This window comes from Marinomonas spartinae (genome assembly GCF_900089775.1).
Classification (GTDB): domain Bacteria; phylum Pseudomonadota; class Gammaproteobacteria; order Pseudomonadales; family Marinomonadaceae; genus Marinomonas; species Marinomonas spartinae.
The window spans coordinates 1-81,528 of sequence record NZ_FLOB01000016.1 but is presented as its reverse complement, the minus strand read 5'-3'; the positions used below and the strand labels follow the sequence as shown (position 1 = coordinate 81,528).

The 81,528-nt window shown below is 45.5% G+C and carries 85 protein-coding genes, 4 tRNA genes, 1 rRNA gene and 1 pseudogene; 79 read left to right on the top strand and 12 right to left on the bottom strand.

The features are described 5' to 3' along the window. Positions 1-5 precede the first annotated feature (5 nt). From rrf to MSP8886_RS19980, 3 genes are all read left to right on the top strand, one after another. Positions 6-120 (top strand): 5S ribosomal RNA (gene rrf / locus MSP8886_RS19990). A 730-nt stretch (positions 121-850) separates the two neighbouring features. Further along, positions 851-1,948 carry a GGDEF domain-containing protein gene (locus MSP8886_RS19985; protein ID WP_067020205.1) on the top strand — a complete coding sequence of 366 codons (1,098 nt, stop codon included), beginning with the start codon at positions 851-853 and terminating at the stop codon, positions 1,946-1,948. A gap of 86 nt (positions 1,949-2,034) precedes the next feature. Then, positions 2,035-2,517, top strand: a complete 483-nt coding sequence (locus tag MSP8886_RS19980) for a GNAT family N-acetyltransferase (RefSeq protein ID WP_067020202.1) — start codon at positions 2,035-2,037, stop codon at positions 2,515-2,517. 76 nt (positions 2,518-2,593) lie between these two features. On the opposite strand, the gene MSP8886_RS19975 is transcribed toward MSP8886_RS19980, so the two are convergent. After that, a complete protein-coding gene (locus MSP8886_RS19975; protein WP_067020198.1) occupies positions 2,594-3,835 on the bottom strand; it encodes a uracil-xanthine permease family protein in 1,242 nt (413 codons plus the stop codon). 341 nt (positions 3,836-4,176) lie between these two features. Between MSP8886_RS19975 and MSP8886_RS19970 the strand changes: the two genes are divergently transcribed. After that, positions 4,177-5,898 carry an OpgD/OpgG family glucan biosynthesis protein gene (locus MSP8886_RS19970; protein WP_083201063.1) on the top strand — a complete coding sequence of 574 codons (1,722 nt, stop codon included), beginning with the start codon at positions 4,177-4,179 and terminating at the stop codon, positions 5,896-5,898. 117 nt (positions 5,899-6,015) lie between these two features. On the opposite strand, the gene MSP8886_RS19965 is transcribed toward MSP8886_RS19970, so the two are convergent. Beyond that, entirely contained in the window at positions 6,016-6,465 is a 450-nt protein-coding gene (locus MSP8886_RS19965) for a GNAT family N-acetyltransferase (protein WP_067020195.1), read from the bottom strand. A gap of 126 nt (positions 6,466-6,591) precedes the next feature. Between MSP8886_RS19965 and MSP8886_RS19960 the strand changes: the two genes are divergently transcribed. The 48 genes from MSP8886_RS19960 to rplQ all read left to right on the top strand — a co-directional run bounded on the left by MSP8886_RS19960 (position 6,592) and on the right by rplQ (position 40,694). After that, entirely contained in the window at positions 6,592-7,494 is a 903-nt protein-coding gene (locus MSP8886_RS19960) for a phytanoyl-CoA dioxygenase family protein (protein ID WP_245659158.1), read from the top strand. A gap of 25 nt (positions 7,495-7,519) precedes the next feature. Further along, positions 7,520-8,476, top strand: a complete 957-nt coding sequence (locus MSP8886_RS19955; protein ID WP_067020192.1) for a biotin--[acetyl-CoA-carboxylase] ligase — start codon at positions 7,520-7,522, stop codon at positions 8,474-8,476. Then, positions 8,460-9,194, top strand: coding sequence for a type III pantothenate kinase (locus MSP8886_RS19950; RefSeq protein ID WP_067020189.1), 735 nt, complete (start codon positions 8,460-8,462; stop codon positions 9,192-9,194). Before MSP8886_RS19955 ends, MSP8886_RS19950 begins: the two co-directional genes overlap by 17 nt. Continuing rightward, positions 9,191-9,904 carry an SPOR domain-containing protein gene (locus MSP8886_RS19945; RefSeq protein WP_067020186.1) on the top strand — a complete coding sequence of 238 codons (714 nt, stop codon included), beginning with the start codon at positions 9,191-9,193 and terminating at the stop codon, positions 9,902-9,904. Before MSP8886_RS19950 ends, MSP8886_RS19945 begins: the two co-directional genes overlap by 4 nt. Positions 9,905-9,978: 74 nt before the next feature. Beyond that, a tRNA-Tyr gene (locus MSP8886_RS19940) sits at positions 9,979-10,062 on the top strand. Positions 10,063-10,065: 3 nt separating this feature from the next. Next, positions 10,066-10,140 (top strand) — tRNA-Gly (locus MSP8886_RS19935). 4 nt (positions 10,141-10,144) lie between these two features. After that, positions 10,145-10,220 (top strand) — tRNA-Thr (locus MSP8886_RS19930). A gap of 115 nt (positions 10,221-10,335) precedes the next feature. Then, a tRNA-Trp gene (locus MSP8886_RS19925) sits at positions 10,336-10,411 on the top strand. Positions 10,412-10,451: 40 nt separating this feature from the next. Then, positions 10,452-10,820 carry a preprotein translocase subunit SecE gene (gene secE / locus MSP8886_RS19920; RefSeq protein ID WP_067020183.1) on the top strand — a complete coding sequence of 123 codons (369 nt, stop codon included), beginning with the start codon at positions 10,452-10,454 and terminating at the stop codon, positions 10,818-10,820. Positions 10,821-10,829: 9 nt separating this feature from the next. Further along, positions 10,830-11,363, top strand: a complete 534-nt coding sequence (gene nusG / locus MSP8886_RS19915; RefSeq protein WP_067020180.1) for a transcription termination/antitermination protein NusG — start codon at positions 10,830-10,832, stop codon at positions 11,361-11,363. Between the two features lie 49 nt (positions 11,364-11,412). Next, positions 11,413-11,847 (top strand): 50S ribosomal protein L11, encoded by a 435-nt coding sequence (gene rplK / locus MSP8886_RS19910; protein WP_067020177.1) that lies wholly within the window; start codon positions 11,413-11,415, stop codon positions 11,845-11,847. Continuing rightward, positions 11,847-12,548, top strand: a complete 702-nt coding sequence (rplA, locus tag MSP8886_RS19905) for a 50S ribosomal protein L1 (RefSeq protein ID WP_067020174.1) — start codon at positions 11,847-11,849, stop codon at positions 12,546-12,548. Before rplK ends, rplA begins: the two co-directional genes overlap by 1 nt. A 234-nt stretch (positions 12,549-12,782) precedes the next feature. Then, positions 12,783-13,283: a 50S ribosomal protein L10 gene (gene rplJ / locus MSP8886_RS19900; protein ID WP_067020171.1), complete on the top strand. Its 501-nt coding sequence runs from the start codon at positions 12,783-12,785 to the stop codon at positions 13,281-13,283. Between the two features lie 82 nt (positions 13,284-13,365). After that, the gene (gene rplL, locus MSP8886_RS19895) at positions 13,366-13,740 is read left to right on the top strand and encodes a 50S ribosomal protein L7/L12 (RefSeq protein ID WP_067020168.1); all 375 of its coding nucleotides are present in this window, start codon (positions 13,366-13,368) and stop codon (positions 13,738-13,740) included. 188 nt (positions 13,741-13,928) lie between these two features. After that, positions 13,929-18,029, top strand: a complete 4,101-nt coding sequence (gene rpoB / locus MSP8886_RS19890) for a DNA-directed RNA polymerase subunit beta (RefSeq protein ID WP_067020165.1) — start codon at positions 13,929-13,931, stop codon at positions 18,027-18,029. A 65-nt stretch (positions 18,030-18,094) separates the two neighbouring features. Continuing rightward, positions 18,095-22,297 carry a DNA-directed RNA polymerase subunit beta' gene (gene rpoC / locus MSP8886_RS19885; RefSeq protein ID WP_067020162.1) on the top strand — a complete coding sequence of 1,401 codons (4,203 nt, stop codon included), beginning with the start codon at positions 18,095-18,097 and terminating at the stop codon, positions 22,295-22,297. Between the two features lie 136 nt (positions 22,298-22,433). Next, entirely contained in the window at positions 22,434-22,805 is a 372-nt protein-coding gene (gene rpsL / locus MSP8886_RS19880) for a 30S ribosomal protein S12 (protein WP_013659444.1), read from the top strand. 98 nt (positions 22,806-22,903) lie between these two features. Then, complete coding sequence (rpsG, locus tag MSP8886_RS19875; RefSeq protein WP_067020159.1) at positions 22,904-23,377, top strand: 30S ribosomal protein S7; 474 nt, start codon at positions 22,904-22,906, stop codon at positions 23,375-23,377. 21 nt (positions 23,378-23,398) lie between these two features. After that, the gene (gene fusA / locus MSP8886_RS19870; RefSeq protein WP_067020155.1) at positions 23,399-25,492 is read left to right on the top strand and encodes an elongation factor G; all 2,094 of its coding nucleotides are present in this window, start codon (positions 23,399-23,401) and stop codon (positions 25,490-25,492) included. Positions 25,493-25,528: 36 nt separating this feature from the next. Then, positions 25,529-26,752 carry an elongation factor Tu gene (gene tuf, locus MSP8886_RS19865; RefSeq protein ID WP_067020151.1) on the top strand — a complete coding sequence of 408 codons (1,224 nt, stop codon included), beginning with the start codon at positions 25,529-25,531 and terminating at the stop codon, positions 26,750-26,752. Positions 26,753-26,958: 206 nt separating this feature from the next. Next, complete coding sequence (rpsJ, locus tag MSP8886_RS19860; protein ID WP_012071937.1) at positions 26,959-27,270, top strand: 30S ribosomal protein S10; 312 nt, start codon at positions 26,959-26,961, stop codon at positions 27,268-27,270. Positions 27,271-27,401: 131 nt separating this feature from the next. Beyond that, on the top strand, positions 27,402-28,040 hold the full coding sequence (gene rplC / locus MSP8886_RS19855) for a 50S ribosomal protein L3 (RefSeq protein ID WP_067020148.1): 639 nt from the start codon (positions 27,402-27,404) through the stop codon (positions 28,038-28,040). Positions 28,041-28,052: 12 nt separating this feature from the next. Beyond that, positions 28,053-28,658: a 50S ribosomal protein L4 gene (rplD, locus tag MSP8886_RS19850; protein ID WP_067020145.1), complete on the top strand. Its 606-nt coding sequence runs from the start codon at positions 28,053-28,055 to the stop codon at positions 28,656-28,658. Further along, complete coding sequence (gene rplW / locus MSP8886_RS19845) at positions 28,655-28,951, top strand: 50S ribosomal protein L23 (protein ID WP_067020142.1); 297 nt, start codon at positions 28,655-28,657, stop codon at positions 28,949-28,951. The genes rplD and rplW overlap by 4 nt, the downstream gene beginning before the upstream one ends. Positions 28,952-28,965: 14 nt before the next feature. Next, on the top strand, positions 28,966-29,790 hold the full coding sequence (rplB, locus tag MSP8886_RS19840; protein WP_067020139.1) for a 50S ribosomal protein L2: 825 nt from the start codon (positions 28,966-28,968) through the stop codon (positions 29,788-29,790). 15 nt (positions 29,791-29,805) lie between these two features. Next, positions 29,806-30,081 (top strand): 30S ribosomal protein S19, encoded by a 276-nt coding sequence (rpsS, locus tag MSP8886_RS19835; RefSeq protein ID WP_036163121.1) that lies wholly within the window; start codon positions 29,806-29,808, stop codon positions 30,079-30,081. Positions 30,082-30,095: 14 nt separating this feature from the next. Further along, positions 30,096-30,428: a 50S ribosomal protein L22 gene (gene rplV / locus MSP8886_RS19830; protein ID WP_067020136.1), complete on the top strand. Its 333-nt coding sequence runs from the start codon at positions 30,096-30,098 to the stop codon at positions 30,426-30,428. A gap of 14 nt (positions 30,429-30,442) precedes the next feature. Then, on the top strand, positions 30,443-31,123 hold the full coding sequence (gene rpsC, locus MSP8886_RS19825) for a 30S ribosomal protein S3 (protein WP_067020133.1): 681 nt from the start codon (positions 30,443-30,445) through the stop codon (positions 31,121-31,123). A 10-nt stretch (positions 31,124-31,133) separates the two neighbouring features. Beyond that, positions 31,134-31,547: a 50S ribosomal protein L16 gene (rplP, locus tag MSP8886_RS19820; RefSeq protein WP_013797835.1), complete on the top strand. Its 414-nt coding sequence runs from the start codon at positions 31,134-31,136 to the stop codon at positions 31,545-31,547. Then, positions 31,548-31,739, top strand: coding sequence for a 50S ribosomal protein L29 (rpmC, locus tag MSP8886_RS19815; protein ID WP_067020130.1), 192 nt, complete (start codon positions 31,548-31,550; stop codon positions 31,737-31,739). A 1-nt stretch (position 31,740) separates the two neighbouring features. Continuing rightward, positions 31,741-32,001, top strand: coding sequence for a 30S ribosomal protein S17 (gene rpsQ, locus MSP8886_RS19810; protein ID WP_067020128.1), 261 nt, complete (start codon positions 31,741-31,743; stop codon positions 31,999-32,001). Between the two features lie 51 nt (positions 32,002-32,052). Beyond that, positions 32,053-32,421: a 50S ribosomal protein L14 gene (rplN, locus tag MSP8886_RS19805; protein ID WP_067020125.1), complete on the top strand. Its 369-nt coding sequence runs from the start codon at positions 32,053-32,055 to the stop codon at positions 32,419-32,421. A 16-nt stretch (positions 32,422-32,437) separates the two neighbouring features. Next, the gene (gene rplX / locus MSP8886_RS19800) at positions 32,438-32,755 is read left to right on the top strand and encodes a 50S ribosomal protein L24 (RefSeq protein ID WP_067020122.1); all 318 of its coding nucleotides are present in this window, start codon (positions 32,438-32,440) and stop codon (positions 32,753-32,755) included. Positions 32,756-32,772: 17 nt separating this feature from the next. Then, positions 32,773-33,312, top strand: coding sequence for a 50S ribosomal protein L5 (gene rplE / locus MSP8886_RS19795; RefSeq protein ID WP_067020119.1), 540 nt, complete (start codon positions 32,773-32,775; stop codon positions 33,310-33,312). 12 nt (positions 33,313-33,324) lie between these two features. Next, the gene (rpsN, locus tag MSP8886_RS19790; RefSeq protein WP_067020116.1) at positions 33,325-33,630 is read left to right on the top strand and encodes a 30S ribosomal protein S14; all 306 of its coding nucleotides are present in this window, start codon (positions 33,325-33,327) and stop codon (positions 33,628-33,630) included. A 129-nt stretch (positions 33,631-33,759) separates the two neighbouring features. After that, complete coding sequence (rpsH, locus tag MSP8886_RS19785; RefSeq protein ID WP_067020113.1) at positions 33,760-34,152, top strand: 30S ribosomal protein S8; 393 nt, start codon at positions 33,760-33,762, stop codon at positions 34,150-34,152. Between the two features lie 8 nt (positions 34,153-34,160). After that, complete coding sequence (gene rplF / locus MSP8886_RS19780; protein WP_067020110.1) at positions 34,161-34,694, top strand: 50S ribosomal protein L6; 534 nt, start codon at positions 34,161-34,163, stop codon at positions 34,692-34,694. A gap of 10 nt (positions 34,695-34,704) precedes the next feature. Then, positions 34,705-35,055 (top strand): 50S ribosomal protein L18, encoded by a 351-nt coding sequence (gene rplR / locus MSP8886_RS19775; protein WP_067020107.1) that lies wholly within the window; start codon positions 34,705-34,707, stop codon positions 35,053-35,055. 10 nt (positions 35,056-35,065) lie between these two features. Further along, positions 35,066-35,566, top strand: coding sequence for a 30S ribosomal protein S5 (gene rpsE, locus MSP8886_RS19770; RefSeq protein ID WP_067020104.1), 501 nt, complete (start codon positions 35,066-35,068; stop codon positions 35,564-35,566). 6 nt (positions 35,567-35,572) lie between these two features. Next, positions 35,573-35,758 (top strand): 50S ribosomal protein L30, encoded by a 186-nt coding sequence (gene rpmD / locus MSP8886_RS19765; RefSeq protein ID WP_067020101.1) that lies wholly within the window; start codon positions 35,573-35,575, stop codon positions 35,756-35,758. Position 35,759: 1 nt separating this feature from the next. Continuing rightward, positions 35,760-36,194, top strand: coding sequence for a 50S ribosomal protein L15 (gene rplO / locus MSP8886_RS19760; RefSeq protein ID WP_067020098.1), 435 nt, complete (start codon positions 35,760-35,762; stop codon positions 36,192-36,194). Then, on the top strand, positions 36,195-37,526 hold the full coding sequence (gene secY / locus MSP8886_RS19755; RefSeq protein WP_067020094.1) for a preprotein translocase subunit SecY: 1,332 nt from the start codon (positions 36,195-36,197) through the stop codon (positions 37,524-37,526). An 18-nt stretch (positions 37,527-37,544) separates the two neighbouring features. After that, positions 37,545-37,658 carry a 50S ribosomal protein L36 gene (gene rpmJ / locus MSP8886_RS22000; protein WP_055462823.1) on the top strand — a complete coding sequence of 38 codons (114 nt, stop codon included), beginning with the start codon at positions 37,545-37,547 and terminating at the stop codon, positions 37,656-37,658. Between the two features lie 125 nt (positions 37,659-37,783). Next, positions 37,784-38,140, top strand: a complete 357-nt coding sequence (gene rpsM, locus MSP8886_RS19750) for a 30S ribosomal protein S13 (protein WP_067020090.1) — start codon at positions 37,784-37,786, stop codon at positions 38,138-38,140. Between the two features lie 66 nt (positions 38,141-38,206). Next, a complete protein-coding gene (gene rpsK / locus MSP8886_RS19745) occupies positions 38,207-38,599 on the top strand; it encodes a 30S ribosomal protein S11 (RefSeq protein WP_012071913.1) in 393 nt (130 codons plus the stop codon). A gap of 16 nt (positions 38,600-38,615) precedes the next feature. Then, positions 38,616-39,236, top strand: coding sequence for a 30S ribosomal protein S4 (rpsD, locus tag MSP8886_RS19740; protein WP_067020088.1), 621 nt, complete (start codon positions 38,616-38,618; stop codon positions 39,234-39,236). A 33-nt stretch (positions 39,237-39,269) separates the two neighbouring features. Continuing rightward, positions 39,270-40,274: a DNA-directed RNA polymerase subunit alpha gene (locus tag MSP8886_RS19735; RefSeq protein WP_067020084.1), complete on the top strand. Its 1,005-nt coding sequence runs from the start codon at positions 39,270-39,272 to the stop codon at positions 40,272-40,274. 42 nt (positions 40,275-40,316) lie between these two features. Further along, positions 40,317-40,694, top strand: a complete 378-nt coding sequence (gene rplQ / locus MSP8886_RS19730) for a 50S ribosomal protein L17 (RefSeq protein ID WP_067020081.1) — start codon at positions 40,317-40,319, stop codon at positions 40,692-40,694. A 136-nt stretch (positions 40,695-40,830) separates the two neighbouring features. Here the strand turns inward: rplQ and uvrA are convergent, their stop codons facing one another. Next, a complete protein-coding gene (uvrA, locus tag MSP8886_RS19725; RefSeq protein ID WP_067020077.1) occupies positions 40,831-43,653 on the bottom strand; it encodes an excinuclease ABC subunit UvrA in 2,823 nt (940 codons plus the stop codon). A 158-nt stretch (positions 43,654-43,811) separates the two neighbouring features. Between uvrA and MSP8886_RS19720 the strand changes: the two genes are divergently transcribed. The 6 genes from MSP8886_RS19720 (at position 43,812) to pyrB (ending at position 51,039) form a co-directional block, all read left to right on the top strand. Next, positions 43,812-45,170: an MFS transporter gene (locus MSP8886_RS19720; RefSeq protein ID WP_067020074.1), complete on the top strand. Its 1,359-nt coding sequence runs from the start codon at positions 43,812-43,814 to the stop codon at positions 45,168-45,170. Positions 45,171-45,201: 31 nt separating this feature from the next. After that, positions 45,202-45,954: a single-stranded DNA-binding protein gene (gene ssb / locus MSP8886_RS19715; protein ID WP_067020071.1), complete on the top strand. Its 753-nt coding sequence runs from the start codon at positions 45,202-45,204 to the stop codon at positions 45,952-45,954. A gap of 683 nt (positions 45,955-46,637) precedes the next feature. Further along, entirely contained in the window at positions 46,638-47,732 is a 1,095-nt protein-coding gene (locus tag MSP8886_RS19710) for a PP2C family protein-serine/threonine phosphatase (protein WP_067020068.1), read from the top strand. 2 nt (positions 47,733-47,734) lie between these two features. Next, positions 47,735-48,790, top strand: a complete 1,056-nt coding sequence (locus MSP8886_RS19705) for a serine/threonine-protein kinase (RefSeq protein ID WP_067020065.1) — start codon at positions 47,735-47,737, stop codon at positions 48,788-48,790. Next, positions 48,787-49,872: a serine/threonine-protein kinase gene (locus tag MSP8886_RS19700; protein ID WP_067020061.1), complete on the top strand. Its 1,086-nt coding sequence runs from the start codon at positions 48,787-48,789 to the stop codon at positions 49,870-49,872. The genes MSP8886_RS19705 and MSP8886_RS19700 overlap by 4 nt, the downstream gene beginning before the upstream one ends. Before the next feature lie 114 nt (positions 49,873-49,986). Continuing rightward, entirely contained in the window at positions 49,987-51,039 is a 1,053-nt protein-coding gene (gene pyrB, locus MSP8886_RS19695) for an aspartate carbamoyltransferase (protein ID WP_067020057.1), read from the top strand. A 23-nt stretch (positions 51,040-51,062) separates the two neighbouring features. Here the strand turns inward: pyrB and argE are convergent, their stop codons facing one another. The 5 genes from argE to MSP8886_RS19670 all read right to left on the bottom strand — a co-directional run bounded on the left by argE (position 51,063) and on the right by MSP8886_RS19670 (position 55,683). Beyond that, positions 51,063-52,232 (bottom strand): acetylornithine deacetylase, encoded by a 1,170-nt coding sequence (argE, locus tag MSP8886_RS19690; RefSeq protein WP_067020053.1) that lies wholly within the window; start codon positions 52,230-52,232, stop codon positions 51,063-51,065. Continuing rightward, entirely contained in the window at positions 52,225-52,899 is a 675-nt protein-coding gene (locus MSP8886_RS19685; protein ID WP_067020050.1) for a DUF1028 domain-containing protein, read from the bottom strand. Before MSP8886_RS19685 ends, argE begins: the two co-directional genes overlap by 8 nt. Before the next feature lie 13 nt (positions 52,900-52,912). Beyond that, positions 52,913-53,305, bottom strand: coding sequence for a RidA family protein (locus MSP8886_RS19680; protein ID WP_067020046.1), 393 nt, complete (start codon positions 53,303-53,305; stop codon positions 52,913-52,915). Positions 53,306-53,338: 33 nt separating this feature from the next. Continuing rightward, complete coding sequence (locus tag MSP8886_RS19675) at positions 53,339-54,598, bottom strand: flavin-containing monooxygenase (protein WP_067020043.1); 1,260 nt, start codon at positions 54,596-54,598, stop codon at positions 53,339-53,341. A gap of 170 nt (positions 54,599-54,768) precedes the next feature. Beyond that, complete coding sequence (locus MSP8886_RS19670) at positions 54,769-55,683, bottom strand: LysR family transcriptional regulator (RefSeq protein WP_067020041.1); 915 nt, start codon at positions 55,681-55,683, stop codon at positions 54,769-54,771. A gap of 396 nt (positions 55,684-56,079) precedes the next feature. Between MSP8886_RS19670 and MSP8886_RS22625 the strand changes: the two genes are divergently transcribed. From MSP8886_RS22625 to MSP8886_RS19635, 9 genes and pseudogenes are all read left to right on the top strand, one after another. Further along, positions 56,080-56,451: an ABC transporter permease subunit gene (locus MSP8886_RS22625; RefSeq protein ID WP_245659157.1), complete on the top strand. Its 372-nt coding sequence runs from the start codon at positions 56,080-56,082 to the stop codon at positions 56,449-56,451. Between the two features lie 15 nt (positions 56,452-56,466). Continuing rightward, positions 56,467-56,718, top strand: a pseudogene (locus MSP8886_RS22715) (ABC transporter permease family protein); the annotation flags it as partial. A 66-nt stretch (positions 56,719-56,784) separates the two neighbouring features. Then, positions 56,785-57,600: an amino acid ABC transporter ATP-binding protein gene (locus MSP8886_RS22710; RefSeq protein ID WP_306455651.1), complete on the top strand. Its 816-nt coding sequence runs from the start codon at positions 56,785-56,787 to the stop codon at positions 57,598-57,600. 22 nt (positions 57,601-57,622) lie between these two features. Then, complete coding sequence (locus tag MSP8886_RS19660) at positions 57,623-58,495, top strand: phytanoyl-CoA dioxygenase family protein (protein ID WP_067020214.1); 873 nt, start codon at positions 57,623-57,625, stop codon at positions 58,493-58,495. Positions 58,496-58,522: 27 nt separating this feature from the next. Then, entirely contained in the window at positions 58,523-59,374 is an 852-nt protein-coding gene (locus MSP8886_RS19655; protein ID WP_067020038.1) for an ABC transporter substrate-binding protein, read from the top strand. Between the two features lie 366 nt (positions 59,375-59,740). Beyond that, a complete protein-coding gene (gene smrA / locus MSP8886_RS19650) occupies positions 59,741-60,322 on the top strand; it encodes a DNA endonuclease SmrA (protein ID WP_067020035.1) in 582 nt (193 codons plus the stop codon). Between the two features lie 173 nt (positions 60,323-60,495). Beyond that, positions 60,496-63,417 (top strand): insulinase family protein, encoded by a 2,922-nt coding sequence (locus MSP8886_RS19645; protein WP_067020032.1) that lies wholly within the window; start codon positions 60,496-60,498, stop codon positions 63,415-63,417. Between the two features lie 234 nt (positions 63,418-63,651). Continuing rightward, positions 63,652-64,761: a 1-acyl-sn-glycerol-3-phosphate acyltransferase gene (locus MSP8886_RS19640; RefSeq protein WP_067020029.1), complete on the top strand. Its 1,110-nt coding sequence runs from the start codon at positions 63,652-63,654 to the stop codon at positions 64,759-64,761. Between the two features lie 18 nt (positions 64,762-64,779). Beyond that, positions 64,780-65,520, top strand: coding sequence for a lysophospholipid acyltransferase family protein (locus MSP8886_RS19635; protein ID WP_067020026.1), 741 nt, complete (start codon positions 64,780-64,782; stop codon positions 65,518-65,520). Between the two features lie 111 nt (positions 65,521-65,631). Here MSP8886_RS19635 and fabB read toward each other — a convergent pair whose 3' ends face one another. Together fabB and fabA are read right to left on the bottom strand one after the other, a co-directional pair. Then, positions 65,632-66,843, bottom strand: coding sequence for a beta-ketoacyl-ACP synthase I (gene fabB, locus MSP8886_RS19630; protein ID WP_067020023.1), 1,212 nt, complete (start codon positions 66,841-66,843; stop codon positions 65,632-65,634). Positions 66,844-66,869: 26 nt separating this feature from the next. Beyond that, the gene (gene fabA / locus MSP8886_RS19625) at positions 66,870-67,385 is read right to left on the bottom strand and encodes a bifunctional 3-hydroxydecanoyl-ACP dehydratase/trans-2-decenoyl-ACP isomerase (RefSeq protein ID WP_067020020.1); all 516 of its coding nucleotides are present in this window, start codon (positions 67,383-67,385) and stop codon (positions 66,870-66,872) included. Positions 67,386-67,683: 298 nt separating this feature from the next. On the opposite strand from fabA, the gene MSP8886_RS19620 reads away from it, so the two are divergent. Continuing rightward, positions 67,684-68,598: an alpha/beta fold hydrolase gene (locus MSP8886_RS19620; RefSeq protein ID WP_083201062.1), complete on the top strand. Its 915-nt coding sequence runs from the start codon at positions 67,684-67,686 to the stop codon at positions 68,596-68,598. A gap of 88 nt (positions 68,599-68,686) precedes the next feature. Here the strand turns inward: MSP8886_RS19620 and ispB are convergent, their stop codons facing one another. Next, positions 68,687-69,667, bottom strand: coding sequence for an octaprenyl diphosphate synthase (ispB, locus tag MSP8886_RS19615; protein ID WP_067020017.1), 981 nt, complete (start codon positions 69,665-69,667; stop codon positions 68,687-68,689). A gap of 281 nt (positions 69,668-69,948) precedes the next feature. Between ispB and rplU the strand changes: the two genes are divergently transcribed. From rplU to MSP8886_RS19590, 5 genes are all read left to right on the top strand, one after another. Further along, positions 69,949-70,257: a 50S ribosomal protein L21 gene (rplU, locus tag MSP8886_RS19610; protein ID WP_067020013.1), complete on the top strand. Its 309-nt coding sequence runs from the start codon at positions 69,949-69,951 to the stop codon at positions 70,255-70,257. 35 nt (positions 70,258-70,292) lie between these two features. After that, a complete protein-coding gene (gene rpmA, locus MSP8886_RS19605; protein ID WP_012071897.1) occupies positions 70,293-70,550 on the top strand; it encodes a 50S ribosomal protein L27 in 258 nt (85 codons plus the stop codon). A gap of 107 nt (positions 70,551-70,657) precedes the next feature. After that, positions 70,658-71,845 carry an Obg family GTPase CgtA gene (gene cgtA, locus MSP8886_RS19600; RefSeq protein ID WP_067020010.1) on the top strand — a complete coding sequence of 396 codons (1,188 nt, stop codon included), beginning with the start codon at positions 70,658-70,660 and terminating at the stop codon, positions 71,843-71,845. A 35-nt stretch (positions 71,846-71,880) separates the two neighbouring features. Continuing rightward, entirely contained in the window at positions 71,881-73,005 is a 1,125-nt protein-coding gene (gene proB / locus MSP8886_RS19595) for a glutamate 5-kinase (RefSeq protein ID WP_067020008.1), read from the top strand. A gap of 27 nt (positions 73,006-73,032) precedes the next feature. Then, the gene (locus tag MSP8886_RS19590) at positions 73,033-73,395 is read left to right on the top strand and encodes a diacylglycerol kinase (protein WP_067020006.1); all 363 of its coding nucleotides are present in this window, start codon (positions 73,033-73,035) and stop codon (positions 73,393-73,395) included. A gap of 73 nt (positions 73,396-73,468) precedes the next feature. Here the strand turns inward: MSP8886_RS19590 and rpsT are convergent, their stop codons facing one another. Then, positions 73,469-73,732 (bottom strand): 30S ribosomal protein S20, encoded by a 264-nt coding sequence (rpsT, locus tag MSP8886_RS19585; RefSeq protein ID WP_067020003.1) that lies wholly within the window; start codon positions 73,730-73,732, stop codon positions 73,469-73,471. A gap of 228 nt (positions 73,733-73,960) precedes the next feature. Here rpsT and murJ point away from each other — a divergent pair, with 228 nt between their 5' ends. The 6 genes from murJ (at position 73,961) to ispH (ending at position 81,351) form a co-directional block, all read left to right on the top strand. Next, positions 73,961-75,544 carry a murein biosynthesis integral membrane protein MurJ gene (gene murJ, locus MSP8886_RS19580; RefSeq protein WP_083201061.1) on the top strand — a complete coding sequence of 528 codons (1,584 nt, stop codon included), beginning with the start codon at positions 73,961-73,963 and terminating at the stop codon, positions 75,542-75,544. Between the two features lie 141 nt (positions 75,545-75,685). Continuing rightward, positions 75,686-76,615 (top strand): bifunctional riboflavin kinase/FAD synthetase, encoded by a 930-nt coding sequence (ribF, locus tag MSP8886_RS19575; RefSeq protein ID WP_067020000.1) that lies wholly within the window; start codon positions 75,686-75,688, stop codon positions 76,613-76,615. A 32-nt stretch (positions 76,616-76,647) separates the two neighbouring features. Beyond that, a complete protein-coding gene (gene ileS / locus MSP8886_RS19570) occupies positions 76,648-79,470 on the top strand; it encodes an isoleucine--tRNA ligase (protein WP_067019997.1) in 2,823 nt (940 codons plus the stop codon). After that, complete coding sequence (gene lspA / locus MSP8886_RS19565) at positions 79,470-79,976, top strand: signal peptidase II (RefSeq protein ID WP_067019994.1); 507 nt, start codon at positions 79,470-79,472, stop codon at positions 79,974-79,976. The genes ileS and lspA overlap by 1 nt, the downstream gene beginning before the upstream one ends. Beyond that, positions 79,973-80,404 carry an FKBP-type peptidyl-prolyl cis-trans isomerase gene (locus MSP8886_RS19560; RefSeq protein ID WP_067019991.1) on the top strand — a complete coding sequence of 144 codons (432 nt, stop codon included), beginning with the start codon at positions 79,973-79,975 and terminating at the stop codon, positions 80,402-80,404. Before lspA ends, MSP8886_RS19560 begins: the two co-directional genes overlap by 4 nt. Further along, positions 80,401-81,351 (top strand): 4-hydroxy-3-methylbut-2-enyl diphosphate reductase, encoded by a 951-nt coding sequence (ispH, locus tag MSP8886_RS19555; RefSeq protein WP_067019988.1) that lies wholly within the window; start codon positions 80,401-80,403, stop codon positions 81,349-81,351. The genes MSP8886_RS19560 and ispH overlap by 4 nt, the downstream gene beginning before the upstream one ends. Positions 81,352-81,528: the final 177 nt, after the last annotated feature.

Sequence of the window (81,528 nt, the reverse complement as noted above, 5' to 3'; positions counted from 1 at the left end):
GTTTTCTTGATGATCATAGAGGCATTGAACCACCTGATCCCATCCCGAACTCAGAAGTGAAAAGTGCCATCGCCGATGGTAGTGTGGGAGATCCCATGTGAGAGTAGGTCGTTATCAAGATTTAATTTAAGAAAGCCCTGATAGCTATGCTGTCAGGGCTTTTTTCGTCTCAAGAAAATCTAAAAAATAAAAAGGGGGAGTCAACCTCCAAAAATTGGGTCCTGGTCCGTGAGGGCGTCTCCCCGCATTCACAACTTCATTACCGCGAAGGCGGTAATCCATTGTTTTGCAGCCTTTTTAGATTATCACCTTGCTATCGTATTCGCTTGCGCCTGTTTCGCAGGCTCAACGCGTCTGCGCAAATCCAATAGCAAGGTGATGATTGATCTGAGTTAATCTTTTCAAAGATAGGGCGTGATATCAAGGGACCCCATACGTGGTTTACTCATCGAAAGCGTTCACCCTGTCAGGTTTTCTGACTGTTTGGCAAACTCAGTGTATCTGTGTGGGTCAAGTAGTATGGTGAAGCTAAGTCTGATAAGGTCTAGAGCTATATTATTCGATGTATCTAGGTACTCTAAGATCTCTATTAACGGGAAGTTACGTATTTTCAATATCATATATGCCTTCCCAAAAAAGAGATTATATTTATAATACGATAATTTATTGATATATTAGCAAAGGCTTAGATATCAATAAATTATCTCTTCATATTACGTCTCTTATTTAGATTAGTTCAAGGATGTGAGCTGCACGTAGTGGGCTTTGCATGTGTCATATTATTGTCGTCGTACGATACGGTTGGCAAATCGTGAAAGCTCTATAAATAACAAATAATTATGGCTGACACATGAAAAACACATCCTCTGGTCCCTCCATGCTGAGTCGAGCTGTATTTGGTCGTTTGCTTTTGCTCGCCATCGTTTGCTTTTCGGTGGTTTGGATTATTGACTATAATAGCGGCATCATTGCTTCGTTTGATGCGTTTGCTTATCCTATTTGTATATCGAGTTTTAGTGTTGTTTATCTCCTAACAATAACTAAAAAAGCACCAGATCAGTATTTGCATCTTGTCACCTATTCCGTTGTTGCCGGCTATCTGATTGCGTCCAGCATTTGGCATCATATGGCGACTAATGGAATATTTTCCAATGCAGCCCAGTGGTTAGGGCTAAATTATGTGATCGCTTATCTGTTTCTTGAAGTTCGTAAAGCCATTTTGATGACAATATTGGCGTTTAGTGTGACTGTTATTGGCCATTTTATTGCGTTGATCCAGCATTATTCCATTGAGGATACTTTGGGAGTTGTGCTGAATATTGCGGTGGCACATATTGTGTACATTGTTTTGTTGTGGACAGTGATTCAATTGCGATCGAGTGAGAATAAAGCGCAGCAACAGGTCTCCATGTTGGAGCATTATGCTTATATTGATCCACTGACACGGATACTTAATCGTCGTGGGCTAGAGAAGGTGACTCAAGAGTTGGAACAAGAGTTTCATCTAGGCCAGCAAGAGTTTGCTATTTTGCTATTGGATATAGACTATTTTAAAGATATCAACGACCGTTATGGCCATTTAAAAGGCGATGATGTTTTGACGAATATCGCCTCACTACTGAGTCGAAAAATTAACCCTAAAGATATTATTGGTCGCTGGGGTGGTGAAGAATTCATTATTTATACGATGAATCAAAGTCGCAAAGAGATATTTGACTATGCAAACTCGTTACGTGAACTGGTAAGTAAATTGGTTATCGGTGGAATAACGGTGACGGTGAGTGTGGGAGTAGGGTATTCACAACCGGATAAGGGGCTCTCTGATATTTTTTACCTTGCTGACCAGCATTTATATGCCGCTAAAAAAGCAGGGCGGAATACAGTGGTTGATCGTATTTCAAATAGCAAAGAGTCAGAGAACGGCAAAGCTGGCTTGCTCGTATCCTAAGAAAGCTGTAGTTTAATGTGAGTGGTTAGAGTGTGTACTTATTCAATATATACTTAATGCAGCGAATAATATAAAAGGAGTTATAGATGTCAGGGATTACAATTCGTGATGCGCATCCAGGTGATTCCGCCTTGATCTTACAGTTTATTAAAGGGCTTGCAGATTACGAAAAAGCGGCACATGAAGTATTGGCAACGAAAGAGTCTATTGAGTCTTCCCTTTTCGGCACAGATTCAACAACAAAAGCTGTTATCTGCTCAATTGACAATGTTCCCGTTGGGTTTGCTGTCTATTTCTTCAATTATTCCACTTGGCTAGCGAAGCATGGCTTGTACTTAGAAGATTTGTATATCTCAACTGAGTCGCGTGGGGCTGGTGCCGGTAAAGCGCTTTTGAAGCATCTAGCTCAAATCGCAGTTAGTAAAGGATGTGGTCGATTTGAATGGAGTGTGTTGGATTGGAATGAGCCTGCGATTCAATTTTATCAATCTATTGGTGCGCAGCCACAAGATGAATGGGTAAGTTATCGCTTAACGGGAGATACACTGATTCGTTTTGCTCAGTCTTAGAATATATAAATGTATTGTGACGTAAATGAAAAAACGGCTTCATTCGAAGCCGTTTTTTAATAGTTCTCTTTAAAAGTTATTCTTCCATTTGTGCATTATCTACAAAACGAGTGTTACCAATATCTTTTGGTAAAATAAGGTTCAGCAAAATAGCAACGATGCCGCATAGACTGATGCCCTGTAGACTAAACCCTCCTACACCAAAAGCCATACCACCAATGCCAAATACGAGTGTGACGCCTACTATAACGAGGTTACGGGATTTATGAAGATCCACTTGGTTCTTGATTAAGGTGTTTAATCCCACAGCGGCAATAGACCCAAATAGCAGAATCATAATGCCCCCCATCACGGGGAGTGGAATGGTTTGTAGTAGGGCGCCTAATTTTCCAACCCATGCGAGAACGATCGCACTGATCGCGGCCCACGTCATGATAACCGGGTTGAAGGCTTTGGTTAGCATGACAGCCCCCGTGACTTCGCTATAGGTTGTATTCGGTGGTGCACCGACCATGGCGGCGGCCATAGTGGCAATACCGTCCCCGGCAATAGTTCGGTGTAATCCTGGTTTTTTTAGATAATCTTTACCCGTGACGTTGGAGATGGACAGAATATCGCCGACGTGCTCCACTGCAGGAGCGATAGCGACGGGCAGCATAAATAAGATCGCGTTGATGTTAAATTCAGGCATTGTAAAGTGAGGAATAGCAAACCAAGCAGCGTTGCTAACATTGTCAAAGTGAACAATTCCCAAAGCCAAGCTTAATGAGTAGCCTACGATGATACCACCAAAAATGGGTAAGAGTTTAAACAGCCCTTTACTAAAGACGCTGATAAAGATTGTGGTGAGTAAAGAAGCCAGTGCCACCCAAATTGAAATATCAGCATTCACTAATTGTGTAGAGCCATCTCCGCTTTTGCCCATCGCCATATGAACGGCGTTCTGAGCTAACCCTAAACCAATCACCATAATAATAGGGCCGATAACGACTGGCGGTAATAAACGATGGATAAAGCCAGCCCCTTTTAGCTTGATTAAGGCTCCTAAGATGACGTAAACAAATCCAGCAGCAACTAATCCCCCCATAGTCGCAGCAATGCCCCAAGTTTGTGTGCCATACATAATGGGGGCAATGAAGGCGAAGGATGAAGCCAAGAAAATAGGAACCATGCGTCGCGTTACTATTTGAAAAAGCAATGTTCCCATGCCCGCTCCAAATAGTGCAACACTAGGATCGAGTCCCGTTAATAATGGCACTAAGACTAAGGCTCCAAATGCAACAAAGAGCATCTGCATGCCTAAAATGGCATTCTTCATGTAACAGTCCTTGATAGTATTTTAAGTCAGCGGGATTCTATAGGGTTGTGTAAGTGAGTACCAGCGATGAGCTTTATTACTTGTTGACAATATCAAGAGAGTTGAATTTTTTATTTATAGCCCATTTGTTTGGTTGTTTTAGTATTTGAAGGCATTTCAAATAGGTGGATGGATATTTTAGTTCACAGTCGGATACAAACCTGACATTTGTATAGAAAAAGCTGACATTTTTGTAAAGTAATGGATGCCAATATGTTAATTGTTTACCTGAAGGGATATATACGAGTGGTTTTTTAATCGATAGAATGAACCATCTTTATAGGAAATTAAGAGTCTTAGCCATGCCATTTAATTGCATTGATAAAACCACAAAAGCGTCGCGATCTGTGACGTTTATTTCGACGAGTTTTGTTTCTCAAAGGCCTTATCCTCGCTTTCAGCGCCTCGCGAGTCGGGTGTTATTAGCCGTGAGTTTGTTGGTTAGTGTGACCACTTATGCGTCAACCCCTCAGGTAGCGTCAGACGCTAATTCTGTGGCCTCTTCCAAAGCAGCGAACCCTCCCGGAAATGAGGCGTTTAGCTATGCATGGTTAAAAGGTTATGCGCGCCATTTGTCTAGCCAGCCCTATCATAATCATCAGGGTGAGGTGCCAAGCAGCTTGAAGGATTTGAGTTGGAATGCTTATCAGCAGATTCGTTATAAGGACAGTGAGGCACTATGGAGGACAAAAGGGTCGCTATTCCATACTGAGTTTTTCCATTTAGGTCGTGGATTTGATACGCCTGTTCATATGAATGAAATCAAGAATGGTAAGGTCATACCGATTGATTATTCGCCGTCCATGTTCGACTATGGTAAATCAAAAATTGACGCAAAAAAACTGTCAAAAGACCTTGGTTTTGCTGGTTTTCGTATGCAATTTGCAACTGACTGGAAGCGTGATGTTGTCGCTTTTCTTGGTGCTAGCTACTTCCGTGCTGTTGGCAGTGAGATGCAGTATGGCTTATCCGCTCGTGGTTTGGCTGTTGATACGGCGCTGGATCAACCAGAAGAGTTTCCAGTCTTTACTAACTACTGGTTAGAAAAGCCAAAGCCTGGTTCTAGTACAGTGACGGTATACGCCTTGATGGAGTCTAAGAGTGTGTCTGGAGCCTATCGCTTTGATATTACACCAGGCGAACCATTAAAAATGAAAGTCGATGCGGCAATATATCCACGTAAATCCATTGAGCGTTTAGGCATTGCTCCGTTAACCAGTATGTATATGGTGGGCGAGAATGATCGCCGGACAAATTATGATTGGCGTGAAGAAATCCATGATTCAGATGGGCTTGCTATGCACACTGGATCTGGTGAATGGATTTGGCGTCCTTTGACAAACCCGAAAAACCTTCGTTTTAACGCGTACAGTGATGATAATCCGAAAGGCTTTGGTTTGCTGCAACGAGACCGTAACTTTGATCATTACCAAGACGACTCTGTATTTTACGAGAAACGTCCAAGTCTGTGGATTGAGCCTATAGGCAACTGGGGTAAAGGGTCTGTGGATCTTGTAGAAATTCCAACCTTGGATGAAACCTTCGACAATATCGTGGCCTTTTGGCATCCTGCACAGCCAATTAAGCCTGGTCAGGAGTTGCTATATAGCTACAATATGTATTGGGGCAGTCATCCACCACAGCATTCATCTCAAGCTCGTGTTCAAGATACCTTCACAGGTATTGGTGGTGTAATTGGTCAGAAGCGTCACTATTACAGCAAACGTTTCGTGATTGACTTTGCTGGCGGTGATTTACCTATGATTGGTGATGGTAGCAAGTTAAAAGCCGTTATCCATACGTCAAAAGGAAAAGTAGAGCTGGAATCTGTGCGCCCAATCAACCACTCAGATAAGTATCGTGTGATGTTTGATGTAGTTCCGCCGGATGCAACAGATAACCCAATCAATATGCAGGTGTATCTTGACCTTGATGGTAAGCGCATGTCTGAAACTTGGAGTTACCAGTGGAACCCACCATTAAAGAAAAATCGTGAACTGCATAATGCGGGACACTTGAATTAACCTCCACGAAGTGAATTCTTTGTAAGAGGGTTCTTAAATCGATGCTATAAAAAACGCCAGCTCTATCGCTGGCGTTTTTTATTTCTGGCTATAGTAAGTGCTTTAATTAGTAATTTGTTAACTCTCTTCCGAGCGCTTAGCAATATAGTGCATGGGAATGAGTGCCCGACCTTGGGCGACATAAGAGGTTAATCGTCCAAGTAGCTCGTCAGGAAGTTGGGAGGAGTCTATTGTATGAAACCCATTGTCTTGATAAAAACGCTCAAGGTGTGAGAGCGCAAAACAGTAACATGGACGCTCAGCTAAGGGCTTATGAAGATGGCGCAGTAAATGGTGGCCAATGCCCAGCCCACGATGACCTGGCTCGGTCACCATGGCGGTGAGAAGCTGACACCGATCAAGTTGTTTTAGCCGAACCGCACTTAAAATCCGTCCTTGTTGTTTGATCACCCAAATTGGATCTGCTTTATTCGGTTTGCCGCTAGGGTAGTGGGCTTGGTAAAACTTTTTAACCAAGGGAAACCATAAGGATGGCACTCGAACAGGGAGTGAGAATAAGGACGACATAATGAGCCTTGCCAATGCTAACTTGCTAATATTAAGTAATAAGAGAGCATAATAGCATAGGGTGTTCTTATGTGAACTTTGCTAGGATCAAGGTATATTTGTTCAGTATTGTGATAGGGAATTAAAATGTCTTCATCTTCTGTGGTTACTTCCATGTTAAATGCTCTGCCTCGCATTAGTCTGTCTGACGACCAAGTGAAACAATATCATGATGAGGGATACGTTGTTTTAGAGTCCTTGGTACCGCCTGCTGTATGCGATGCCTTAAAAGCTCGAATGGAAGCGTTATTGGAAGGTTTTGACCCTGACTCTGTCCGTTCTATTTTTACCACTAATGAGCAATCACGTCATACTGATGAGTATTTTATGGCCTCTTCTGAGAATATTTCTTTTTTCTTTGAGGAAGAAGCCTTTGATGAGCTGGGTGAGTTGAAGCAAGATTTGTCTTTGTCCATTAATAAGGCGGGTCATGGTTTGCATATTCAAGATGACCTTTTTCGTCACTTCTCTCTGTCTTCAATATGGGGGAACTTATTGGAGCGGCTTGGGATGAAAGCACCACGAGCCGTACAATCCATGTACATTTTTAAACAGCCAGGCATCGGTGGAGAGGTTGATTGCCATCAAGACAGTACCTTTTTGTATACGGATCCGATGAGTGTGATTGGATTATGGTTTGCTATCGAAGACGCAACGTTGGAAAATGGCTGCCTATGGGGGATTCCTGGTGGTCACAAAGTGGGGTTGTTGAAGCGTTTTGAACGCGTTTCTCCAAATGGTATTGAAACGAAAATGGTGACCTTAAAAGAGCATCAATGGCAGCAAGACGAACTGGTTGCCTTGCCTGTGCCAAAAGGTAGTCTAGTGGTCCTTAACGGTGAGTTTCCCCATTTAAGCTATGCTAATCGCTCCGGGCAATCGCGACATGCTTATGCATTGCATGTTATCGATCAGCAGTGTCAGTATCCTGCCGAAAATTGGCTGCAAACACAAGATTATCGATCGTTTCCAGCCTTTGATTTACATTAACTCTGAATACTATTGGAGTCTTTGAATGCAACGAATTTTGTCCCTATTGAGTGATAGTAAATTTCACTCCGGGGAAGCATTAGGGGGAGCGCTTGGCGTGACCCGAGCAGCGGTGTGGAAAAAGCTAAAAAAACTCGAAGCCATTGGTATACCTGTCCATTCTGTGAAAGGGCGAGGTTATCGTTTACCAACACCGTTGGAGCTATTATCCCATGAGGCGCTGTTAGAAGCAGGGCTCGATAGCAGTATCCCAGTGTCGATTGTTTTTGAAACCGCATCGACCAATGGTGATATGAAGCAGCATATAAACGATGGGGTGTCGCTGCCTTTGATGATCGCTGCTGAGCGTCAGACGCAAGGGCGTGGTCGTCGTGGACGTCATTGGGCATCGGGAGTAGTAAAAAACATCACTATGTCCTTTGCATGGCGTTTTGAAAATGGTCCGAGTGTGGTGGAAGGGTTGAGTTTAGCGGTTGGCGTGGCGGTGGCTCGCACTATCAAAAAACAAGGTATTCCGAACCCTGGTTTAAAATGGCCTAATGACGTGCAAATTGATGGGCAAAAGGTCTGCGGTATTTTGCTTGAAATGGTGGCAGATGAAGACCGCTGTGATGTCATTATTGGGATAGGCCTTAATGTGGCTATGGAAGCGGATGTGATGTCGTCTGTTGACCAACCCTGGACGGATCTTGCTTCGCGGTTGTCTAAGGTGCCTAGTCGAAATCAGATTCTTGCTGACTTGACGAATGAATTGGTAGCTGTTTGCCATGCGTTTGAAGATGGACATGGAATGAAGCACTATCAATCCCTATGGCAAGCCCACGATGTTTTGCATAATCAAGCGGTGGCTGTGAGCTCTTTGTCTCAGCAGCGCACTGGTATAGCCAAAGGTATTGATGAAAGCGGTGCACTTTTGATTGAAGCTGAGGATGGTGTAATTTCGCGCTTACATGGGGGGGAGGTCAGTGTCCGTCGTCGATAAGCTGCTGGTTGTTGATGTGGGAAACACGAGCATCAAGTATACCGCATTTGAAGGAGGACGGGTTCTGTGGCAGGTAAGGGATCATGAAATCTTAATAAAGCGGCACTTTCTTCCTGATGCTATTTATTTTGCCAGTGTGCGTTCTCAAGCCGCCAGTGTGATGGTGCTGCAGGAAATGCAATCTTACTATCCCAATAGCCAGTTGGTGCGCTTAGAAAGCACTGCCCAAGCGTGTGGCGTGGTATGCGCTTACGATGAACCATGGCGTTTAGGGATTGATCGTTGGCTTACCGTTGTCGCAGGCTTTCATCACTATGGTGGAAACACTGTAATTATTGACGCTGGAACGGCGATCAAAGTCGATGTGGTTAATGAGCAAGCCCGACATCTTGGTGGTTATATTGTCCCTGGGTTGATGATGATGGAAAACGCTTTATTAGCCAATACGGCTAAAATTCGTTATGACGCCAGTGAGCAAAAAGTTGGTGATGGATTGCCAAATTCTACGGCTAGGGCCGTAAATGAAGGGTGTCATCAAATGGCGTTAGGCTTCTTGGAGCGTGTTTATAGGAGCTATCACGATCATCGATGGGTTGTGACAGGAGGCGATGCACAAGAATTGCTCCATGCGTTAGGAGTAAAAGCAGAGTGTGACCCTCATTTGGTGGCGTTAGGTGCAAAGCTCGTCGGTGATGAAATGATAAGGAAGCGAGTATGAAGTGGTTGTTTTTTATTATTGTCTTGATCAATGCTGCTTTTTTTGGGTGGGCGCATATGATTAAGCATAATGCCGCACAGGTGAATGACCATGTGTACGCGCCACCCGTGAGTACCTCTATTCGACTTTTGTCTGAGCCTGCTAATAGTGAAGAAAAAGCCGCTATGGTCAAGGCCAAACAGCAATCGCAGGAGATGGAGGCGTCGCTGAAAAAGGCTCTGACGGTTGCAGAGGCCAATGCCAATGACCGCTCTATGTTGTGTCCCCAGCTGGAAGTAGAAAAAAATGCGGATGATGCGCAAATTACCCATGCTTTGACAAAGCTAAAATGGAAATACAGTGACAAGCAGGTAATGGGTAAACGGCCTAAGTTTTGGTTGTACATCGAGGCGCCAGATACTCATGCCAAAGCACGGGAGATTGTCAACGCATTACACGAGCGCTCTATTGATAGTTTTATTATTACTCGCGGTGAGATGAAAAACCGTATTTCTCTTGGACTATATTCTTCTCAAGAGGGAGCGGATGAGGCTCGTAAGCGTATTGAAAGCAAGTTGAGATACAAACTGAATATATACCGCCACCTTCGTACAGTCAGCTTGCATCAGATTAATGTAGAGCAACCAATTAGCGACGAAGACTTAGAAAAACTGCTCTCTCAGTTCGATTTGACCAAGATGATGATAAAAATAGAAAAAAATCCTTGTTAGTGCTTGCAATTCAGAAACTGATTAATATAATGGCTCCCACCTTTTGGGGTGCTGTTCAAAAGCACAGAGTACGTGGAGGGGTTCCCGAGTGGCCAAAGGGAGCAGATTGTAAATCTGCCACGAAAGTTTCGGTGGTTCGAATCCACCTCCCTCCACCAGTTGCGGGTATGGTATAGTGGCTATTACCTCAGCCTTCCAAGCTGAAGAGGCGGGTTCGATTCCCGCTACCCGCTCCAAGTTGCTCATGTAGCTCAGTTGGTAGAGCACACCCTTGGTAAGGGTGAGGTCGGCAGTTCAAATCTGCTCATGAGCTCCAGTGTTTCCGATGCAAAAGATAGGTGGTTTAACCGCCTTTTTTATTGTCTGTTTTTTGGGCGAATGCTCTTGCTTGACAAAGCAAATACGAGTATCATCCTCCGCCCATACGATGTAGGCCAATAGTTCAATTGGTAGAGCACCGGTTTCCAAAACCGGCTGTTGGGGGTTCGAGTCCCTCTTGGCCTGCCATTTTCGTATCCTATTTCTTAATTAGGGATCACCTGAAAGTATGAGATCGAGTACTGAAACTCAAACGTCTAGCACAGACGTATTTAAGTGGGCGATTGTTGTGTTACTGGTTGCCGTCGGTGTGGTTGGTAATAACTATTTTTCTGCTGAGTCACTATTGTATCGTTTGATCGCTATTCTGGTTTTGGCTGGTGTTGCTGGTTTTGTTGCGCTACAAACGGCTAAAGGGAAGGCTTTTTTTACCTTGGCGAAAGAAGCAAAAACTGAAATTCGCCGAGTAGTATGGCCAACAAGGCAAGAGACAATTCAAACCACCTTAATCGTATTGGCGGTTGTTCTTTTTATGTCTCTCGTACTGTGGGGGGTAGATTCGCTCCTTGGTTGGATCGTTTCTTCGGTAATAGGTTAGGAGTTGCTCGTGACGAAACGATGGTATGTAGTTCAGGCGTACTCTGGGTACGAAAAGCACGTAATGCGCTCGCTGAAAGAACGCGTGCAAATTATGGGGCAAGAAGACTATTTTGGCGACATCTTGGTGCCAACCGAAGAAGTGGTTGAAATTCGAGATGGTAAAAAGCGCAAGAGCGAAAGAAAATTCTATCCTGGTTATGTCTTGGTTCAAATGGAAATGAACGATGACTCTTGGCATTTGGTGAAAGGTACGGGTCGAGTGCTCGGTTTTATTGGTGGTACAGCGGATAAGCCGTCCCCGATTACTGAACGTGAAGCCAATGCTATCTTGCAGCGTGTCAATGATGGCGCTGATAAGCCTCGTCCTAAGACCTTGTTTGAGGTTGGGGAGGTGGTTCGTGTTAATGAAGGTCCATTTGCTGACTTTAACGGTGTCGTTGAAGAAGTGGACTATGATAAAAGCCGAATCAAAGTGGCGGTGCTCATTTTTGGGCGTTCTACACCAGTTGATTTGGAATTTAGTCAGGTTGAAAAAGCCTGAGTATGTTGAACGGGTAGCCTTCGGGCAGTGACCCATCTGGAGTTTAAAAATGGCTAAGAAAGTCCAAGCTTATATCAAGCTACAAGTTAAAGCGGGTCAAGCGAACCCAAGTCCACCAGTTGGTCCAGCTCTTGGTCAGCACGGTGTGAACATCATGGAATTCTGTAAAGCATTCAATGCCAAAACTCAAGGCGTTGAGCCAGGTCTTCCAACACCTGTTATCATCACTGTATACAGTGACCGTAGCTTTACATTTGAAACGAAATCTACTCCAGCTTCTGTTCTTCTTAAGAAGGCAGCAGGCCTTAAGAGTGGTTCTCCTCGTCCAAACACTCAAAAAGTGGGTACGGTTACTCGTGCTCAACTAGAAGAGATTGTTGTTGCTAAGCAGGCTGATTTGACTGCAGCAGATATGGATGCAGCGGTTCGTACTATCGCTGGTAGCGCTCGCGCTATGGGTCTAGACGTTGAGGGTGTGAACTAATGGCTAAGCTAACTAAACGCGCTCGCTTGATCGCAGAAAAAATAGACGCAACAAAATTGTACTCTGTAGAAGAGGCTGTTGCTCTTTTGTCTGAGCTTTCTACTGTGAAGTTCAAAGAATCTATCGACGTATCTGTAAACCTAGGCGTTGATCCACGTAAGTCTGATCAGGTTGTTCGTGGTTCTACTGTATTGCCTCATGGTACTGGCAAAGACGTTCGTGTTGCTGTGTTCACTCAAGGTGCTAACGCAGAAGCAGCGAAAGAAGCTGGTGCAGACGTTGTAGGTTTCGAAGATTTGGCTGAACAAGTTAAAGCTGGCAACCTAGACTTCGACGTGGTTATTGCTTCTCCAGATGCAATGCGTATTGTTGGTCAACTAGGCCAGATTTTAGGTCCACGTGGTCTAATGCCTAACCCTAAAGTTGGCACGGTAACACCTGACGTTGCAACGGCTGTAAAAAATGCAAAAGCAGGTCAAGCTCGTTACCGTACTGATAAAAATGGTATCATTCATGCTGGCGTTGGTTCTATTGACTTCGCTGCAGAATCTATCAAAGGCAACTTGGAAGCACTTTTAGCTGATCTACGTCGTGCTAAGCCTGCTTCTTCTAAAGGTGTCTATATGAAAAAAGTGACCTTGTCTTCTACAATGGGACCAGGTCTACAAATTGATCTAGGTGCGCTTAACTCTATTAAGTAAGCCTATCTAGTTCATGCGCTTTGGGGTCTGCCTGCATAAGTATGTTGAGCAGGCCGTCAAAGACCGCAGGAACCTTCGGGTTTAATAACAACGTTGAAAAATGTTGGTCCTGCGCAGATGGTGTGGCCCGATTCAGATAAACTGGATCTAACTCACCAGCAAGTACTTCGAGTAATCGAAGAGTTGGTAAAAACAAGAGAGTAATTTGCTCTCTGCTAATCCAGGAGAAAACCAGTGGCATTAGGTCTAGAAGACAAAAAAGCCATTGTCGCCGAAGTTAGCGAAGCGGCCAAAACTGCGTTGTCTGCGGTTGTTGCTGATTCTCGCGGTGTTACCGTGAGCAGCATGACAGCACTTCGTAAAGAAGCGCGCGAAGCAGGTGTTTTCGTACGTGTCGTACGTAACACATTGGCTCGCCGTGCAGTGGAAGGTACAGACTTCGAATGCCTAACTGAGAGCTTTGTTGGCCCTACGCTAATTGCTTTCTCAAACGAACACCCAGGTGCGGCGGCTCGTTTGTTGAAATCTTTTGCGAAAGCGAATGACAAGTTTGAAGTGAAAGCATTGGCGTTCAACGGTGAGTTGATCCCAGCTGGCGACATTGATCGTTTGGCAACATTGCCTACATACGATGAAGCTATTGCGAAGCTTATGAGTGTAATGCAAGGTGCAACAAGCAAACTTGCTCGTACTCTTGCAGCAATTCGCGACCAAAAAGAGCAAGAAGCGGCGTAATACGGTTTATCGTATCCCTTCTTGATAAATATTTTGTTTTATCACCTACGGGTGATTATAAAGAATGCTAGGAATCTGAGTCATGGCTCTAACTAAAGAAGATATCATCAATGCAGTAGCAGAAATGTCTGTAATGGATGTTGTTGAATTAATTTCAGCAATGGAAGAAAAATTCGGTGTAACTGCAGCAGTTGCTGCAGCTGCTGGTCCTGCTGCTGGCGATGCTGGTGCAGCGGCTGAAGCTCAAACTGAATTCGACGTTGTTCTTACTGCTGCAGGTGATAAGAAAGTTAACGTAATTAAAGCGGTTCGTGCAGCAACTGGTCTTGGCTTGAAAGAAGCGAAAGGCATGGTTGACGGCGCTCCAGCGACTGTTAAAGAAGGCGTTTCTAAAGAAGACGCTGACGCACTTAAAGCGGCTCTTGAAGAAGCTGGTGCATCTGTCGAAATCAAGTAATGATACTTGTATTTCCAGATTTCGACCTATAGTCGAAATGGCTGGTGACGTTTTGTCACCGGCCTTTTTGGGTTTCTAAAAACTCAAATAAAACCAAAAAGAATTTTCAAATGGGAGATAATGCTCCCATATATGGTAAGGCCTGATTTGGGCCTTTTGCGTCAATGTGCACAAGCTGGGGAATGCTGATGGCTTACTCATACACTGAGAAAAAACGTATCCGTAAGGATTTCGGTAAACTGCCGCCCGTTTTGGATGTGCCATACTTGCTGGCAATTCAGCTTGAATCCTACCGTAATTTTCTGCAAGAAGGTAAAGCGATTGCAGAGCGTGGGGAATTAGGTCTGCATGGGGCCTTTAAATCTGTCTTTCCAATGGTCAGCTTTTCCGGCAATGCGGCGCTAGAATACGTCGATTACCGTTTAGGCAAGCCAGTATTTGATGTTAAAGAGTGTCAGTTGCGTGGTGTCACCTACGCGGCGCCTCTTCGTGTTCGAGTTCGACTCATCATTTATGATAAAGAGTCCTCCAACAAGGCCATCAAAGACATCCGCGAGCAAGAAGTCTACATGGGCGAAATTCCGCTTATGACAGACAATGGTACCTTTGTAATTAACGGGACTGAGCGTGTTATCGTCTCTCAATTACACCGCTCTCCTGGTGTGTTTTTTGATCACGATCGTGGTAAAACTCACTCTTCAGGCAAACTATTGCATTCTGCGCGCGTCATTCCTTATCGCGGTTCTTGGTTGGACTTCGAGTTTGATCCGAAAGACTGCGTGTTTGTACGTATAGACCGTCGTCGTAAACTGCCTGTAACAATTTTGTTGCGTGCGTTAGGCTTCGGTACTGAACAAATTTTAGAGACTTTCTTTGACACAACTCGCTTTTTCTTAACCCGTGATGGTTTTGAAATGGAGTTGATCGCCAATCGCCTTCGTGGTGAAACCGCTTTGTTTGATATTACCGATGCGAACGGTGAAATCATTGTTGAAGAGAGCCGCCGTATTACTGCGAAACATATTCGAGTGATGGAAAAAGCTGGCCTTAAACGCCTGTCTGTTCCCCTTGAATACATGCTAGGCAAGGTAACGGCGAAAAACTTAGTTCACCCTGCAACAGGTGAGCTGATTGCTGAAGCGAATACAGAGCTGTCTGTTGAACTTTTAGAAGCCTTGGTGAGTGCTGGTATTACAGAAGTGGATACCTTATACACCAATGATCTTGATAGTGGCCCATTCATTTCAGATACGCTTCGCATTGACCCAACCAATAACCAGTTGGAAGCGTTGGTAGAAATTTACCGTATGATGCGCCCTGGCGAGCCACCAACCAAAGAATCAGCTGAAGGTTTGTTCCAAGGCTTGTTCTTCGCAGAAGATCGTTACGACTTGTCTAACGTGGGTCGAATGAAGTTTAACCGCCGTCTAGGTCGTGAAGAAGACACTGGCCCTGGCGTATTGGATAACGACGACATCGTAGCGGTTCTAAAAACCTTGCTTGATATCCGTAACGGTAACGGCATGGTGGATGATATTGACCACTTGGGTAACCGTCGTGTTCGTTCTGTTGGGGAGATGGCTGAAAACCAATTCCGCGTCGGCCTTGTACGTGTTGAACGTGCGGTTAAAGAGCGTCTGTCTATGGCAGAGGCAGATGGCTTAATGCCACAAGATCTATTAAATGCGAAGCCTGTGGCAGCGGCCATCAAAGAATTCTTTGGTTCTAGCCAGTTGTCACAGTTTATGGACCAAAACAACCCGCTTTCTGAGGTCACTCACAAGCGTCGTGTTTCCGCGTTAGGCCCCGGTGGTTTGACTCGTGAACGTGCAGGATTCGAAGTACGTGACGTACATGCCACTCACTATGGTCGTGTTTGTCCAATCGAAACGCCTGAAGGTCCAAACATCGGTCTGATCAACTCGCTGTCCACTTACGCGCGTACCAACAGCTACGGCTTCTTGGAAACGCCTTATCGTAAGATTGTTGATGGCAAGATGACGGACGAAACAGTTTATGTTTCGGCAATCGATGAAGCGAAATATGTTATTGCCCAAGCGTCTGCAAACGTAGATGAAGAAGGGCGTTTGGTGGATGAGTTGGTTCAGGTGCGTCACATGCACGAAACCACTTTGATCCCGAAAGAAAAAGTGAACTTAATGGACGTGTCTCCACGTCAGGTTGTTTCGGTGGCGGCGTCTTTGATTCCGTTCCTAGAGCACGATGATGCAAACCGTGCCTTGATGGGATCGAACATGCAGCGTCAAGCAGTACCAACATTGAAGGCTGATAAGCCAGTTGTCGGTACGGGCATGGAGAAAAACGTCGCGAAAGACTCTGGTGTGTGTATCGTTGCTAACCGTGGTGGTGTGATTGAATCGGTCGATGCTAGCCGAATCGTTGTTCGTGTTAATTCCGAAGAAACGATTGCTGGTGAAGCGGGCGTGGATATTTACAGTTTAACCAAGTACGTACGCTCAAACCAAAATACTTGTATCAACCAGCGTACCTTGGTGATGAAAGGTGAACGAGTGGCATCAGGCGATATTATGGCTGATGGTCCATCTGTTGATATGGGTGATTTGGCGCTAGGTCAAAACATGCGTATTGCCTTCATGCCTTGGAACGGTTTTAACTTCGAGGACTCGATTCTTGTTTCTGAGCGTGTTGTGGAGGAAGACCGTTTTACTTCTATCCACATTCAGGAGCTGACTTGTGTCGCTCGTGATACCAAGCTTGGGCCTGAAGAAATTACCGCCGATATCCCGAACGTGGGTGAAGGTGCGCTTTCTAAGCTGGATCAATCCGGTATCGTTTATATCGGTGCTGAAGTGGAGCCAGGCGATATTCTTGTTGGTAAGGTAACACCGAAAGGTGAAACCCAGTTGACGCCTGAAGAGAAACTTTTGCGAGCGATCTTTGGTGAGAAAGCATCTGACGTAAAAGATACGTCTCAGCGAGTAAAAACAGGTACACGCGGTACGGTTATCGATGTTCAAGTATTTACTCGTGATGGCATTGAAAAAGACGAACGTGCTAAATCCATTGAGAAATCGCAGCTTGATCAAGTTCGTAAAGACTTGAACGAAGAGTTCCGTATTGTTGAAAAAGCCACATTTGAGCGTCTAGCTGAGGCCTTAGTTGGTCAGCAAGCTGAAGGCGGTCCTAGTTTAGCGCGCAATGCGATCATTACGGAAGAGTACTTAGCGAATCTGGATCACCCTGAGTGGTTCAAAATCCGTGTCGCCAATGAAGAGGCGAGTGAGCAGCTTGAAAAAGCGCAAGCCGCTTTGATTGAGCGCCGTAAAGAGCTTGATGCGAAGTTCGAAGATAAAAAACGCAAACTGCAAACAGGTGATGATTTAGCGCCTGGTGTGCTTAAGATTGTGAAAGTCTACGTTGCTATTAAGCGTCGTATTCAGCCAGGTGATAAAATGGCTGGTCGTCATGGTAACAAAGGTGTTATCTCTAAGATTATGCCTGTTGAAGACATGCCGTACGATGAAAATGGCGACCCTGTCGACATCGTGTTGAACCCACTGGGTGTTCCTTCGCGTATGAACGTTGGTCAGGTTCTAGAAACTCACTTAGGTGCGGCTTCTAAAGGCTTAGGTCGTAAGATCAATGAAATGCTTGCCGTTGAACGTGAAAAATCGGAAGCAGTGGCGGAATTGCGTCGTTTCCTAGATGAGATCTACAATGGTTACGAAGGCGACTTACGTTGTGCGCGTACGGAAGATTTAGACAGCTTTACAGACGAAGAAATTTTAACCTTGGCGAAAAACCTAATCGGTGGTGTGCCAATGGCGTCTGGTGCCTTTGATGGTGCGAAAGAGGCTGAGATTAAGCGTATGCTGCGTCTGGCTGGCTTGAATGAAAGTGGTCAGGTTCGTTTGTTTAACGGCCGCACTGGTGATGCATTTGAGCGTCCTGTAACTGTTGGTTACATGTACATGCTGAAATTGAATCACTTGGTTGATGACAAAATGCACGCACGTTCTACTGGTTCTTACAGCTTGGTTACTCAGCAACCGTTGGGTGGTAAAGCTCAGTTCGGTGGTCAGCGTTTCGGGGAGATGGAAGTATGGGCGCTTGAAGCATACGGTGCCGCTTACACGCTTCAAGAGATGTTGACAGTTAAGTCCGACGACGTGAACGGCCGTACTAAGATGTATAAAAACATCGTTGATGGCGATCACAGAATGGAACCTGGCATGCCTGAGTCCTTCAACGTGTTGGTGAAAGAGATTCGTTCTCTTGGTATCGATATCGAGCTGGAAAACGAATAAGCACGAATCACATTTGACCTGCTGGGGAGTACAACTCCCCAGCCTTACGAGTGGGGCGAATATCCATGAAAGACTTATTAGGTCTTCTAAAATCACAGGGACAATCTGACGAGTTTGATGCGATCCGCATTGGCTTGGCATCACCAGATATGATTCGTTCATGGTCTTACGGTGAAGTTAAAAAGCCGGAGACCATCAACTACCGTACGTTCAAGCCTGAACGTGACGGTTTGTTCTGTGCAAAAATCTTTGGTCCAATTAAGGACTATGAGTGTTTGTGTGGTAAATACAAGCGCTTGAAACACCGCGGTGTTATCTGTGAAAAGTGTGGCGTTGAGGTAGCTCTGTCAAAAGTGCGTCGTGAACGCATGGGGCACATTGAGCTTGCTTCGCCTGTTGCTCACATTTGGTTCTTGAAATCTCTACCATCACGTATCGGTCTTATCATGGATATGACGTTGCGTGATATCGAGCGTGTTCTGTACTTTGAATCTTTCATTGTGATTGATCCTGGTATGACGACCCTTGAGAAAGGGCAGTTGCTCAACGACGAGCAGTATTTTGAAGCGCTAGAAGAGTTCGGTGATGAATTCGACGCCCGTATGGGGGCTGAAGCGGTTCAGATGTTGCTACGCGACTTGGACATGCCGGAAGAAATTAACCGCATGCGTGAAGAGCTCAACAGCACCAACTCTGAAACCCGTATTAAGAAGCTATCTAAGCGTCTTAAATTGGTTGAAGCCTTCTATCATTCTGGTAACAACCCAGAGTGGATGGTGCTAGAAGTGTTGCCTGTTCTTCCGCCAGATCTACGTCCATTGGTACCACTTGAAGGTGGTCGTTTTGCGACGTCTGATTTGAACGATCTTTATCGTCGTGTGATTAACCGTAACAACCGCTTGAAGCGACTATTAGAGCTATCGGCTCCAGACATCATCGTACGTAACGAAAAACGTATGTTGCAAGAGTCTGTTGATGCGTTGCTTGATAATGGTCGTCGTGGTCGTGCAATTACGGGTTCTAACAAGCGTCCGTTAAAATCTTTGGCCGATATGATCAAAGGTAAGCAAGGTCGTTTCCGTCAGAACTTGTTAGGTAAGCGTGTTGACTACTCTGGTCGTTCCGTTATTACCGTAGGTCCATCACTGCGTTTGCATCAGTGTGGTCTACCTAAGAAAATGGCACTTGAGCTATTCAAGCCATTCATTTTCTCCAAACTTGAACTTCGTGGCATGGCGACGACGATCAAAGCCGCTAAGAAAATGGTTGAGCGTGAAACACCTGAAGTGTGGGATATCCTTGATGAGGTTATCCGCGAACATCCTGTGATGTTGAACCGTGCACCAACGCTTCACCGTTTGGGTATCCAAGCGTTTGAACCTATGTTGATCGAAGGTAAAGCGATCCAGTTGCACCCACTTGTGTGTGCGGCTTATAACGCTGACTTCGACGGTGACCAAATGGCGGTTCACGTTCCATTGACTCTTGAAGCTCAGCTAGAAGCGCGTGCTTTGATGATGTCGACGAACAACATCCTATCACCAGCAAACGGCGAGCCAATCATCGTTCCTTCTCAGGACGTGGTATTGGGTCTGTACTACATGACACGTGAGAAAATCAATGCCAAAGGTGAAGGCATGGCGTTTTCTGACATTAAAGAAGTACACCGTGCGTATGGTGCGAAACAAGTTGAATTGCACGCGAAAGTTAAAGTGCGTATCAGTCAGGTTGATACCACGTTAGATGGCGAAAAAGTACCATCGACTTTCATAGTAGACACAACTGTTGGTCGTGCGCTGTTGTTTGATATTGTGCCAGATGGTCTTCCTTTCTCTGTGGTTAACCAGCCAATGAAGAAAAAGGCGATCTCAAACTTGATCAATGAGTGTTACCGTAAAGTCGGCTTGAAAGAGAGCTGTATTTTCGCTGACCAATTGATGTACACAGGTTTTGCTTACGCGACGGCGTCTGGCTCTTCTGTTGGTGTGGATGATTTCGTTATTCCACCAGAGAAAGCAGAGATCATTGCCAAAGCAGAAGCCGAAGTAAAAGAGATCGAATACCAATATGCGGATGGTCTTGTAACACAGGGCGAGAAGTACAACAAAGTAATCGACTTATGGTCTCGTACTAACGAAACCGTTACTGAAGCCATGATGAAAAACTTGGCGAAAGAGATGACGATCAACAAAGCGGGTGAAGAGGTTGAGCAGCAATCTTTTAACTCGGTTTATATGATGGCCGACTCTGGCGCCCGTGGTAGTGTGGCTCAGATGCGTCAGTTGGGTGGTATGCGTGGTTTGATGGCGAAACCGGATGGTTCCATCATCGAAACACCGATCACTGCGAACTTCCGTGAAGGTCTATCAGTACTTCAGTACTTTACCTCTACTCACGGTGCTCGTAAGGGTCTTGCTGATACCGCATTGAAAACGGCGAACTCTGGTTACTTGACACGTCGTCTTGTTGACGTTGCCCAAGACTTGGTTATCACTGAAGTGGACTGTGGCTCAACAAATGGCATCAAAGTTAACGCGATGATTGAAGGCGGCGACGTTGTTGTGCCATTAGGTCAGCGCGTATTGGGCCGTGTTGTGGCTCAAGATGTGATCGATACGAAAGGTGACTTGGTGTTGGCGGCAGGTACTTTAATTGACGAGCATGATGTTCGTACGATTGAAGCGGCGGGTGTGGATGAGATGATCATTCGCTCTGTTATCACCTGTGATACACGTCACGGTGTATGTGCTAAGTGTTACGGTCGTGATTTGGCTCGTGGTCACCAGGTTAACATCGGTGAGGCGGTTGGTGTTGTTGCGGCGCAGTCTATCGGTGAGCCTGGTACACAGTTAACCATGCGTACCTTCCACATCGGTGGTGCGGCGTCTCGAGCGTCTGCTGTTGATAGCGTACAAGTTAAGAGTGCTGGTACAGTACGTTTCCATAAAATGAAGAGCATCGTCCGCGATGCAGAGCATTTGGTGGTCGCGTCGCGTTCTTCTGAATTGGCAATCGCTGATGAAGCGGGTCGTGAGAAAGAGCGTTACAAGCTTCCTTACGGTGCGGTATTGAGTGTGCGTGAAGGGGATGCGGTTACTGCTGGTCAAATTGTTGCTAACTGGGACCCACATACGCACCCAATTGTCTCTGAGATGCAGGGCCGATTAGAATTCAGTGGCATGGAAGAAAACGTGACCATTCGTCGTCAATCTGACGAAATGACAGGTTTGACGACCATTGAAGTTATGGAAATGCGTGATCGTCCAGCTGCTGGTAAAGATGTTCGCCCAATGATCTCTGTAGTGGATGCGGATGGTAATCCAGTATTGATTCCTGGTACAGAATCCCCCGTACAGTACATGCTGCCAGAAAAAGCTTTGTTGAGCTTGGATCATGGCGCGACAGTGAAGTCGGGTGAAGTGCTTGCGCGTATTCCTCAAGAATCGCAAGGTAACAAAGATATTACCGGTGGTTTGCCACGAGTGGCTGACCTATTCGAAGCGCGTCGTCCGAAAGATCCGGCTGTTATGGCGGAAACAACGGGTGTGGTTAGTTTCGGTAAAGAAACCAAAGGTAAGATTCGTTTGGTGATCACACCACAAGATGGCAGTGACCCAATCGAGACTTTGATTCCTAAATGGCGTCAAATCAACATATTTGATGGTGAAGAAGTGGCTAAAGGTGAGATCATCGCCGATGGTCCTCTAAGTCCTCATGATATCTTGCGCCTTCAAGGTGTAGAAGCATTAGCTGATTACATCACAAATGAAGTGCAAGAAGTTTACCGCCTACAAGGTGTTGTGATTAACGATAAGCATATTGAAGTTATCGTTCGTCAGATGCTACGTAAAGTGGAAGTGGGTGAGTCTGGTGATACAGATCTTATCCAAGGTGACCAAGTTGAGTTGACTCAACTTCTAGATGCAAACGAGAAAGCGGAAGCGGAAAATAAATTCCCTGCCAAGTTTGAGCGTGTGTTGCTAGGTATCACCAAAGCCTCTTTGGCTACTGAGTCCTTTATATCAGCTGCCTCTTTCCAAGAGACCACTCGTGTTCTTACGGAAGGGGCAGTAACTGGTAAAAAAGATCACTTGCGTGGCTTAAAAGAGAACGTTGTAGTAGGTCGATTAATTCCAGCTGGTACTGGTTTGGCTTACCACAATGAGCGCAAGCGTAAGAAAGAGCTTGCGGAAGCAGCGAAGGAAGGAAGTGCGTCAATTAGTGCCTCTGATGTAGAAGAAGCACTAAGTGCAGCATTAAAAGGTTAGTTTTCGCTGTTAAATCGCAAGGGAGGTGATTTTTTAGTCGCCTCCCTATTGACTGTTTTATAGGCGCAAATTACACTTGCGCCTCCTTATTTTTGGCGATTTCCGCCATAAGAATTGGATCTGTGGAGCTTGTTTAATGGCAACCGTTAACCAGTTGGTTCGTAAACCACGTAAACGTAAAGTGGCAAAGAGTGACGTTCCTGCGTTACAAGCTTGTCCGCAACGCCGCGGTGTCTGCACTCGCGTATATACTACTACACCTAAAAAGCCTAACTCGGCTTTGCGTAAAGTATGTCGTGTTCGCTTGACTAACGGCTTTGAAGTAACTTCCTACATCGGTGGTGAAGGTCACAACCTGCAAGAACACAGCGTCGTGCTGATTCGCGGCGGTCGTGTAAAAGACCTTCCAGGTGTTCGTTATCACACTGTTCGTGGTAGCTTGGATACTTCAGGCGTACAAAATCGTAAGCAAGGCCGTTCTAAGTACGGTACTAAGCGTCCTAAGTAAGCTAATCCTACTTAGAATCGTTTAGACAAATAAATTTTAATACAGTAAGGCCGAGCAGTAATTGTATTGTCTCGGGCGAACCTGAAGAGGATATAGACATGCCTAGAAGACGCGTCGTCGCTAAGCGTGAAGTCCTTCCGGATCCTAAACACGGAAGCCAACTTCTTGCTAAGTTCATCAACCATGTAATGGTTAGTGGCAAAAAATCTGTAGCAGAAAGCATTGTTTACAATGCGCTGGATACAGTTGCAACTCGTACTAAATCTGAAGATCCAATGGCGATCTTCGAAAAAGCTCTAGAATCTATCCAGCCAATGGTTGAGGTTAAATCTCGCCGTGTGGGTGGTGCGACTTACCAAGTCCCTGTAGAGGTACGTCCAGCTCGTCGTGCAGCATTGTCTATGCGTTGGTTGGTTGAAGCGTCTCGTAAGCGTGGTGAAAAATCCATGGCGCTACGTCTAGCAGGTGAAATCCTAGATGCTTCTGAAAATAAAGGTTCTGCTGTTAAGAAACGTGAAGACGTTCACCGCATGGCAGAAGCTAACAAAGCATTCTCGCACTACCGTTTCTAATCGACCGGAGCAACAAAGACAGTGGCACGTAAGACACCTATCAACCGCTACCGTAATATCGGTATCTGTGCGCATGTTGATGCGGGTAAAACGACGACAACTGAACGCGTTCTTTTCTATACTGGTTTATCCCATAAAATTGGTGAGGTGCACGATGGTGCCGCCACCATGGATTGGATGGAGCAGGAACAAGAACGTGGTATCACCATCACTTCCGCAGCGACGACTTGCTTCTGGAGTGGTATGAGTCAGCAGTTCGATCAACACCGTATCAATATTATAGATACGCCGGGGCATGTCGACTTTACAATCGAAGTTGAGCGCTCTTTGCGTGTATTGGATGGTGCCGTCGTTGTGCTTTGTGGCTCTTCTGGTGTACAGCCTCAAACCGAAACTGTTTGGCGCCAGGCAAATAAATATGAAGTCCCTCGTATGGTGTTCGTCAATAAGATGGATCGTACGGGGGCGGATTATTTCTCTGTTGTACGTCAGATGAAAGAAAGGCTAGGTGCTAACGCCGTTCCGATCCAAATTAATATTGGTACTGAGGAAAACTTCCAAGGTGTTGTTGATTTGGTTCTGATGAAAGCAATTAAGTGGAACGACGAAGATAGCGGTATGACTTTCGTATTGGAAGACATACCTGCGGATCTTCAGGATGAAGCAAGTGCTTGGCGTGAAAAGCTGGTTGAAGAGGCTGCTGAAGCGAATGAAGAGTTAATGGATAAGTACCTTGAAGAAGGGGATTTGTCTGTTGAGGATATTAAGGCAGGGTTACGTGCGCGCACATTAGCCAATGAGATTGTTTTGGTGACCTGCGGATCTGCCTTTAAAAATAAGGGTGTTCAAGCTGTATTGGATGCCGTTATTGAGTACATGCCTTCTCCTGTAGAAGTAAAAGCAATTGAAGGCACGCTTGAGGATGGTGAAACGTTAGTTGCTCGTGAGGCGGATGATAATGCTCCGTTTTCTGCGTTGGCGTTTAAAATAGCGACCGATCCATTTGTTGGGACGCTTACCTTTATTCGAGTGTACTCTGGTGTATTAAAAACAGGCGATGCGGTTTACAACTCTGTTAAGCAGAAGCGTGAGCGTGTTGGCCGAATGGTTCAAATGCACGCCAATAATCGTGAAGAGATCAAAGAGGTATTAGCTGGAGACATTGCTGCCACTATTGGTATGAAAGATGTTACCACAGGTGATACGCTTTGTGACATGAAGGATGTTGTCGTGCTTGAGCGCATGGAATTCCCAGAGCCTGTTATCTCCGTTGCGGTTGAGCCAAAGTCTCAAGCCGATCAAGAGAAGATGGGGATTGCGCTAGGTAAATTGGCGCAAGAAGATCCGTCTTTCCGCGTTGAAACGCACGAAGAGACAGGGCAGACGATAATTTCTGGTATGGGTGAATTACATCTTGATATCCTTGTCGACCGTATGCGTCGCGAGTTCAAGGTAGAGGCGAACATTGGTAAGCCTCAGGTAGCCTATCGGGAAAAAATTCGCAAAGAAGTGACAGTTGATCACAAATTTGTACGTCAATCTGGTGGTCGTGGTCAGTATGGTCACGTCGTAATGAAGTTAATTCCTTCGGATACCGAAGGTCTTGAATTCATTAACGAAATTGTTGGTGGTGCTATTCCAAAAGAATACATCCCTGCAGTAGAAAAGGGTATTTCAGAGCAAATGAAGAATGGTGTGATTGCGGGGTTCCCTTTATTGGGCCTTAAGGTCGTGCTAATCGATGGATCCTTCCATGATGTTGACTCTAATGAAATGGCCTTTAAAATTGCAGCTTCTCAAGGCTTGAAGAAAGGCGCAGTTGATGCTGATCCTTGTGTTCTTGAGCCTGTAATGAAAGTGGAAGTTGTTACCCCTGAAGAATACATGGGCGATGTGATGGGTGACCTGAATCGTCGTCGTGGTCTTGTACAGGGGATGGACGATTCCCCGTCTGGTAAAATTATTCGAGCAGAAGTGCCTTTGGGTGAGATGTTTGGGTATGCAACCGACGTGCGTAGCTTGTCGCAAGGGCGTGCGAGTTATGCGATGGAATTTGAGAAATACGCTGAAGCACCAGCTAGTGTGGCAGACGCGATCATCAAAAATGAAGATTAATCATCATACTTACTAATTCATTAAGGTGTATGTATCATGGCAAAGAGTAAATTCGAACGTAATAAACCACACGTTAACGTTGGTACTATCGGTCACGTTGACCACGGTAAAACTACCCTAACTGCTGCATTGACTCGTGTATGTGCAGAAGTATTCGGCGGTACAGCTGTTGCTTTTGACGGTATCGATAATGCACCAGAAGAACGTGAGCGTGGTATCACAATCGCGACTTCTCACGTAGAGTACGATTCTCCAACTCGTCACTACGCACACGTAGACTGTCCTGGACACGCCGATTATGTTAAAAACATGATCACTGGTGCGGCTCAAATGGACGGCGCGATCCTAGTTTGTGGCGCAACTGACGGCCCTATGCCTCAGACTCGTGAGCACATCCTTCTTTCTCGTCAAGTAGGTGTACCTTACATCGTAGTTTTCCTAAACAAATCTGATTTGTTGGCTGAAGACTGTGGCGGTGCGGATTCTGAAGAATACGCTGAAATGCTAGAGTTGGTTGAAATGGAATTGCGTGACCTTCTTTCTGAATACGACTTCCCAGGTGATGATACTCCAATCATCCCAGGTTCTGCTTTGATGGCATTGAACGGTGAAGACGAAAATGAAATGGGTACAACAGCGGTTAAGAAACTTGTTGAAACTCTAGACGAATACATTCCTGAGCCAGAGCGTGCGATCGATGGTGCATTCATCATGCCTATCGAGGATGTATTCTCTATCCAAGGTCGCGGTACGGTTGTAACAGGTCGTGTTGAGCGTGGTATCGTTAAAGTTGGTGAAGAAGTTGAAATCGTTGGTATCAAAGATACTACGAAAACAACTTGTACTGGCGTTGAGATGTTCCGTAAGTTGCTAGACGAAGGTCGTGCAGGTGAAAACTGTGGTATCCTTCTTCGTGGTACTAAACGTGATGACGTTCAGCGTGGTCAAGTATTGGCTAAGCCTGGTTCTATCACTCCTCACACTGTCTTCGAAGCTGAAGTTTACGTGTTGGGTAAAGATGAAGGTGGTCGTCACACTCCATTCTTCAAAGGCTACCGTCCTCAGTTCTACTTCCGTACAACTGACGTAACTGGTGCTTGTGAGCTTCCAGATGGCGTAGAAATGGTTATGCCTGGTGACAACATCCAAATGACTGTTGAACTAATTCACCCAATCGCGATGGACGAAGGTCTTCGTTTCGCTATTCGTGAAGGTGGTCGTACAGTAGGTGCGGGCGTTGTAGCTAAAGTTATTAAATAATTGATTCTTTGAATTAGTTATTTGAACGAAAAAAGGCTGCTCGAATATGAGCAGCCTTTTTTTATCTAGAAGGCGAATTTTTGTCTTTCGAGGATTGGTTACTTGACAACCAGTTTTTGAATAGCTAATATTCGCCGTCCTTAAAAAAGGATGTTGGCTTAAAAAATGTACAGTTAAGTCATCAAACATTGTATTTGGAGTTGGAAATGCAAAGCCAAAAAATCCGTATTCGTTTGAAAGCGTTTGATCATCGCCTGATTGATGCTTCAACACAAGAAATTGTGGACACAGCGAAACGTACAGGTGCGCAAGTGCGTGGACCGATTCCACTTCCTACTCGCAAAGAACGTTATACAGTATTGATTTCTCCACACGTAAACAAAGATGCGCGTGATCAGTATGAAATTCGTACACACAAACGTGTTCTAGATATCGTTGAGCCAACTGAAAAAACAGTTGACGCTCTAATGAAGCTAGACCTTGCGGCAGGCGTGGAAGTACAAATTTCTTTGGGTTAATAACAAACTCAAAGTTTGGGGTGCGAGAACCGGCTGGTTATCAGTCGGCTTATGCACAATAGTGGAATGATCTGGAATGATCAGCCGTAGCGGGTGATAGCCCCGTACACAACTGGCAAATGAGGTAAAAAATGGCTATTCAATTAGTCGGACGTAAAGCCGGAATGACACGAGTCTTCACAGAAGACGGTGTATCCGTGCCAGTAACCGTCATCGAGGTTGAACCGAACCGCGTTACTCAGGTGAAAACAGCAGAAACTGACGGCTACCAAGCTGTTCAAGTCACTGTTGGTACTCGCCGTTCGAGCCGCGTCAACAAAGCTGCTGCAGGTCACTACGCAAAAGCAAATGTTGAAGCTGGTCGTGGTTTGTGGGAGTTCCGCCTGTCTGGTGATGAAAAAGAAATCAATGTTGGTGATGAACTGACTGTAGCAGATTTCGAATCTATCTCTACGATTGACGTAACAGGTCAATCTAAAGGTAAAGGCTTTCAAGGTGCCATTAAGCGTCATAATTTCAGTATGCAAGACGCAACACATGGTAACTCATTGTCTCACCGTGCTCCTGGCTCTATCGGTCAATGTCAAACACCTGGTCGTGTTTGGAAAGGCAAGAAGATGGCAGGCCAAATGGGCGCAACACAAGTTACTACTCAGTCTTTGGAAGTAGTACGAGTTGACACAGAGCGTAACCTTATCCTAGTGAAAGGTGCGGTTCCTGGCGCAGTTAACGGTGATGTTATTCTTCAATCAGCTGTTAAAGCACGCTAAGAGGGGTAGACAATGAACTTGAATCTTACAGGTGCGGAAGGAACAGTAGAAGTTTCTGAAGTAACCTTCGCTCGTGAATACAACGAAGCGCTAGTTCACCAAGTAGTGACATCTTACTTGGCTGGTGCTCGTCAAGGCTCACGTGCACAAAAAACTCGCTCTGAAGTGGCCGGTGGCGGACGCAAACCTTGGAAACAAAAAGGTTCTGGTCGCGCACGTGCAGGTACTATCCGTAGCCCTCTATGGCGCTCTGGTGGTGTAACTTTCGCGGCAAAACCACAGGATCACTCTCAGAAAGTAAACAAGAAGATGTATCGTGCAGCAATGCGCACCATCTGGTCTGAGCTTGTACGTCAAGACCGTCTTGTTGTTGTTGAAGAGCTTAAATTGGATGCTCCAAAAACTAAGCTTTTTAAAGCAAAAATGGCAGAATTGAATGTTGAGAACGCTTTGGTTGTTTCCCATGAATTGGACGACAATCTTTTCCTAGCGGCTCGCAACATTCCGAACGTAGATGTACGTGATGCAGCGTCTATCGACCCTGTTAGCTTGATTGCTTACGACAAAGTGTTGGTGACAGTTGGTGCTCTGAAACAAGTTGAGGAGACACTAGCATGATCGGCGAACGTATTTATAAAGTTCTGTTGGGTCCACACATCTCTGAAAAAGCGACTATCGTTGCCGAAGGTAATGGTCAGTACGTTTTTCGTGTAACTGGTGATGCAACAAAACCTGAAATCAAAAAAGCTATCGAAGCACTTTTTGAAGTCAAAGTTGAGTCTGTTCGCACGTTGAACCACAAAGGTAAAACTAAGCGTACAGTTCGTGGTCTAGGCAAGCGTAGTGACGTGAAAAAAGCGTACGTACGTTTGGCTGAAGGCCAAGAAATTGACTTCATGGTCGCTGAATAAGGGGAGATAGGTCAATGGCTGTTGTAAAAAGTAAGCCAACGTCTGCAGGCCGTCGTCACGTTGTTAAAGTTACCAACAACGATTTGCACAAAGGCGCACCATATGCACCTTTGCTAGACAAAAAAAGCAAATCAGGTGGTCGTAACAATAACGGACGCATCACTACGCGTCACGTAGGTGGTGGTCATAAGCAGCATTACCGTGTTGTTGATTTTCGTCGTAACAAAGATGGAATTCCTGCGGTAGTTGAGCGTTTGGAATATGATCCAAACCGTTCTGCAAATATTGCATTGGTTAAATATGCTGATGGTGAGCGTCGTTACATTATCGCTTCCAAAGGTATGGTGGCTGGCAGTGTTGTTTCTAGTGGTGCAGATGCGCCTATCAAAGCGGGTAATACTTTGCCTCTGCAAAATATTCCTGTTGGTAGTACCGTACACTGTGTCGAGCTTAAGCCTGGTAAAGGTGCACAAGTTGCCCGTTCTGCCGGTGCGTCTGCTCAGCTAGTTGCTCGTGAAGGTCGTTACGTTACTCTTCGCCTACGTTCTGGCGAAATGCGTAAAGTATTGACTGAATGCCGCGCTACTTTGGGTGAAGTATCAAACTCTGAGCATAGCTTACGAGTTCTTGGTAAAGCTGGTGCTACGCGTTGGCGTGGTGTTCGTCCTACCGTTCGCGGTGCGGCGATGAACCCAGTAGATCACCCACATGGTGGTGGTGAAGGTCGTAGTAAGGGTGGTCGTCATCCTGTTACACCTTGGGGTGTGCCTACTAAAGGGTACAAAACACGCAGCAACAAGCGTACTGATAAACTTATTGTACGTCGCCGTACTAAGTAATAAGAGGAAACGACTGTGCCACGTTCACTAAAAAAAGGTCCTTTTATCGACCTTCATTTGTTGAAAAAGGTAGAGGCTGCGGTAGAGAAAAAAGATCGTCGTCCAATTAAAACTTGGTCACGCCGTTCTACTATCTTCCCTGATTTTGTAGGGTTGACTATCGCTGTCCATAATGGTCGCCAGCATGTTCCAGTTCTAGTAACTGAAGATATGGTCGGTCATAAACTGGGTGAGTTCGCTCCGACCCGTACATATCGTGGTCATGCTGCGGACAAGAAAGCCAAACGGTAATAAGGGGTATTAACATGAGTGAAGTAAGCGCTTCATTGAAAGGTGCTCGCCTCTCTGCGCAGAAGGCCCGTTTGGTTGTAGATCAAATCCGCGGCAAATCTGTTAGCGAAGCACTGAACATTTTAACGTTCAGTCCTAAAAAGGCGGCAGTAATTGTCAAAAAGGTACTGGAGTCTGCTGTAGCGAACGCTGAGCATAACGAAGGTGCTGATATTGATGACTTGCGTGTATCTACGGCGTATGTTGACGAGGCAATGACTCTGAAACGTATTATGCCACGTGCTAAAGGCCGTGCTGACCGTATTTTAAAACGCGGTTGCCATATTACAGTTAAAGTCGCTGACTAATTAGGAGAAACCCAATGGGTCAGAAGGTTCATCCAACTGGTATCCGCCTAGGGATAGTTAAAGATCATACCTCTACTTGGTATGCTAATAATCAAAACTACTCTAAGCTGCTATTAAATGATCTTCAGGTTCGTGCGTTCCTGGAGAAAAAATTGGTTCAGGCTTCTGTTTCTCGTATCGAGATTCAACGTCCTGCTCAAACAGCTCGTATTACAATTCATACTGCCCGTCCAGGCATCGTGATTGGTAAGAAGGGTGAAGATGTTGAGAAACTACGCAACGACGTGTCAGCAATGATGGGCGTGCCAGTTCATATCAACATCGAAGAAATTCGTAAGCCTGAATTAGATGCAAAATTGGTTGCGCAAAACATTGCTGGCCAACTTGAGCGTCGTGTTATGTTCCGTCGCGCAATGAAACGTGGCGTTCAAAATGCTATGCGTGCAGGCGCGAAAGGTATCAAGGTTCAGGTAAGTGGTCGTCTAGGCGGTGCAGAAATTGCCCGAGCTGAGTGGTACCGTGAAGGCCGTGTGCCTCTACACACTCTACGCGCTGACATTGACTACGCTACTTATGAAGCGTCTACAACTTACGGCATCATTGGTGTCAAAGTGTGGATCTTCAAAGGCGAAATCTTGGGCGGTATTGAGCAAGTGCGTGCTGATAAAGGCGCACAAAAGAAGAAGTCTAAGTAGGGGGTAAGTCATGTTACAGCCGAAACGTACTAAGTTCCGTAAGATGCAAAAAGGCCGTAACCGCGGTCTTGCTCTACGCGGTAACCAAGTTAGCTTTGGTGAATTCGGATTGAAATCGACCGAGCGTGGTCGTATTACTGCTCGTCAAATTGAAGCGGCGCGTCGTGCAATGACTCGTCACATCAAGCGTGGTGGTAAAATCTGGATTCGTGTGTTCCCTGATAAGCCGATTACTCAGAAACCTCTTGAGGTTCGTCAGGGTAAAGGTAAGGGTAGCGTAGAATACTGGGTTGCACAGATTCAACCTGGCAAGATGCTTTATGAAGTTGAGGGCGTTTCTGAACAGCTAGCACGCGAAGCGTTTGCTCTAGCTGCTGCTAAGCTTCCTCTGTCCACAACTTTCGTAACGCGTACGGTGATGTAGATGAAAGCAAAAGAACTGCAAGAAAAGTCTGTAGCAGAGCTACAAGCGACCTTGATTGAGCTGCTACGTGAGCAATTCACTCTGCGTATGCAGAAAGCAACTGGTCAGTTGACGCAAACTCATTTGCTCTCGCAAGTTCGCCGCAATATCGCACGTGTAAAAACCGTGCTAAATGATAAGGCAGGTAACTAAGATGGCAGAAACAAAAGCGCGTACAGCTACTGGTAAAGTAGTAAGCGATAAGATGGATAAAACCATCACAGTACTAGTTGAGCGTACAGAAAAACACCCTCTATACGGTAAGTTTGTCCGTCGTTCTTCTAAATTACACGCTCATGATGAAAACAATGAGTGCCAGATCGGTGATACCGTTAAGGTCGTTGAAACACGTCCTTACTCTAAGTCTAAGACTTGGAATCTGGTTCAGGTTGTTGAGAAAGCAGCAGCTGTATAAGCTGCTCCTTCCTTCGTGAGACTTGTTATCTAATTTGATTGGAGAGCAGTAATGATTCAAACAGAATCGATGCTTGATGTAGCAGATAACAGCGGCGCAAAGCGTGTTCAGTGTATCAAAGTACTGGGTGGCTCACATCGTCGTTATGCTGCTATCGGTGACATTATTAAGGTCACAGTGAAAGAAGCGATCCCTCGCGGTCGTGTTAAGAAAGGGCAGGTTCTAAACGCTGTTGTCGTTAGAACTAAGAAAGGTGTTCGTCGTTCTGATGGCTCTGTAATCCGCTTTGATGTAAACTCTGCGGTTCTACTGAATGCTTCAGGGCAGCCTATTGGTACTCGTATCTTTGGCCCTGTAACACGTGAATTGCGTACAGAGCAGTTCATGAAAATTGTTTCTCTTGCACCTGAAGTGCTGTAAGAGGGAGGGGACATTTATGCGTAAGATCAAACGTAACGACGAAGTTGTTGTGATTGCAGGTAAAGATAAAGGCAAACGCGGCAAAGTTGTTAAAGTAGTAGACGAGAGCCGAGTTCTTGTTTCTGGTGTCAATATGATCAAGAAACACGAAAAGCCAAACCCTATGAAGGGATCAACTGGCGGCATCGTTGAAAAAGAAGCACCTATTCAGGTTTCTAATGTAGCTATTTATAACAAGGCTACTGACAAAGCGGATCGCGTCGGCTTTAAATTGAATGAAGACGGTACGAAAGTACGTATCTTTAAATCAAACAGTGAAGCGATCGACGCCTAAGAGCGAGAATTATAGCCATGGCGAGACTTAAGCAAGTATATAAAGATCAAGTTGTAGCAAAACTTACTGAAGAGTTTGCTTACAAAAACGTGATGGAAGTGCCTAAAATCACTAAAATCACATTGAACATGGGTGTTGGTGAAGCTATCGCAGACAAGAAATTGCTTGAGCATGCGGTAAATGATCTAGAAGCACTGAGCGGCCAAAAAGTTGTAGTGACTAAGGCGCGTAAATCAGTAGCTGGCTTTAAAATCCGTGACGGTTATCCGATCGGTTGTAAAGTGACGCTACGTGGTGAACGTATGTGGGATTTCTTCGACCGTTTGGTTGATGTTGCTATTCCACGTATTCGTGACTTCCGTGGACTTAATCCTAAGTCTTTCGACGGTCGTGGTAACTACAGCATGGGTGTGAAAGAGCAGATCATCTTCCCTGAAATCGAATACGATAAAGTAGATCGTGTACGTGGTATGGATATTACCATTACAACGACTGCTCGTACCGACGAAGAAGGTCGTGCTTTGCTAGCCGCCTTTAGTTTCCCTTTCAAGAAATAAGAGGTAGGAATCATGGCTAAAATATCAATGATTCAGCGCGAAGCAAAACGCACCAAATTAGTAGCTAAGTACGCTGAAAAGCGTGCTGCTCTAAAAGCGATCATTAGCGACGTTAATGCATCGGACGATGAAAAGTGGGAAGCAACGCTTAAATTGCAAGCGCTTCCTCGCGATTCATCTTCTTCTCGCCAACGTAATCGTTGCCAAGTGACTGGCCGTCCACACGGTGTTTACCGTCGTTTCGGTTTGTCTCGTATCAAGTTGCGTGAAGCAGCGATGCGCGGTGACGTACCAGGCTTGAAGAAAGCTAGTTGGTAAGCAAGTAGAGCGCGATCATAATACATAGCAGTGACTGGAGTGTCTAATTACTGGACATTCTGCTCGCTGCTGTGTACTATGCGCGAGCTCTATTTGCTGCACAATGGTTTTTCAATTAGGAGCTCTTAAATGAGTATGCAAGATACCCTTGCGGATATGTTTACACGTATTCGTAATGCACAGATGGCTGCGAAGACCACTGTGAGCATGCCTTCATCAAACATGAAGGTGTCAATTGCTTCCGTACTACGTGAAGAAGGTTACGTTGGTAACTATTCCGTAGACGAAGCAGTAAAACCGACTCTTACTATCGAATTGAAATACTTCGAAGGTAAGCCGGTTATCGAAGAAATTAAACGCGCATCTCGCCCAAGCTTGCGTCAATACAAAGGCACTGCAGATCTACCTAAAGTAGAAGCTGGCCTTGGCGTTGCTATCATCTCTACCTCTAAAGGTGTGATGACTGACCGTGCAGCTCGTGCAGCTGGCATCGGTGGCGAAGTAATCTGCACTGTATTCTAGGAGTTAGTATGTCTCGAGTTGCTAATAGTCCCGTGACGCTTCCTAGTGGTGTAGATTTTACTCTTAAAGGACAAAATGTTGTTGTTAAAGGCAGCAAAGGTTCTTTAGAGCTAGATGTTCACACAAGCGTTCAAGTGACTAAAGAAGAAAATGTTATCACCTTCGCTGCTCGCGATGGTGCGAAACAAAGCCGTGCCTTAGCTGGTACTACTCGTGCGTTGATTAACAACATGGTTATTGGTGTTAGTCAAGGTTTCGAGAAACGTTTGATTCTTCAAGGTGTTGGTTACCGTGCTGCGCTTAAAGGCAAAGTACTTAACCTATCATTGGGCTTTTCTCACCCAGTTGATTACGAACTACCTGAAGGTATTACAGCTGAATGTGCTTCTCAAACAGAAGTTGTGATCAAAGGCATTGATAAACAAGCCGTTGGTCAAGTTGCTGCAGAAGTTCGCGGTTTCCGTCCACCAGAGCCATACAAAGGCAAAGGTGTTCGCTATTCTGACGAGATCATTCGTCGTAAAGAAGCTAAGAAGAAGTAGGTAAGCATTCATGAACACTAAGAAACAATCTCGAATTCGTCGTGCACGTCGTGCGCGCCTACATATTCGTGAACTAGGTGCGAATCGTCTTACTGTACATCGCACACCACGCCATATGTATGCTCAAGTTATTTCTCCTTGTGGTAGTAAAGTGCTAGCGAGCGCTTCTACACTAGAAGAATCTCTACGTGCTACAGCGACTGGTAACAAAGAAGCGGCTAAACAAGTCGGTGCTTTGGTTGCTGCTCGCGCTAAAGAAGCAGGTGTCACTACGGTCGCTTTTGACCGTGCTGGCTTCAAATACCACGGACGTGTTCAAGCGCTAGCTGATGCCGCACGTGAAGCCGGTCTAGAGTTCTAAGGGGTAGCAAATGGCAGTTAATGAACAACAAACTAGCGACCTCCAAGAGAAGCTAGTACAGGTAAACCGCGTTGCTAAAGTTGTAAAGGGTGGTCGTATCTTCTCTTTCACAGCTCTAACAGTCGTTGGTGATGGAAATGGTAAGGTTGGCTTCGGTCGCGGTAAAGCGCGCGAAGTGCCTCAAGCAATCCAAAAAGCGATGGAACAAGCTCGTCGCAATATGGTTTCTGTTAAGCTAGATGGCGATACTCTTCAGTATCCTGTTAAAGCTGTGCATGGCGCTTCTAAAATTTACATGCAACCAGCCTCTCAAGGTACTGGTATCATCGCCGGTGGTGCAATGCGTGCAGTTCTTGAAATTGCAGGTGTTCACAACGTATTGGCGAAATGTTACGGCTCTACAAACCCTGTAAACGTGGTTCGTGCTACGATTAAAGGTTTGCAAGACATGAAAGCACCTGAGCAAATCGCGGCAAAACGCGGTAAGTCAGTCGATCAAATTTTGGGGTAATGTGTCATGGCGAATAAAACCATCACAGTTCAACTAACCCGTAGCCCGATCGGTCGTCTTCCAAAACACCGTGAAACAATTAAAGGCTTGGGTTTGCGTAAAGTTGGCCAAACTCGTGAGCTGGAAGATACTCCAGCAGTACGTGGTATGGTTAATAAAGTTTATTACATGGTTAAAGTTGTAGGAGAATAACATGTTTTTAAATACACTTCGTCCTGGCGAAGGTAGCAAGCATGCTCCTAAACGTGTCGGTCGCGGTATTGGTAGCGGCTTGGGCAAAACCGGCGGACGTGGCCATAAAGGTCTTAAGTCTCGTTCTGGTGGCTCAGTGAAACCTGGTTTTGAAGGCGGTCAAATGCCATTGCAGCGTCGTCTGCCAAAATTTGGTTTTACCTCACGTCAGGCTAAGTATGTTGCTGAGGTTCGTTTAAACGAGCTTGCTGCTGTAAATGCTGAAGTTGTAGATTTGGCTGCTCTTAAAAGCGCCGACATCATTGGTCATCAAATTAAGACAGCGCGTGTAATTTTGTCAGGCTCAATCGACAAAGCAGTTACCATTCGTGGTCTTAAAGTGACTAAAGGTGCTCGTGCCGCTATTGAAGCAGCTGGCGGAAAAGTCGAGGAATAAATGGCAAAGCGTGGCTCACTACCAGCCGGTATGCAAAATGGACTAAGCGAGCTTTGGGCTCGCATCCGTTTTGTATTGTTGGCAATTATTGTATATCGAATTGGTGCTCACATTCCTGTTCCAGGGATTAACCCTGATAGATTGTCTGCCCTATTTAACCAAAATGAAGGCACAATTCTGAGTTTATTTAACGTATTCTCAGGGGGCGCGCTCCAGCGAATGAGTATTTTCGCTCTCGGAATACTGCCCTATATTTCTGCCTCTATTATTATGCAGTTATTAACGGTTGTGAGTCCGCAGCTAGAGCAGTTGAAAAAAGAGGGTGAGGCGGGGCGTCGTAAGATTACCCAATATACCCGTTATGGTACGGTACTGTTAGCGCTTATCCAATCTGCCTCAATGGCGGTTGGTCTAGCCAGTCAAGGAATCGCTTTCCATGGTGGCCTACAATTCTACGGCGTTGCTGTCGTTTCGTTGGTTGCTGGAACCGTGTTCTTGATGTGGCTGGGTGAGCAAGTAACTGAAAAGGGCATTGGTAATGGTATTTCTATTATCATTTTCTCTGGTATCGTGGCTGGTATTCCTGCTGCTTTAGGTCGCTCGTTTGAATCGGCTCGTCAAGGCGATATTAATATTCTTGCTTTGTTGTTTATTGGTGTAATTGCTGTGGCAACCATTGCGTTTGTGGTCTTTATTGAACGTGGTCAGCGCCGTATTACAGTGAATTATGCGAAACGCCAGCAAGGTAACAAGGTGTTTGCCGCACAGAAGAGTCATTTGCCGCTTAAGGTGAATATGGCGGGTGTTATCCCACCTATTTTCGCTTCAAGTATCCTTCTATTTCCTGCTTCGATCGGCCAATGGTTTGGTCAAGGTAAGGGCATGGAATGGTTGCAAAATATCTCTCTGGCTCTAGCTCCTGGACAACCTCTATATGTGCTGTTGTTTGCGATAGCAATTGTTTTCTTTTGCTTCTTTTATACAGCACTGGTGTTCAACCCTAAAGATGTGGCAGATAACTTAAAAAAATCCGGTGCTTTTTTGCCGGGTATTCGTCCAGGCGATCATACAGCTCGATATATTGATGGTGTAATGACTCGTTTGACACTGTTTGGTGCGTTATACATCACACTGGTGTCTTTGATGCCTCAGTTCTTTGTTGTTGCGTGGAATGTTCCTTTCTACTTTGGCGGTACATCGTTATTGATTATCGTGGTAGTAGTAATGGACTTTATGTCGCAAGTACAAAGTCATTTAATGAGTCATCAGTACGAGTCGTTAATGAAGAAATCTAATCTGACTGGTTATGGTCCAAATGGCCTAATGCGTTAGCATAGGTTGGAGTTGAACATGAAAGTACGTGCATCTGTAAAGAAAATCTGTCGTAACTGCAAAATCGTTCGTCGTAACGGTTCAGTTCGAGTGATTTGCTCTGAGCCTCGCCATAAACAGCGTCAAGGTTAACAGCGAATTCGCTCTATGATGGGAAAAGGGTGGTTGATTTTTCGCCTAAACATAGGCATAATCAGCCGCCCTCATGAAAGCAAAGCGATGATTTAGAAATCATCCATAACAACGGAGTAAATTGAATGGCCCGTATAGCCGGTGTCAATATTCCTGACAATAAACATGCGGTCATTTCTCTGACTTACATCTTCGGAATTGGTCGCACTCGTTCGCGTGCAATTTGCGCCGCGTCAGGTGTTGCTGAAACTGCCAAAATCAGTTCTTTAAGTGATGAAACACTTGATGAACTTCGTGGTGAAGTTGCTAAGTATACTGTAGAAGGTGATCTACGCCGTGAAGTCAGCATGTCTATTAAACGTCTGATGGATCTTGGCTGTAACCGTGGTATTCGTCACCGCCGCAGCCTACCTGTTCGTGGTCAACGTACCAAAACGAACGCTCGCACACGAAAAGGCCCTCGTAAGCCTATTCGTAAGTAATATAAACGCGTTTCGCTCTAGCCACTAAGTTTGTTAGAGCTGAGCATTAAATAGGAAAAGTGCAATATGGCTAAGCCAGCTACGCGCAATACCAAGAAAAAAGTCAAAAAGACGGTTGTTGATGGTGTTGCTCATGTACACGCGTCATTTAACAACACGATCGTGACTATCACCGACCGCCAAGGCAATGCATTGTCTTGGGCTACTGCCGGTGGTTCTGGTTTTCGCGGATCTCGTAAAAGTACTCCTTTCGCAGCGCAGGTTGCTGCGGAGCGTGCCGGTACTGTCGCACAAGAATTCGGCCTTAAAAACGTTGACGTCATGATCAAGGGCCCAGGTCCTGGTCGTGAGTCCGCAGTTCGTGCATTGAATGCATTGGGCTTGCGTATCAATAACATCACAGATGTGACGCCAATCCCGCACAATGGTTGCCGTCCACCTAAGAAACGTCGCGTTTAATTGAGGAGACAGATACATGGCTCGTTATATAGGTCCAACTTGTAAGTTGTCTCGTCGTGAAGGTACCGACTTGCAATTGAAGAGCGGTTCACGCGCTCTTGAGTCTAAATGTAAAGCAGAAACCGTTCCTGGTGTACATGGTGCACGTCGTGGACGCCTTTCTGACTACGGCTTGCAATTACGTGAGAAACAAAAAGTTCGTCGTATGTACGGCATTCTTGAAAAACAATTCCGTAACTACTACAAATCTGCCGCTCGTCTTAAAGGTGCAACAGGTGAAAACCTTCTGCAACTTTTGGAATCACGTTTAGATAACGTTGTATACCGCGCAGGTTTTGGTTCTACTCGTGCGGAAGCCCGTCAACTAGTTGGCCATAAAGGTATTCTAGTTAATGGCGCATCGGTTAACATTCCGTCTTACCAAGTTAAAGCTGGTGACGTTGTGTCTATCCGTGAAAAAGCGAAAAAACAATTGCGTGTTCAAAGCGCATTAGAGCTATCTAAAAATCGTGCACCGATCCACTGGATCGAAGTGGATACCACTAAACTGGAAGCAACTTACAAAGCTGCTCCAGAGCGTGCCGATTTATCAGCTGAAATTAATGAGAACCTAATCGTCGAACTTTACTCTAAGTAAGTCGGTGATTGGGATTAAGAAATAGGTGGATCTATGCAGCGTTCAGTGAGCGAATTGTTAACCCCACGCAACATTGAAGTTCAGGAATTAGGCAAAACGCGCGCTAAAGTAACGCTTCAACCACTTGAACGTGGTTTTGGTCATACTTTAGGTAACGCGTTGCGCCGCATCCTTTTGTCTTCAATGCCTGGTTGTGCAATTGTTGAAGTTGAAATCGACGGCGTATTGCATGAATACAGCGCAATCGAAGGGGTTAAAGAAGATGTCATAGAAATTCTTCTTAACCTGAAAGGAGTTGCGATCGCTCTACACGGGCAAGATGAAGCAACTCTTACTTTAAGTAAAACAGGTCCTGGTGTCGTAACGGCTGGAGATATCCAGTTGGTTGCTGATGCAGAGATCGCTAACCCTGATCACGTTATTGCTAACTTGGATGACACTGCAGTACTTAATATGCAGATCAAAGTAGCACGTGGTCGTGGTTATGAGCCTGCTGATGCCCGTATTGCAAGCGACGATGAGACTCGTCCTATCGGCCGTTTGCAGCTGGATGCTTCGTTCAGTCCTGTTCGCCGTGTGGCCTACAGCGTTGATAGTGCTCGTGTAGAGCAACGTACCGACTTAGATAAGTTAGTATTAGATATCGAATCTAATGGTACGATTGACCCTGAAGAAGCCATTCGTCGTGCTGCGACCATTCTTCAGCAACAGATTGCTGTCTTCGTCGCTCTTGAAAGCGAAAGCGAAGCACCTGTTGTGGAAGAAGAGGATGAGATTGATCCAATTTTGCTACGCCCGGTTGATGATCTTGAGTTGACCGTTCGCAGTGCTAACTGTTTAAAAGCAGAGAACATTTATTACATCGGTGATTTGATTCAACGTACTGAGGTTGAGCTTCTTAAGACGCCAAACTTGGGTAAGAAGTCGTTAACTGAAATCAAAGATGTTTTAGCACAGCGTGGTTTGTCTTTGGGAATGCGTCTAGAAAACTGGCCACCAGCTAGCTTAAAAGACGATAGCAAAGTTCTAGCTCGCTAGGTCATTGTTCCCTGACCACCGTAGTTTGGTAAGGAATGTAAAATGCGTCATCGTAAGAGTGGACGTCACTTAAACCGTACTAGCTCTCATCGTAAAGCGATGTTCAAAAATATGGCTGCTTCTTTATTCGAGCACGAAGTTATTAAAACTACGTTGCCGAAAGCCAAAGAACTTCGTCGCGTTGCTGAGCCTTTGATCACATTGGCGAAAGAAGATTCCGTAGCGAATCGTCGCCTTGCCTTTGCTCGTACTCGTAGCAAAGACGCAGTAGGTAAATTGTTCTCTGAACTTGGTCCTCGTTACCAAGCTCGTCCTGGCGGTTATGTTCGCATTTTGAAATGTGGCTTCCGTGCAGGTGACAATGCGCCTATGGCTTATGTTGAATTGGTTGATCGACCAGTTGCTGAAGCCGCTGAGTAATATCAGTTTGTAATAAAAAAACCGGACCTTGTGTCCGGTTTTTTTTATCTGATATTTACCAATGAAGTAGGCTGTATTTTAGATATAAAAAAAGTCCAAGCGCGTGTCTTGGACTTTTGTTAATTACCCAGCCTATTTATTTCAGCATGGGTTTTAAGAAGCGCCCGGTATGGGATGTCTCATTGTGAGCAATGTCCTCTGGCGTCCCTTCTGCAATGATGTAACCGCCGCCACTGCCGCCTTCAGGGCCAAGATCGACAATCCAGTCCGCCGTTTTGATGACATCAAGATTGTGCTCAATAACGACAACGGTATTGCCGTGATCTCGTAGACGATGTAACACTTTCAATAGTTGCTCGATGTCTGCAAAATGCAAACCAGTGGTTGGCTCGTCCAGAATATAGAGGGTTTTTCCGGTATCCCGTTTAGACAGCTCTTTGGCAAGCTTCACGCGCTGTGCTTCCCCTCCAGAGAGTGTCGTAGCGGCTTGTCCTAGGCGAATATAGCCAAGCCCCACATCAATCAACGTCTGTAATTTTCTTGCAATCGCAGGGACTGGATCGAAGAAGTCTCGAGCATCCTCAATAGTCATTTCTAGGCATTCGTGAATGTTCTTCCCTTTGTAGTGTATTTCAAGGGTTTCACGATTATAGCGTTTGCCTTTACAGACATCACAGGGGACATAGACATCGGGTAAAAAATGCATTTCTACTTTGATCACACCATCGCCTTGGCAGGCTTCACAGCGTCCGCCTTTTACGTTAAAGCTAAAGCGGCCAGGTTTGTAACCGCGAGAGCGAGCTTCTTGCGTGGCGGCAAACAATTCACGCATGGGTGTAAAAATACCGGTATAGGTTGCTGGATTTGAGCGAGGCGTACGACCAATGGGGCTTTGGTCAATGTCGACACATTTATCGAATAACTCTAATCCTTCAATTTTTTCATGGGGGGCTGCTTTGAGGGTTGTCGCGCCATTTAATGCGGTAGCGGCTAATGGAAATAGCGTACCGTTGATCAAGGTAGACTTACCTGACCCAGAGACTCCTGTAATACAAGTCATCACACCGAATGGAATGGTTAAGTCGACTTTGTTTAAGTTATTGCCTGTTGCCCCAATTAATTTTAGTACTTGATTGTTGACTGCTTCGTGGCGTTTGGCTGGTATGTCGATCTTGCGTTGCCCATTTAAGAACTGTCCAGTGACAGACTGAGGGCAATTCATAATGTCTTGTGGTGTACCGCTGACGATGATTTCTCCGCCATGAACCCCAGCGCCAGGACCAATATCGACTACAAAGTCCGCGACACGAATCGCATCTTCATCGTGTTCCACAACGATGACCGTGTTGCCGAGATCCCGTAATCGCGTCAATGTGGAGATAAGCCGCTCGTTATCACGCTGATGCAAGCCAATAGAAGGCTCATCAAGGATATACATAACACCCACTAATCCGGCGCCAATTTGGCTCGCGAGTCGAATTCGTTGCGCTTCCCCGCCTGATAATGAGTCGGCTTTACGATCTAATGTCAGGTACTCAAGGCCAACGTTGACAAGAAACGTCAGACGGTCGCGAATTTCTTTAAGAATCTTCGAGGCGATCTCTCCCCGAGCACCTGTTAAGGTGAGGTTTTCAAAGTAGGTTAGGCATTCTGCAATCGGGAATTTTACAATCTCAGGGAGCGTTTCTTCATTGATAAACACATTGCGCGCTGAGCGATTGAGGCGTGAACCATGGCAATCAGGGCATGGCTGTGTCGTAATATACTGGGATAAGTCTTCACGAACGCTGTCAGACTCGGTTTCATGATAGCGACGTTGTAGATTGGGCAACACCCCTTCAAAGGCATGAGAACGAATCATTTTGTCACCACGTTCATTGATGTAGACAAAATCGATTTTGTCTTTGCCCGATCCGTTGAGAATTTTATCCTGATATTGTTTGGGGATGTCTTTGAACTTGGCGTCGATATCAAAGCCGTAGTGTTTTGCTAAGGCACTTAGCTGTTGGTAATAAAAAATACTGCGACGTCCCCAGCCACGAATAGCACCCTCCGCAAGGGTCAGTGTTTCATCTTGAATAATGCGGTCAGGATCAAAGACTTGATGTGTCCCCAGTCCATCACACGTTTGACAAGCGCCATTAGGGTTATTGAACGAAAACAGACGTGGTTCGAGCTCCGTAAGGCTGTAGCCACAGACTGGACAGGCAAACTTACTGGAAAAAATATGAATGTCTTTTTCATCATCCATATTAATGACTTTGGCAATACCATCGGACAAGGAAAGACAGGTCTCGAATGACTCAGCAAGGCGAAGTTGTAAATCTTTACGAACTTTAAAACGATCAATGACAACTTCTATAGTATGTTTCTTATTTTTTTCTAAAGTAGGGGCATCGTCTAAATCGACGACGATTCCGTCGATGCGAGCGCGGATAAAACCTTTAGATAACAAATCGTTAAGAACATGAAGGTGCTCGCCTTTGCGATCTTTGACAATCGGCGCAAGCAACATCATTTTAGTTTCCTCAGGAAGAGAGATTATCTTATCGACCATTTGTGATATGGTTTGCGCCTCTAATGGCTCTCCATGATCAGGACAGCGTGGCTGGCCTGCCCGAGCAAATAGCAACCGAAGGTAATCATAGATTTCTGTGATTGTACCAACGGTAGAACGCGGGTTATGAGACGTTGATTTCTGTTCAATGGATATGGCTGGGGAAAGGCCTTCGATATGATCAATATCCGGTTTTTCCATCATGGATAGAAACTGTCTAGCGTAAGTTGACAGTGATTCTACATAGCGACGCTGACCTTCTGCATACAAGGTATCAAAAGCGAGGGAAGATTTTCCTGAGCCAGATAGGCCAGTGATCACCACGAGTTTGTCTCTAGGAATGTCTAGGTCCACATTTTTAAGATTGTGGGTGCGTGCTCCGCGTATGGTGATAGTATCCATGTGTCTCCAATATAGTCTTTGGTCAACAGAAATTAGCTTCGTTGTGAGTAGAATAACTGTCTATTTTTACAGTAGTTGAAATAGAGCTTCAACGTTAATTTTTGTAATATTGACATTTTCCTTTTTCTTAAACCTAAGTTGAGTGGTTGAATCTCCTTATGGATGCACTTGAACGTCGATCTGTTCTTGCCCTAGCGCTTGTTTATCTCTTTAGAATGCTAGGCTTATTTCTCATTATGCCCGTCATCAGTGTGGCCGCAGATGGTCTACAAGGAGCCGATGCCGCCTTGATTGGTACTGCGATTGGTATATATGGGTTCACCCAAGCCATATTGCAAATACCAATGGGTATGTGGTCTGACCGAATTGGTCGTAAGCGTGTCATTGTTATCGGTTTGCTGTTGTTCGCATTGGGCAGTTTGATTTGTGCGAATGCAACCAGCATACATGTACTTATCGTTGGTCGTGCATTACAAGGCGCTGGGGCGATAGCCAGTACCTTAATGGCTTTGTTGAGTGATGTCACTAGAGAGAAGAACCGCACCAAATCCATGGCGATGGTCGGTGTGAGTATTGGGGCTTCTTTTATGATTTCGTTAGTGCTGGGACCATGGGTATTTGATTTAGTAGGTTTGTCTGGCTTGTTTTACTTGTCGTTCGGTTTTTCTTTCCTTGGCATAGCCTTGATTTTGTTTGTTGTTCCTAACGTTGTTCAACATACCTTTAAACGTGACACAACGCCCAGTTTGGTAGCGCTTGGGCGTGTGATTAAAGACAGTAAGCTGCGCTTCCTTAACATCAGTGTGTTATTGCTGCATGCCAGCTTAACGGCATTGTTCATTACCGTGCCACATTTATTGATTCAGCGCTTTGGTTTGCCGTTGGCAGATCATAGCTGGCTTTACCTTGGAGTAATGGGTTTTGCCTTCGTAGGTATGGTACCATTAGTGATCATCGCTGAAGCAAAAGGCAAAATGAAGGCCGTTGTTTTTAGCGTGGTTTTGATGCTGGGACTGAGTGCTATTTTATTACAATGGGCCCCCCATCTATGGGTGTTTGGTCTACTATTGTGGTGCTACTTTGTTGGTTTTAATACCCTTGAAGCGACCTTACCATCCTTGATTAGTAAGCAAGCTCCTGTTGGTTACCGAGGCACGGCAATGGGTGTGTTTTCGACTCACCAATTTCTTGGCTCTTTTTTAGGAGGGATCGGTGGCGGTTGGATATTGCAGCATTACTCAAACAGTACATTATTTGATGTTGTCGGCATTGTATTGATGTTATGGACAGCCGTGTGCTTTATGCAGCCAGCTCCACGTCAGCTAAGCAGCATGGCGTTTAGTTTGCCGGACGGTGATGATGGCGCACTAGATGCCTTGGCCGATCAGCTTGCTAAAGTGGAAGGCGTAGAAGACATGCAAATTTTTAAAGATGAGCTAACGGCTTATCTTAAAATAGACAAAAAGAGACTTGATAAAGAGGCCCTAAAACGTCTCGCACCTCAAGCCAATATCTAAAGAACATAATGAATAACAGTTGGAGAGCCTCATGGCACGTGGAATTAACAAAGTGATCTTGATCGGGAACGCAGGCAACGATGCCGAAGTCCGTTTTATGCCTTCTGGAGCGGCGGTTGCAAACGTCAACATCGCGACAACCGAGAGCTGGAGAGACCGTCAAACGGGCCAAATGCAAGAACGCACCGAATGGCATCGTGTCGCGTTTATGGATCGTGGTAACTATCGTTTGGGTCAAATCGCAGGCGACTTTATCAAAAAAGGCTCTAAAGTCTATGTTGAAGGCTCTTTGCGTACCCGTGAGTGGGAAAAAGATGGCATTAAACGCTACACAACCGAAATCGTTGCGAACGAAATGCAATTGTTAGACGGTCGTGGTGACAATGCCGGTCAGCAAAGTGGTGGTTACGATTCTATGCAAGGTGGCCAAGGTGGTTATTCTAATAACGCACCTCAACAAGGTTATGGTCAAGCGCCACAGCAGCCTGCAGCACCGCAACAGTCCGCACCACAACATGCTCCTCAGGGCGGTGGTTTTAACCAACCACCTCAGCAAGGTGGGTATGGTCAAGCACCACAGCAACCTGCGCATCAGCCAGCGGCGCCACAAGCGCAACCGCAGTCTTTTGGTAGCTGGGGTAATGCACCTCAACAAGCTCCGTCTCAACCGGCGCCACAACAGCAACCAGCACCACAACAGCGTGCGCCACAGCAGCCTGCTCAGCAACCAAAGCCGCAACAAGCGCCAAATTTTGACGATTTCGACGATGATATCCCGTTCTAGGTTACGCGTTTAAAAAATGTTAATTTTAACTGAAGGTCTCTATTTTAGAGGCCTTTTTTATTTTTAAGTGTAGAAAACCATTGCTTGTTTAATGACTTAGATTAATTGTTTTTAAAGTGTACTAAGCTGGTTCTGATCACATATCAGGACGATACGAAAATTGATACAGTCAGGTGAGCTCGAGGATGGTGCTGTGATTCGTATTTCTTCTGAGCAAGACCTAAGTCCGATTAAACGAACTTTGGATCAGAAACAATTTACTATGCAAGAGAGCTAGTTTGTTGGTTGGCATGTAATGCCAAAGAAAATAGTTATCGAAAAAACGATGCCTGCTATTCTCAATATTTTGGATAAATAGCAAAGTAAACTGATATGGATATTTTTTTGTTGACCTGTTGCAGCTCGCTTAAATGCGAATAAGGTTTCTCAGCATGTTCTGCTTAGTTATAGCAAAATTACTCAAGAGTTTGAGGATATCAGGATGCTTGATAAAAGGGAGCCTTGCCTGAAGCTGCTAGGCTAAACGTCCACATAAGGGTTGGTATTTAAAGAATATATAAGTTTTTTTAAATGCGGTATATATGTCTATAGTGTTAGCATTAATTATGCTGGGATTTCGGCGTTGCTATCTCTATTGTGATATCAAAAGCAATAATTGTTTATAGGGCTATAGGACATAGACTATGTTTCAAAAGTACCTTAAAAGCCATTTTTCGAGAAGTACTATTGGCCGAAAAATGGTAGCGTTCAATAATAGTACTGTAGCATTAGCTACTGATTTAGGGTTAAAAAGGCGTGAAAATCAAGATCGTGTAGCAGCTCTTAGTTTCAGATCCAAGAGCTCAAAATACTATTTAATTGCTGTTGCTGATGGAATGGGTGGTATGAAAGATGGTGAAGAGTCCGCGGTAATTGCCCTTTCTTCATTTTTTTCAGCAGCATTAGAAAACGTTGAACTTGGTCCAGAGCACTTTCTTAAAGATGCTGTAGTTTTTGCAAATGAAACTGTATATGCGCTTACTAAGAGCCGGGGTGGAAGTACTTTGTCTGCACTTCTTATTAACAGTGATGGTATGGGCATGACTGTTAATGTTGGTGATAGTCGAATTTATGCTAAGAAGAGCGATTCTCATGAGGTTGTAAGATTGAGTGTAGATGATTCTTTAGCTGAAGCGTTTGGAAGCCATGGTAGGGATTTACTGCAGTTTATCGGTATGGGGGAGGGTATAAAGCCACATATATCATTTTTAGATGATAATTACCTTCATGCATATTTGATGACTGATGGGATTCATTTCATTGAACCAAATACTCTGTCAGATATTGTGGCGGAAGCAGATAATGCAATTCAGGTTGTTGAAAGGCTGATTGCTATTTCTCGATGGTGTGGAGGGCCTGATAATGCATCTATATGTGCTATTGATCTAGATGCATTCGACTTTCAGGAATGTAGTTCTGACAGCACCGTTGCGACACTATTTGACCCTTTTGGTGTTTCTAATTTTATATTTGAACAGTCAATTAATGTTGACTCTGAAAGTAGTCATGATTCAGACGTCTCTATGGAGGTTATTGAAAAAAGGGCTCGTCAGCCTTTTAAAAAAGACAAATCACAGGATGTCAAACCTTCACCTGATGATAAAGTCTCTGATAAAACTTCTGTAGTATCGAAGAGTAAAGTAACTAGGACATATAGAAAAACACGTAAAAGGAAAAATACTGAAGAAGAGCAACAACTTAAAATAATAAGCTTGGATGATGAAGATACGGAGAGTTAGAGATGAGTGAATATAGATATGAACCACTTAGTGAAATCTCTAATTTTGGAGGTATGGGGGAGGTTGCTTTTAGCAAGGATCTTCATTTAGATCGCAAGGTTGCAATAAAATTTCTACAGGCGGGGGTTGAAGAAAGACGCTTTTTGGATGAGCAGTTAGCATTGATGCAGTTACGTTCCAAGCACGTTGTTCAGCTCTATGACGTAATAAACATTCAAGGTCGAGAAGGATTGGTTTTAGAGTTCATTGAGGGGAAAGATCTTTCTGAATTAGATTATGATGAACTTGGCTCCGACGTTCTCATTCATCATCTTTGGCAAATTGCATGTGGTCTAGTCGACATTCACAATCACGGAATTATTCATCGGGATTTAAAGCCTAATAATGTTCGGATGAATGAAGATGGTGTGATTAAGATTTTCGACTTTGGTCTGTCTAGATCGCAATCAAACGCTGCGACCAAAGGGGTTGTTGGGACATTTGTATTTATGGCTCCAGAGCTTTGGGGAGCGGGATCATCTAATTTTTCAAAAGCGGTTGATGTATATGCATTTGCTATAACTGCTTTGGTGTTAGCTAATAAAGAGCTTCCTCAAGAATTGTGTGAGTTGCCTCCTTTAGAATATATTCGAGGTGGAAAAATAAGAGAGTCACTTTCTGGTGTGGATTCGAAGGTGGTCGATATTATTGAGCAATGTCTTTCTTATGATCCCGCTATGCGTCCTAGTATGAAAAATGTTGAAATATGTCTTAGAAGGTATCTTCTAAAAGGACGGCATACAGGGCTTTTTATTATTGGGGATGAACAAAAATATGTCGATAGTAGTAAACGATCCACAAAAATTGGGCTTCAAAATGATCCTACATCAATTTCGATCGAATATGATGGGTATGACTTCAAAATTACTCATATAAGTGGGTGTGTTAGGGTTAATAACCAAATTGCTACCGTTGGTAGGGCGCTCCCTGAATCGTCAGTATTGACTTTCGAGTCATCAAAGTCACAAAGCCGAGCATTTGTGACATTTGATATATCAAACCCAGAGGTGGTTGTATGATTAATTCAGGTCAATTGGTGGGTGGTAGATATAAAATTGAAGAGCATATAGGGTCGGGAGGTATGCAACACGTATATCGTGCGTTGGATACTAAACTTGATATATTGGTGGCCCTGAAAACGCCTCAAGAAACTCAAAAAGATCAAAAGTTCAAGAATAGTGCGATTATCGCAGCGAGAGTAAATCATCACAATGTAGCAAAAACATTGGATTACTTCGAGGACTCTGGTGAAGCTTATTTAATTGAAGAGCTAGTTGATGGCGGGACTCTTGAGGATAAAGCTTCATTATATGAATATTTTGATCCTCATATGTCAGCAAAGGTCTTTCATTTATTAGCAAAAGGTGTTCAAGCGTCTCATCTTCAAGGTGTGATACATCGCGATTTAAAGCCTAGTAATATAATGGTTACGAAAGGTGTTGGGGTAACAGGTCTTAAGATAACAGACTTTGGCATTGCTACTTTTACAGAACAGGTATTTTCCGAAGAAGCTCGGTCAGGAGATATGACGCGCTCTACATCAGGAACTGTAAGAGGAGCTCTTCCATTTATGGCTCCAGAGATGATGTTTAGGAAGCCGAATATTGATCTTACTGAAGCAATAGATATTTGGTCTATAGGCGCAATGATGTTTAAGCTGATGACAGGAGACTTCCCGTTCGGAGTATATTTGGAAGCTGCTGTAAATGTGAGCACCAAGAACCGGCAGCCATGGCCACTATTTATGACTAGTAATCCGCAATTTTCAGCATTATCAAAGGAATTGCAAGGGCTAGTAGATAGATGTTTGGAGTACGACCCTTCTAAGAGGCCAACGTCCACAGAGCTAGTTAGTGCGTGTCAGGATTTATGTTACCAATCTGGGGACAGATATGAAGGTAGAATAACGCGGACCTTTCAAAGTGGTTATAGTTTTTTTGCGAAAGGGGGCGATCATGATGTTTACGTAAGTAAATCAAGTATTTATGGAAATAGTAGGCTTGAAGTCGATTCAGTAGTTTTATATTCAAAGTACCCTGGTCAGCCAAATCAACGAGCCCATCCGGTGGTAAAGCTCAAAGATCGACCTATTGAGTTCTAAGGAAAAAGTCAAAAAGCCTCAAATTATTTGAGGCTTTTTTTATATCTAAAATGATGAGTTTTGGATATAAAAAATGGTTTCATTTTCATTCATAGCGCTTATAAGGAGCCTAAGATGTTAACGGGTAAGCATATTCTAAGTTGTGACTGTATTGATAATGACGATCTTCATCGATTGTTCGAGCTGGCGGATCTCCTTCAGCCAGTAGCGAAGGGGTTAAAGTATACTCGTATATTGGAAGGGGCGATGTTGTGCAGTTTGTTCTTTGAGCCAAGTACCCGTACTCGTCTTAGCTTTGATTCGGCTTTTATGCGCCTTGGTGGATCGGTTTCCAGCACAACGGGCTTTTCCTTTTCTTCCATTGCCAAGGGGGAATCCCTTGAAGATACCAGTCGTGTCGTGAGTGGCTATGGGGATATTCTCGTTGTTCGCCATCCTGAGGAGCAGGCAATTTATGACATTGCTGCACAAACCTATGTTCCCGTAATCAATGGCGGTAATGGTGCTGGTGAACACCCCACGCAAGCCTTGCTTGATTTGTATACGTTAGAGCGGGAGTTGCAACGAACAGATCGTTGTTTGCAGAAAAGCGTGATTGTGTTGGCAGGGGATCTGCGGTTTGGCCGTACGATTCATTCTCTGGTGAAACTATTGGTGCGTTTTTCGCCTCGTAAATTGATTTTTCTGTCGCCAGAAAACTTACGATTGCCGGAGAACCTTAGAGATATGCTCGCAAAGCAAACCATAGACGTGGAGGAAACTCAGAACGTGGGTGAGGCGTTGAGGCAAGCGGATGTGATTTACACAACCCGAGTGCAAAAAGAGCGTTTTCCTGAGAATGAATTAGCAGAAAACTACTCCAGCAACTTTCGTATTGATGCGGCGTTGTTTGAGCGTTTTGCTTCTCCCAATACCTTGATTATGCACCCTTTGCCCCGGGACAGTCGTGAAGGAGCAAACGACCTGTCGGATGACCTGAACTCAGATTCACGTTTAGCCATCTTTCGTCAGACCGATGCCGGTGTGCCTATTCGTATGGCGCTTTTCGCCTCCGTGATGGGCGTGGCTGATCACGTGCAGAATAGCTTACAGGAAGCTAAGTGGTTCACTCCTCGTTACACGGGCGTCCAGGATGCGGCTTTTTATGAGCGAAACCCTGCCAAGTAATAGGGTTATATTTGATGTTTTGTTTAAAGTGTTTGGTCACTCATCCATTCACACAGATTGGTGAGCATGTTTTTACACTGTTCTAATTGATCAATTTGAACAAACTCGTCCGGTTTGTGGCCTTGCTCCATACTGCCTGGGCCACATACTAGGGTGGCAACACCCGCTTCATCAAATAGCCCGCCTTCTGTACCAAATGCGACGGTATCGAATTCAGCGCTGTTACTCCATTTTGCTAACCATTGGGCAAAGTCGGATTGTGGGTCTGTCAGTAAAGGAGGGTACGTCGCAAGCGTTTCAAACTGGATCTTGGACTTCCCATGAATGCGTTGCATCTCAGGCTCTAAGCAAGAGGAAGCGTAGTGCTGTAGTGTCTCAAAAGTAGCTTTGGCATTGCTTTCTGGTAGATAACGCATTTCGACATCAAATTGGCAGAACTCCGGCACAATATTGAGTGCGGCTCCTCCTTGAATTAGTCCTGTCTGTAATGTGCTATAAGGTGGATCAAAGCGCTCATCTTGCTCCTCTTTTAACGGAGTAGAAAGTTCGGTTACTTTATTGATGAGCTTAGCCGCATACTCAATGGCATTGACGCCTTCAGGGGTATAAGCGGAATGGCAAGCATGGCCATGTACTTTACAGCGCATGGCGATTTTCCCTTTGTGACCATAAACGGGCTTCATGTTCGTGGGTTCACCAATAATACACATAGCGGGTTTATCGGGAGAGGCTCGCAAGTGTTCAATAAGGCTACGAACCCCTAAGCAGCCGACTTCTTCGTCGTAAGAAAAAGCCAGATGAAGGGGGAGGGTGAGTTGATTTTCTTGGAATAAAGGGATGACATGCAGCACACAGGCAATAAAGCCTTTCATGTCAGCACTGCCTCTGCCAAAGTATTTATTGTCCTGCTTGGTGAGTTGAAAAGGCGGAACAGACCAATTCTGTCCATCAACAGGCACCACATCCGTATGGCCTGATAACATAACACCGCCATTTCCTGGGGGACCAAGGCGAGCGTAAAGGTTCGCTTTGGTGCCCTCCGTGTTAAAAATCAGCGTCGAGTCAATATTCAACGCGTTAAGATAGTGTTGAATAAATTGAATAAGCTCGATATTCGATTCTCGGCTGGTGCTATCAAAGCGGAGTAATTGACTCAGGATATCCCGAATAGAGTGGGAGGCAGGACTACTCATCCCCCGGTACTCCGTAACTAGGGGCCTGTCTAGGGTCTAGTGCTCGAGTAACATAGGCTTGCATTTGTGGTTCGTAATCTTGCCATAGCTTGCTAAGTTCCCCGACAGGGTCTTCGTCTGCCCAATCGACACGTAAATCAACAATTGGCCATGTATAGTCATCCACCACTTTTACGGCAGCAGAATGTTCTGGTCCAGCCTCGCCACCTTGATTGATGCCAGCGGTAAGTGCGTCAATCAAACGGGTTGTTAATTCGCCGGAACTGGCTTCAAAGGCCTGTATCATAGCGTCAATTACATTTGACTGAGACAGCATATTACCCGCCGCCACGCAGTGGTGACCTTTTACCATATGATGGATGCCTAGGGTTTCGGTGCCGCTAAAACAGGCTGTTTGTCCATGGGTATCAATGACTGCTACTTGACGATAGGCGCTGAACTTATCGTCTGATAGTGATGCTTTTAAGGCTTGATCCGGTGTGAGCCCTGTCTCCATGCGCACTAGAATTTTTTGTCCTAGTGCAGGCAACGTGATGTTTTGGCTGGAAACCGCCCCCACTCCAGACAACAGCCAAGGGCAGCGAGCTCCTACTGCAATGCTGGAAGAACTGATTGCAATACCCAGTTGTCCGCTCTCTGGGCAGAACGCGGTAATAGATATAGTCATATTCTCTCCTTAGTTACTTCTTCTCTGGTATTACGGCAATGACATCGATTTCCATGAGCCATTGTGGTTGCGCCAAGCCAGCCACTACCAAGCCTGTTGAAATGGGAAAAACGCCTTTTAGCCATTTGCCCACTTCGCGATAAACGGGTTCGCGGTAGCGTGGGTCGGTAATGTAGGTGGTGGTTTTTACTATGTGGGACAAATCACTGCCCGCTTCTTCGAGCAGCTGCTTGACGTTTTTCATGGCTTGCTCCGCTTGTGCTTGCGGATTCCCTAGGCCAATGAGATTACCTTCAAAATCGGTACCGACCTGACCGCGAACATATACCGTATTACCCGCCACAACGGCTTGGCATAAATCATTATCAAGTGATTGATTAGGATAGGTTTCTTTAGTGTTAAACATGCGAATTCGTGTGTGTCGGCATGATGGTGGCCTCTAAACGTTATTTGGATAGTACTGGTATTGGCGTTGAATCACGATTTGGTCTGCGATGTATTTTGCATCGTGCCAAACACCCCAGATAAAGGTAGAACCACGACGTGATAACCAAGGTAAGCCTAAAAAGTACACACCGGCCTCGCTGGAAACACCGCGATGGTGCTTAGGTTGATGGTTCTCATCAAAGGCATTAACCTTCAGCCAGCTGTAATCCGTGGTGTAACCCGTAGCCCAAATAATCGTATTGATGCCCGCCGCTTTCAGGTTTAGCTTAGTGGTTGGGTTGGTCATGCACTCAGGATCCGCTAGGAAGTGCCGAGCGTCTGGTTCCTCAGGTAAATCTAGACCGTGGCGAGCGACGTATTCGTCTGCGCGGTCTAGCAGAGAAAGGTAGTTATCATCACCTGCACGAATATTCTTTGCCAAATCACCATCAAAGTATACGTTGCCATTTTCAAATGCACTGGTGCGACCAACAAGATTCAGCCCCTGTGATGCTAACTCTCGAAAGTCGATGGTTTTGCCGCCTTCTGCACCGCTTACGGCAATGGTGACATGCTCTTTGCCTGGCTCATTGGCTGCCGCGTCCCATAACCCTAATACGCCAAGCCACCAAACAAAGTCACGGCCTCGATAGCTACGAGGTGGTCGATCATGAGGTCCTACCGAAAGAAAAACTTGTTTGCCGGCACGGTTTAGTTCATCCGCAATTTGTACGCCGGAAGACCCTGCTCCCACGACCAATACGGCACCTTCAGGTAACTGCTCTGGGTTATAATATTTTGCAGAATGAATCTGGTAGAGCTCAGGGTCGGTCGGCGCAATGGATGGAATGGTCGGAATTTGAAACGGTCCAGTGGCGCTGACAATACGTTGCGCTTTAAAGGAGCCTTCTGATGTTTCGATGATGAAACCGCCGTTACCTTCATCTCGGACCGCACTAAAGACTTCAACCCCCGTTTTGACAGGGGCATCAAATTTATGGGCATACGCTTGGAAATAGTCAGCGACTTTGTCTTTTGAGACAAAGCTGTCTGGGTGAGCACCAGGGAATGTCATGCCAGGGAAGCGGTCATGCCATGCGGGGCCATTTGCAACGAGGGAGTCCCATCGATGGCTTCGCCATGCTTCGGCAATACGGTTTTTCTCGAGTACGATGTGCGGTACTTCTTGGCGAGTTAAGTGCTCGCTCATGGCAATACCTGCTTGGCCTGCCCCGACAACCAGTGTGTCGATGTCTGTAATAGTCACTGTCATGTGTAAATGCCTTTATTGCCGGATGTTAATTGCCCAAAAGGGATGAACTCAGCTTATGGCAGTGAATAAAGACAGTAAAATATTATAAATATACGATCTAAATAGAAAAAATATCGATGGTATAAAATGCTTTTAATTTGCTCATCGAATTATGTTTGTGTTTGTTCTATTTACTCTTCCTTATTATCAAGATCGACACTGCGGCAATAATCCATAAATAAGCGTGCAGGATGGGTCGGTTCATTGGTTTTCAAATACGCCATGATTAAGGTTGAGCTTTCCATTTCATCTTCAATATCAAGATACGCCAGCTCTTGACCGTCGTAGGTAATATTGGTGCAGGGCTTGGTAACCAGCACAGAAAATCCTTGTCCCTGTCCCACCATGCAGCGGACCATTTCTATAGAGGGGGAAGCGTACGCAATCTCTGGATGCAGACCTTTCTCGGTAAACAGGCTTAAAAAATAATTTCGGCTGGGGATAACATCCAGTATAACCATCGGTTCGCGGCTTAGCTCAGCCAGCGTCACCGAGCGTTTTTGTGCCAGTGGATGCTTGGCAGGCAGAAGTGCATAAGGCTTATGTGGCGCATTTAAGGTTTCTTTGCGAATCGAATTATCCAGTTGCAGGTCATATAAGAAAGCAAGATCGAATTGACCCCGATGTAACCCCACCATGATTTCATGCTGTTCACCATCGTGCAGTTGAATTTCTATATCCGGGTACTGCTGTTTAAAGCCCGCGATCAATTTTGGAATGTAAAGAGGCGCAACCGATTCAAAACTCCCAATGGAGATTTTGCCACTGGCGATGTCGCTTGCCGCCAGTGTATTTTGTTCAAACTCATGGGAGAGTCTGAGTAGCTCTCGTGCCTTATCATAAAATCGTCGACCGCTGGGTGTTAGCGAAACCCCTTGTGCGTGATGTCTTATCAAAAGCTGCTGCCCGAAGGAGTCCTCAAGATTTTTGATGGCAATTGATATAGAGGGTTGGGCGATGTGCAATTTACGAGACGCTTCTGCAATGCTTTCAGTTTCGACGACCGTTGCAAAATAGTAGAGCTGCTTTAAGGTGAAATACCGCATAGACAGTACCTATAGAAAAATTATTGTTTATTTTGATTAGTTTATAGTTTTTATATTGCAAGCGGTATGCCATCTGATTGTTAACCTTCTATTTCTCCAATAGATAGAAGTCTTTCCTAATAAAGTCATTAAAAAAGTAACGTCGATAAATTAAATTTATGCACCATTTCGGTGTGGTTTTTTGTTTTCATTTGGTGCGATGTATAAAAGTACTTGTATTTATTTAGGTTAGTAGATGAAAGGGTGCTTTATTATGATGCGAGTGGCTTAGATAGTTTTTTTAAAACTAGAAGAGAAAAAAATAATAATTGCTAGGCGTCTAGATCTCCCTACATAGTGATGGCACACATTTTGAGAGTTCGCTCTTATTCACTTATGAAGACAGGTCGCCATTCTATGACGTTTGATTGGAATTACTTTTTCAGTTTATTTCGCTTAGCGGATTTTTGGTGGGCAAGCTTGACGGTGATAAAACTCAGCTTGGCCAGCTGGCTATTAAGTATTGTATTCGGCTTTGTTTTAGCACTTGGAAAACAGTCTCGTTTTGTACTTTTTAATGTTCCAGCGAAAATTTATATATGGTTGTTTCGCAGTTTACCGCTTCTTGTTTTGCTCATTTTTGTTTATAACATGCCGCAGATTTTTCCCGCTAGCAGCACGGTTCTGGCGAGTCCTTTTTGGGCGGGATTGATTGCCATGGTGCTGTGTGAAAGTGCCTATATTGCTGAAATTCATCGTGGTGGCTTGCTCTCTATTCCGAAAGGGTAGGGGGAAGCGGCCAGAGCGTTGGGCATTCGCTTTGTCGGTATTCAGTGGCTGGTGGTGATTCCGCAGGCTATCAGAGTTGCCTTACCGGCTTTAACAAACGAATACATTTCGATTGTGAAGTTGACGTCTCTGGTCTCAGTGATTTCCTTAACCGAAATTTTAATGGTGGGCCAACGTCTCTATACCCAGAACTTTTTGGTGTTGGAAACCATGGCGGCGGTAGCGGCTTATTACGTCATGATTGTGACAGTGTTTGATTTCTTATTAAAACAACTCGAAAACTACTTAGATGTGACAAGGGGAAAAAGTGCTCGTCAGCCATCGGTTGAACTCATGGAAAGTGTTCGTCGTGCCCCTGCCCATCCAGTGGTGCCACAGGCAGAGTTTGATGGGCCCGCTCTGAAAGCGTCAAGACTGCACAAAAGTTATAACGATGTAGAAGTGTTGGGCTCAGTCAACATGAGCGTGAATAGTGGGGAGGTCGTCTCTATTATTGGTCCTTCTGGCTCTGGTAAGACCACTTTGATCCGCTTGTTGAATGGGCTTGAGCAGTTGGACAATGGGGAAATTGATATTAATGGCAGTCCATTCTTGAAGCTATTGCGTCATGGCGCGGATAAATCGCGGTTTATTGAGCATTCAGAGCACAGAACCAAGATAGGAATGGTGTTTCAAAGCTTTAACTTGTTTCCGCATTTAAAAGTCATCGACAACCTATTACTTGCGCCGCGCTATCACAAAATGGGGAGCCGTACTGATCTGGAGCTTCAGGCGTATCAACTGCTCGATAAGGTAGGCATGCTGGAGCACGCTTGGAAATATCCGCACCAATTATCCGGCGGTCAACAGCAGCGTGTCGCCATCGCGCGAGCTCTAATGATGCGGCCGCAAATCATGTTATTTGATGAACCCACTTCCGCTTTGGACCCCGAAAAAGTCAACGAAGTGTTGCAAGTCATCGAAGACTTAGCCCGCGAAGGCATCACAATGGTGATTGTTACCCACGAAATGAACTTTGCCTTCAAGGTTTCCGACCGAATTGTCTTTATGGAGCAAGGGCGAGTGGTGTGTGATGACGCGCCGCAGGTCTTGAGGGAAGGGAGAAATCCTCGGGTAGAGGCCTTTCTGAAAGATGTCTCTTTGGCTTGATTACATACTGACGGAGTCTCTCGTGATAGAACAATGGCAAATAGATCAGTACCACGAACGGGGTTTTCTCGTGGTGGATAACGTATTGTCTGAACTGGAAGTGGCCGCCCTTCAAGCAGACTTTGATGCATGGGTTGAAGACAGTCGCCACTATGCAGAGCCTTGGGGAGAAACCTTAGACGGGCGTGCACGGTTTGATATCGAAAGCGACCACCGCTCAGATCATCCCTCATTGCGTCGCGTTGCCTCGCCAACTGAAATTTCAGCGGCATTCAAGCACACGGCGTTGGCGTCTAAAGTGGCACACATTGCGGGGCAATTAGTCGGCCACCGTGGCGCCCGTTTGCATCATAGTAAAATCAATTCTAAGTTGCCGCACACGGCAACTCAGGTGAAATGGCACCAAGATTTTCTCTTTACGCCACACAGTAATGATGACTTGGTAACCAGTCTCTTAATGATAAGTGATGTTACCCCTGACAATGGGCCATTACACGTTATTCCAAGAAGCCATAAGGGGCCACTTTTCTCACATTGGCATGGTGAGCGTTTCATGGGCTCAGTGAGTGCTCAAGTGGAGCAAGAACATTGTCAGGCCCCCGTTGCCAGCTACGGAAAAGCGGGCTCAGTGTGCTTTATGCACACGCGCTTGCTGCATGCCTCTAGTCCCAATGAAACGGAATTTCCTCGAACTTTATTCATCAGTGTTTATGCCGCAGAAGATGCCTTGCCTTATGGTGACAATCCTTTGCCAAGCATTCATTCCGGAACGCTTGTTTGGGGGACCGATAGCGGTGAAATTCGCAGTACCGCGAACCAATTGAAATTGCCACAAAAACCCAAAGGTGCCTCCTTCTTTGTCCAACAAGCAGGAAAAGACCTTATCGGCGCTTGATCCATTAAACTAACGAGAGGATTTCTTATGACGTTATATGCCCGTGTTAAACGCTCGACTATTCGTTCTGTCGTAACTGGTGTCGTGGGAGCGAGCATCTCTTTTGCTTCCTGCAATGCATTGGCTGATTTCAAAGAGCCTGGAAAGATAATTGCGGGGTCGGATATGACTTTCTATCCCTATGAATACATGAAAGATAATACCCCAAAGGGGTTTGATATTGAGTTTCTAGCCGGCCTTGGCAAAGTGATTGGTCGTCAGACCGTCGATGTGGATACTCGTTGGGCGAACTTGATCCCGGGGTTACGTGGTGGCCGTTTTGACATTATCAATTCTTCAATGTACATCACAGCCGATCGCTTGAAAGTCATTGATATGATTCCCTACCTAAAAAGTGGGGATGCTATCTTGTCTATTAAAGGAGCGGCCTATCAACCTAAAGTCCCTGAAGACTTTTGTGGGCATAAAGTTGGCTCCATGGCGGGGACGGCGTGGCTGAAACCGCTTAAAAAACTGTCAAAAGACTATTGTGAAGCAAAGGGTTTGAAACCCATTTCAATCAGTGAATACCCAACGGACCCACAGGCAACCCAAGCTATGTTATCTCATGCCGTTGAGGTTCAAATTACCGATGCCGCCGTGGCGCGAGGTATAGTAGAAAAAACGGGTCATCGAGTGGTGATTTCTTCCGATACTCTGATCTATCCCGTGTTAAATGGCTGGGGGGTGAAAAAAGGCAACGAGGAGGTTCGTCAGGCCTTAATCAAAGGATTGAAGGCGTTCAGTAAAACACCTGAGTACGCAGCTTTGCTGAAGAAGTACCACTTTAAAGCGCCGACTGCAGAAGATATTGCTCAGTTAATGCCGAAACAGCCTTAGCGCTACAATATAAGAGGGCATGATTCCCTCTTATATTGGCTGATATCATAAATAGATTCGTCTTGCCTTCATCCGCTTAATGCTCATCATTGAGCGGGTGCTTCCTCTTTTTACCATAGATAAAGCGATCTAATCACGTTGTAGAACCATCCACATTTCCGTAAACTCCTACCTTTATTTAGTGAGGCTTATAAGATGTTTTTTGACATCTTTTCCATGGACAGGTACTAAAATAAGCAAATGTTTGAGCGTTATCGTAACAAAGGCTCCTAATCGGGGCCTTTGTTACAACTGGAGGGTGCTCGTTAGTCGTCCCTATGAGAATTAAGCTATGCTAAAAGCAAGTAGTAAGAAGAGGATAAGACAGTGAAAGACGAAGATGATCCATCTTTGTTTGCTCAAGAAGTAGCGGGGATTAAGCCGCTAGAAAGGGGCGAGGTATATTTAGGCAAAAAAGGCCCTGCTGTCGATTTTCAGGCTAGAAAACGGGCGGCAGTCATTGCCCAAGAAGCGGATAGTAATCATTTATCCCATGACTATGTGCAGAAGGTGTTGCCTAATGACATGCTTGAGTATAAACGCCCAGGGGTTCAAGATGGAGTGTTTAAGCGCTTAAGACAAGGCAAATATGCTATCGAGTCGCGGTTGGACCTGCATCGTCGTACAGTGGCTCAAGCACGGGAGTTAGTCTATCAGTTTGCGGAAGATTGTTTGCGTAACGACATTCGCGTGGCGGTGATTGTTCACGGCAAGGGAGACCGTACCCCCGATCCAGATAACCAAGCGACGATTAAGAGCTATATTAATAAATGGTTGAGGGATTTAGACATGGTCATGGCCTTTCATAGCGCACAACGCCACCATGGTGGCCTTGGTGCTGTGTATGTCCTGTTTAAAAAAAGCGAGAAAGCCCGCCTAGAAAACTGGGAAAAACACCAAAAACGCTGAACGGATCACCGAGATAATGGGATGTTAGCGTCAGTAAAAAGAAAAGCTTTGTGTGAAGTTCGTGCAGTAAAACTGACATCTTTGCTATAATTTCAACATTTTGCGGCCTTGAGTCTTGGCAGGCAGTCCCAAACATTATAAGTCATCGTATTCTAATTCAATCGAGGTAGAGAATGACAAATCGTACCGCGCACCATCCTGCGTTTACCTATTTGCGCAGTGAGTTTATCGAGGCCTTGAACGTGACTGTTCAAGAGTTCGAACATACCGTAACCGGCGCTAAACATTTTCACATCGCATCGGACAACGATGAAAACGTCTTTTTGGTTGGATTAAAAACCGTGCCAACAGATTCTTGCGGTGTGGCGCATATTTTAGAGCATACCGTATTGTGTGGTTCTGAGCGTTTTCCTGTTCGTGATCCATTTTTTATGATGATTCGTCGCTCGCTGAATACCTTCATGAATGCGTTTACCTCATCTGACTGGACTGCGTATCCTTTTGCCAGTAAAAACAAAAAGGATTTTCATAACCTACTAGGGGTTTATCTGGATGCAGTCTTTTTCTCACGTTTGGATGAATTGGACTTTTCCCAAGAAGGTCATCGTTTAGAATTCGCGGAGCCAACTAACCCTGAGTCAGAGTTGACCTTTAAAGGGGTTGTGTTTAATGAAATGAAAGGCGCGATGAGCTCTACCACCTCTGTGCTGTGGCAAACACTGACCAAATATCTGTTCCCCAATAATACCTATCATTTTAACTCTGGCGGTGAGCCGAGTGATATTCCTGATTTGTCTTATCAAGATTTGTTGGCATTTTACCGGACCCATTATCACCCATCCAATGCGGTATTTATGACCTTTGGTGATATTCCAGTAGAAACGCTACAAGCGGAATTTGAGGAGAAGGTCTTAAGCCGTTTTGAGCGTTTGGATACGCAAGTGAGTGTGCCGAATGCGAAACGCTATTTCTCTCCTATTCGAGTGGAAGAAGGCTACGCGGCAGATGAAGTGAAAGAAGATGGTAGCCATGTCGTTGTGGGGTGGTTGCTGGGTGAAAGCATCGATCTGACGCAACAATTTGAAGCACAGTTATTATCCAATGTGTTATTAGACAACAGTGCGTCGCCATTGCGTCGTGTGTTAGAGAACAGTGACCTTGGTCGCGCGCCGTCGCCTTTTTGTGGTTTAGAAGACAGCAATAAAGAAATGAGCTTCATGTGTGGCTTAGAAGGCGTGAAGCGTGAAAACACGACCAAAGTGGAAGCCTTGATTCTGTCTACATTGGAGGGCATTGCTCAACACGGTGTGCCGCAAGAAACGGTCGATGCGATGTTACATCAATTGGAGTTGAGTCAACGTGAAATTGGTGGTGGCAGCTACCCATATGGCTTACAATTGATTCTAGCTGGCTTGTCGACAGCCGTGCATTCTGGGGATGTGATCGCGCAATTGGATCTGGATCCGGTGATCGAGGCCATGCGAGAAAAAGTGCGCGACCCGCAATACATTCCAAACTTGATCCAGAATTTATTGTTGTCTAACGCCCACCGAGTCACGCTCACGTTAAGTCCTGATGATGCATTGGAAACACGTCGAAATCAGGCGGAAAAAGACCGTTTGAGCAGAATTAAAGCGGCGTTAAGCGACGAACAGAAAGCGGACATAGTCGCCCGCAGTGAGGCGCTGAAAGCCCGTCAGTCACAGGTGGATGATATGAGCATCTTACCAAAAGTAGGCCTAGAAGATGTGCCGGCCAGCTTGCCTGTGTATGACAGCGAGAAAGTCTCAAGCGATTTGCCCATTACTTTTTATCCTCAGGGAACCAATGGCTTGGTTTATCAGCAGTTAGTGATTGATTTACCTGAGCTCGACGAAGAGGAGACAGAGCATTTGCCTCTGTTCTCGTCTGTCTTGACGGAGCTGGGCATCGGTGATCAAGATTACCTTGCCGTCCAAGAGCGTCAGTCCCTGGTGTGTGGAGGGCTTGGCGCATCAAATTCGATCCGTGCGACCATAGAAGATCGGCAAGATCTTAACGGCTATTTTATTTTGTCTAGCAAAGCGTTAGTGCCGAATGTCAAAGCCATGAGTGAGTTATTAAAAGACACCATGATGAATGTGCGCTTTGATGAAATTGCTCGAGTCAAAGAGTTGGTGGCGCAGCGTCGTGCCCGTCGCGAGCAGTCTATTACGGGACAAGGCCATTCTTTAGCCATGACAGCCGCCTCGGCAGGCGTGTCAGGTTTGTCGGCAAGACAGGAACAATGGGGCGGTATGTCTGGTATTCGTTCTGCGATTGCCTTAGATGACGCGATGAAAGCCGATAACGCCGCTGTTGAAAACGTAATGACTGTGTTCAAACGTTTACATGGCAAATTGCTTACTGCGAAAAAACAGCTATTGTTGGTGGCAGAGCCACAGCACGAAGCAAGTGTGTTAGACAATGCGCAAACGGTATTTGCTGACTTACCGCAGGGGGATAGTCAGGCAGCGTTTGCTTTAGCGCCTGTGGATACTCGAGTGAAAACAGCATGGCTAACGGCAACGCAAGTAAGCTTCTGTAGTAAATCATTCCGTACGGTATCAGGGGACCATCCTGATGTGGCGGCGCTCAATGTGCTAGGCGGCTTTTTGCGTAATGGCTTCTTACACCGAGCCATTCGTGAACAGGGAGGTGCTTACGGTGGTGGTGCAAGCTTTGATGGTAGCAGTGGCGCATTCCGTTTTTATTCCTACCGTGACCCGCGTTTGACTGAAACGTTAGCGGATTTTGATGCCTCTATTGAATGGATGCTGAATGAGGAGCACTCGGCTGCGGCGCTGGAAGAAGCTATTTTGGGCGTGATCGGATCCATGGATAAGCCAAGCTCTCCTGCGGGAGAAGCGCAAAGTGACTTTTATGTTAAGTTACATGGCCGCTCCCTTGAATACCGAGAAGCTTTTCGTGCCAATATTTTAGCGGTGACTATTGATCAGTTAAAAGCGGTGACGAAAGCCTATCTGACTAAAGAGAATGAAAGTGTTGCCGTTGTCACATCGAATGCACGACGTGCAGAGCTTGAAAGTCTTGGGTTTGATATTCAGACCCTATAGAGCGAGGCTATCGTATTGTCGATAGTTTCTAGCGTAGTGATAATGAATCTGGCCTCCGTGCCAGGTTCAAAATTAAAAGCTAACCGTCATAGGCATGCAAAAAAGACTCAAAGCCCGCGTTGCTGGTCTATAAACTCGGTCTTTTCGTCTATCTTTTTGTGGTCTCTTGGTGTTTAGCTTTGAGTAAATATTTAAATAACAAAAACGTTATCGTTTTTATTAGCGGAAAATTAAATGGATCAGTTTCATGATATACGCCCTTACAACGACGATGAAGTCGTCGGGGTGTTGCAAAATTTGTTACAAACACCGGATTTTATTAATACCATCATAGGCTTTCGTTTTCCTAACTGGCCAACATTCCTTAGAGGGCCCTTATCACTGTTGGTGAAAATGGCTCTTAAACGACAGTTTTCAGGCATTCGTAATGTTCGTGATTTTCAGACAGGTGTAGCGAATTACATGGAGCGTATGATCAAAAACACGACCTCAGATGTTGAGTACCGAGGTATCGATAAACTTAACAAGAACGTGGGGTATTTATTTTTGTCGAATCACCGCGACATTGCGATGGATCCGGCATTTGTTAACTATGGCTTGTACATGGCGGGTCTGGATACCGTACGAATCGCCATTGGGGATAATTTACTGCGTCGTCCTTTTGTGTCTGACTTAATGCGTCTGAATAAAAGCTTTATTGTGAAGCGCTCTGCCAATGGAATCCGTGAAATGATGGCGGCTTTTGGACAGTTATCTTCCTATATCACCCATTCGATAACCAAAGAACACTGTAATATTTGGATTGCGCAGAAAGAAGGTCGTGCGAAAGACGGTGTCGATCAAACGGACCCTGCGATCATTAAAATGTTCTACATGAGCCAGAAGAAAGAGAAAATAGCTTTTCCTGAGGCCATGGCCAATCTTAATGTGGTGCCAGTCTCGATTTCCTACGAATACGATCCGTGTGCGTTTGATAAGGCGCGGGAGTTGCACCAAAAATCGACGACGGGTAATTACGAGAAAGCAGAGTTTGAAGACATTGATAGCATCAAAAATGGTATTGTGGGACAGAAAGGTAAAGTGGTTGTCACCTTTGGAGATGTCATCACCACAGAGGGCATTGAGACGCCTGAAGACTTTGTAGCGGAAGTCGACCGTCAAGTAGTCACTCATTACGCGATTCAGCCCAGTAATGAGTCGGCGTTTGCTATGCAGCAAGGATTGCCCGCAACAGACAGTGCGTTTGAGGTGTATATGCAAACGTGTCCAGAGGCGCTGCGTGAGACGGTGTTGGCTATGTATGCTAATCCACTAAAACAAAAGCAAAAATATATAAACGTATAACCAGTAAGGTAATGACTAATGAGTATCGGGACGTTGTTAAGATCCTGGGTCGGTTCCACCGTGTTTTTTGTTTACTACATGCTATCGACCGTGTTATTCGGACTGATGGCACCGTTTGCCACCATCATCTTACCTAAAAATGCACGTCAGCCTGTGTTGAATTTGCATAATAAAGGGTTGTTGTTTGTTTTTCGGGTTTTGTGTGGGGTAAAAATTGAAATCATAGGGCGGGAGCACATTAACAAAGAGCGTCCGGTTGTGCTGGTAGCAAATCATCAGAGTGAATGGGAGACTTACGTTCTGCAAGTTCTGATGGCACCAGTATCCACCGTCTTGAAGAAAGAGCTGTTGTCAGTGCCGTTTTTTGGGTGGGGTCTTCGTATGGTGCAGCCGATTGCCATTGATCGCTCTAAACGCACGAATGCGTTGAAACAAATTATGAGTCAGGGTAAAGAACGTTTGGAAGATGGCCGATCAGTATTGATCTTTCCTGAGGGGACACGTACTAAACCAACAGAAGAGAAAGAATTCAACAAAGGGGCGGCTATGCTGGCAACATCCGCCAATGTGCCGATTTTGCCTGTGGTGCATAATGCGGGGTACGCTTGGCCAAGTAAGAGCTTTTTGAAAAAGCCTGGTGCGATTCGTGTGGTGATTGGACCTGTGATTGAGTCGGAAGGTAAGAAAACGGGGCAATTGCACGATGAAATGACCGCTTGGATGCGAGCTGAAATGGCGAAATTGCCAAAAGGCGCATAGACTCGTTGCGACTTTCTTTTGTGATCGCTTTGATAATAAAAAGCCGCAGCTTACTTCTTGAATAAGAAAAAGGCTGCGGCTTTTTTATTTGAGCTTAGCGGCGCGCCGCTATTACTGATATTTTTTGAATACTAAGCTGGCGTTTGTGCCACCAAAGCCAAAGCTGTTAGACATAATCAGGTTCAAATCTACATCATCTTGACGTGTGGTCACAACAGGGATGTGTCCTGCTGCTGGATCAAGTTCGTCAATGTTAGCCGAGGCTGTAATGAATTTGTTTTCCATCATTAATAAGCAATAGATGGCTTCATGAACGCCTGCCGCACCTAGAGAGTGACCAGATAAGGACTTGGTTGAACTGACCGCAGGGATATTCTCACCAAAGGTTTCGTTCACCGCCTGTAACTCTTTCATGTCACCCGCTGGTGTACTGGTACCATGAGTGTTGATGTAGTCTATCTTGCCATCAATGGTGCTCATAGCCATTTGCATGCAACGAACCGCCCCTTCGCCAGATGGAGCGACCATGTCGTAACCATCCGATGTGGCGCCATAGCCGACGACCTCAGCATAAATTTTTGCACCACGCGCTTTCGCATGTTCCAGTTCTTCAAGAACAAGGATGCCACCGCCGCCAGCGATAACAAAGCCATCACGGTTTGAATCATAGGCGCGAGACGCGATTTCAGGAGTGTCATTGTATTTAGACGATAAGGCACCCATAGCATCAAACATACAAGTTTGTTCCCAGCTCTCTTCTTCGCCACCACCTGCAAACACTACATCCTGTTTGCCTAGCTGAATCAGCTCCATGGCATTACCAATACAGTGGGCGCTGGTTGAGCAAGCGGAGGTGATTGAGTAGTTTACACCTTTGATTTTAAAGGGAGTCGCCAAACAAGCTGATACCGTGCTCCCCATGGTTTGTGTGACACGGTAAGGTCCAACACGCTTTACGCCTTTTTCACGTAGCGTGTCAGCTGATTCCACTAGGTTTTGTGCCGATGCGCCACCTGACCCTGCAATTAAGCCAGTGCGGACATTAGATACTTGCTCTTCGCTTAAGCCTGAGTCTGCAATCGCTTGCTGCATAGAAACATAAGCATAAGTCGCAGCATCGCCCATGAAGCGACGTGCTTTACGATCAATAATATCGCTATCTAAATCGATACGACCGCAAACATGGCTGCGAAAGCCATGTTCTTTGTAATCTTCAGCGAAACGAATACCAGAACGGCCCTCGCGCAAGGAGTTTAAAACGCTCTCTTTGTCATTGCCAAGACAACTGACAATGCCAAGACCTGTTACTACTACACGACGCATATAATGTGCCTCTTTACTCTTATTCTTTAAAAGTTATCAGTGGTTGTGAACAAACCAACGCGCAAGTCTTTTGCTACGTAGATTTCTCGTCCATCAACAGATACGCTTCCGTCAGCAATACCCATCACCAATTTACGTTCAATCACTCGCTTCAACTGAATATTGAAGGTGACCTTTTTCGCTGTTGGGAGAATTTGTCCTGTGAACTTAACTTCACCACAGCCCAATGCACGTCCACGTCCTTTATTGCCTTTCCAGCCAAGGAAAAATCCAACAATTTGCCACATTGCATCCAAGCCTAGGCAGCCTGGCATGACTGGATCGCCAGGAAAGTGGCATTGGAAAAACCAAAGGTCGGGGTGAATATCTAGCTCAGCTATGATTTCGCCTTTGCCGTGTTCTCCGCCTTCGGCTGAGATACGTGTGATGCGATCCATCATCAACATGTTACCTACGGGTAGTTGGGCATTACCTTCACCAAACATTTCGCCGTAGCCACATTGCAATAGTTCGTCTTTTTCAAACGATGAAGCTCTAGTCATTATAGTCCTATTTCCACCTCCAGCTAATAACGCGTTGGGTTATGCTGAGTTATGTGGTCCAGTTAGCAGTATAAAATCTAGCGGATTATATCGGTTTGAGCGCTTAATATGAATGTTTGAATAGAAAAAAAGCGCTAACCTTGCTTGATAAAGGCATATTTTTGGGTTCGTGCCCTGAAATTTAGTGTTTTTTACGAATCAATGCACAAGAAAAAGTGATTGGTCGATGGGGCCGGGATGTTTTTTCTCGTATCCTAGGCCCATAATGTGCCCGATAAAAATGAATTAGAGTAGATGTATGATAGAAATTGGCGGCAAGCTTTGTGCTCCTTGGCAGTATGTTGTTGATAATAAGAGCGATTATGTGGTGGGTTATCAATCTCAGATAAACAGTTCGTTAGCGTCGCTGCACTTTCTTCATGGCAACGGTTTTGCGGTGGGTTCCTACCGACATTTTTTAGCGCATTTTGCTAATGACTATAATCTGCTTTTACAAGATGCAGCAGGTCATGGTGAATCTTCCTCTGGAGAGAAGTTTGTTGGCTGGAATGAAACGGCTAATCGGTTTGTAAAGTCGTTGCAGTCGCGCTTGCCTCAATTGCCTGCTACCGAGCGAATTGGCATGGGTCATAGCTTTGGTGGTTGTTTGACGGCGTTAATGAGTGCTCAAGAGCCTGGCTTATTTGATCGAATTGTTCTACTTGATCCGGCGATGTATCCACCCAAAGTGATCTGGATGTTGCGAGGTGTACGAATTTCGGGGTTTAGGCGTCGTTTACCTATGGTTCGACAAGCCTCTCGGCGTCGCACACATTGGGAAAGTCTGGCTAACGTGAAAGCCAGTTTTAAGGGGCGAGGAACCTTTAAGGGGTGGCAAGATCGGTGTCTCGATGACTATATTCGTTATTCTGTTCAAGAAGACGAAGACGGACAATGTTATTTGCGTTGCCCTACTTGGATGGAAGCGGCTGTTTTTTCCTCTTATCCGAAAGGCTTATGGCAGCTAATTCGTTCGGTTAAGGTGCCGACCTATATTATCCAAGGTGAGTCGTCCTATGATTTTTTCATAGAGGCTCATCATTTGGCGGCTCGTTTGAATCCGAATATTAAGGTGGTGACGGTAAAAGGAGGTCATTGCTTTATGCAAGAAGACCCAGCTGCGGCTGCACAACAGGTAAAGAGTTGGTTGGACTCTTTTGATTGCTCAGCTTAGAACATGACATCGCATCAGTATAGGTAAGTAAAAGCCAAAAGAGTCACTGGTTAACGTGACTCTTTTGGCTTGTAGACTGTGCGAAATATCAGTTGCGGCGTTTAACTGAGGCGTGGGCTAAATTAATGAGCGCTTCTTTGTACTCTGAGTCAACGAGAGGTGCTAATGCAGTAATGGCAAGATCCGCTTGTTCTTGAGCACGCTGTTGCGTGTACTCAATGGCGCCACACTCCTGTACATCTCTAATGATGGTGTCTAATTGCTCCAAACCACCTGTTTCAATGGCGTGTCGGACGCGACTGATGGCGTTGGGGTTGCCGTGCTGCATTGTGTAGATTAACGGCAGCGTTGGTTTTCCTTCCGCCAAATCGTCCCCCACACTTTTGCCCATTTCCTCAGTGGTACTGGTGTAGTCCATAACATCGTCAATTAATTGGAAGGCTGTCCCTACATACATGCCATAGTTTTTAAGTGCCGTTTTGATGTCATCGCTGCTGTTTGCGATGACAGCACCACACAGTGCCGCCCCTTCGAATAACTTTGCCGTTTTGTATTGGATGACTTTCAAATAATTTTCTTCGGTCGTATCTGGGTCGCCACAGTTAATGAGCTGTTGTACTTCTCCTTCCGCGATAATGTTGGTGGTTTCCGCCATAATCGCCATGCAATCCATGCTTTGGATGCTCACCATTAATTGAAACGCTCGAGTGTACAAAAAGTCGCCAACGAGAACGCTGGGAGCATTACCCCATTCTTCATTGGCGGTCTTTTTGCCGCGACGCATATCGGACTCATCGACCACATCATCGTGAAGTAGGGTTGATGTGTGAATAAATTCAATAATGGTGGCCATTTTGATGGCTTTATCGAGCTTGTCTTCATCTAGATTTAGACTTGCTTTGGCGGCTAGGAGAACCATTAGTGGGCGGAGGCGTTTACCGCCGTTACTAATAATGTAATAGCCGATTTGTTCAATGAGAGGAATGTCACTTGTCAGTTGTGACACTATATATTCGTTTACTCGGCCAAATTCGTTGGCCACAACATCATGTATTTTTGTGGGTTGCATACGATTTCCGGAGCTAAAGAGTACTAAGCTGTAAAGCAAGTTTGTCCCATGCTAGGTAAGCCTTGTGTCAGGGTCAACCCAAAAGATGAAAAATACATAAACACCGTGCTTTTTGCTTGTATTAGCTGGTTTGATTTTGTACAATCTCGCGTCCGATTTACCCACATTTTGCTCCCTATCATATGGTAAGTGAATTTTTGTCGTGATCGACAAGAATTTGGTGCCACTAGAAGTAGGTCAAATCCAATTCAGTAGCCGGGTAAATCTCATTGGAGAAGAACATGTTTGCAGTAATCAAAACTGGCGGTAAGCAATACCGTGTGCAAGAAGGCCAAACCCTTAAGGTTGAAAAACTTGCAGTAGAAGAAGGTGGCGTGGTTGAATTTAACGACGTACTTCTTGTTAGCAATGGCGACGACGTTAAAGTTGGCGCTCCAGTTGTAGAAGGCGCTAAAGTAACGGCAGAAGTGGTTACTCATGGTCGCGGAGACAAAGTGAAAATTTTGAAATTCCGTCGTCGTAAGCATTCTATGAAGCGTATGGGGCATCGTCAGTGGTTCACAGAAGTGAAAGTCACTGCGATTAACTAATAAGCGCTAACTAAAACACATTTAAGGAGTAAGTCATGGCTCATAAAAAGGCGGGTGGTAGTACTCGTAACGGTCGCGATTCCGAGTCGAAACGATTAGGTGTCAAACGCTTTGGTGGTCAAGTAGTGATCCCAGGTAACATTCTTGTTCGTCAGCGTGGAACTCAATTCCACCCAGGTGTTGGTGTTCAGATCGGTAAAGATCACACCTTGTTCGCTGTTGTTGAAGGTCAAGTAAAGTTTGAAGTGAAAGGTAAACTTAAGCGTCGTACGGTTTCTGTCGTAGCGGCTTAATTACTGCTAAAAACTTAAAAAGAGCTCCGCGACGCGGGGCTTTTTTTTTGGAAAAATCTTATAATCAGGGTCTGTTGATTCTGATAATCCACCGAAGAGGTGAATCTGTGAAATTCGTTGATGAAGCCAGTATCTATGTAAGAGCGGGTAAAGGCGGTAATGGTTGTTTGAGCTTTTGGCGGGAAAAGTTTGTTGCTAAAGGTGGTCCCGATGGCGGTGATGGCGGCAATGGCGGTAGTGTGTATTTGGTTGCCGATGAGGCTTTAAATACGCTGATCGATTTTCGTTATACGAAGAAATACATAGCCGAAAGTGGCGAGGGTGGCCAAGGACGAGATATGACAGGCTCAAAAGGGTCTGATCTTGAGGTTAAAGTACCAATCGGTACGACGGTGATTGACGAGGACACTGGCGAAACTTTAGGGGATCTTGTTCGCGATGGTCAGCGTTTAAAAGTGGCTCAAGGTGGTCACCATGGTTTAGGTAATACGCGCTTCAAATCCAGTACCAACCGTGCCCCTCGCCAAACGACGAAAGGGACGGTCGGAGAAGAGCGAACTCTAAAGCTGGAAATGAAAGTATTGGCAGACGTTGGCTTGCTTGGGTTGCCTAATGCGGGTAAATCGACTTTTATTCGTGCGGTCTCGTCGGCGAAACCAAAAGTGGCGGATTACCCCTTTACGACGTTGGTGCCAAACTTGGGTGTGGTGAAAGTGAAAAAACACCAGAGCTTCGTTGTGGCCGATATTCCGGGCATTATTGAAGGTGCATCAGAAGGGGCGGGTCTGGGTATTCGCTTCTTGAAACACTTAGTGCGTAACCGTATTCTGCTTCATGTTGTTGATTTGGCTCCATGGGATGAGATTACGCCAGCAGAGGCGGCACTTATTGCAGTGAATGAGTTGCAGCAGTTTAGCCCCGCTCTGGCGGAACGTGATCGTTGGTTGGTTCTGAACAAAACCGATATGGTGCCAGAAGACGAATTAGAGGAGCGCTGCCAGAGTGTTATCGACGCATTAGGTTGGCAGGGGAAGGCATACCGTGTCTCGGCAATTTCTGGGGAAGGGACGGAAGTGTTATGCCTAGACTTGATGACGGCGCTTGAGGCGCAGCGTGAGTTGTTGGCAGAAGACCCAGAGGCTCGTGAGAAAGAGAAAGCGATGCGTGCCTTGATTGATGAAGAGGGTCGTCAGCGTATTATGGCACTGCGTGAGAAGCGTCGTTTAGAGGGTAAAATGCTGGATGACGATGATTTTGATGATGACGATTATGATGTCGAAGTAGAATACGTTTAAGCATTGGCTAATTTTGTGGGTGGGTAAGCGGTAGTATGGAAAGGCGAGAAAAAATTGCGAAAGCGCGTCGGCTGGTGGTAAAAATCGGTAGCGCTTTGTTAACGAATGATGGTCGGGGTTTGGATGTCGAACGCATTGGCTTATGGGTTGAACAAATTGCTCAATTACGCAAGCAGGGCAAAGAAGTGGTGTTGGTGTCGTCTGGCTCTATTGCCGCTGGTATGAAGCGCCTTGGTTTTTCTTCTCGACCGACCCAGGTGAACGAGTTACAAGCTGCTGCCGCAGTTGGTCAGATGGAGCTGGTGGGGGTGTATGAGAGTCATTTTGAGAAGCATGGCCTTTGTACGGCGCAAATTTTGCTCACCCATGACGATCTGTCTAACCGTCGTCGTTATTTAAACGCTCGATCTTCGTTGCGAACCTTATTAAGCCTTGGCGCTGTACCCATAGTTAACGAAAACGATACGGTTGTAACCGACGAGATTCGGTTTGGTGACAACGATACTTTAGGTGCCCTAGTAGCGAACTTGGTTGAGGCCGATGCAATGATCATTTTGACGGATCAGCAAGGCTTGTTTGATAAGAACCCGCGTGATCATGTTGATGCTACCTTGATATCCCATGTTTCGGCCACAGATGAGCGCTTAGAGTCGATGGCTAGTGGCGGTGCTGGTCTACTGGGCAGTGGGGGCATGTTGACGAAAGTGCGTGCGGCACGCTTAGCGGCGCGTTCTGGGGCGGATACTTTGATTGCTTCAGGTCGTGAGGAGAGTGTTATACTGCGGGTGGCTTCTGGTGAGCATGTGGGAACCTGGCTACAGCCTGAACATGGACGGCTAGCGGCCCGTAAACAGTGGTTGGCTGGGCAGTTAAAAAGCCGTGGGACACTGGTACTGGATGATGGAGCGGTTAAAGCGTTGCGCAAAGGTAGTACTAGTTTGTTGGCTGTCGGGGTGAAAGACGCGCAAGGGTCTTTTTCTCGTGGTGATATGGTGCTGTGTTTGGATGGGCAGGGGGCTCTAGTGGCGCGGGGGTTGATCAATTATACCGTGGCAGAAACCTTAAAATTGCTTGGCCGTCCTTCCTCCGATATTTTGAGCGTGCTTGGTTACGAGAGCGAGCCGGAGCTGATTAACCGTGATGATTTAGTCATTATTTAATGCAATGTAATGAGCTAGGAGAGTGGCATGGCAAAACCGGGGCAGTCTGGTTTAGCGCGAGTTATTAGTGCGACGCGCTATTCTTATCAGGGGCTAAGAGCGCAGTGGAAACATGAGGCGGCTTTTCGTCAAGAAACCTGCTTATTTTTAGTGGCCTTGCCATTGGCGCTTTGGTTGGGCGATGGCGGCATGGAAAAAGCGTTGCTGATTTTTTCTGCTGGAATGGTGTTGATCGTTGAAACGATTAATTCCAGTGTGGAAGCGGTTGTGGATCGTATTAGCAACGAGCAGCATGAGTTGTCTGGGCGGGCGAAAGATCTAGGCTCCGCAGCAGTGATGCTTTCTTTGGTCTTGGCAGCAGTTGTGTGGGGGTTGGTTATTTTCTCGTAGGGCAGTGCGTCATGAGTTAGCACGAAAGATAAATGCATAAAAAAACCGGCAAAAGCCGGTTTTTTTATGGGTATTAGGCCAGTGCTTTGATTTTAGCACTCAAGCGGCTCTTATGACGAGCTGCTTTGTTTTTGTGATATAGGCCTTTATTAGCTGCTTTGTCTAGCTTAGAAGTGGCTAGAGTATAAGCTGCTTGTGCATCAGCTTGATTACCTGCTTCGATAGCTGCATCTACTTTTTTCAAGTAGGTACGAACCATAGAGCGCAGGCTACCATTATGAGCGCGACGTTTGATCGCCTGGCGCGCACGTTTTTTTGAACCGGCGGAATTTGCCACAGTCTGGCTCCTTTCAATTATATTAGGAAACGGCACAGCACTGTGCTGCGTCGTGAAATTAATGTCAAGTTTGACTTGAGAATCTCGCGGCGGATTTTACCAGTTTTTTGGCGTGTCACAACCCCATTATACAAATAATCGCCAAATCTAGTGGCTTATTTTTCTGCCTTGTCGGTCAATCTGGTGGTATTCTTGCTCCAATTGCTTGGTATGGTTAGTAAAATTATAATGTCTGAAGAAAATATGGTGTCTAAAAAAGAATCAAAAGAAATCGCGCAAAAGAGCTCTTTATTACGCTCCGGTGTCTTAGTTTCCCTCTGTACTTTTTTGTCACGTATTCTAGGGTTGGCTCGTGATTCTGCGTTGGCCTATGTATTAGGAGCCAGTGCCGGAGCGGATGCGTTCTATGTGGCGTTTAAAATTCCTAATTTTTTTCGTCGACTTTTTGCAGAAGGCGCCTTTGCGCAAGCCTTTGTACCAGTTCTTAGCGATTATCGGGTTAATACCAGTAAAGAGGAAGTGCGGGCATTAATTTCAGCTGTATCTGGCTCACTAGCCTTGGTGCTATTAGTCATGACGGCTCTGTTTATGTTGTGCGCGCCTTGGGTTATTTATGTTTTTGCTCCAGGCTTTGCCTCTGATGGTGAGCAGTCTCGTTTGGCGTCTCAGTTGCTGACCATTACGTTTCCTTATCTGATGTTTATTTCGTTAACGGCGCTGGCTGGTGGTGTGCTTAATGCCCACGGCGAGTATGCGGTTCCGGCGATTACACCGATTTTTCTCAATATTACTTTGTTGGTTGCTACTTTGGTGTTTGCGCGTGACGCGGCTCAGTCTGAGATTTATGTGGCGTGGGGGGTGTTTTTTGCGGGGCTGGTGCAGCTAGCCTTTCAAATGCCGTTCTTGGCTAGGCTCAAGCTGTTACCCATGCCAAGTCTGAATTTTCGCCATCCAGGGGTGAAGCGCATTTTGCTATTGATTGGTCCTGCGTTATTTGGTGTATCGGTTAGTCAAATTAACCTGCTATTAGACACCGTGCTGGCGTCGTTTCTGCAAACTGGCAGTATTACTTGGTTGTATTTGTCGGATCGTTTGTACGAATTGCCTCTGGGGATTTTTGCGATTGCTATCAGTACGGTGATTTTACCGTCATTGTCGCGGAGTTTTGCTAGCAAAAAAGCGGACAGCTTTTCGTCGACGCTAGACTGGGGGTTGCGCATTTTGTTGCTGATTGCCGTACCTTCCTCTTTGGCGCTCTTTATGTTGGCAGAGCCTTTGATTGCAACCATCTTTTATCGTGGTGCGTTGACGGTTCATGATGTGGTGAAAGCGTCTGAAAGTTTGCAGGCTTATTCCATTGGTCTGGTCTTTATGATGCTGATTAAAGTGTTGGCGCCAGGTTACTACGCAAGGCAAGATACAAAGACGCCAGTGCGTATTGGTATTATTGCAATGGTGTCAAATATGGTGCTGAATCTGATTTTTGTCTGGCCGCTAGGACACGTTGGTTTGGCGCTGGCGACCAGTTTATCGGCGGGCATTAATGCCTTTTTGTTGTGGCGTGGTTTGCGCAAGCGAGGACATCATGTGTTTTCTGCGCAGTGGAAGCGCTTGTTGCGTATTCTGGTGCTTGCAACATCGGCATTGGGTGTGTGTTTGTATGTGTTCCTTCAGCAGGGGTGGGTATGGACCCAAATGAGTAGTTTACAGCGCATTGGCGATACTTTGCTGATTGTTGTTGTTGGGGTATGTGTATATGTGGGAGTCGCCATACTGGCGGGCCTACGTCTATCAATGTTAAGGCACAGTTAAGTTCACTGTTTATGGTGTGGGCCGGTTAAAAGTGGGTTTGTGTTGCTTGTGTAAGTTCTGGCCTACCGTCATCTGGTGAACTGCTATATAATCTGGGTTATTTTTTTCAGCGCTGGGTGGAATGGTCTTGAACGAGGCACTATGGAGTTAATACGGGGTATTCATAATATCCGAGAAAAGCATCAAGCAGGTGTGCTAACGATTGGGAATTTTGACGGTGTTCATTTGGGCCATCGCGCTATTTTGAACCGAGTAAAAGCGTTGGCTGCCCATTATCATGTTCCAGCGGGGATTATGATATTTGAGCCTCAGCCGCGTGAGTATTTTGCACCAAATACTTCGCCTGGGCGCATTAGTCGTTTGCGGGATAAGGTGGCATTGCTTAAAGGGCAGGGTATCGATTATGTCCTGTGTTTACCGTTCAATCCTAAACTTCAGCAGCTTGACGCTCATGCTTTTTGCCAGAGTATTTTGTCGGATGGCTTGTCTGTTCGTCATTTGGTGGTGGGGGATGATTTCCGCTTTGGCTGTGACCGCCAAGGGGATTTCGAATATTTGCGTCAATTTGGCGAAACCCACGGTTTTGATGTTGAAAATACGCCGTCCGTGCTCAATAGATTGGGGGAGCGGGTCAGTAGTACGTTAGTACGCCAAGCGTTAGAGCATGGTGATATTGACGCAGCCCAAGAAAACATGGGGCACCCTGTGATGCTAAGTGGTCGAGTGATCCACGGGCAAAAGCTGGGTCGTACTATTGGGTTTCCGACTGCCAATGTGCATTTGAAAGGTACCATGTCTGCGTTGTCGGGTGTTTATGCTGTCACCTTAGAAACGGAGGGTGTATGCCATGATGGTGTTGCCAATATAGGTATGCGACCAACGGTTAACGGTAAAACACCCATTTTAGAAGTGCATTTGTTTAACTTTAATGGTGATCTGTATGATCAATATGTACAGGTCACTTTCTGTCGTTTTATTAGGGCAGAGCGAAAAATGGCCGGCCTAAGTGAGCTGGAACAACAAATTCAATGTGATAAAGAAGAAGCACAACGCTTTTTTGCTAATCAGTGAAAAGATGATCTTTGAGGATGAATCGATAAACCATGAGTGATTATAAACCGACACTGAATTTGCCAAACACGGATTTTCCAATGCGTGGAGATTTGGCAAAACGTGAACCTGCAATGCTAAAGCGTTGGCAGGATATGGATCTATACAACAAAGTACGTAAAGTGAGTAAAGGTCGTAAGTCTTTTATTCTTCACGATGGCCCTCCATACGCGAACGGTAGTATTCATATTGGTCACGCGGTTAACAAAATCCTCAAAGATATTATTGTTAAATCGAAAACCGTCAGCGGCTTTGATGCACCGTACATCCCCGGCTGGGACTGTCATGGTTTGCCAATCGAGCATAAAGTTGAGCAGCTGATTGGCAAAGCGGGCGATAAAGTATCGTACAAAGATTTTCGTGCGAAATGCCGTGAATACGCTTACTCACAAATTGAAGAGCAGAAAAAAGACTTTATCCGTCTTGGTGTGATGGGAGATTGGGATAATCCTTATCTGACCATGAACTTTGTAACCGAAGCGAATATTGTTCGAGCATTAGGTAAAATTGCTGAAAATGGTCACTTAGTAAAAGGTTTTAAGCCTGTTTACTGGAGTGTCGTAGGCGGCTCTGCTTTGGCGGAAGCGGAAGTGGAATACCAGGATAAAACCTCTTTGTCTTTGGACGTGCGCTATGCACCAAAAGACGAAGCTGAGTTGTTGGCAAAATTCTCCGGTGTGGAAGGAGAAGGCAAGGTTTCTGTTGTTATCTGGACGACTACGCCTTGGACTTTACCTGCTAGCCAAGCGGTCTCGATTCACCCAGAATTTCATTATGCACTGGTTGAAGTGGACATGGGGGCGGGCAAAGAGCGTCTGATCCTAGCGGAAGACATGGTTGAAAGTGTGATGGCGCGTTATGGTGTGTCGGACTTCCGTATTGTTGGGCGCGCTGAGGGGGCTGACCTTAATGGTACTTTGTTGGATCATCCGTTTGTTGAGCGTGACATCCCGGTTATCTTAGGTGAGCATGTCACGACGGAAGCCGGTACGGGTTGTGTACATACTGCACCGGACCATGGGGTAGATGACTTTAACGTGGGTCGTGAAAATGGCTTAGGCACTATCAACCTTGTCCAAGATAATGGTGTTTACTCAGAAGCAGCAGGCGAATTCGCGGGCATGCACGTTTACAAAGTAGACGATGCTGTGTTGGAAGCACTAAACCGTAATAACGCTTTGGTGTTTCAGTCAAAAATCTTCCACAGTTATCCACACTGCTGGCGTACTAAAACACCGTTGATCTTCCGTGCGACACCACAATGGTTTATCAGCATGGATGAAAAAGGTCTATTGGATTCTGCGAAAGAAGCGGTCAAAGGTGTGAAGTGGACACCTTCTTGGGGTCAAAACCGCATGGAAGGCATGTTGAATAACAGTCCAGATTGGTGTGTGTCCCGTCAGCGTACGTGGGGTGTGCCAATTGCTTTATTTATCAATAAAGAAACGCAAGAGCTTCACCCAGAAACCCCTCGTTTGATCGAAGAAGTGGCACAGCGTATTGAAAAAGTCGGTATTGATGCTTGGTTTGATCTAGATGCGGCAGAGCTTTTGGGTGACGAAGCGGAGCAATACAGCAAGGTAACCGACACATTAGATGTGTGGTTCGACTCTGGTGTGACTCACTACTCTGTTATCGACCAGCGTGATGAATTGAGCTTCCCTGCGGATCTGTACCTTGAAGGTTCTGACCAACATCGTGGCTGGTTCCAATCTTCTTTGAAGACCTCTATCGCGATCCGTGGTGTACCGCCTTATAAAGGTGTGCTAACTCACGGTTTCACGGTTGATGGCGATGGTCGCAAAATGTCTAAATCACTCGGTAACGTGGTTTCTCCACAGAAAGTGATGGGGACTTTAGGGGCGGATATTATTCGTCTGTGGGTGGCGGCAACCGATTACACGGGCGAAATGACCGTGTCTGACGAAATTTTAAAACGTGTGGCGGATTCTTATCGTCGTATTCGTAATACCGCGCGCTTCATGTTGGCAAACTTGAATGGCTTTGATCCAGCAAAAGACATGGTGCCTTCAAGCGAGATGATCGCCTTAGATCGTTGGATTGTAGACCGTGCTGCGCAATTGCAAAAAGACTTAGATGTAGCTTACGGCGAATACCAATTTCATACCGTCAACCAAAAAATCCAAAATTTCTGTTCGGTAGACTTGGGCGGTTTTTACTTGGATGTGATCAAAGATCGTCAGTACACCACACAAGAAGACAGCTTAGCACGCCGTTCGGCGCAAACGGCTTTGTATCATGTGATGGAAGCCTTTACTCGTTGGATCTCTCCTATCTTGAGCTATACAGCGGATGAGATTTGGTTAGCGCTTCCTGGTGAGCGCAGCGAATCTGTATTCCTAGAAACTTGGTACGAAGGGCTTGAAGAGCTGGCGGGCGACGAAGTACTTGGCCGTGAGTTCTGGAAACAGGTTCTTGAAGTGAAAGTGGCGACCAACAAGGTGCTTGAAGCAGCACGTAATGAAGGCAAAATGAAAGCCAGCTTGAGTGCGGAAATTACCTTGTATTGTGATGATTCATTGCAAACAACATTGAATCGTCTAGGTGATGAGCTGCGCTTTGTGTTGATTGCGTCTGATGTGAAAGTTCTGCCACTTGACCAAGCGGGCGAGGGTGCGGTTGAAACCGATCTTGCTGGCCTTAAAGTGCATGTAGAACTCAGCAAGTATGCGAAGTGTGTACGTTGTTGGCATCACCGTGAAGAAGTGGGTAAACGAGAAGCGCACCCTGAGCTGTGCGATCGTTGTATCTCTAACTTACCTGATGGGGAAGGTGAACAGCGCCTTTACGCTTAATGACATTTCGATATGTGTGGCAACAAGCCCAGCGCTGGTGGGCGCTGGCAATTGCAGTGGTGATCTTGGATTGGGTCACCAAACAGGCGGTTGTGGCAAATTTGTTTTATGGACAGGAAATCCATTTACTGCCTGTACTTGACCTAACATTGCGCTACAACACCGGCGCGGCCTTTAGTTTTTTGGCCCAAGCGGGTGGTTGGCAGCGCTGGTTGTTTTCCTTGATAGCGATAGTCGTAGTGGTAGGTATCAGCTGGCGTTTAGTTAGGATAGGTCGTAAGAACCCTTGGGAAGCGGCTGCACTAAGTCTGATTATGGGGGGCGCTCTTGGTAATTTACATGATCGTCTTGCCTATGGCCACGTGGTCGATTTTGTACAAGTTCATTGGCAGCAGTCTTGGTATTTTCCTGCCTTTAATGTGGCCGATAGTGCGATCACAATAGGTGTTATCTTGATGCTGTTAGAAGGCTTATTTGTTAAGCCGAAGAAAGGTGAAAAAGAATGAGTTTAGTGACGGCAGACAGTCGAGTGACCTTGCATTTTGAGCTGTCTTTGGAAGATGGCCAGGTTGTAGATTCGAATTTTGATCAAGCACCTGCTCAATTTGTGTTTGGTGATGGTAATTTGCTGCCTGCATTTGAAGAAGTGCTAATTGGCATGCAAGCAGGTGATGAAGCGTCGTTTGTGATGTCTCCAGAAAAAGCGTTTGGAGCTCCTAATGAAAACAACATCCAACGTATTTCACGCTCTCAGTTCTCAATGGACTTAGAAGAGGGTATGGTCGTGTCCTTTGCAGATGCTGCGAACAATGAGTTGCCTGGCGTTATCGCTGAAATTGGCGATCAAGATGTCACCGTTGACTTTAATCACCCATTAGCGGGGCGCTCTTTAACCTATCGAGTGCGTGTTGTTGCGGTAGAGGAGGCATCATGAGCTTTGCTATTCAGTTAGCAAACCCACGTGGTTTTTGTGCAGGTGTAGATCGTGCAATTGAAATCGTTAATCGTTGTTTGGATCTATTCGAAGCCCCTATCTATGTTCGTCATGAAGTGGTTCACAACAAATTCGTTGTGGAATCCTTAAAAGCCCGTGGTGCGGTTTTTGTCGATGAATTAGATCAAGTGCCGGATGACAATATTGTGATCTTCAGTGCCCATGGGGTGTCTAAAGCAGTGCGTGATGAAGCTTCACAGCGTGGGCTAAAAGTATTTGATGCAACCTGTCCTCTTGTAACTAAAGTGCATTTGGAAGTCTTACGCTACTCGCGAGACGGTGTAGAGTGCGTCTTGATTGGTCACGATGGTCATCCTGAAGTAGAGGGTACCATGGGTCAATACGATAACCGTACTGGTGGGGCGATTTATTTGGTGGAAAGCCCAGAAGATGTGGCTTCTTTGAAGGTAAACAACCCAGAAAAGGTGGCATTTGTAACTCAGACCACATTATCGATGGATGATACATCTGTGGTGATCGATGCTCTGCGTCACCACTTTCCCAAGATTAAAGGACCAAAGAAAGACGATATTTGCTACGCGACGCAGAATCGCCAAGACGCAGTAAAAACGCTAGCGGCAGAATCTAAGTTGGTGCTAGTGGTTGGTTCTGTGAACAGCTCTAACTCAAACCGACTACGTGAGCTTGCTGAACGGATGGGCGCAACGGCACACCTTATTGATAATGCAGATGAAATCGATGCGCGCTGGTTGGTCAACATAGAAAGTGTTGGTGTGACTGCTGGTGCATCCGCCCCAGAAGTTCTGGTAAACCAAGTGATTGAGCGTTTAGTGAAAGAAGGAGGCGAAGCGCCTCAAGAACTGAAAGGCCAAGAAGAAAATGTGTCTTTCTCCATGCCTAAAGAGTTAAGAATCGTTGAGTTATAAAGTTAACGATTTCTTTCAGAAAGTTTTTTTTAAATTAATTTAAATAAACTTCAAAAAAGGGTTGCAGAAAATCTGTGAATCCTTAATATACGCCCTCGCTGACACGGACAGCGCTTCACACTGAGTGAGGACGAGGTTCGAAAAAAACGTTAGCAACGCTCTTTAAAATAGATAATC

Coding starts and splice junctions, on each gene's coding strand:
- secE (WP_067020183.1), top strand. CDS start 10,452: ATGAGATCGAGTACTGAAACTCAAACGTCTAGCACAGACGTATTTAAG.
- ileS (WP_067019997.1), top strand. CDS start 76,648: ATGAGTGATTATAAACCGACACTGAATTTGCCAAACACGGATTTTCCA.
- MSP8886_RS19655 (WP_067020038.1), top strand. CDS start 58,523: ATGACGTTATATGCCCGTGTTAAACGCTCGACTATTCGTTCTGTCGTA.
- rpmJ (WP_055462823.1), top strand. CDS start 37,545: ATGAAAGTACGTGCATCTGTAAAGAAAATCTGTCGTAACTGCAAAATC.
- rplQ (WP_067020081.1), top strand. CDS start 40,317: ATGCGTCATCGTAAGAGTGGACGTCACTTAAACCGTACTAGCTCTCAT.
- MSP8886_RS19975 (WP_067020198.1), bottom strand. CDS start 3,835: ATGAAGAATGCCATTTTAGGCATGCAGATGCTCTTTGTTGCATTTGGA.
- MSP8886_RS19735 (WP_067020084.1), top strand. CDS start 39,270: ATGCAGCGTTCAGTGAGCGAATTGTTAACCCCACGCAACATTGAAGTT.
- MSP8886_RS19960 (WP_245659158.1), top strand. CDS start 6,592: ATGTCTTCATCTTCTGTGGTTACTTCCATGTTAAATGCTCTGCCTCGC.
- MSP8886_RS19720 (WP_067020074.1), top strand. CDS start 43,812: ATGGATGCACTTGAACGTCGATCTGTTCTTGCCCTAGCGCTTGTTTAT.
- pyrB (WP_067020057.1), top strand. CDS start 49,987: ATGTTAACGGGTAAGCATATTCTAAGTTGTGACTGTATTGATAATGAC.
- rpmA (WP_012071897.1), top strand. CDS start 70,293: ATGGCTCATAAAAAGGCGGGTGGTAGTACTCGTAACGGTCGCGATTCC.
- rplW (WP_067020142.1), top strand. CDS start 28,655: ATGATCGGCGAACGTATTTATAAAGTTCTGTTGGGTCCACACATCTCT.
- murJ (WP_083201061.1), top strand. CDS start 73,961: ATGTCTGAAGAAAATATGGTGTCTAAAAAAGAATCAAAAGAAATCGCG.
- ssb (WP_067020071.1), top strand. CDS start 45,202: ATGGCACGTGGAATTAACAAAGTGATCTTGATCGGGAACGCAGGCAAC.
- uvrA (WP_067020077.1), bottom strand. CDS start 43,653: ATGGATACTATCACCATACGCGGAGCACGCACCCACAATCTTAAAAAT.
- MSP8886_RS19970 (WP_083201063.1), top strand. CDS start 4,177: ATGCCATTTAATTGCATTGATAAAACCACAAAAGCGTCGCGATCTGTG.
- secY (WP_067020094.1), top strand. CDS start 36,195: ATGGCAAAGCGTGGCTCACTACCAGCCGGTATGCAAAATGGACTAAGC.
- MSP8886_RS19980 (WP_067020202.1), top strand. CDS start 2,035: ATGTCAGGGATTACAATTCGTGATGCGCATCCAGGTGATTCCGCCTTG.
- rpmD (WP_067020101.1), top strand. CDS start 35,573: ATGGCGAATAAAACCATCACAGTTCAACTAACCCGTAGCCCGATCGGT.
- MSP8886_RS19635 (WP_067020026.1), top strand. CDS start 64,780: ATGAGTATCGGGACGTTGTTAAGATCCTGGGTCGGTTCCACCGTGTTT.
- rpoC (WP_067020162.1), top strand. CDS start 18,095: ATGAAAGACTTATTAGGTCTTCTAAAATCACAGGGACAATCTGACGAG.
- MSP8886_RS19675 (WP_067020043.1), bottom strand. CDS start 54,598: ATGACAGTGACTATTACAGACATCGACACACTGGTTGTCGGGGCAGGC.
- tuf (WP_067020151.1), top strand. CDS start 25,529: ATGGCAAAGAGTAAATTCGAACGTAATAAACCACACGTTAACGTTGGT.
- MSP8886_RS22625 (WP_245659157.1), top strand. CDS start 56,080: ATGACGTTTGATTGGAATTACTTTTTCAGTTTATTTCGCTTAGCGGAT.
- lspA (WP_067019994.1), top strand. CDS start 79,470: ATGACATTTCGATATGTGTGGCAACAAGCCCAGCGCTGGTGGGCGCTG.
- MSP8886_RS19645 (WP_067020032.1), top strand. CDS start 60,496: ATGACAAATCGTACCGCGCACCATCCTGCGTTTACCTATTTGCGCAGT.
- proB (WP_067020008.1), top strand. CDS start 71,881: ATGGAAAGGCGAGAAAAAATTGCGAAAGCGCGTCGGCTGGTGGTAAAA.
- MSP8886_RS19560 (WP_067019991.1), top strand. CDS start 79,973: ATGAGTTTAGTGACGGCAGACAGTCGAGTGACCTTGCATTTTGAGCTG.
- MSP8886_RS22710 (WP_306455651.1), top strand. CDS start 56,785: ATGGAAAGTGTTCGTCGTGCCCCTGCCCATCCAGTGGTGCCACAGGCA.
- rplN (WP_067020125.1), top strand. CDS start 32,053: ATGATTCAAACAGAATCGATGCTTGATGTAGCAGATAACAGCGGCGCA.
- rpsC (WP_067020133.1), top strand. CDS start 30,443: ATGGGTCAGAAGGTTCATCCAACTGGTATCCGCCTAGGGATAGTTAAA.
- MSP8886_RS19685 (WP_067020050.1), bottom strand. CDS start 52,899: ATGACTATATCTATTACCGCGTTCTGCCCAGAGAGCGGACAACTGGGT.
- rplF (WP_067020110.1), top strand. CDS start 34,161: ATGTCTCGAGTTGCTAATAGTCCCGTGACGCTTCCTAGTGGTGTAGAT.
- rplK (WP_067020177.1), top strand. CDS start 11,413: ATGGCTAAGAAAGTCCAAGCTTATATCAAGCTACAAGTTAAAGCGGGT.
- rplV (WP_067020136.1), top strand. CDS start 30,096: ATGAGTGAAGTAAGCGCTTCATTGAAAGGTGCTCGCCTCTCTGCGCAG.
- MSP8886_RS19590 (WP_067020006.1), top strand. CDS start 73,033: ATGGCAAAACCGGGGCAGTCTGGTTTAGCGCGAGTTATTAGTGCGACG.
- MSP8886_RS19705 (WP_067020065.1), top strand. CDS start 47,735: ATGAGTGAATATAGATATGAACCACTTAGTGAAATCTCTAATTTTGGA.
- MSP8886_RS19670 (WP_067020041.1), bottom strand. CDS start 55,683: ATGCGGTATTTCACCTTAAAGCAGCTCTACTATTTTGCAACGGTCGTC.
- MSP8886_RS19955 (WP_067020192.1), top strand. CDS start 7,520: ATGCAACGAATTTTGTCCCTATTGAGTGATAGTAAATTTCACTCCGGG.
- MSP8886_RS19945 (WP_067020186.1), top strand. CDS start 9,191: ATGAAGTGGTTGTTTTTTATTATTGTCTTGATCAATGCTGCTTTTTTT.
- MSP8886_RS19985 (WP_067020205.1), top strand. CDS start 851: ATGAAAAACACATCCTCTGGTCCCTCCATGCTGAGTCGAGCTGTATTT.
- rplR (WP_067020107.1), top strand. CDS start 34,705: ATGAACACTAAGAAACAATCTCGAATTCGTCGTGCACGTCGTGCGCGC.
- rpsL (WP_013659444.1), top strand. CDS start 22,434: ATGGCAACCGTTAACCAGTTGGTTCGTAAACCACGTAAACGTAAAGTG.
- fabA (WP_067020020.1), bottom strand. CDS start 67,385: ATGACTAGAGCTTCATCGTTTGAAAAAGACGAACTATTGCAATGTGGC.
- MSP8886_RS19700 (WP_067020061.1), top strand. CDS start 48,787: ATGATTAATTCAGGTCAATTGGTGGGTGGTAGATATAAAATTGAAGAG.
- ribF (WP_067020000.1), top strand. CDS start 75,686: ATGGAGTTAATACGGGGTATTCATAATATCCGAGAAAAGCATCAAGCA.
- rpsJ (WP_012071937.1), top strand. CDS start 26,959: ATGCAAAGCCAAAAAATCCGTATTCGTTTGAAAGCGTTTGATCATCGC.
- MSP8886_RS19640 (WP_067020029.1), top strand. CDS start 63,652: ATGGATCAGTTTCATGATATACGCCCTTACAACGACGATGAAGTCGTC.
- rplP (WP_013797835.1), top strand. CDS start 31,134: ATGTTACAGCCGAAACGTACTAAGTTCCGTAAGATGCAAAAAGGCCGT.
- rpsH (WP_067020113.1), top strand. CDS start 33,760: ATGAGTATGCAAGATACCCTTGCGGATATGTTTACACGTATTCGTAAT.
- rpsD (WP_067020088.1), top strand. CDS start 38,616: ATGGCTCGTTATATAGGTCCAACTTGTAAGTTGTCTCGTCGTGAAGGT.
- rplB (WP_067020139.1), top strand. CDS start 28,966: ATGGCTGTTGTAAAAAGTAAGCCAACGTCTGCAGGCCGTCGTCACGTT.
- rpsG (WP_067020159.1), top strand. CDS start 22,904: ATGCCTAGAAGACGCGTCGTCGCTAAGCGTGAAGTCCTTCCGGATCCT.
- MSP8886_RS19710 (WP_067020068.1), top strand. CDS start 46,638: ATGTTTCAAAAGTACCTTAAAAGCCATTTTTCGAGAAGTACTATTGGC.
- rpsE (WP_067020104.1), top strand. CDS start 35,066: ATGGCAGTTAATGAACAACAAACTAGCGACCTCCAAGAGAAGCTAGTA.
- rplO (WP_067020098.1), top strand. CDS start 35,760: ATGTTTTTAAATACACTTCGTCCTGGCGAAGGTAGCAAGCATGCTCCT.
- rpsN (WP_067020116.1), top strand. CDS start 33,325: ATGGCTAAAATATCAATGATTCAGCGCGAAGCAAAACGCACCAAATTA.
- rplA (WP_067020174.1), top strand. CDS start 11,847: ATGGCTAAGCTAACTAAACGCGCTCGCTTGATCGCAGAAAAAATAGAC.
- rpoB (WP_067020165.1), top strand. CDS start 13,929: ATGGCTTACTCATACACTGAGAAAAAACGTATCCGTAAGGATTTCGGT.
- rpsQ (WP_067020128.1), top strand. CDS start 31,741: ATGGCAGAAACAAAAGCGCGTACAGCTACTGGTAAAGTAGTAAGCGAT.
- rplX (WP_067020122.1), top strand. CDS start 32,438: ATGCGTAAGATCAAACGTAACGACGAAGTTGTTGTGATTGCAGGTAAA.
- MSP8886_RS19965 (WP_067020195.1), bottom strand. CDS start 6,465: ATGTCGTCCTTATTCTCACTCCCTGTTCGAGTGCCATCCTTATGGTTT.
- rpsK (WP_012071913.1), top strand. CDS start 38,207: ATGGCTAAGCCAGCTACGCGCAATACCAAGAAAAAAGTCAAAAAGACG.
- rpsM (WP_067020090.1), top strand. CDS start 37,784: ATGGCCCGTATAGCCGGTGTCAATATTCCTGACAATAAACATGCGGTC.
- rplE (WP_067020119.1), top strand. CDS start 32,773: ATGGCGAGACTTAAGCAAGTATATAAAGATCAAGTTGTAGCAAAACTT.
- argE (WP_067020053.1), bottom strand. CDS start 52,232: ATGAGTAGTCCTGCCTCCCACTCTATTCGGGATATCCTGAGTCAATTA.
- rplU (WP_067020013.1), top strand. CDS start 69,949: ATGTTTGCAGTAATCAAAACTGGCGGTAAGCAATACCGTGTGCAAGAA.
- ispB (WP_067020017.1), bottom strand. CDS start 69,667: ATGCAACCCACAAAAATACATGATGTTGTGGCCAACGAATTTGGCCGA.
- rplC (WP_067020148.1), top strand. CDS start 27,402: ATGGCTATTCAATTAGTCGGACGTAAAGCCGGAATGACACGAGTCTTC.
- rpmC (WP_067020130.1), top strand. CDS start 31,548: ATGAAAGCAAAAGAACTGCAAGAAAAGTCTGTAGCAGAGCTACAAGCG.
- fabB (WP_067020023.1), bottom strand. CDS start 66,843: ATGCGTCGTGTAGTAGTAACAGGTCTTGGCATTGTCAGTTGTCTTGGC.
- MSP8886_RS19620 (WP_083201062.1), top strand. CDS start 67,684: ATGATAGAAATTGGCGGCAAGCTTTGTGCTCCTTGGCAGTATGTTGTT.
- rplL (WP_067020168.1), top strand. CDS start 13,366: ATGGCTCTAACTAAAGAAGATATCATCAATGCAGTAGCAGAAATGTCT.
- rplD (WP_067020145.1), top strand. CDS start 28,053: ATGAACTTGAATCTTACAGGTGCGGAAGGAACAGTAGAAGTTTCTGAA.
- MSP8886_RS19680 (WP_067020046.1), bottom strand. CDS start 53,305: ATGTTTAACACTAAAGAAACCTATCCTAATCAATCACTTGATAATGAT.
- ispH (WP_067019988.1), top strand. CDS start 80,401: ATGAGCTTTGCTATTCAGTTAGCAAACCCACGTGGTTTTTGTGCAGGT.